100 protein-coding genes and 1 riboswitch are annotated in these 109228 nt (G+C 60.9%); of the genes, 46 read left to right on the top strand and 54 right to left on the bottom strand.

Going from position 1 to position 109228, the window contains the following annotated elements:
- Positions 1 to 310: 310 nt before the first annotated feature.
- The gene (locus A7D21_RS15050; protein ID WP_254847132.1) at positions 311 to 571 is read left to right on the top strand and encodes a hypothetical protein; all 261 of its coding nucleotides are present in this window, start codon (positions 311 to 313) and stop codon (positions 569 to 571) included.
- 53 nt (positions 572 to 624) lie between these two features.
- On the opposite strand, the gene fdhA is transcribed toward A7D21_RS15050, so the two are convergent.
- The 8 genes from fdhA to A7D21_RS15010 all read right to left on the bottom strand — a co-directional run bounded on the left by fdhA (position 625) and on the right by A7D21_RS15010 (position 10579).
- Positions 625 to 1824 carry a formaldehyde dehydrogenase, glutathione-independent gene (gene fdhA / locus A7D21_RS15045; RefSeq protein WP_069552026.1) on the bottom strand — a complete coding sequence of 400 codons (1200 nt, stop codon included), beginning with the start codon at positions 1822 to 1824 and terminating at the stop codon, positions 625 to 627.
- A gap of 195 nt (positions 1825 to 2019) precedes the next feature.
- Complete coding sequence (purU, locus tag A7D21_RS15040) at positions 2020 to 2877, bottom strand: formyltetrahydrofolate deformylase (RefSeq protein ID WP_032883972.1); 858 nt, start codon at positions 2875 to 2877, stop codon at positions 2020 to 2022.
- Positions 2878 to 3000: 123 nt separating this feature from the next.
- Positions 3001 to 3633: a sarcosine oxidase subunit gamma gene (locus tag A7D21_RS15035; RefSeq protein ID WP_053258372.1), complete on the bottom strand. Its 633-nt coding sequence runs from the start codon at positions 3631 to 3633 to the stop codon at positions 3001 to 3003.
- 122 nt (positions 3634 to 3755) lie between these two features.
- Positions 3756 to 6773 carry a sarcosine oxidase subunit alpha gene (locus tag A7D21_RS15030; RefSeq protein WP_069552025.1) on the bottom strand — a complete coding sequence of 1006 codons (3018 nt, stop codon included), beginning with the start codon at positions 6771 to 6773 and terminating at the stop codon, positions 3756 to 3758.
- Entirely contained in the window at positions 6770 to 7072 is a 303-nt protein-coding gene (locus tag A7D21_RS15025) for a sarcosine oxidase subunit delta (protein ID WP_027605979.1), read from the bottom strand. The genes A7D21_RS15030 and A7D21_RS15025 overlap by 4 nt, the downstream gene beginning before the upstream one ends.
- Before the next feature lie 15 nt (positions 7073 to 7087).
- Positions 7088 to 8338 carry a sarcosine oxidase subunit beta gene (locus tag A7D21_RS15020; protein WP_010207084.1) on the bottom strand — a complete coding sequence of 417 codons (1251 nt, stop codon included), beginning with the start codon at positions 8336 to 8338 and terminating at the stop codon, positions 7088 to 7090.
- A 22-nt stretch (positions 8339 to 8360) separates the two neighbouring features.
- Entirely contained in the window at positions 8361 to 9614 is a 1254-nt protein-coding gene (glyA, locus tag A7D21_RS15015; protein WP_053258374.1) for a serine hydroxymethyltransferase, read from the bottom strand.
- 236 nt (positions 9615 to 9850) lie between these two features.
- Positions 9851 to 10579, bottom strand: coding sequence for a TraX family protein (locus A7D21_RS15010; RefSeq protein ID WP_053258375.1), 729 nt, complete (start codon positions 10577 to 10579; stop codon positions 9851 to 9853).
- A 90-nt stretch (positions 10580 to 10669) separates the two neighbouring features.
- Here A7D21_RS15010 and A7D21_RS15005 point away from each other — a divergent pair, with 90 nt between their 5' ends.
- The 3 genes from A7D21_RS15005 to A7D21_RS14995 all read left to right on the top strand — a co-directional run bounded on the left by A7D21_RS15005 (position 10670) and on the right by A7D21_RS14995 (position 12760).
- Positions 10670 to 11710 (top strand): low specificity L-threonine aldolase, encoded by a 1041-nt coding sequence (locus A7D21_RS15005; protein ID WP_053258376.1) that lies wholly within the window; start codon positions 10670 to 10672, stop codon positions 11708 to 11710.
- Between the two features lie 194 nt (positions 11711 to 11904).
- Positions 11905 to 12105: a hypothetical protein gene (locus A7D21_RS15000; RefSeq protein ID WP_053258377.1), complete on the top strand. Its 201-nt coding sequence runs from the start codon at positions 11905 to 11907 to the stop codon at positions 12103 to 12105.
- A gap of 121 nt (positions 12106 to 12226) precedes the next feature.
- Positions 12227 to 12760, top strand: a complete 534-nt coding sequence (locus A7D21_RS14995; RefSeq protein WP_069552024.1) for a transposase — start codon at positions 12227 to 12229, stop codon at positions 12758 to 12760.
- A gap of 478 nt (positions 12761 to 13238) precedes the next feature.
- Here the strand turns inward: A7D21_RS14995 and gbcB are convergent, their stop codons facing one another.
- Positions 13239 to 14339 carry a glycine-betaine demethylase subunit GbcB gene (gene gbcB / locus A7D21_RS14985; RefSeq protein ID WP_069552022.1) on the bottom strand — a complete coding sequence of 367 codons (1101 nt, stop codon included), beginning with the start codon at positions 14337 to 14339 and terminating at the stop codon, positions 13239 to 13241.
- Positions 14340 to 14622: 283 nt separating this feature from the next.
- Here gbcB and gbcA point away from each other — a divergent pair, with 283 nt between their 5' ends.
- The gene (gene gbcA / locus A7D21_RS14980; protein WP_053258380.1) at positions 14623 to 15918 is read left to right on the top strand and encodes a glycine-betaine demethylase subunit GbcA; all 1296 of its coding nucleotides are present in this window, start codon (positions 14623 to 14625) and stop codon (positions 15916 to 15918) included.
- A gap of 803 nt (positions 15919 to 16721) precedes the next feature.
- On the opposite strand, the gene A7D21_RS14975 is transcribed toward gbcA, so the two are convergent.
- From A7D21_RS14975 to A7D21_RS14950, 6 genes are all read right to left on the bottom strand, one after another.
- On the bottom strand, positions 16722 to 17492 hold the full coding sequence (locus A7D21_RS14975) for an electron transfer flavoprotein subunit beta (protein ID WP_069552028.1): 771 nt from the start codon (positions 17490 to 17492) through the stop codon (positions 16722 to 16724).
- 10 nt (positions 17493 to 17502) lie between these two features.
- Positions 17503 to 18723 carry an electron transfer flavoprotein subunit alpha/FixB family protein gene (locus A7D21_RS14970; protein ID WP_069552021.1) on the bottom strand — a complete coding sequence of 407 codons (1221 nt, stop codon included), beginning with the start codon at positions 18721 to 18723 and terminating at the stop codon, positions 17503 to 17505.
- Positions 18723 to 20666, bottom strand: coding sequence for a dimethylglycine demethylation protein DgcB (dgcB, locus tag A7D21_RS14965; RefSeq protein ID WP_069552020.1), 1944 nt, complete (start codon positions 20664 to 20666; stop codon positions 18723 to 18725). Before dgcB ends, A7D21_RS14970 begins: the two co-directional genes overlap by 1 nt.
- 169 nt (positions 20667 to 20835) lie before the next feature.
- Positions 20836 to 22896 carry a dimethylglycine demethylation protein DgcA gene (dgcA, locus tag A7D21_RS14960; protein ID WP_069552019.1) on the bottom strand — a complete coding sequence of 687 codons (2061 nt, stop codon included), beginning with the start codon at positions 22894 to 22896 and terminating at the stop codon, positions 20836 to 20838.
- A 15-nt stretch (positions 22897 to 22911) separates the two neighbouring features.
- Positions 22912 to 23442: a DUF5943 domain-containing protein gene (locus tag A7D21_RS14955; RefSeq protein ID WP_016972865.1), complete on the bottom strand. Its 531-nt coding sequence runs from the start codon at positions 23440 to 23442 to the stop codon at positions 22912 to 22914.
- A gap of 77 nt (positions 23443 to 23519) precedes the next feature.
- Complete coding sequence (locus tag A7D21_RS14950; protein ID WP_053258385.1) at positions 23520 to 24497, bottom strand: dipeptidase; 978 nt, start codon at positions 24495 to 24497, stop codon at positions 23520 to 23522.
- Positions 24498 to 24715: 218 nt separating this feature from the next.
- Here A7D21_RS14950 and A7D21_RS14945 point away from each other — a divergent pair, with 218 nt between their 5' ends.
- Together A7D21_RS14945 and A7D21_RS14940 are read left to right on the top strand one after the other, a co-directional pair.
- Positions 24716 to 25117, top strand: a complete 402-nt coding sequence (locus A7D21_RS14945; RefSeq protein WP_053258386.1) for a lysozyme inhibitor LprI family protein — start codon at positions 24716 to 24718, stop codon at positions 25115 to 25117.
- A 40-nt stretch (positions 25118 to 25157) separates the two neighbouring features.
- A complete protein-coding gene (locus A7D21_RS14940) occupies positions 25158 to 25574 on the top strand; it encodes a DUF3010 family protein (RefSeq protein WP_069552018.1) in 417 nt (138 codons plus the stop codon).
- A gap of 123 nt (positions 25575 to 25697) precedes the next feature.
- Here the strand turns inward: A7D21_RS14940 and A7D21_RS14935 are convergent, their stop codons facing one another.
- The gene (locus tag A7D21_RS14935; RefSeq protein WP_069552017.1) at positions 25698 to 26876 is read right to left on the bottom strand and encodes an AAA family ATPase; all 1179 of its coding nucleotides are present in this window, start codon (positions 26874 to 26876) and stop codon (positions 25698 to 25700) included.
- 68 nt (positions 26877 to 26944) lie between these two features.
- On the bottom strand, positions 26945 to 27889 hold the full coding sequence (locus A7D21_RS14930; RefSeq protein ID WP_053258390.1) for a GlxA family transcriptional regulator: 945 nt from the start codon (positions 27887 to 27889) through the stop codon (positions 26945 to 26947).
- Between the two features lie 193 nt (positions 27890 to 28082).
- On the opposite strand from A7D21_RS14930, the gene A7D21_RS14925 reads away from it, so the two are divergent.
- The 6 genes from A7D21_RS14925 to A7D21_RS14900 all read left to right on the top strand — a co-directional run bounded on the left by A7D21_RS14925 (position 28083) and on the right by A7D21_RS14900 (position 33555).
- The gene (locus A7D21_RS14925) at positions 28083 to 29027 is read left to right on the top strand and encodes a choline ABC transporter substrate-binding protein (protein ID WP_069552016.1); all 945 of its coding nucleotides are present in this window, start codon (positions 28083 to 28085) and stop codon (positions 29025 to 29027) included.
- Between the two features lie 78 nt (positions 29028 to 29105).
- Positions 29106 to 29993, top strand: a complete 888-nt coding sequence (locus A7D21_RS14920; protein ID WP_069552015.1) for a 3-keto-5-aminohexanoate cleavage protein — start codon at positions 29106 to 29108, stop codon at positions 29991 to 29993.
- A gap of 177 nt (positions 29994 to 30170) precedes the next feature.
- Positions 30171 to 31136 (top strand): L-carnitine dehydrogenase, encoded by a 966-nt coding sequence (locus A7D21_RS14915; RefSeq protein ID WP_069552014.1) that lies wholly within the window; start codon positions 30171 to 30173, stop codon positions 31134 to 31136.
- Between the two features lie 126 nt (positions 31137 to 31262).
- Positions 31263 to 31742 (top strand): thioesterase family protein, encoded by a 480-nt coding sequence (locus A7D21_RS14910; protein WP_053258394.1) that lies wholly within the window; start codon positions 31263 to 31265, stop codon positions 31740 to 31742.
- A gap of 9 nt (positions 31743 to 31751) precedes the next feature.
- On the top strand, positions 31752 to 32912 hold the full coding sequence (locus A7D21_RS14905; RefSeq protein ID WP_053258395.1) for a gamma-butyrobetaine dioxygenase: 1161 nt from the start codon (positions 31752 to 31754) through the stop codon (positions 32910 to 32912).
- Positions 32913 to 33291: 379 nt separating this feature from the next.
- Complete coding sequence (locus A7D21_RS14900; RefSeq protein WP_053258396.1) at positions 33292 to 33555, top strand: hypothetical protein; 264 nt, start codon at positions 33292 to 33294, stop codon at positions 33553 to 33555.
- 113 nt (positions 33556 to 33668) lie between these two features.
- Here A7D21_RS14900 and A7D21_RS14895 read toward each other — a convergent pair whose 3' ends face one another.
- Both A7D21_RS14895 and A7D21_RS14885 read right to left on the bottom strand, forming a co-directional pair.
- Entirely contained in the window at positions 33669 to 34772 is a 1104-nt protein-coding gene (locus tag A7D21_RS14895) for a GlxA family transcriptional regulator (protein ID WP_053258397.1), read from the bottom strand.
- A gap of 508 nt (positions 34773 to 35280) precedes the next feature.
- Positions 35281 to 36657, bottom strand: coding sequence for an L-serine ammonia-lyase (locus A7D21_RS14885; protein WP_053258399.1), 1377 nt, complete (start codon positions 36655 to 36657; stop codon positions 35281 to 35283).
- A 416-nt stretch (positions 36658 to 37073) separates the two neighbouring features.
- Between A7D21_RS14885 and A7D21_RS14880 the strand changes: the two genes are divergently transcribed.
- From A7D21_RS14880 to choV, 3 genes are all read left to right on the top strand, one after another.
- Positions 37074 to 38021, top strand: a complete 948-nt coding sequence (locus A7D21_RS14880; protein ID WP_069552012.1) for a choline ABC transporter substrate-binding protein — start codon at positions 37074 to 37076, stop codon at positions 38019 to 38021.
- Between the two features lie 67 nt (positions 38022 to 38088).
- Entirely contained in the window at positions 38089 to 38934 is an 846-nt protein-coding gene (choW, locus tag A7D21_RS14875; protein ID WP_053258401.1) for a choline ABC transporter permease subunit, read from the top strand.
- Positions 38931 to 40109, top strand: coding sequence for a choline ABC transporter ATP-binding protein (gene choV / locus A7D21_RS14870; protein ID WP_053258402.1), 1179 nt, complete (start codon positions 38931 to 38933; stop codon positions 40107 to 40109). The genes choW and choV overlap by 4 nt, the downstream gene beginning before the upstream one ends.
- A 183-nt stretch (positions 40110 to 40292) precedes the next feature.
- Here choV and A7D21_RS14865 read toward each other — a convergent pair whose 3' ends face one another.
- Positions 40293 to 42227, bottom strand: a complete 1935-nt coding sequence (locus A7D21_RS14865; protein ID WP_256556227.1) for a BCCT family transporter — start codon at positions 42225 to 42227, stop codon at positions 40293 to 40295.
- 390 nt (positions 42228 to 42617) lie between these two features.
- Between A7D21_RS14865 and betI the strand changes: the two genes are divergently transcribed.
- The 10 genes from betI to yccS all read left to right on the top strand — a co-directional run bounded on the left by betI (position 42618) and on the right by yccS (position 57485).
- Positions 42618 to 43211 (top strand): transcriptional regulator BetI, encoded by a 594-nt coding sequence (betI, locus tag A7D21_RS14860; protein ID WP_010207128.1) that lies wholly within the window; start codon positions 42618 to 42620, stop codon positions 43209 to 43211.
- A gap of 109 nt (positions 43212 to 43320) precedes the next feature.
- Positions 43321 to 44793, top strand: a complete 1473-nt coding sequence (betB, locus tag A7D21_RS14855; RefSeq protein WP_053258404.1) for a betaine-aldehyde dehydrogenase — start codon at positions 43321 to 43323, stop codon at positions 44791 to 44793.
- Positions 44794 to 44930: 137 nt separating this feature from the next.
- Positions 44931 to 46634, top strand: coding sequence for a choline dehydrogenase (betA, locus tag A7D21_RS14850; RefSeq protein ID WP_053258405.1), 1704 nt, complete (start codon positions 44931 to 44933; stop codon positions 46632 to 46634).
- 204 nt (positions 46635 to 46838) lie between these two features.
- Positions 46839 to 48281, top strand: coding sequence for a TldD/PmbA family protein (locus A7D21_RS14845; RefSeq protein ID WP_069552010.1), 1443 nt, complete (start codon positions 46839 to 46841; stop codon positions 48279 to 48281).
- Positions 48281 to 49597, top strand: coding sequence for a TldD/PmbA family protein (locus tag A7D21_RS14840; RefSeq protein WP_069552009.1), 1317 nt, complete (start codon positions 48281 to 48283; stop codon positions 49595 to 49597). Before A7D21_RS14845 ends, A7D21_RS14840 begins: the two co-directional genes overlap by 1 nt.
- A 311-nt stretch (positions 49598 to 49908) precedes the next feature.
- Positions 49909 to 50799: an alpha/beta fold hydrolase gene (locus A7D21_RS14835; protein WP_053258408.1), complete on the top strand. Its 891-nt coding sequence runs from the start codon at positions 49909 to 49911 to the stop codon at positions 50797 to 50799.
- Between the two features lie 36 nt (positions 50800 to 50835).
- The gene (gene mdtD / locus A7D21_RS14830) at positions 50836 to 52263 is read left to right on the top strand and encodes a multidrug transporter subunit MdtD (RefSeq protein ID WP_053258409.1); all 1428 of its coding nucleotides are present in this window, start codon (positions 50836 to 50838) and stop codon (positions 52261 to 52263) included.
- A gap of 130 nt (positions 52264 to 52393) precedes the next feature.
- Entirely contained in the window at positions 52394 to 53731 is a 1338-nt protein-coding gene (gene dbpA, locus A7D21_RS14825; protein WP_232005461.1) for an ATP-dependent RNA helicase DbpA, read from the top strand.
- Between the two features lie 157 nt (positions 53732 to 53888).
- Positions 53889 to 55067 carry an NAD(P)/FAD-dependent oxidoreductase gene (locus A7D21_RS14820; RefSeq protein WP_053258807.1) on the top strand — a complete coding sequence of 393 codons (1179 nt, stop codon included), beginning with the start codon at positions 53889 to 53891 and terminating at the stop codon, positions 55065 to 55067.
- A gap of 234 nt (positions 55068 to 55301) precedes the next feature.
- The gene (yccS, locus tag A7D21_RS14815; protein WP_069552008.1) at positions 55302 to 57485 is read left to right on the top strand and encodes a YccS family putative transporter; all 2184 of its coding nucleotides are present in this window, start codon (positions 55302 to 55304) and stop codon (positions 57483 to 57485) included.
- 44 nt (positions 57486 to 57529) lie between these two features.
- On the opposite strand, the gene A7D21_RS14810 is transcribed toward yccS, so the two are convergent.
- Positions 57530 to 58267 (bottom strand): ABC transporter substrate-binding protein, encoded by a 738-nt coding sequence (locus A7D21_RS14810; RefSeq protein WP_053258412.1) that lies wholly within the window; start codon positions 58265 to 58267, stop codon positions 57530 to 57532.
- A 198-nt stretch (positions 58268 to 58465) separates the two neighbouring features.
- On the opposite strand from A7D21_RS14810, the gene A7D21_RS14805 reads away from it, so the two are divergent.
- Positions 58466 to 58918 (top strand): GNAT family N-acetyltransferase, encoded by a 453-nt coding sequence (locus A7D21_RS14805; RefSeq protein ID WP_053258413.1) that lies wholly within the window; start codon positions 58466 to 58468, stop codon positions 58916 to 58918.
- Positions 58919 to 59032: 114 nt separating this feature from the next.
- Here the strand turns inward: A7D21_RS14805 and A7D21_RS14800 are convergent, their stop codons facing one another.
- From A7D21_RS14800 to A7D21_RS14790, 3 genes are read right to left on the bottom strand one after another with little or no spacing between them, the layout of a single operon-like run.
- Entirely contained in the window at positions 59033 to 59329 is a 297-nt protein-coding gene (locus A7D21_RS14800; RefSeq protein ID WP_053258414.1) for a helix-turn-helix domain-containing protein, read from the bottom strand.
- Between the two features lie 19 nt (positions 59330 to 59348).
- Entirely contained in the window at positions 59349 to 59849 is a 501-nt protein-coding gene (locus tag A7D21_RS14795) for a M48 family metallopeptidase (RefSeq protein WP_053258415.1), read from the bottom strand.
- A gap of 42 nt (positions 59850 to 59891) precedes the next feature.
- Positions 59892 to 61997 carry a bifunctional diguanylate cyclase/phosphodiesterase gene (locus A7D21_RS14790; RefSeq protein WP_053258416.1) on the bottom strand — a complete coding sequence of 702 codons (2106 nt, stop codon included), beginning with the start codon at positions 61995 to 61997 and terminating at the stop codon, positions 59892 to 59894.
- 310 nt (positions 61998 to 62307) lie between these two features.
- Here A7D21_RS14790 and A7D21_RS14785 point away from each other — a divergent pair, with 310 nt between their 5' ends.
- The gene (locus A7D21_RS14785; RefSeq protein ID WP_053258417.1) at positions 62308 to 62973 is read left to right on the top strand and encodes a polysaccharide lyase family 7 protein; all 666 of its coding nucleotides are present in this window, start codon (positions 62308 to 62310) and stop codon (positions 62971 to 62973) included.
- Between the two features lie 43 nt (positions 62974 to 63016).
- On the opposite strand, the gene A7D21_RS14780 is transcribed toward A7D21_RS14785, so the two are convergent.
- Positions 63017 to 63415, bottom strand: a complete 399-nt coding sequence (locus A7D21_RS14780) for a hypothetical protein (protein WP_232007573.1) — start codon at positions 63413 to 63415, stop codon at positions 63017 to 63019.
- Positions 63416 to 64065: 650 nt separating this feature from the next.
- On the opposite strand from A7D21_RS14780, the gene A7D21_RS14775 reads away from it, so the two are divergent.
- A complete protein-coding gene (locus A7D21_RS14775; RefSeq protein WP_017139393.1) occupies positions 64066 to 64353 on the top strand; it encodes a hypothetical protein in 288 nt (95 codons plus the stop codon).
- Positions 64354 to 64413: 60 nt separating this feature from the next.
- On the opposite strand, the gene fba is transcribed toward A7D21_RS14775, so the two are convergent.
- The 6 genes from fba to tkt all read right to left on the bottom strand — a co-directional run bounded on the left by fba (position 64414) and on the right by tkt (position 70753).
- Positions 64414 to 65478: a class II fructose-bisphosphate aldolase gene (gene fba / locus A7D21_RS14770; RefSeq protein ID WP_003177554.1), complete on the bottom strand. Its 1065-nt coding sequence runs from the start codon at positions 65476 to 65478 to the stop codon at positions 64414 to 64416.
- Between the two features lie 223 nt (positions 65479 to 65701).
- Positions 65702 to 66034: an MliC family protein gene (locus A7D21_RS14765; protein WP_053258419.1), complete on the bottom strand. Its 333-nt coding sequence runs from the start codon at positions 66032 to 66034 to the stop codon at positions 65702 to 65704.
- A 61-nt stretch (positions 66035 to 66095) separates the two neighbouring features.
- On the bottom strand, positions 66096 to 66323 hold the full coding sequence (locus A7D21_RS14760; RefSeq protein ID WP_053258420.1) for a hypothetical protein: 228 nt from the start codon (positions 66321 to 66323) through the stop codon (positions 66096 to 66098).
- Between the two features lie 29 nt (positions 66324 to 66352).
- Entirely contained in the window at positions 66353 to 67516 is a 1164-nt protein-coding gene (locus A7D21_RS14755) for a phosphoglycerate kinase (RefSeq protein ID WP_069552007.1), read from the bottom strand.
- Positions 67517 to 67533: 17 nt separating this feature from the next.
- A complete protein-coding gene (gene epd / locus A7D21_RS14750; RefSeq protein ID WP_053258422.1) occupies positions 67534 to 68589 on the bottom strand; it encodes an erythrose-4-phosphate dehydrogenase in 1056 nt (351 codons plus the stop codon).
- Positions 68590 to 68755: 166 nt separating this feature from the next.
- Positions 68756 to 70753 carry a transketolase gene (gene tkt / locus A7D21_RS14745; protein ID WP_069552006.1) on the bottom strand — a complete coding sequence of 666 codons (1998 nt, stop codon included), beginning with the start codon at positions 70751 to 70753 and terminating at the stop codon, positions 68756 to 68758.
- A gap of 258 nt (positions 70754 to 71011) precedes the next feature.
- Between tkt and A7D21_RS14740 the strand changes: the two genes are divergently transcribed.
- The 4 genes from A7D21_RS14740 to A7D21_RS14725 all read left to right on the top strand — a co-directional run bounded on the left by A7D21_RS14740 (position 71012) and on the right by A7D21_RS14725 (position 75642).
- Positions 71012 to 72007, top strand: a complete 996-nt coding sequence (locus A7D21_RS14740) for a metalloregulator ArsR/SmtB family transcription factor (RefSeq protein WP_053258424.1) — start codon at positions 71012 to 71014, stop codon at positions 72005 to 72007.
- A 19-nt stretch (positions 72008 to 72026) separates the two neighbouring features.
- Positions 72027 to 73217, top strand: coding sequence for a methionine adenosyltransferase (gene metK / locus A7D21_RS14735; RefSeq protein WP_069552005.1), 1191 nt, complete (start codon positions 72027 to 72029; stop codon positions 73215 to 73217).
- A gap of 295 nt (positions 73218 to 73512) precedes the next feature.
- Positions 73513 to 75177, top strand: a complete 1665-nt coding sequence (ligB, locus tag A7D21_RS14730) for an NAD-dependent DNA ligase LigB (RefSeq protein WP_069552004.1) — start codon at positions 73513 to 73515, stop codon at positions 75175 to 75177.
- Positions 75178 to 75246: 69 nt separating this feature from the next.
- A complete protein-coding gene (locus A7D21_RS14725; RefSeq protein ID WP_053258427.1) occupies positions 75247 to 75642 on the top strand; it encodes a DUF1090 domain-containing protein in 396 nt (131 codons plus the stop codon).
- 6 nt (positions 75643 to 75648) lie between these two features.
- Here A7D21_RS14725 and A7D21_RS14720 read toward each other — a convergent pair whose 3' ends face one another.
- Positions 75649 to 76098, bottom strand: a complete 450-nt coding sequence (locus A7D21_RS14720; protein WP_053258428.1) for a cytochrome c — start codon at positions 76096 to 76098, stop codon at positions 75649 to 75651.
- A gap of 129 nt (positions 76099 to 76227) precedes the next feature.
- Here A7D21_RS14720 and A7D21_RS14715 point away from each other — a divergent pair, with 129 nt between their 5' ends.
- Positions 76228 to 77415, top strand: coding sequence for a murein transglycosylase A (locus A7D21_RS14715; protein ID WP_053258429.1), 1188 nt, complete (start codon positions 76228 to 76230; stop codon positions 77413 to 77415).
- 126 nt (positions 77416 to 77541) lie between these two features.
- Here the strand turns inward: A7D21_RS14715 and A7D21_RS14710 are convergent, their stop codons facing one another.
- Positions 77542 to 77928: an MAPEG family protein gene (locus A7D21_RS14710; protein ID WP_053258430.1), complete on the bottom strand. Its 387-nt coding sequence runs from the start codon at positions 77926 to 77928 to the stop codon at positions 77542 to 77544.
- 192 nt (positions 77929 to 78120) lie between these two features.
- Between A7D21_RS14710 and A7D21_RS14705 the strand changes: the two genes are divergently transcribed.
- Complete coding sequence (locus A7D21_RS14705) at positions 78121 to 79380, top strand: sodium:proton antiporter (protein ID WP_053258431.1); 1260 nt, start codon at positions 78121 to 78123, stop codon at positions 79378 to 79380.
- Here the strand turns inward: A7D21_RS14705 and A7D21_RS14700 are convergent.
- The 3 genes from A7D21_RS14700 to A7D21_RS14690 all read right to left on the bottom strand — a co-directional run bounded on the left by A7D21_RS14700 (position 79374) and on the right by A7D21_RS14690 (position 82752).
- Entirely contained in the window at positions 79374 to 80261 is an 888-nt protein-coding gene (locus tag A7D21_RS14700; protein WP_069552003.1) for a formate/nitrite transporter family protein, read from the bottom strand. The genes A7D21_RS14705 and A7D21_RS14700 overlap by 7 nt on opposite strands.
- Before the next feature lie 55 nt (positions 80262 to 80316).
- On the bottom strand, positions 80317 to 82251 hold the full coding sequence (locus A7D21_RS14695; RefSeq protein WP_069552002.1) for a patatin-like phospholipase family protein: 1935 nt from the start codon (positions 82249 to 82251) through the stop codon (positions 80317 to 80319).
- Between the two features lie 96 nt (positions 82252 to 82347).
- Positions 82348 to 82752 carry an acyl-CoA thioesterase gene (locus tag A7D21_RS14690; RefSeq protein ID WP_010167614.1) on the bottom strand — a complete coding sequence of 135 codons (405 nt, stop codon included), beginning with the start codon at positions 82750 to 82752 and terminating at the stop codon, positions 82348 to 82350.
- Positions 82753 to 82949: 197 nt separating this feature from the next.
- A riboswitch (S-adenosyl-L-homocysteine riboswitch) is annotated at positions 82950 to 83056 on the top strand.
- 21 nt (positions 83057 to 83077) lie between these two features.
- On the opposite strand from A7D21_RS14690, the gene ahcY reads away from it, so the two are divergent.
- The 4 genes from ahcY (at position 83078) to A7D21_RS14670 (ending at position 88551) form a co-directional block, all read left to right on the top strand.
- A complete protein-coding gene (gene ahcY / locus A7D21_RS14685; protein ID WP_053258434.1) occupies positions 83078 to 84487 on the top strand; it encodes an adenosylhomocysteinase in 1410 nt (469 codons plus the stop codon).
- 175 nt (positions 84488 to 84662) lie between these two features.
- Entirely contained in the window at positions 84663 to 85508 is an 846-nt protein-coding gene (metF, locus tag A7D21_RS14680; RefSeq protein ID WP_053258435.1) for a methylenetetrahydrofolate reductase [NAD(P)H], read from the top strand.
- 143 nt (positions 85509 to 85651) lie between these two features.
- Positions 85652 to 86443 (top strand): ABC transporter substrate-binding protein, encoded by a 792-nt coding sequence (locus A7D21_RS14675; protein WP_069552001.1) that lies wholly within the window; start codon positions 85652 to 85654, stop codon positions 86441 to 86443.
- Positions 86444 to 86664: 221 nt separating this feature from the next.
- Positions 86665 to 88551 (top strand): DEAD/DEAH box helicase, encoded by a 1887-nt coding sequence (locus A7D21_RS14670; protein ID WP_069552000.1) that lies wholly within the window; start codon positions 86665 to 86667, stop codon positions 88549 to 88551.
- Between the two features lie 65 nt (positions 88552 to 88616).
- On the opposite strand, the gene A7D21_RS14665 is transcribed toward A7D21_RS14670, so the two are convergent.
- Complete coding sequence (locus A7D21_RS14665) at positions 88617 to 88988, bottom strand: nuclear transport factor 2 family protein (RefSeq protein WP_053258438.1); 372 nt, start codon at positions 88986 to 88988, stop codon at positions 88617 to 88619.
- A 126-nt stretch (positions 88989 to 89114) separates the two neighbouring features.
- Here A7D21_RS14665 and A7D21_RS14660 point away from each other — a divergent pair, with 126 nt between their 5' ends.
- Complete coding sequence (locus A7D21_RS14660) at positions 89115 to 89999, top strand: LysR substrate-binding domain-containing protein (protein ID WP_053258439.1); 885 nt, start codon at positions 89115 to 89117, stop codon at positions 89997 to 89999.
- Between the two features lie 60 nt (positions 90000 to 90059).
- Here A7D21_RS14660 and A7D21_RS14655 read toward each other — a convergent pair whose 3' ends face one another.
- Complete coding sequence (locus A7D21_RS14655) at positions 90060 to 90656, bottom strand: YceI family protein (RefSeq protein ID WP_053258440.1); 597 nt, start codon at positions 90654 to 90656, stop codon at positions 90060 to 90062.
- Positions 90657 to 90688: 32 nt separating this feature from the next.
- Positions 90689 to 91240, bottom strand: coding sequence for a cytochrome b (locus tag A7D21_RS14650; RefSeq protein ID WP_069551999.1), 552 nt, complete (start codon positions 91238 to 91240; stop codon positions 90689 to 90691).
- A 273-nt stretch (positions 91241 to 91513) separates the two neighbouring features.
- Between A7D21_RS14650 and A7D21_RS14645 the strand changes: the two genes are divergently transcribed.
- A complete protein-coding gene (locus A7D21_RS14645; RefSeq protein WP_069551998.1) occupies positions 91514 to 92920 on the top strand; it encodes an adenosylmethionine--8-amino-7-oxononanoate transaminase in 1407 nt (468 codons plus the stop codon).
- A gap of 90 nt (positions 92921 to 93010) precedes the next feature.
- The gene (locus A7D21_RS14640) at positions 93011 to 93730 is read left to right on the top strand and encodes a 16S rRNA (uracil(1498)-N(3))-methyltransferase (protein ID WP_069551997.1); all 720 of its coding nucleotides are present in this window, start codon (positions 93011 to 93013) and stop codon (positions 93728 to 93730) included.
- 129 nt (positions 93731 to 93859) lie between these two features.
- On the opposite strand, the gene A7D21_RS14635 is transcribed toward A7D21_RS14640, so the two are convergent.
- The 3 genes from A7D21_RS14635 to A7D21_RS14625 are packed head-to-tail and all read right to left on the bottom strand — an operon-like array spanning position 93860 to position 96389.
- The gene (locus tag A7D21_RS14635) at positions 93860 to 94762 is read right to left on the bottom strand and encodes a transporter substrate-binding domain-containing protein (RefSeq protein ID WP_069551996.1); all 903 of its coding nucleotides are present in this window, start codon (positions 94760 to 94762) and stop codon (positions 93860 to 93862) included.
- A 24-nt stretch (positions 94763 to 94786) separates the two neighbouring features.
- The gene (locus A7D21_RS14630) at positions 94787 to 95137 is read right to left on the bottom strand and encodes a RidA family protein (protein ID WP_053258445.1); all 351 of its coding nucleotides are present in this window, start codon (positions 95135 to 95137) and stop codon (positions 94787 to 94789) included.
- Between the two features lie 10 nt (positions 95138 to 95147).
- Positions 95148 to 96389 (bottom strand): D-amino acid dehydrogenase, encoded by a 1242-nt coding sequence (locus A7D21_RS14625; protein ID WP_069551995.1) that lies wholly within the window; start codon positions 96387 to 96389, stop codon positions 95148 to 95150.
- Between the two features lie 108 nt (positions 96390 to 96497).
- On the opposite strand from A7D21_RS14625, the gene A7D21_RS14620 reads away from it, so the two are divergent.
- Complete coding sequence (locus A7D21_RS14620) at positions 96498 to 97400, top strand: LysR family transcriptional regulator (RefSeq protein WP_053258447.1); 903 nt, start codon at positions 96498 to 96500, stop codon at positions 97398 to 97400.
- A 127-nt stretch (positions 97401 to 97527) separates the two neighbouring features.
- Here A7D21_RS14620 and A7D21_RS14615 read toward each other — a convergent pair whose 3' ends face one another.
- On the bottom strand, positions 97528 to 98145 hold the full coding sequence (locus A7D21_RS14615) for a hemolysin III family protein (protein WP_053258448.1): 618 nt from the start codon (positions 98143 to 98145) through the stop codon (positions 97528 to 97530).
- 259 nt (positions 98146 to 98404) lie between these two features.
- Here A7D21_RS14615 and A7D21_RS14610 point away from each other — a divergent pair, with 259 nt between their 5' ends.
- From A7D21_RS14610 to A7D21_RS14600, 3 genes are read left to right on the top strand one after another with little or no spacing between them, the layout of a single operon-like run.
- On the top strand, positions 98405 to 98971 hold the full coding sequence (locus tag A7D21_RS14610) for a chromate transporter (RefSeq protein ID WP_053258449.1): 567 nt from the start codon (positions 98405 to 98407) through the stop codon (positions 98969 to 98971).
- Positions 98971 to 99513, top strand: a complete 543-nt coding sequence (locus tag A7D21_RS14605; protein WP_053258450.1) for a chromate transporter — start codon at positions 98971 to 98973, stop codon at positions 99511 to 99513. The genes A7D21_RS14610 and A7D21_RS14605 overlap by 1 nt, the downstream gene beginning before the upstream one ends.
- A 37-nt stretch (positions 99514 to 99550) precedes the next feature.
- The gene (locus tag A7D21_RS14600) at positions 99551 to 100465 is read left to right on the top strand and encodes a LysR substrate-binding domain-containing protein (RefSeq protein ID WP_053258451.1); all 915 of its coding nucleotides are present in this window, start codon (positions 99551 to 99553) and stop codon (positions 100463 to 100465) included.
- A 122-nt stretch (positions 100466 to 100587) separates the two neighbouring features.
- Here the strand turns inward: A7D21_RS14600 and madM are convergent, their stop codons facing one another.
- The 11 genes from madM to A7D21_RS14545 all read right to left on the bottom strand — a co-directional run bounded on the left by madM (position 100588) and on the right by A7D21_RS14545 (position 109012).
- Entirely contained in the window at positions 100588 to 101352 is a 765-nt protein-coding gene (gene madM / locus A7D21_RS14595; protein ID WP_053258452.1) for a malonate transporter subunit MadM, read from the bottom strand.
- A 1-nt stretch (position 101353) separates the two neighbouring features.
- Complete coding sequence (gene madL, locus A7D21_RS14590; RefSeq protein WP_053258453.1) at positions 101354 to 101767, bottom strand: malonate transporter subunit MadL; 414 nt, start codon at positions 101765 to 101767, stop codon at positions 101354 to 101356.
- Positions 101768 to 101834: 67 nt separating this feature from the next.
- Entirely contained in the window at positions 101835 to 102734 is a 900-nt protein-coding gene (gene mdcH / locus A7D21_RS14585; RefSeq protein WP_069551994.1) for a malonate decarboxylase subunit epsilon, read from the bottom strand.
- A complete protein-coding gene (locus tag A7D21_RS14580; protein WP_053258455.1) occupies positions 102731 to 103327 on the bottom strand; it encodes a malonate decarboxylase holo-ACP synthase in 597 nt (198 codons plus the stop codon). The genes mdcH and A7D21_RS14580 overlap by 4 nt, the downstream gene beginning before the upstream one ends.
- On the bottom strand, positions 103321 to 104091 hold the full coding sequence (gene mdcE / locus A7D21_RS14575; protein ID WP_053258456.1) for a biotin-independent malonate decarboxylase subunit gamma: 771 nt from the start codon (positions 104089 to 104091) through the stop codon (positions 103321 to 103323). The genes A7D21_RS14580 and mdcE overlap by 7 nt, the downstream gene beginning before the upstream one ends.
- Positions 104088 to 104930 (bottom strand): biotin-independent malonate decarboxylase subunit beta, encoded by an 843-nt coding sequence (locus A7D21_RS14570; RefSeq protein ID WP_069551993.1) that lies wholly within the window; start codon positions 104928 to 104930, stop codon positions 104088 to 104090. Before A7D21_RS14570 ends, mdcE begins: the two co-directional genes overlap by 4 nt.
- Entirely contained in the window at positions 104923 to 105222 is a 300-nt protein-coding gene (locus A7D21_RS14565; RefSeq protein ID WP_053258458.1) for a malonate decarboxylase subunit delta, read from the bottom strand. Before A7D21_RS14565 ends, A7D21_RS14570 begins: the two co-directional genes overlap by 8 nt.
- The gene (locus tag A7D21_RS14560) at positions 105222 to 106055 is read right to left on the bottom strand and encodes a triphosphoribosyl-dephospho-CoA synthase (protein WP_069551992.1); all 834 of its coding nucleotides are present in this window, start codon (positions 106053 to 106055) and stop codon (positions 105222 to 105224) included. Before A7D21_RS14560 ends, A7D21_RS14565 begins: the two co-directional genes overlap by 1 nt.
- Entirely contained in the window at positions 106056 to 107726 is a 1671-nt protein-coding gene (gene mdcA / locus A7D21_RS14555; protein WP_053258460.1) for a malonate decarboxylase subunit alpha, read from the bottom strand.
- Between the two features lie 259 nt (positions 107727 to 107985).
- A complete protein-coding gene (locus A7D21_RS14550; RefSeq protein WP_053258461.1) occupies positions 107986 to 108420 on the bottom strand; it encodes a hypothetical protein in 435 nt (144 codons plus the stop codon).
- Positions 108383 to 109012 (bottom strand): nucleotidyltransferase domain-containing protein, encoded by a 630-nt coding sequence (locus A7D21_RS14545; protein ID WP_053258462.1) that lies wholly within the window; start codon positions 109010 to 109012, stop codon positions 108383 to 108385. The genes A7D21_RS14550 and A7D21_RS14545 overlap by 38 nt, the downstream gene beginning before the upstream one ends.
- Positions 109013 to 109228: the final 216 nt, after the last annotated feature.

Genomic DNA, 109228 nt, shown 5'->3' with positions numbered 1-109228 from the left:
GGCAAGCCCGCTCCCACATTTGATTTTCATCGGCTGGGCGACTTGCTCATGGCGAAGGATGGCGCTTATAGTTCGGCGGTCGTCCATATGGCGACACGGGTTTGGCGACTCGGGTGAATGGTGCAAAAGCTTCTGCTTTTTTGCAGGTTCTTTTGCGTCCGCAATAGCTGCTTTCATGGTGGCTGTGCGCGGGAGACCTTCGGGTCTGCCGGTTCCATTCCCGGTTCGCCAACCTGCGTACAGCTGCCACCCAATTCGTTTGGCGACGAATAAGTGTGTAGCCCACCTCTACTTGAATGGGTTTTAAAACATGAACCGATACATGCCGCTCACCGGCCACGACGCCACCACTCCCTCCCTGCTCATCGACACCCAAGTCCCGCTCGACGTGCTCCATGATGCCGCCGTCTACCGCATCCGCGCGGTCACTCAAGTCATGGAAAACCTGGCGTTTCGTGAAGGATTGCAAACCGACAATTTGGTCCTCCAGGACTTCGCCCTGCTCTGCGCCATTCCGCTGCGAGATGGCTGTGATTTGCTGGATGTGATCAGTCGACGCTTACAGGCTTAAGCACCCGACGCAAAAAGGGCGACCCTAGGGTCGCCCTTTTATTTCGCCAACGCTTATGCCGCGCTGAACAGTTTGTGCGGATCAATCACAAACTTCTTCGGCACGCCCGCATCAAACTCGCCGTACCCACGCGGGGCGTCATCCAGGCTGATGACTTCGACGCCGACGATATCGGCAATATGAATGCGGTCCCACATGATCGCCTGCATCAGTTGGCGGTTGTACTTCATCACCGGGGTTTGGCCGGTGTGGAAGCTGTGGGATTTAGCCCAGCCCAGACCGAAGCGGATGCTCAGGCTGCCCATTTTTGCGGCGGCGTCGACGGCGCCCGGGTCTTCGGTCACGTACAAGCCTGGAATACCGATTTTGCCTGCCACACGCACCACGCCCATCAGAGAGTTGAGCACGGTGGCCGGGGCTTCGGCCTTGGCGCCGTCATGCCCGTGGCCACGTGCTTCGAAGCCCACGCAGTCAACGGCGCAGTCCACTTCCGGCTCGCCCAGCAGGGCGGCGATCTGTTCGTGCAGCGGGGTGTCGGTGGACAGGTCGACCACTTCAAACCCTTGCGCCTTGGCGTGAGCCAGGCGGATGGAGTTGACGTCGCCGATGATCACCACCGCCGCGCCGAGCAGGCGGGCGGATGCCGCAGCGGCCAGGCCGACCGGGCCGGCACCTGCGATGTACACGGTACTGCCAGGGCCTACGCCGGCAGTGACGGCGCCGTGGTAACCCGTCGGGAGAATGTCGGAAAGGCAAGTCAGGTCGCGGATTTTCTCCATGGCCTTGTCGCGGTCCGGCAGTTTCAGCAGGTTGAAGTCGGCATACGGCACCAGCACGTATTCGGCCTGGCCACCGGTCCAATCGCCCATGTCGACGTAGCCATAGGCGCCACCGGCACGGGCCGGGTTGACGGTGAAGCACACGCCGGTGTGTTGTTCTTTGCACGAGCGGCAACGGCCGCACGCCACGTTGAATGGCACCGACACCAGGTCGCCGATTTTCAGGTTCTCGACGTCGCTGCCCTTCTCGATCACTTCGCCGGTGATTTCATGCCCCAGTACCAGGCCGGTCTGGGCAGTGGTGCGGCCGCGCACCATGTGTTGGTCGGAGCCGCAGATGTTGGTGGAGACCACGCGCAGGATGACGCCGTGCTCAATCTTCCTGCCACGGGGGTCCTGCATTTTGGGATAGTCGATTTTCTGTACTTCGACCTTGCCGTTGCCGAGATACACGACACCACGATTACCAGACATGCTTTCACCTCGCTGTTGTTTTTATGGAACCGCGTCGCCCAGGCAGGCAGCGCGTTTAAGTGCTCGGGTTACAGATGCTGTTTTTGCGTTGTTGCTGATGGCCCCTTCGCGAGCAAGCCCGCTCCCACATTCGACAGCATTTCAAATGTGGAACCCGGTCAAATGTGGGAGCGGGCTTGCTCGCGAAGGCGTCAGTCAAAGCACCACAGTCCTATTGGCATTGAGAAAAACCCGCCGCTCAATGTGGTACCCAACGGCCCGGGCCAGTGTCAGCCCTTCAATATCGCGCCCCTTGGCAATCAAGTCCTCGGGATAGTGGCTGTGGTCCACCACTTCCACGCCCTGGGCGATGATCGGGCCTTCATCCAGGTCGTTGTTGATGTAATGCGCCGTGGCGCCGACCAGTTTCACGCCCTTGTTGTAGGCCTGGTGGTACGGCTTGGCGCCCTTGAACCCCGGCAACAACGAGTGGTGGATGTTGATCGCCTTACCATCGAGCTTGCGGCACAGTTCCGGCGACAGCACTTGCATGTAGCGCGCAAGAATCACCAGCTCCGCACCGGTCTCTTCAATCACTTGCCACACCTGACGTTCCTGGGACGGTTTGTCGTTAGGGTCGAGGGGGAAATGGTAGTAGGGAATCTGGTGCCAGTCGGCCAACGGCTTCAAATCGGGATGGTTGGACACCACCGCGACCACGTCCATCGACAGTTGACCGATACGCTGGCGGTACAACAGGTCGTTCAGGCAGTGATCGGCCTTGGAGACCATGATCACCACTTTTGGCCGATAGTTCGGCGCCGTCAGCTCGAAGATCATCCCAAAGGCTTCGCCACGGGTGGCCAGGCCATCGCGGAAAGCCTGCTCGTCGAAACCGTCGGGTTGGCGAAACTCCACTCGAATAAAAAACCGGCCCGAGAGGCGGTCATCGAACGAATGGTGCTCGGTGACGTAGCAGCCCTGCTCGAACAGGTAGCGAGTGACCGCGTCCACCGTGCCGAGCACGCTGGGGCAGTCGGCAGTCAAAATCCATGTATCGGGTGCGCGGCTCATTGTGCGTGACTCCTTGATCGTTCCCACGCTCTGCGTGGGAATGCCGCCATGGACGCTCTGCGTCCGCTCTTGGGCCGCGGAGCGTCCCGGGATGCATTCCCACGCAGAGCGTGGGAACGAGCGTTATGCAACGACATTCAGGCCAAATTCGGCTGACGCGTCCTGCAGCCACAACCACCAGTAATCCGAGAAGCTGCGACGAATCAGCAGTTCCCAGGTGTCCTCGGCGGTGTGACGGATCACCAGTTGCGACTTGGCGAACACCGTGCCCACCGCCTTGCCCACCGGGAAATTGTTGGGGTGCACGTCGTAGCTGGTGGACTTCATCAGCACGTCGCGCACATTCGGGCCGCTGAGTTCGAGAATCTGCTGGCCGCCACTGACGTTGACGATCTGGATATGCAGGTCGCCCAGGGCGGCACGCAGGTTTTGCTCGGCAGCGAATTCTTCACCGCTTGGCACAACCAGCAGCCATTCATCCGGGCCGAGCCATTGCAGGCTGGTTTCGCCGTTGACGATCACCTGCAAAGCGCCGGGCAGTTCGATGCCCACGGCTTTGTGCACGCCGGCCGCGAAAGCTGCGTCATGGCCATCGCCACGAATCGTCAGGTGGCCGAGGAGTTTCTTTTCACGCACGGTCACACCGGCGTTCTTGCGACCCTTGCCGACCAGGCTGGCGAGGTCGGCATGGTGCAGCGACGACTCGGCCTTGGCGCCGGTGGTGGGGCGTTGTTGGTATACGTTGGCTGCTGTCATAAAGCACCTTTCCTGATTCTGTTGTGCGGCTACTGGCGTCTTCGCGAGCAAGCCCGCTCCCACAGGGGAATGCATTCCAAATGTGGGAGCGGGCTTGCTCGCGAAGGCCGCGCCTCGGTCTATCAGATGTTCTGGCGATCGCCTTTCGGGTCAAAGAACACCGAGGACACAATCTCTGCCTCGATCACGCTGCCATCCGCCTGCGGTGAGAACACTCGCTCACCCATGCGCTTCAAGCCGCCCTTGACCACCGCCATCGCAAACGAATAACCCAGCGAGTTGTGCGCGTAGCTTGAGGTCACGTGGCCGACCATCTTCATCGGGATCGACTGCTTGGGGTCGAACACCAACTGTGCGCCTTCCGGCAGCCATACAGTCGGGTCAATCGGCTTCAGGCCCACTAACTGCTTACGCTCTTCGCGCACGCAGTCTTCACGGTTCATGCCGCGCCAGCCGATCCACGAGAACGGTTTGGTACGGCCTACGCACCAGCCCATGTTCAGGTCGTCCGGGGTCATCGAGCCGTCGGTGTCCTGACCAACGATGATGAAGCCCTTCTCGGCGCGCAGTACGTGCATGGTTTCGGTGCCGTACGGGGTCAGGTTGTACTTCTTGCCCGCCTCGACGATCTGTTCCAGCACGCCCATGGCGTAGTCGGCCTGCACGTTGACTTCGTACGACAGCTCGCCGGTAAACGAGATACGGAACACCCGTGCCGGTACGCCGCCGACCAAGCCTTCTTTCCAGGTCATGAACGGGAAGCCGTCCTTGTCCAGGTCGATGTCGGTCACTTCGCTCAGCAGCTTGCGGCTGTTGGGGCCGGACAGGGTCATGGTCGCCCAATGGTCGGTGACCGAGGTGAAGTACACCTTGAGGTCTGGCCATTCGGTCTGCTGGTAGATTTCCAGCCACTGCAATACGCGCGCTGCGCCGCCAGTGGTGGTGGTCATCAAGAAATGGTTGTCGGCGAGGCAGGCGGTGACGCCGTCGTCGAAGACCATGCCGTCTTCCTTGCACATCAGGCCGTAGCGCGCCTTGCCCACATCGAGCTTGGTCCAGGCGTTGCTGTAGATGCGGTTGAGGAACTCACGGGCATCCGGGCCTTGAATATCGATCTTGCCGAGGGTCGACGCATCCAGCAGGCCGACGCTGTCGCGCACGGCCAGGCATTCGCGTTTCACCGCCGCGTGCAGGTCTTCACCGTTGCGCGGGAAGTACCAGGGGCGTTTCCACTGGCCGACGTCTTCAAACTCGGCGCCGTTTTTCACGTGCCAGGCTTGCAGCGCGGTATAGCGCACCGGTTCAAAGATGTGCCCACAGTGGCGGCCCGCGACGGCGCCGAAGGTGACCGGCGTGTAGTTCGGGCGGAACATGGTGGTGCCCATCTGCGGGATGGTCACGTTCAACGAGCGCGCGGCAATCGCCAGGCCGTTGACGTTACCCAGCTTGCCCTGGTCGGTGCCGAAACCCAGCGCGGTGTAGCGTTTGACGTGCTCGACCGACTCGAAACCTTCGCGGGTAGCCAGTTCGATGGCGGCGGCGGTCACGTCGTTTTGCAGGTCGACAAATTGCTTCGGCGCCCGGGCAGTAGCTTTTTCGTGAGGCACCTGGAACAGCGCCAGCGTCGGCTCTTCCAGGCGGCTCAAGGCTTTTGGCAGCGTGCCTTGCACGGGCGCGAAACCGGCTTCGCTGGCTGCGCGCACGCCGCCTTCAAAACCATCCGCCAGGGAATCACCTAGGCCGTAGACGCCGTTGATGCCACCGACGCACACGCGTTTTTGTGGGGCTTCGCCCGGTACAAAACCGAGGATGTCTTCACGCCAGGTCGGCTTGCCGCCCAAGTGCGAGGCCAAGTGAACAACCGGGCTGTAGCCGCCGGAGCTGGCCACCAGGTCGCAGTCCAGCCACTCGCCGGGGCTGGTGACTTTATGCGCTTTGACGTCGATCGCCGCCACGCGGGCGCCGGTCACGTGCTTGCTGCCACGGGCCTCGATCACAGCGCTGCCGGTGAGGATGCGAATGCCTTTGGCACGCGCCTCTTCAACCAATGCACCGCGTGGGTTATGGCGAGCATCGGCCACCGCGACAACCGCAAGGCCTGCATCGAACCAGTCCAATGCAACGCGGTAGGCGTGGTCGTTGTTGGTCGACAGCACCAGTTTTTTGCCCGGTGCCACGCCGTAGCGACGCACGTAAGTGGAGACTGCGCCGGCGAGCATGTTGCCCGGCACGTCGTTGTTGCCGTACACCAGCGGGCGCTCGCACGCACCGGTCGCCAGCACCACACGCTTGGCGCGCACACGATGGATGCGCTGGCGCACCACACCAATCGGCGCGCGGTCACCGAGGTGGTCGGTGAGGCGTTCGTGAATGGTCAGGAAGTTATGGTCGTGGTAACCGTTGACGGTGGCGCGAGGCAATAGCAGCACGTCCGGCAGGGCCTTGAGTTCAGCGATCACACTGGCGACCCACTCGGTGGCCGGCTTGCCGTCGAGGCTTTCGCGGGAGTCCAGCAAAGAGCCGCCGAATTCTTCCTGCTCGTCCGCGATGATCACTCGCGCACCGCTGCGCGCAGCCGCCAAGGCTGCCGCCAGACCGGCAGGGCCGGCGCCAACAATCAACACGTCGCAGTGACGGTTCATGTTGTCGTAGGTGTCCGGGTCGTTCTCGGTCGGCGAGCGACCAAGGCCTGCGGCCTTGCGGATGTACTTCTCGTAGGTCATCCAGAACGATTGCGGGTACATGAAGGTTTTGTAGTAGAAGCCCGGCGGCATCAGCTTGCCGCCGACCTTGCCGAGAATGCCCATCATGTCGTTGTTCACGCTCGGCCAGCCATTGGTGCTGGTGGCGACCAACCCTTGGTAGAGCGCCTGTTGCGTGGCGCGCACGTTGGGAATCTGGGTGGCTTCGGTGGCGCCGATTTGCAGCACCGCGTTCGGCTCCTCGGCACCGGCGGCAAAAATGCCGCGTGGGCGCGAGTATTTGAAGCTGCGACCGATGATGTCGACGCCGTTGGCCAGCAGGGCTGCGGCCAGGGTGTCACCTTCAAAGCCTTTGTAGCTCTGGCCGTTGAAGGTGAACGTCAGGACTTTATTACGGTCGATGCGGCCACCGTTGGACAGGCGATTGATCTGGCTCATACCTTCTCTCCAGAGGCCTTGGCGGTAAATTGCGGCTTCTCGCCGATCTTGTAGGTTTCAAGTATTTCGTAGGTCACGGTGTCGCGCGTGGCGTTGAAATACTGGCGGCAACCGGCAGCGTGAATCCACAGTTCGTGGTGCAGGCCACGGGGGTTGTCGCGAAAGAACATGTAGTCGCCCCACTCTTCATCGGTGCAGGCGTTCGGGTCCAGCGGGCGCGGGATGTGCGCTTGGCCGGACGCGTGGAATTCCTCTTCGGAGCGCAGTTCGCCACAGTGAGGACAGAAGATATGCAACATAGGGAATTTCTCCTGTTAGTGGGCGACGGCCGCAGCGCCGTGTTCATCGATCAACGCACCGTTGTGGAAACGGTCGATGGAAAAAGGGGCTGCCAATGGGTGCATTTCACCCTTGGCCAGGCTGGCGGCAAACACGTTGCCTGAGCCTGGCGTGGCCTTGAAGCCACCGGTGCCCCAACCGCAGTTGAAGAACATGTTCGGCACCGGGGTCTTGGAGATGATCGGGCAGGCGTCCGGCGTGGTGTCGACGATGCCGCCCCACTGACGGTTCATGCGCACGCGCGACAGCACCGGGAACATCTCGACGATGGCCTGGATGGTGTGTTCGATCACCGGGTACGAGCCGCGCTGGCCGTAGCCGTTGTAGCCGTCGATACCGGCACCGATCACCAGGTCGCCCTTGTCGGATTGGCTGATGTAGCCGTGCACGGCGTTGGACATGATCACGCTGTCGATAATCGGCTTGATCGGCTCCGACACCAACGCTTGCAGCGGGTGGGATTCGATCGGCAGGCGGAAACCGGCGAGCGACGCCATGTGCCCGGAGTTACCGGCCGTGACCACACCGACGCGCTTGGCGCCGATAAAGCCTTTGTTGGTTTCCACGCCGATGCACACACCGTTTTCCTTGCGGAAGCCGATCACTTCGGTCTGCTGGATCAAGTCCACGCCGAGGGCGTCAGCGGCGCGGGCAAAGCCCCAGGCCACGGCATCGTGACGGGCCACGCCGCCGCGACGTTGCACGGTGGCGCCAAGCACCGGGTAGCGCGTGTTTTTCGAGCAGTCGAGGTACGGGATTTCGTCGGCCACTTGTTTGGCGTTGAGCAGTTCGCCGTCCACGCCGTTGAGGCGGTTGGCGCTGACGCGGCGCTCGGAATCACGAATGTCTTGCAGGGTATGGCACAGGTTGTAGACGCCACGCTGGGAGAACATCACGTTGTAGTTCAGGTCCTGGGACAGGCCTTCCCACAGTTTCATTGCGTGTTCGTACAGGTGCGCCGACTCGTCCCACAGGTAGTTGGAACGCACGATGGTGGTGTTGCGCGCCGTGTTGCCGCCGCCCAACCAGCCTTTTTCGACTACGGCCACGTTGGTGATGCCGTGCTCTTTGGCCAGGTAATAGGCGGTCGCCAGACCATGCCCGCCACCGCCGACGATGACCACGTCGTAGACCTTTTTAGGGGTCGGCGTGCGCCACATCTTCTGCCAGTTTTCGTGGTGGCTGAGTGAGTGCTTGAAGAGGCCGAAGCCCGAGTAGCGTTGCATAGTCATTACTCCAAAACCGCGCTCAGCGATAAACCGGGAAATCAGCGCACAGGGCAGACACGTGCTTGGCCACGTTGGCCTCGACGTCGGCGTCGCCGAGGTTGTCGAGGATGTCGCAGATCCAGCCGGCCAGTTCGATGCACTGCGGCACTTTGAAACCACGCGTGGTCACCGCCGGGGTGCCGATGCGCAGGCCCGAGGTCACGAACGGCGACTGCGGGTCATTCGGCACAGCGTTCTTGTTGACGGTGATGTGGGCGCGACCGAGGGCGGCGTCCGCCTCTTTGCCGGTGAGGCCCTGACGAATCAGGCTGACCAGGAACAGGTGGTTATCGGTACCGCCGGACACTACATCGTAGCCGCGTTTGATAAACACGCTGGCCATGGCCTGGGCGTTGTCGATCACTTGTTGCTGGTACGCCTTGAAACCTGGCTCCGCCGCTTCCTTGAAGCACACAGCCTTGCCGGCGATGACATGCATCAGCGGGCCGCCCTGGGCACCCGGGAACACCGCGGCGTTGAGTTTCTTTTCAATTTCTTCGTTGGCCTTGGCCAGGATCAAACCGCCACGTGGACCGCGCAGGGTCTTGTGGGTGGTGGTGGTGACCACGTCGGCGTAAGGCAGCGGGTTCGGGTACAAACCAGCGGCTACCAGGCCGGCGACGTGGGCCATGTCGACGAACAGCAGCGCGCCGACCTTGTCGGCAATCGCGCGAAAGCGTGGGAAATCCAGGGTTTTGGAGTAGGCGGAGAAACCGGCCACCACCATCTTCGGCTTGTGCTCGACCGCCAGGCGCTCAACTTCGTCGTAGTCGATCAGGCCGGTGTCGGTGTTGATGCCGTATTGCACCGCGTTGTACAGCTTGCCCGAGGACGACACTTTGGCGCCGTGGGTCAGGTGACCGCCGTGGGCCAGGCTCATGCCGAGGATGGTGTCGCCGGCGTTCAACAGGGCCAGGTACACCGCGCTGTTGGCGGACGAGCCGGAGTGCGGCTGCACGTTGGCGTAATCGGCGCCGAACAACTGCTTGGCGCGCTCAATGGCCAGGGCTTCAACCTTGTCCACGTGCTCGCAGCCACCGTAGTAGCGCTTGCCCGGGTAACCTTCGGCGTATTTGTTGGTGAGGCCGCTGCCTTGCGCTTCCATCACACGTTTGCTGGTGTAGTTCTCTGACGCGATCAGCTCGATATGATCTTCCTGACGCTGCTCCTCGGCATTCATCGCCGCCAGCAGTGCGTCGTCATATCCCTGGATCTGGTCTTTTTTGCTGAACATCGCGTCTCTCCCAGCCTTTCGTATTGTTAAGGCCCGTGCAGGGCCCTTTGATGCGATGGTAGGGCTGGCGCAGACAGGTCAAATGCCTACGGACGCCACGCAAAGGTGCGTTTACGACATTACATGAGCGACACGAAACAAATGTGGGAGCGGGCTTGCTCGCGAAGGCGGTGGATCAGCTTGCACACTTGCCTGCTGACACACCGCCTTCGCGGGCAAGCCCGCTCCCACAAGGGTTAGGCGATGATCTTGCGCACGAGTAGCAACATCAGGAAATGCAGTGGGTACAGGGCATACGCCCAACGGCGCATGGCCGGAGGCGAGACGTTTTTGGCCTGTCGCAACAAGACCAAACCGGCCAATGGCGCAATCAGGCAAGCGCCCAGCCCGAGCAGCGCAACGAGGCTGCCGTTATTGAGCAAAACTTGCCATTGGTTGGCAGCCACGCAGACCAAACCCGGTAACAAGCTGAAATACCATGGCCGACTGAACACCAACAGCATGGCCAACGGCAGCAGCACACCGAAAAAGCCGAACATCAGATGCGTGGTAAACACAGCCCCGACTGCAACGGCGATCAGCGCCAAACCTCGATCAAAAAACGTCTTTTGCTGCCATCCTCGGGCAACGAGCAGGCCCAGCGCCAAGGTCGGCAAGACGTTTAATGTATCGGCATCGTCGATAAACATTCGGTACGGCACTTCGCTGACCACACTGAACAGCAACAGCCACCCCAGGTAGCGCCACTGGCCGCTCACCGGTGCATGCCGGACCCGGTGCACATTGGCCGCAATCGCCAGGCAAAACCACGGAAACGCCAGCCGGCCTGGCACATACAGGCCATCGAGGCTCAAACCGACATAGCGCAGGTGATCCAGCACCATGCTCAGCAGCGCCAGCCACTTGAGCAAATCCAGCGCGCCATCCCGGACGCGTCCGACAGGAATCGTTTCAGTACCGTGCATAATTCCCCAGTGACTTTGCATTTACAGTGCGTGCGCACCCTGGACAATCTTGGTTACAGTGCGCACCAACATCGACCACAGGAATGGGCCATGACCGACAAGAGCCAACAATTCGCCAGCGACAATTATTCGGGCATCTGCCCGGAAGCCTGGGCCGCCATGGAACAAGCCAACCAAGGCCATCAACGCGCCTACGGCGATGATGAATGGACCCACCGCGCCGCCGACGGATTCCGTGATTTATTCGAAACCGATTGTGAGGTGTTCTTCGCCTTCAACGGTACAGCCGCCAACTCCCTGGCACTGTCCTCGCTGTGCCAGAGCTACCATAGCGTGATTTGCTCGGAAACGGCCCACGTCGAAACCGACGAATGCGGCGCGCCGGAGTTTTTCTCCAACGGTTCCAAGCTCCTCACCGCTCGCACCGAAAACGGCAAGCTGACCCCGGAATCAATCCGCGAAATCGCCCTCAAGCGCCAGGACATTCACTACCCCAAACCCCGCGTGGTGACCCTCACCCAAGCCACTGAAGTCGGCAGCGTGTACACCCCGGAAGAAATCCGCGCGATCAGCGTCACCTGCAAGGAACTGGGCTTGAACCTGCACATGGACGGCGCGCGCTTCGCCAATGCCTGCGCGTTCCTCGGCTGCTCCCCGGCCGACCTGACCTGGAAAGCCGGTGTGGACGTGCTGTGCTTTGGCGGGACGAAAAACGGCATGGCGGTGGGTGAAGCGATCCTGTTCTTCAACCACACGCTGGCGGAAGACTTCGATTACCGCTGCAAACAGGCCGGCCAGCTGGCGTCGAAAATGCGCTTCCTCTCCGCACCGTGGGTGGGCTTGCTGGAAAACGACGCCTGGCTCAAACACGCACGCCACGCCAACCACTGCGCGCAGTTACTGAGCAGCCTGGTAGCGGATATTCCCGGCGTGGAATTGATGTTCCCGGTGCAGGCCAACGGCGTGTTCCTGCAACTCTCGGAGGCGGCCATCGAAGCGTTGACGGCCAAGGGCTGGCGCTTCTACACCTTCATCGGCAAAGGTGGCGCACGGTTCATGTGTGCGTGGGATACCGAGGAAGAACGCGTAAGAGAATTAGCCGCGGATATACGGGAAGTGATGAACGCTTAACGTAGGAGCAAAACCAGCGCGTACTGGCCGATCGCCGAGACTGTTTTTTGATATTTCTGACAGCAGCGAACCCCGCTTTCGTTGACTAGCCTCTTGGAACCCGGAAGGAAAAGGCCGCTGCAGCGGCCACCTTTCGGGATAACCCCCTGCCGAATAATCGGCTGGAAACGGACCTCCAGAAGAGAGCTAAAACCATGGAATATCAAAACAATGGCAACACCCTGCAAAGCGACGGCACTGCCAGCACCACGGTCATTGACTGGGATGAGTTCCGCAAATACGCCAAAGTCGGGGACACCATCCGCGAGCCGTCGAGGACACTGAGGATCTACGACAAAACCTATGAACTGACAGCCTCAGGCCAGCACTTTGTCATCCATATCTACGCCCAGTAACGGTTAAGTTGACTATTCCCTAGCCACTCAGCCACTGCTCGTTCCCACGCTGCGCGTGGGAACACCTGCTGGGACGCTCTCCGCGTCCACGCCACACCTCGTTTCGAGGACGAATAAACAGATGGGCAGAAGCCGCTACGTCATAACCGAACCCGAAAAACCGCATTTCCTAACATGCACGGTCATGGAGTGGCTACCGCTGTTTACTCGCGACTACCTCGTGAGCCATCTCCTGGATTGTTGGCGATATCAGCAAAAGCACCATGCGCTAAGCCTGTTTGGCTACGTCATTCTCGAAAACCACCTGCACTTCGTCGCCCAAGCGCCGGACCTATGCAAGTGCGTCAGTCAATTCAAATCCTTCACTGCTCGCACCATCATTGATGACCTGCAAAGCAAAGGTGCCGAGCGTGCATTGCAACGCCTGCGTTTCAGCAAACGAGCCCACAAGGCGGATCGGGTTTATCAGCTTTGGCAGGAAGGCTCACATGCCGAATTGGTGTACAGCGAAACAGTGATGCGCCAAAAACTGGATTACATCCACTGCAACCCGGTAAAGCGAGGGTATGTAGATTTGCCCGAGCACTGGCGATACTCCAGCGCCCGCAATTACGCGGGCAGTGAGGGTTTAATAGACATACAACGCTGGTACTGATGATCGTTCCCACGCTCCGCGTCACAACGTGCACAGGTCGGGACGCGGAGCGTCCCAGGAGGCGTTACCACGCGGAGCGTGGGAACGATCTGATGCGGGAGATCGTGCCCACGCTCTGCGTGGGTATGCTGCCCGTGACGCTCTGCGTCACAACGTGCACAGGTCGGGACGCGGAGCGTCCCAGGAGGCGTTACCACGCGGAGCGTGGGAACGATCTGGTGCGGGGGATCGTGCCCACGCTCTGCGTGGGTATGCTGCCCGTGACGCTCTGCGTCACAACGTGCACAGGTCGGGACGCGGAGCGTCCCAGGAGGCGTTACCACGCGGAGCGTGGGAACGATCTGGTGCGGAGGATCGTCCCCACGCTCTGCGTGGGTATGCGGCCCGTGACGCTCTGCGTCACAACGTGCACAGGTCGGGACGCGGAGCGTCCCAGGAGGCGTTACCACGCGGAGCGTGGGAACGATCTGGTGCGGGGTTAGAACTCGATGCGCACATCGCCCTTCGGTACGCTGCAGCACGACAGGATGTAGCCCTCAGCTTCGTCTTCTTCGGTGATCCCGCCGTTGTGGTCCATCTCGACCTCCCCGCCCAGTTTCATCACCTTGCACGTGCCGCAAATACCCATGCCGCAGGCTTTCGGAATCAACAGGCCCAGCTTGGCCGCCGCCGCGTGCACCGTTTCGCCCGGCGCCACACGGATGCTTTTGCCGGAAGCGATGAATTCCACTTGATGCAGGTCTGCCAGGTCGATTTCCGGCGCATCGGCGGCTTGTTCGGCTTGCTCTACCGCATCGGCACGCGCTTCCGGCGGCGTGGCACCGAAGGACTCTTCGTGGTAACGCGCCATGTCAAAGCCTGCCGCTTCCAGCATGCGTTTCACCGCGCTCATGTACGGCGTAGGGCCGCAGCAGAAGACTTCGCGCTCGAGGAAGTCCGGCACCATCAGTTCGAGCATTTTGTGGTTCAGGTAGCCGCGATACCCGGCCCAAGGTTCCCCCAGGCCATGCTTTTCGCAGATCAGGTGCAGGCTGAAGTTGTCGATCCGCGACGCCATGTGTTCCAGCTCGCGGTGGTAAATGATGTCTTTGGGCGAGCGGGCACTGTGGATAAACGTCATATCGACGTTGGCGTTGGTGTCGTAATACCAGCGCGCCATGGACATCACCGGCGTAATCCCGACGCCGCCGCTGAGGTACAGGACTTTGGGGTTACTGAAGTCGATGGCATTGAACAACCCAACCGGGCCGTGCACCGCCAGCTCCTGGCCTTCATGCAGCGTGTCGTGCAGCCAGTTGGAGACTTTACCGCCGGGTACGCGCTTGATCGTTACCGAAAAGCTGTAGGGCACCGACGGTGAACTGGAAATGGTGTAGGAACGCATGATCGGCTGGCCATCGATTTCCAGCTCCAGCGTGACGAACTGCCCCGGCTTGAAGAAGAACAGGATCGGCTGGTCGGCCATGAAGCAAAACGTGCGCACGTCCCAGGTTTCCTGGATGACTTTGACGCAACGGACGATGTGCCGACCATTGGCCCAGGTCTGGGTAGTTACCGGATTCAGGAAGCTGTTGGACATGCTGTTCTCCACCGCCGATATTCGGCCTTATGGTGGCGATTCTGCGTAACGCGCGAATCACCCATTTACCTATCTGCGACATTCACATACTTATCGCGACCAGCCCCCATACCACGGGGGTTGCGCGTCGGGATCAGAGTGGGCCATGTCGCTCATGGATAAGGTTCTGGTGTTCGCCGGCCCCACACTCGCTCCCAACAACTACGCTTTCTTTACGCCTTGCATAGCACCAACCGTAGCCACTATTCGCCGGCCACACAGAATGGCCCTGAGGACACACACGATGGACGTCACCGCAACCTTAAGCTTGGGCGATCCGCTGGAACCCGCACGCAAGGCCACCGCGCAAATGCTGCAAGAGCGTGAGCGCACCTTTTCGCTGCCGCAGCCGTTTTACTCTGATGAGCGGCTGTTTGATATCGACATGCAGGAGATCTTCCAGAAAGAGTGGTTGATCGCCGGCATGACCTGCGAGATCCCCACCAAGGGCAACTACTTGACCCTGCAAGTGGGCAAGAACCCGATCATCGTGATCCGTGGCGCCGAGGGCGTGGTGCATGCGTTCCACAACGTGTGCCGCCACCGTGGTTCGCGCTTGTGCACCAGCGACAAAGGCAAAGTCGCCAAACTGGTCTGCCACTACCACCAGTGGACCTACGAGCTGGACGGCCGCCTGCTGTTCGCCGGTACCGAGATGGGTGCCGACTTCGACATGAAGCAATACGGCCTCAAACCGGTGAACGTGAAGACCGCCGGCGGCTATATCTTCATCAGCCTGGCAGAGAATCCGCCGGCTATTGATGACTTCCTGTCGACGCTGAACCACTACATGGAACCGTACGACATGGAGAACACCAAGGTGGCGATTACCACCACCTTGTTTGAAAAAGCCAACTGGAAGCTGGTGCTGGAAAACAACCGCGAGTGCTACCACTGCAACGCGTCGCACCCGGAACTGCTGAAAACCCTGCTGGAATGGGACGACGTTACCGACCCGCGCGCCGACCAGGCCTTCAAGGACCACGTCGCCGCTTCGGCCGCGGCCTGGGACGCCGAGAAAATCCCTTACGCCCACGCCAGTTTCGGCCTGCGTAACCGTATCGTGCGCATGCCGCTGCTCAAAGGCACGGTGTCGATGACCCTGGACGGCAAGCAAGGCTGCAACAAGCTGATGGGCCGCATCAAGAACCCGGACCTGGGCTCGATGCGCATCCTGCACCTGCCGCACTCCTGGAACCACTGCATGGGCGACCACATCATCGTGTTCACCGTGTGGCCGATCAGCGCCCAGGAAACCATGGTCACCACCAAGTGGATCGTGCACAAGGACGCCGTGGAAGGTGTGGACTACGACGTCGAGCGCATGCGCCAGGTCTGGGACGCCACCAACGATCAGGACCGTCGCCTGGCCGAAGAAAACCAGCGCGGGATCAACTCCACGGCTTACCAACCCGGGCCGTATTCCAAAACGTATGAGTTCGGCGTGGTGAACTTTGTGGATTGGTACAGCGAGCGGATGCTGAGCAACCTGGGGGCTGCGCCAGCGCCTTACCTCAAGGGCGTGGCCGTACACGAATAACCGCTACACCACAGATCAAAATGTGGGAGCGGGCTTGCTCGCGAATGCAGTGGATCAGCCAGCCTGTCTGGCGACTGACACACCGCCTTCGCGAGCAAGCCCGCGCCTACATCAGGCCTTCACACTGTTCAAGAAACGATCAACTCCCTCGCAGCCCTTTACCGCCCTGCCCTCCAGCCTTTGCCCAACAACTTATCCACAAAGCCACCCACAGCAATTGTGGGCAAGTGCGTCTGCCGGCTGAAAATAGCTGAAGAAAATCCGTGACTTATTCAATCAGTCCGGTTTCAACCCAACCTGATCATTTATTGATCAACCCTGTGAAAGCCACGAATGGCGTGGCCTGTAGCAGTACGCGAACACCTTATCCACAGAAGCACCAACAGACTTTGGGGGCAACTTTGCCAGCGCTGTGGAAAACCGCGTGAAACCTTCATAAATCGGGGGTTTCAGGGTTTTGAGTCAGCAAACAGCCTGAATTGATCAATTATTGACCACCCAAGTGAAAGCCTTTATTGACGTGGCCTGCAGCCGATAGCGAACATCTTATCCACAGAAGCGCCAACAGACTTTGGGGGCAAGTCGGTACCGGCGAAAAAACTTATTCATGGGAAAACCCCAGGAAAAACCGCTGGTTAGCTTGGTTGTTTTTCGTACAGAGGGCTGCAGGGCTTGATATACAGGGGGTGTGGACAGCCGCGAACAGGTTATCCACAGGTGGGTCAACAGGGATTGTGGGTAATCCTGCTTTCTGGGGGAGTCGGGCTTGCCAGCTCCCACGCAAGCCCACTCCCACAGGGCAATCAGCGCACGACGCCTTCTTCTATCAGTAACTTGAGAATGGCGTCTGCCCCCGCTTCAGGGCTAAGCCCCTTGAGCACCTGCCCACCGCCGCCGCTGGCTTTGGCCGTGGCCGCCTTCATGCGGTCCGCACCACTTTTCGCCTTGATCACCTTGAGGCGCTTGGGCCGTGGCTTGGCGGGTTGCAGTACAGCGGCGGTGAATAACTCGTCGTGCTCAATCTCGACCTCATGGGCCGCCAGCTCCCCGCGTTGCGCAGGGCCATAAGCGCTTTGCCGGGGTTTGGGCGCGGCGTTATCCACAGTCGCCAGAAACGGCAGGCGCACTTTCAAACGCCGCCGCTGACCGCGCGGCAAGGCTTGCAGCACATGGGCCACGCCGCCGTCGATGGACTCCACCTGCGCCAGCCCGACAATCAGCGGCCAGCCCAATTGCTCGGCCAGCAGGAACGGCAACATGCCCGAGCCCTCGCCGGTTTCCGCCTGGGTGCCGGTGAGCACCACCTGGGCGCCGGCGTCGCGCAAATATTCACTGAGCACCGGCAACGCATCAGCGCCAGCCGGCTGTTCCAACACGTGCAATTGCGCCAAGCCCATGCCCAGGTAGCTGCGCAAGGTCGGTTCGTGGAGATTGCCGGCGTGCAACACCTGCAACTTATCCCCAGCCATTTGCAGGCCCAGCTCGACGGCACGCGCATCCTGCTCGGCACGGCGCGGGCGACCGGAGGTGGGGTGGGCACCGATGGAAACCAGGCTGATTACATTCGTCGTCATGGTCATGTCCCTAAGCTGCATCGCGCTTGGCGCCGTTGCGGTAAACCTGCACCGCATCGATCAAGGCTTGCAGAATCGCGGCGCTTTCGCCGATCACCGACAGGTCGGCACGCTTGATCATGTCGCAGCCCGGGTCGAGGTTGATGGCCACCACCTTGTCGCAGGCACCGATGCCTTGCAGGTGCTGGATCGCCCCGGAAATCCCTACAGCCACATACACCCGCGCGGTGACCCAGGTACCACTGGCGCCGACCTGGCGATCACGCGCCATAAAGCCGTCGTCCACCGCCACCCGCGAGGCGCCTTCGGTAGCACCGAGGGCGGCTGCAGTCTGGTGGAACAAGGCCCAGTCCTTCACGCCGTTACCGCCGGAGAAAATAAACTCCGCTTCGGCCATGGGAATCGCCGCCGGGTCGACTGCCACGGCGCCGAGGTCTTCGATCCGCGACAAGCTGCGCGCCAAGGCTGTGGATAACTCCACGGGCAACACTTCGTGGCGCGTGTCGCTGACCGGATCGGCACATTCGGCTGCGGCGAGAACCAGGCGTGGCAACGGTCGAGCCAAGTCCTCCTGGCCCGCACCGGCACGCCCGATGCACTCCTCACCTTTGATTTGCCAGACCCGCGTGGCGGGGCGCTCCTTGAGGCTCGCCGCAAAACGCCGGCCCAACTCGCCGCCGCCACTGCGACTGTCCGGCAGCAACCAATGACGCGGGTTGAACTGGTTATCCACAGCCCGCAGGCCCTGGACGCGTTGCTCCGGTGAATAACCGTCGAACGCGTGGCCTTCGAGCACCAGCAGGCGATCAACGCCCGCCGTTGCAAAAGCGTTTTCCTTGTGTTCGCCGAACACCACCGCCAGCACGGCGCCGTCGCTGCCGGCAAGTTGTCGGGCCAGGCCGAGCAGGTCGCGGTCGTGGCTGCTCAGGCGGCCGCCGACCATGTCGGGCACCACGTTGATGTAGAACGCCGGCGCCGGCACCTGGTGCAGCGGCAATTGTACTTCCGCCGCCGCCGTACGCTTGGCCGTCCCGCCCTGCTGGGCACCGCTGCGGTCAATACGCTTGAGGCCGTTGGGGCCGATAAAACCGACACCATGTACGTTTTTGCGGATGACGCCGTTAGGCCCCATCCAACTGTGTTGCTGTGGCTGCATCGCCGCATGCAGCGGATGCAGGCGGTTACGGGCGATCCATTCGGCCCGTGGATCGCGGCGGATAATGTCGCTCATCAATGCACCTCCGCAGGTTCACGCTTGATAGGGGCTTTCACCGGGGCGGTGTCTTCGAGCAAGGCGTCAGCGACCAGTTCGGCAATATCCTTGATCAATGGGCGCGGTTCGACGACGCCTTCGAGCATCGCCGTGCATTGCGGGCAGCCTACGGCCACCAGCTCGGCGCCGGTTTCGCGGATGTCTTCCATGCGCATATCCGGGATACGTTGCTTGCCGGGGATATCGGTGATGGGCGCACCGCCCCCGCCGCCACAGCAGCGCGAGCGGAAACCGGAGCGTTGCATCTCCTTGACCTCGATACCCAGCGCGCGCAGCACTTGGCGCGGCGCCTCGTATTCGCCGTTGTAGCGGCCGAGGTAGCACGGGTCGTGATAAGTCACGCTATTGCCCTTGTGCTGCCCCAGGTTCAACGCACCTTCGCCGATCAGCTCGGCCATGAACGTGCTGTGGTGCTGCACCAGGTAGTTGCCGTTGAAGGCGCCGTATTCGTTTTTCAGCACATGGAAACTGTGCGGGTCGCAGGTGACGATGCGTTTGAAGCTGTACTTGGCCAGGGTCTGGATATTGCGCGCCGCCAGCAGCTGGAAAGTCGCCTCGTCCCCCAGACGCCGCGCCACATCACCGCTGTCGCGCTCCTCCAGGCCCAACACCGCAAAGTCGACGTTGGCCGCTTTCAGCACCTTGACGAAGGCCCGCAGGGTGCGCTGATTACGCATGTCGAAGGCACCGTCGCCCACCCAGAACAACACCTCGGTGCTGCCTGTGTCGCTGAGCAGCGGCAGGTTCAAATCCGCCGCCCAGTTCAGGCGACCACCCGGTGCGAAGCCGCCGGGGTTATCAGTGGCGATCAGGTTTTCGAGGACTTCGGCGCCCTTGTTCGGCGTGGCGCCTTTTTCCAGGGTGAGATGGCGGCGCATGTCGACGATCGCATCCACGTGCTCGATCATCATCGGGCACTCTTCCACACAGGCCCGGCAGGTGGTGCACGACCACAGGGTCTCGGCGTCCACCAGGCCGTTGACGATGGGCTGATGCGGGTTGCCGTTGTGTGCGCCAATCGGCTTGCCTGGATACGGGCTGCCGGCAAAATTGGCATCGGTGCCGCCGGCCAGGCCAACCACCATGTCCTGGATCAGCTTCTTCGGGTTCAACGGCTGGCCGGCCGCAAAGGCCGGGCACGCGGCCTCGCACTTGCCGCATTGCACGCAGGCGTCGAAGCCGAGCAGCTGGTTCCAGGTGAAATCCTTGGGTTTTTCCACGCCCAGTGGCGCGGTTTTATCGCTCAAGTCCAGCGGCTTCAAACCGGTGGAGCGGCCGCCACCAAAGCGTTCGGCGCGGCGGTGCCAGGCCAGGTGCAGCGCGCCGGCGAAGGCGTGCTTCATCGGGCCGCCCCACGTCATGCCGAAGAACATCTCGGACACGCCCCACAACACGCCGACGCCGAGCAGTGCCGCGAGCAGCCAGCCGCCGAAGTCAGCCGGCAGAACCCCGGCCACCGGCAAGGTCACCAGGAAGAAGCTCACCGAGAACGCCATCAGGCTTTTCGGCAGGCGCATCCACGGGCCTTTCGACAGGCGTGACGGCGGGTTGCGCCGACGCAGGTAGACGAACGTGGCGCCGACAAACATCAGCACCGAGGCGAGCAACAACGCGTAGCCGAGGATGCGGTTATGCAGGCCGAAGCCGTGAACCAGAATCGCCAACAGCGCCGACAGTACGAAGCCCAGGGCTGTGGCGACGTGGGTGTTGGCGATGTATTTGTCGCGGGCGACCACGTGGTGCAGGTCGACCATGTAGCGCTTGGGCATGGCCAGCAGGCCGCCGAGCAAGTCGACTCTGGAGGCGCGGCCACGGCGCCACATGTTCACCCGGCGCAATGCGCCGAGGACGGCAAGGCCCAGGGCGGCAAACAAGAGAATAGGCAGCAAGGTGTTCAACATGGTGAAGCTCCCAAAGACCACACCGGTCTACTGTGAGACCGACCTTAATGTGGGAGAGGGCTTGCTCCCGATGGCGGACTGTCAGTTCCTCTATCGGTAGCTGACCCACCGCTATCGGGAGCAAGCCCCCTCCCACACTTGACCGAGCACACAGTGGCTCAGTGTCGGGTCAGAAATCCTTGCACAAGCGCAGGGCGTCATAGATGGCGGCGTGGGTATTACGCTGGGCCACACAGTCACCGATGCGGAACAGCAAGTAGCCGTCACCCGCCTCGCTCAAGCACGGCTGCGGCTTGATCGCGAACAAGGCTTCGACGTCAATCTGGCCCTTGTTGCGCGAACCTTCCTTGAGCCCGTAGTAGATGGCTTCGTCCGGGCGCACACCGTTCTCGACCACCACTTGGTCAACCACGCGTTCTTCCTTGGCGCCGGTGTATTCGTTCTCCAGCACCGCCACCAGCTTGTCGCCCTCGCGGTAAACCTTTTCCAGCATCATGTCGCCGGTCATGATCACTTCTTTGGGGTACATGCTGCGGTAGTAAGTCGGGAATGACGTACCGCCAATCGCCACGCCAGGCTTGATGTCGTCGGTGACGATTTCCACCTGGCTGCCCTTGTCGGCGAGGAAGTCGGCCACCGACATGCCGGTGAATTCGCAAATGGTGTCGTACACCAGCACGTTCTTGCCCGGCGCGACTTTGCCGTCGAGCACGTCCCAGCTGCTCACCACCAGGCCCTCAGCGGCGCCCCAGTGTTCGTTCTGCTCGATAAACGGATGCCCGCCGACGGCCAGCACCACGATGTCAGGCCGCAGATCGAGGATGGTCTCGGCATCCGCCGCCACGCCGAGGCGCAGGTCGACTTTCAAGCGCGCCAATTCCAGCTGGAACCAACGGGTGATGCCGGCGATCTGGTCGCGCTGCGGGGCTTTGGAGGCCGTGGTGATTTGCCCGCCGATAAACTCTTTCTTCTCGAACAGGGTTACGTCGTGGCCACGTTCGGCCGCTACCCGCGCGGCTTCCATCCCGGCCGGACCGGCACCGACCACCACGACTTTGCGTTTGGCCCCGGTGGATTTCTCGATGATGTGCGGCACGCCCATGTATTCACGGGAGGTCGCGGCATTCTGGATGCACAACACATCCAGGCCCTGATATTGGCGGTCGATGCAGTAGTTGGCGCCGACGCACTGTTTGATCTGGTCGATCTGGCCCATTTTGATCTTGGCGATCAGGTGCGGGTCGGCGATGTGCGCACGGGTCATGCCGACCATGTCCACATAACCACCTTCCAGAATGCGCGTAGCCTGGTTCGGGTCCTTGATGTTCTGCGCGTGCAGCACGGGAACCTTGACCACTTCCTTGATACCGGCCGCCAGGTGCAGGAACGGCTCCGGCGGGTAGCTCATGTTGGGGATCACGTTGGCCAGGGTATTGTGGGTATCGCAACCCGAACCCACCACGCCAATAAAGTCGAGCATGCCGGTGTCGTCGTAATACTTGGCGATCTGCTTCATGTCCTCGTGGGACAGGCCGTCCGGGTGGAACTCGTCGCCACACAGGCGCATGCCCACACAGAAGTCGTCACCGACCTCGGCGCGCACGGCTTTGAGCACTTCTAGGCCGAACTTCATGCGGCCCTCGAAAGTGCCGCCCCATTCGTCGGTACGCTTGTTGACCCGTGGGCTCCAGAACTGGTCGATCATGTGCTGGTGCACGGCGGACAGTTCCACACCGTCCAGGCCACCGGCCTTGGCGCGTTTGGCGGCGCTGGCGTAGTTGCCGATCACGCGCCAGATTTCTTCCGGTTCGATGGTCTTGCAGGTAGCACGGTGCACCGGCTCACGCACGCCGGACGGCGACATCAGGGTCGGCCAGTTGAAGCCGTCCCAGCGTGAGCGACGGCCCATGTGGGTAATCTGGATCATGATCTTGGCGCCATGCTTGTGCATGGCATCGGCCAGGTTCTGGAAATGCGGGATGATGCGGTCGGTGGACAGGTTCACCGAACTCCACCATTCCTGCGGGCTGTCGATGGCCACCACCGAGGAGCCGCCACAGATCGCCAGGCCGATACCGCCCTTGGCTTTCTCTTCGTAATACTTCACATAGCGGTCGGTGGTCATGCCGCCGTCGGTGGCATACACCTCGGCGTGGGCGGTACTGAGCACGCGGTTGCGGATGGTCAGTTTGCCGATCTGGATCGGCGCAAACATTGCTTCGAAAGCCATGGCAGGGTCCTCGACTTACAACGGCTTGACGGTGAACAGCCCGTCGTCGTGGCCTTCTTCGGAGCCACCGTAGACTTGTTCGGCTACCGTGCGGATTTTGCTGCCGCGCGCTTGCAGAATCTGGTCCATGGCGCCGGCAAACCAACCCGTGAACATGTAGTCGACCTTGCGCCCGACCTTGCCGTACACGTAGACGAATGCCGAATGTTCGAGCTTGACGCTGGCAGTGCCTTTGTCGAGGTCGATGTCCTGGATCTTGAACAGGCCCCAGCCGCGTTGCGACAGGCGTTTCATGTAGTGCTCGAACACCGCAACGCCTTCCAGGCCGTGGCATTCAGCTTCTTTTTCACACCAGTGCCAGGCGGATTTGTAGCCGGCCTTGTAGAGGATTTCGGCGTAGGCGTCAGCGCCCAGCACTTCTTCAATACCGATGTGGTTATTGACGAAGAAATGGCGCGGCACGTACAGCATCGGCAGGGCATCGGAGGTCCAGACACCGGTTTCGCTGTCGACTTCGATTGGCAATTGCGGGGCGATCTTGGCCATGGAAACTTGACTCCAAACAATTCGTTTTGATGCCCGCTGCGCGACTGGCAACGGGCTGGGATTAGGAGAGCGGTGGCTTATTCGCCCCAGACGTCTTTGAGGACATTGACCCAGTTTTCGCCCATGATCTTGCGCACCACGCGCTCGCTGTGGCCGCGCTTGAGCAGGGTCTCGGTGAGGTTAGGGAACTCGCCCACGGTGCGGATGCCCAGCGGGTTGATGATCTTGCCGAAGCTGGTCAGGCGGCGGGCGTAACCCTTGTCGTGGGTCAGCATTTCGAAGAAATCCTGGCCATGGCCCTGGGTGAAGTCGGTGCCGATACCGATGGCGTCTTCACCGACGATGTTCATGGTGTATTCGATGGCTTCGGCGTAGTCGTCGATGGTCGAATCAATGCCCTTGGCCAGGAACGGCGCGAACATGGTCACGCCGACAAAACCGCCATGGTCGGCAATGAACTTCAGCTCTTCATCGGACTTGTTGCGCGGGTGCTCTTTGAGGCCCGACGGCAGACAGTGGGAGTAGCACACTGGTTTTTTCGATTCGAGGATGACTTCTTCGGAAGTCTTGGAGCCGACGTGGGACAGGTCGCACATGATGCCGACGCGGTTCATCTCGGCAACGATCTCACGGCCGAAACCCGACAGGCCGCCGTCGCGCTCGTAGCAGCCAGTGCCGACGAGGTTCTGGGTGTTGTAGCACATCTGCACCACACCGACGCCGAGCTGCTTGAAGATCTCGACGTAGCCCAGTTGGTCTTCAAACGCATGGGCGTTCTGGAAGCCGAAGATGATGCCGGTCTTGCCCTGTTCCTTGGCTTTGCGGATGTCGGCGGTGGTTTTCACCGGGATCACCAAATCGCTGTTCTCACGAATCAGGGTCTGGCTGGCCACAATGTTATTGATCGTGGCCTGGAACCCTTCCCACACCGACACGGTGCAGTTGGCGGCGGTCAGGCCACCTTTGCGCATGTCCTCGAACAGGTCGCGATTCCACTTGGCGATAATCAGCCCGTCGATAACGATGCTGTCGGCGTGCAATTCGGCTGGGCTCATCAGGCGTCCCCTTATTGGCGATTCATGCGCCGAATCGTCTGCCGGCGCTTTGGGGCCAGCATATGCCCAGGGGCAACCCGAGCCGGGTGCAAAAACGACAGGGGAATTGCCGAAAGCGTCAATCCACGACAAAGGCCTACATGACACGTCTGACTGACGACTGTTCTTTGTCCTACGCTTGAGCCAGAATTCCGCATCACCTGATATGAGACGGCGCAATGAAATCGATTTTCCTGGCTTTGGCACTCATCGCAACCGGCGTCCATGCGGCCGAAGACACCGACAGCACGCCGTGCGATGGCATCGAGAACGACAAGCAAACCCTGGAATGCGCGACTTTCAACAAAACCACCGCCGAGCAATTGCTCAAGGATAACTACCAAGGCCTGCTGGAACGCATGGGTTCGACCTATGGCAGCAACAAGTCACAACTGGCCGACATTACCGCTCGTCTGAAGGATGCCCAGCAGAAGTGGGAAAAACTGCGTGATGCCGATTGCGCCGTGGACACCTTCCCAGCGGTGAACGGCAGCAAGGACTATGCGATTCAGCAGAATGATTGCCTGGCGCGGATGAGTGATGAGCGGTCGGAGTTTTTGGAGTCGATCGGGCAGGAATAAGCGACAATCCTGCCACTTTTCCTCTGGACCAAGGCCACTCATGACTATTTGCGGCATCGAAATCAAAGGCAGCGAAGCCATCATCGCCGTCGCCTCCCTGGACAACCAGGCGCTGACCCACGTCGCCCTGGCTACCAAAAAGATCGCCCTTGAAGACGATGATGAAGCCGCCAACGTCAAAGCCTTCGCCGCCCAGCTGAAGGCATTCGTGCAGGCAAATGCCATCACCCGCATCGCGATCAAGAAGCGCAGCAAGAAAGGCGAATTCGCCGGTGGCCCGACCACCTTCAAGATTGAAGGGGTGTTTCAATTGCTGGACGGGGTTGAGGTGACGTTGCTGTCGCCGCAGACCATTAATGCGCAGAACAAGAAGCACGATTTTGAGCTACCGGCGTCGCTGAACAAGTATCAGCATGAGGCCTACAAGGCAGCGTGTTCGGCACTGGTAAAGAAATAAGCCACACCACACATCAGTGTGAGAGCGGGCTTGCTCGCGAATGCGGTGTGTCAGTAACAGATGTGCCTACTGATACACCGCATTCGCGAGCAAGCCCGCTCCCACCTTCGATTTAGGGTGTCTTCAGTTCGGTGTACGGTTTTTGTACAGCAGCCAATCACCAAAGGATTTGTCTTCCAGGGCATACCCGCCCCGGCTCGACTTCCACACCAGCTCTTTGTCGCGCAGGGCATCGATACAGGCCTGAATCGTCTGGGTGCCCGGCACCACGTCGCTGCCCATCCCCTCCAGGGCTTTGCTGACGGCCGTGAGGGTGCAGTCCGTGAAGGGCGCGAAGGGCTCGTTGGCGCGCGATCGCGCCACCATCACTTCCAGCACGGCACGCTGGGGGATGGTGAGGTTGTTCCAGGCGCTTTCGAATTCAGTCCATACCCCCGCGCGCAATAGTTCGGCACGGCTGTGCAGCAGCTGGCCCAAATTGCTGGCCTCGCCCAATTCCAGCGCCACTTCACCGATGATGGTGCGCAGCATCTCGGGACGATGACCGACCAACTCAAACGCCTCATCAATGTCGGCAGCGCTGAATTGATTGCTGTCGGCCAGGTGCGCATTGAGGTGTGCGGTGTAAGCCTGGGTGAACGCTTTGCCGAGCAAGGGGAACGGCGTGATGCTGGAGCCGAAAAACGGCTGACTTTTGCCCAACACCAAATGCGCAAGCTTGTCGCGATTGGAACCGGTGAACACCAGGTGCAAGCCGCTCCCCTCCTCGTCACGGCCCTGGTTGAGCTGATCCCGGGCAGCCTTCAACGCAAACATCGCGTTGATCCCTGACTCGCTGGTCAATGCGTGCTGCGCTTCGTCAATCACCAGGACCACGGGTTTTTCGGCAGCACTGTGGAGCAATTCCAACGCTTGGGTCAGCGTCGCACCGACTGGCAGCTGTGGCTTGGTAAAGTCCCAGGACAGGGTACGCAGAAAACTTAGTTTTTCGATTCCAAGGTTCTTGGCCAGTTTGCGAATGCCCTTTTCATAGGGCACCAGAGCAGCGGCAATTGCGCCGGCGATCAGCTCTGCCGGATCTTTGTCTTTGTCGGCCCAGAGGTCGACATACACCGCCAGCCAACCCCGGAGCTGGCACTCCGGGATCAGGTCTTCGCGCAAAAAGGTGCTTTTGCCGGTGCGCCGAGGCGCCGCCAGGAACAGGCCCGAGGTGAAATCCTGGATCCCGGCCCCCACTAAACCGTCGGCAATGCTACTTGCCAGTGTGGGGCGGCGGAACACGAAGCCGCTGTGCTTGGACATGGTTTTATACTCAATTATTTAAGCAACTATAAATTATAGCCGTGAGTATAATTGACTATAATTGCCGGTCAAACCACCTCCCGTCGCCGATCTTCCCGCGGGCACTTGGCAAACCGCGCCCGATAGCTGCGCGTGAAGTACGACGGCGACTCAAACCCGCACGCAATACTCACCTCCAGCACGCTCATATCGCTCTGGCGCAGCAGTTGCCGGGCTTTTTCCAGGCGTAAGCCCAAATAGAAGTTGCTCGGCGTGTCATTCAAATGCAGGCGAAACAGCCGCTCCAACTGCCGCCGCGTCACTTTGATTGCTTCCGCCAGCGCCAAGGTGCTCAGCGGCGGTTCGGTGTGTTGCTCCATCTCGCCAATCACCTGCACCAACTTCTTGTTGTTGATGCCGTAGCGCGTGGCGATCTGCATGCGTTGGTGGTCTTTGCGTGGGCGGATGCGGCCGAGCACGAATTGTTCGGACACCTGGATCGCCAGGTCGGGCCCGTGAGCCTGGGCGATCAGGTCGAGCATCAGGTCGATGGACGCAGTGCCGCCGGCGCAGGTGATGCGGCGACGGTCGATCTCGAACAGCTCCTGGGTCACGGTGAGCTGGGGATAAGATTCCTTGAACGCATCAATGGCTTCCCAGTGCAGCGTCAGGCGGTGGCCGTCGAGCAAACCGGCTTCGGCGAGCACGCAGGCACCGGTGTCGATGGCGCCAAGGGTGACGCCTTCGTGGTCGAGGCGGCGCAGCCAGTGTTCCAATGCCGGCGTGGCGAACTGCAGCGGCTCGAAACCGGCCACCACCAGCAGGGTCGCGCCCTTTTTCAGCGGCTCCAGCGCAGCGTCGGCGTTGACCGACATGCCATTGCTCGCCAGCACCGCGCCGCCGTCGGCACTCAATACGTGCCAGCGATACAGCTCGCCGCGAAAACGATTGGCGACCCGCAGCGGTTCGAGCGCAGAAATAAAGCCGATGGCAGAGAAGCCCGGCATCAGCAGAAAGTAGAAATCCTGGGACATGGTGCGCTCTCGTAGGACGGACAGCGTGCTCACTGTGATACGCCAGTTCAATCGGTCATTCAAGGGGGCAGGTCGCTGCAGTGCAAGAGCGAGTCGCCGCCGTGCGTTTTGTCGCCCTGCAAGCTGCGTAACGTGATCCCACGGCGCACAAAGACGCCGGAACCCACAATAACAACCTGCCGAGGGAACCACCATGAACCGACTGATCAGCCGCTGCGTGCTCGCATTCAGCGCCAGCGCCATTTTGAGCACCAACGTCATGGCAGCCGATGCGGCTTCTTGCCAGAACGTGCGCATGGGCGTGGTGAACTGGACCGACGTAATCGCCACCAGCGCCATGACCCAAGTGTTGCTCGACGGCCTCGGCTACAAGACCAAACAAACCAGCGCCTCCCAGCAAATCATCTTCGCCGGTATCCGCGACCAGCGCCTGGACCTGTTCCTGGGTTACTGGAACCCGCTGATGACCCAGACCATCACCCCGTTCGTCGACGCCAAACAGGTCAAGGTCCTTGAAAAACCCAGCCTGGAAGACGCCCGCGCGACCCTGGCGGTGCCGACCTACCTGGCGGACAAGGGCCTGAAAACCTTCGCTGACATCGCCAAGTTCGAAAAAGAACTGGGCGGCAAGATCTACGGCATCGAGCCGGGCTCGGGTGCCAACACCCAGATCAAGGCGATGATTGCCAAGAACCAGTTCGGCCTGGGCAAGTTCCAACTGGTGGAGTCCAGTGAGGCCGGCATGCTCGCCGCCGTGGACCGCGCCGTGCGCCGCAAGGAAGCCGTGGTGTTCTTCGGCTGGGCGCCACACCCGATGAACGTCAACGTCGCGATGACGTACCTCACCGGCAGCGACGACGCCCTGGGCCCGAACGAAGGCATGGCCACCGTGTGGAGCGTCACTTCGCCGACCTACGCCGAACAGTGCCCCAACATCCACAAGCTGCTGACCAACCTGACCTTCACCGCCGCCGACGAGAGCCGAATGATGCAGCCGTTGCTGGATCACAAGGACGCGTTCGAGTCCGCCAAGCAGTGGCTCAAGGATCACCCGCAAGACCAGCAACGCTGGCTCGAAGGGGTGACGACCTTCGACGGAAAACCGGCCGCCGCCAACCTGCAATTGAGCAGCCAATAACCTGATTCGAATCACCGTATCGCAGCCGCGCCTGGCTGCGAACGGCATCACTACGCCCGCCTGTAAGGAACCTGCCTCATGAACCACGACGTCATCATCACCTGCGCACTCACCGGTGCTGGCGACACGACCGCCAGAAGCCCGCACGTGCCGGTCACCCCCAAACAAATCGCTGCGGCCGCCGTGGAAGCCGCCAAGGCCGGCGCGACCGTCGTGCATTGCCACGTGCGTGACCCGCAGACCGGCAAATTCAGCCGCGACGTCGCCCTGTACCGCGAAGTGATGGAGCGCATCCGCGAGGCCGACATCGACATCATCGTCAACCTCACCGCCGGCATGGGCGGCGACCTCGAAATCGGCGGCGGCGAGCACCCGATGGAGTTCGGCCCCAACACCGACCTGGTCGGCCCGCTGACTCGCCTGGCGCACGTCGAGGCGTTGCTGCCAGAAATCTGCACCCTGGACTGCGGCACCCTGAACTTCGGCGATGGCGACACCATTTACGTGTCCACCCCGGCGCAACTGCGTGCCGGCGCCAAGCGTATTCAAGAGCTGGGCGTAAAAGCCGAGCTGGAAATTTTCGACACCGGCCACCTGTGGTTCGCCAAGCAGATGATCAAGGAAGGCCTGCTCGACAACCCGTTGTTCCAGCTGTGCCTGGGTATCCCATGGGGCGCACCGGCTGACACCACCACCATGAAAGCCATGGTCGACAACTTGCCGGCCGATGCGGTGTGGGCCGGCTTCGGGATCGGCCGCATGCAAATGCCGATGGCGGCGCAAGCCGTGCTGCTGGGCGGCAACGTGCGGGTCGGCCTGGAAGACAACCTGTGGCTGGACAAAGGCGTGCTCGCCACCAATGGCCAACTGGTGGAACGCGCCAGTGAAATCCTCAGCCGCCTCGGCGCACGGGTCATGACCCCGGCTGAAGGCCGCGTGAAGATGGGCCTGACCAAACGCGGCTAGACACGCAACAGGACTCACTGCCGAAACCGAATCAAAGGTGGCAGCGGGCTTGCTCGCGAAGGCGGCGAATCAGCCACCGAATGCATCAACTGACACCGCGCATTCGCGAGCAAGCCCGCGCCCACATTTTGAACCGGTTGCCAAAACAGAATTTGCGAATATTTTTAGGAATTTGCCATGCGTTTTATCACTGAGATCAAAACCTTCGCCGCCCTCGGCAGCGGCGTTATCGGCAGCGGTTGGGTGTCCCGCGCCCTGGCCCACGGCCTGGACGTGGTCGCCTGGGACCCGGCGCCCGGCGCTGAAGCCGCCCTGCGCAAGCGTGTCGCCAATGCCTGGGGCGCGCTGGAGAAACACGGCCTGGCAGCCGGTGCATCCCAAGACCGCTTGCGCTTCGTCGCGACCATCGAAGAGTGCGTGAAAGACGCAGACTTCATCCAGGAAAGTGCCCCGGAGCGCTTGGAGTTGAAGCTGGAACTGCACAGCAAGATCAGCGCAGCGGCCAAGCCGAATGCGTTGATTGGCTCGAGCACCTCGGGCCTGCTACCGAGTGAATTCTACGAAGGCTCGACCCACCCGGAACGCTGCGTGGTCGGTCACCCGTTCAACCCGGTTTACCTGCTGCCGCTGGTGGAAGTGGTGGGCGGCAAGCACACCGCACCGGAGGCTGTTCAAGCGGCGATCAAGGTGTACGAATCCCTCGGCATGCGCCCGTTGCATGTGCGCAAGGAAGTACCGGGCTTTATCGCTGACCGCCTGCTCGAAGCGCTGTGGCGTGAAGCGTTGCACCTGGTGAATGACGGCGTGGCGACGACAGGCGAGATCGACGACGCGATCCGGTTTGGCGCAGGTTTGCGCTGGTCGTTCATGGGCACCTTCCTGACTTACACCCTCGCAGGTGGCGATGCCGGCATGCGGCATTTCATGGCGCAGTTCGGCCCGGCGTTGCAGTTGCCGTGGACGTACTTGCCGGCGCCGGAATTGACCGACAAGTTGATTGACGATGTGGTGGATGGCACCCGCGAGCAGTTGGGCACGCACAGCATTTCGGCGCTGGAGCGCTATCGTGATGATTGCTTGTTGGCGGTGCTTGAAGCGGTAAAAACCACCAAAGCCAAACACGGTATGAGCTTCGCTGAGTAACTAATGTGGGAGCGGGCTTGCTCGCGAATGCGATGGATCAGTACCGAATGCATCAACTGACACACCGCATTCGCGAGCAAGCCCGCTCCCACATTTTTGACCGAGTACATTTTCGGATTACACGCCATGCCTGCACTGACTACTTACACCACAAAAATCCAACCCGACTGGGTGGATTACAACGGCCACCTGCGCGATGCGTTCTACCTGCTGATTTTCAGTTACGCCACCGACGCACTGATGGACACCTTGGGGCTGGACAGCGAAAACCGCGAAGCCAGCGGCCACTCGCTGTTCACCCTGGAGCTGCACCTCAACTATCTGCACGAGGTAAAACTCGGTGCCGAAGTGGAGGTGCACACTCAGCTCATCGCCCACGATGCCAAGCGCCTGCACCTCTATCACAGCCTGCACCTGGTGGGCGGTGAGAAGGAACTGGCGGGCAACGAACAGATGTTGCTGCACGTCGATCTCGCCGGCCCGCATGCGGCGCCGTTCACCGAAGCGACCCTGGAAAAACTCATCGCGATCAGCGCTGAGCAGGCCGACCTGCCACGACCCGCCCTCCTCGGCCGAGTGATTGGACTGCCACCCAAAAAACCATAAGGAATCGCCATGCCAACCGCCGCCGCTGTTGCCGATTTTCGTACTTACCCGCTGATCAGTGAGCTCGCCGATGCGCGGGTGCTGGACGATCAGATTCGCGTGCAATGGGCCGACGGGCGGCTGAGCCCGTTTCATCATCAGTGGCTGCGGGACAACTGCCCCTGCGCGGAGTGCGTGTACAGCGTGACCCGCGAACAGGTACTGGAAATTGTCGATGTGGATGCACACCTCAGCGCTGTCAGTGCCTGCCTCGACGATGGTTTTCTGCAGGTGGAATGGAGCGGCGGCCATCTCAGCCGGTACGCTCCCGGCTGGCTGCGGGCGCACGCCTATGATGATCAATCGCGCGCTGAACGCCGTGCGGCGAAACCCCGATCCGAACTGTGGGATCAGCGGTTTACGCTGCCGGTGTTCGACTACGCCGCGGTGATGGAAGACCCCAAGGTCTTGCTGCAATGGTTGCTGGCTCTGCGTGATTCAGGCCTTACACAAATCCGCGGTGTACCGACCGAACCCGGCTCTCTGGCGCGGGTCGCCCAGCGCATTGCCTTTATCCGCGAGAGCAACTTCGGCGTGCTGTTCAACGTGCAATCCAAGGCCGATGCCGACAGCAATGCCTACACCGCTTTCAACCTGCCGCTGCACAGCGACTTACCGACGCGGGAGCTGCAACCGGGCCTGCAATTTCTGCATTGCCTGGTGAACGATGCCACGGGTGGCGAGAGTATTTTCGTCGATGGGTTTGCCATCGCCGCAGCACTGCGCACGGAAGACCCCGAGGCGTTTCGTGCCCTGTGTGAGATCCCGGTGGAGTTTCGCAATAAAGACCGCCACAGCGACTATCGCCGCCTCGCGCCGATCATTGCGCTGGATGCCTTGGGAGATGTTGCCGAGATTCGCATGGCTAACTTTTTGCGCGGGCCGTTTGAGGCGCCGGTGGAGCAGATGCCGTTGCTGTATCGCGCGTATCGGCGGTTCATTGCCATGACCCGCGAGGCGCGCTTTCGGGTGGTCCAGCGGCTGAACCCGGGCGAGCTGTGGTGCTTCGACAACCGCCGTACGCTGCATGCGCGCAATGCGTTTGACCCGGCTTCCGGCGCGCGGCATTTCCAGGGTTGCTATGTCGACCGGGATGAGCTGCTCTCTAGAATTCTGGTGTTGCAGCGGTAGCCCAAGGCGCACCCTTCGCGAGCAAGCCCGCTCCCACACTTGACCGCGTTTCCAAGATAAAACTCGGTCAAGTGTGGGAGCGGGCTTGCTCGCGAAGAGGCCAGCACAGCCACCGCACATCCCAAGCAAAAAAAGCCCCGAACCAGCCGTGACTGGATCGGGGCAGAGTGCTGGGTGTGTGAGCGTGACATCCCGAGGGTGACCAAACCTTCAAGCTGCTTGCCTGGCAGTCAGTGTGCCCATTCCTCATGGCGGTAAATGGCCCGAAAACGACCTGTTCATAGCCATCTGAGCCATTCATTGATTCTGCCCTTGCCGACCGGCCGAGGGCCTACCAGAATCCAGTTCAATCCCCGTTCCCTACACCAGGATAAACGTCATGATGCACGCGGATTTGATTGACCAGCACGACCTACTGAGCCAGCTGCGCTCGCTGGGTTTTGAAGTGTCCAGCGGGGCCACCGCCGAGCAGGCCTGCGAGTGTGCGGTACGCGGTTTGAGTGCCGCACGGGCCAAGGCACTCAAGGGCATGGTGGAACAGATGTACACCGGCAGCGCGACGATTTTGCCGGCGGTGAGGCAGGCGATCGACAAGCAGTTGTTGCCGGCGCTGGTGCAGTTCAAGCAAAACTCCGGCGCCTGATAGAGCCCCGCGCGGGGCTGCGAAGCGGCCCCAAACCCCGCAGTTTGAGGTCTGCCTGACACACCACATTGCGCAGCCCAACGCGGGGCAAGACCGCTCGCCACAAGGCTGGTTTAGAGCCTTACACTGGCAAACGTCGACTCATTACGCGCCTGACTCAACGCCGACATCGGCCCCGACAACGGTGACAACACCAGCGCCTGCGGAATCGGCATCATCGCCACTTGCTGGGCGGTGTTGGAACCTACGCGCTCATCCCGTGGCGGAATGCCGAAGTACTCGCGGTAGCACTTGGAGAAGTGCGGCGTGGACACAAACCCGCACACCGAGGCCACTTCGATGATCGACATCGGCGTTTGCTTGAGCAATTGCCGCGCACGGATCAGACGCAATTTGAGGTAGTAGCGAGACGGCGAGCAATGCAGGTATTTCTGGAACAGCCGCTCCAACTGCCGACGGGACACGGCGACGTACACCGCCAGTTCATCCAGGTCGATCGGCTCTTCCAGGTTGGCCTCCATCAGCGCGACGATTTCCTGCAGCTTCGGCTGGTTGGTGCCGAGCATATGCTTGAGCGGCACACGTTGGTGATCCTGCTCGTTGCGGATGCGTTCGTACACAAACATCTCGGAGATGGCGGCCGACAACTCACGGCCGTGGTCGCGGCTGATCAGGTGCAGCATCATGTCCAGCGGTGCGGTGCCGCCCGAGCTGGTGAACCGGTTACGGTCGAGGGTAAACAGGCGAGTGCTCATGACCACGCGAGGAAAAGCTTCCTGCATCGACGCCAGGCATTCCCAGTGCACGCTGCAGTCAAAACCGTCGAGCAAACCGGCGCAGGCCAGGGCCCAACTGCCGGTACACACGGCGCCGAGGCGACGCGACTGGCGGGCCTGGCTTTGCAGCCACGACACGTGTTCACGGGTGACGGTGCGCTGGATACCCACGCCGCCGCACACAATGACAGTGTCCAGGGCCGGGGCTTTGTGCATGGCGGCATCGGGGGTGATTTGCAGACCATCGCTGGCCCACACCTGGTTGCCGTCAACACTCAGGGTTGTCCAGCGATACAGCTCGCGACCGGACAGTTGATTGGCCATGCGCAGTGGTTCCACAGCCGACGCCAGGGAAATCAGCGTGAAATTGTCCAGCAGCAAAAAGCCGATGGATTGAGGCGCACGGTTCTGGGGTTGAGCCCCTGAGTTGAACGACGTCATCGCGGTATCTCCTCACACAAAGCGGGTGATGGCCTCAGGCGAGGCTCTTGTTATTGCGCTCTGCTCTTGGGCAGAGAGAGGCTTTAATTTGATAGAGCAAATGCCATGCCTAAAATTGAATGGGTATTCAATAAATCCTGAAAACGACCTGATGATGCGTCTATATAAGCCCGCGCAGGAAGTGCGGGATATACCCGAAAAGGACGTAGGAACAGCCTCGTTCAAGGGGTGTGAGCAGTTCGGTAGCACTTGTGGGAAGGCGCTTTGAGGGTGTGGGAAAAGTCTGTCACCGCACGCACGGCTGACGGGCGGTGGGGGAGGAAATCGTTTGGGAGCTACTTATCTGTTTGCGACGCGCTAAAAGGTGGCGCTTTTGAATTTGGGTGTTCACTTTTTGAGCAGTGTTGCCTGAGCTACCGCCATCGCGGGCAAGCCCGCTCCCACATTTTGATCTGTGAATACATTCAAAGGTGGGAGCTGGCTTGCCTGCGATGCAGGCGACTCGGTGTCAACACTCCACCGCACTCACCGCCAACCCGCCGCGCGAGGTCTCCTTGTACTTGTCATGCATATCCGCCCCCGTATCGCGCATGGTGCGGATCACGCGGTCCAGGGAGATAAAGTGTTGGCCATCACCGCGCAGCGCCATCTGCGCCGCGTTGATGGCTTTCACCGCCGCAATCGCATTGCGTTCGATGCACGGCACTTGCACCAGCCCGCCCACCGGGTCGCACGTGAGGCCGAGGTTGTGTTCCAGGCCGATTTCGGCGGCGTTGCACACCTGCTCAGGCGTGGCGCCGAGGATCTCGGCCAGCCCGGCGGCAGCCATGGCGCACGCCGAACCGACTTCGCCCTGGCAGCCGACTTCAGCCCCCGAGATCGAAGCGTTTTTCTTGCACAGAATCCCCACCGCCGCCGCACCCAACAGGTAGTCGACGACGTTGGCTTCAGTGACCTCTTCGCTGAACTTCATAAAGTAGTGCAGCACCGCCGGAATAATCCCCGCCGCCCCATTCGTCGGCGCGGTGACCATGCGCCCACCCGCGGCGTTTTCTTCATTCACCGCCAGGGCGAACAGGTTGACCCACTCCATGGCACTCAAGGTCGAGCCAATCACATTCGGTTTGCCCAGTTCCTGCAGGCTGCGGTGCAATTTGGCCGCGCGACGCCGCACATTCAGGCCACCGGGCAAGATGCCTTCGTGCTTGAGGCCCTGCTCCACGCAATCCTGCATGGCCCGCCAGAGCTTCATCAGGCCACTGCGGATTTCTTCTTCAGAGCGCCAGACCTTTTCGTTAGCCAGCATCAACTCGGCCACACGCAGGTCGTGGGTTTTGCACAGCTGCAACAGCTCCACCGCACTGGAGAAATCGTAGGGCAGCTCGGTGCGGTCCAGGTCGGCCACACCGCTTTGCGCCTGGGCTTCATCCACCACAAAACCGCCACCCACCGAATAGTAAGTATCGCGGTGCAGTTCGCCGTCATCACCGAACACCACCAGCGTCATGCCATTGGGATGGAACGGTAGGTTTTCGTCGAGCAGGCGCATGTCGCGCGCCCATATGAAAGGCACCGGCAAGTGACCGTCGAGCAAGAGGGTGTCGGTCTCGCGCAGGGTGTGAATGCGCAGGCCGATTTGCGACGGGTCGATTGCGTCCGGCCACTCGCCCATCAGGCCCATGATGGTGGCGGTGTCGCTGCCGTGGCCGATGCCGGTGGCCGACAACGAGCCATATAGCTGAACTTCGACGCGCCTGACTTGTTCCAACCATTCACGTTCACGTAATGCTTGGACGAACAACGCCGCGGCGCGCATGGGGCCGACGGTGTGAGAACTAGAAGGCCCGATGCCGATCTTGAACAGGTCGAAAACGCTGATAGCCATTGCGGTAGAACTCCTCGATAAGCACGGCCAGGCTTGAACGAGGTGCTACGCTCAGATCGCCCAGATGGCCGCATCATCAAGCTTTTGGCGGTCCTCACGGCGTCTCACACCGACGCACCCATGCTCACTAGCGTCGCGTCCGTGCGATCAGGCGTTTTGGCCGTTTTTTGCGGTGCAGATCGGTAAAAACTGCAGTTTTGCCTTTGGAAAAATCTGTAAGCGACGTCACCGACACTGGATACGACCATCCCTGTACTGGATACGACGCCCCCTGTAGGCGTCAGATTTTCACTGGTACATGATCAGTCTCGACTCGTTTGCAAGGCACCGTGCCTGCGCTTCATCGCACGCCCCAACCGCAACACGTATAAAGCGCGGCGAATGCCGCCAGAAAAAAGACACAGGAGTCTACCCCGATGAAAGGTTCACCCTCGTTGTTGTTGGCCGCCATGTTGAGTCTGCCAGTCCTGGCGAACGCTGCAGAACCGGCACAATGTCAGACCGTCAACTTCTCTGATGTCGGCTGGACCGACATCACCGTCACTACCGCGACCACCAGCGAAATCCTCAAGGGCCTCGGCTACAAGCCACGCACCACGATGATTTCGGTGCCGGTGACCTACAAGTCCCTGGCCGACGGTAAGAACATGGACATCTTCCTCGGCAACTGGATGCCGACCATGGAAAACGACATCAAGCAGTACCGTGATGCCGGCACCGTGGAAACCGTGCGCGCTAACCTGGAAAACGCCAAATACACCCTGGCGGTCCCCGAAGAGCTGTACAACAAAGGCCTGAAAGACTTCGCCGATATTGCCAAATTCAAGGACGAGCTGGGCGGCAAGATCTACGGTATCGAACCGGGTAACGACGGCAACCGCACCATCCAGACCCTCATCGATAAAAACCAGTTCGGCTTGAAAGACGCAGGCTTCAAGGTTGTGGAATCCAGCGAAGCCGGGATGCTCTCTCAGGTGGAACGCGCCACCAAACGTGGCCAGGCCATTGTGTTCCTCGGCTGGGAACCGCACCCGATGAACACCCGCTTCAAGATCAAGTACCTGACCGGGGGTGACGATTCGTTCGGCCCCAACTACGGCCAGGCCACCATCTACACCAACGTTCGCAAGGGCTACACCCAGGAATGCAGCAACGTTGGTCAATTGCTGAAAAACCTGTCGTTCACCCTGGACATGGAAAGCTCGCTGATGGGTAACGTCCTGGACGACAAAATGAAGCCTGACGCCGCCGCCAAGGCCTGGCTGAAGAAGAACCCCGCCGTACTCGACACCTGGCTCGCCGGTGTGACCACCGTCGATGGCAAACCAGGTCTGGAGGCCGTAAAAGCGTATCTCGCCAAGTAAGTGCTGACCCCGGGCCGGTACGCTGGCCCGGGATGTTTTTCCCCTTCGCATGTGGACATTCACTACCATGCTGACTGAACAGAAAATCCCACTAGGCCAGTACATCGCTGCCTTCGTCGAATGGTTGACCAAACATGGCGCCAACTACTTCGACGCAATCGCATCGACACTGGAAACGATGATCCACGGCGTGACGTTTGCGCTGACCTGGTTCAATCCGCTGGCATTGATCGGTCTGATTGCGCTACTCGCTCACTTCATTCAACGCAAATGGGGCCTGACGGTGTTTGTCATCGCCTCCTTCCTGCTGATCCTGAACCTGGGGTACTGGCAGGAAACCATGGAAACCCTCGCGCAGGTGCTGTTCGCCACCCTGGTCTGCGTGGTCATCGGTGTGCCGCTGGGCATTCTTGCCGCGCACAAACCGCTGTTCTACACGATGATGCGGCCGGTACTCGATCTGATGCAGACCGTGCCGACTTTCGTCTACCTCATCCCAACCCTGACCCTCTTCGGGCTGGGTGTGGTGCCCGGTCTGATTTCCACGGTGGTGTTCGCGATTGCCGCGCCTATTCGCCTGACTTACCTGGGTATCCGCGATGTGCCACAAGAGTTGATGGACGCCGGTAAAGCCTTTGGCTGCTCACGCCGTCAGTTGCTCTCACGCATTGAACTGCCCCACGCCATGCCGAGCATTGCCGCCGGCATTACCCAATGCATCATGCTGTCGTTGTCGATGGTGGTGATCGCGGCCCTGGTGGGCGCCGACGGCCTCGGCAAGCCGGTGGTCAACGCACTGAACACCGCCGACATTGCCCTGGGCTTTGAAGCCGGCCTGGCAATCGTATTGCTGGCCATCATGCTCGACCGCATCTGCAAACAACCCGACGCCAAAGTAGGGGGTGATGCATGAGCATTATCCGATTCGACAATGTCGATGTGATCTTCTCCAAGGACCCGCGCGAAGCCCTCAAGCTGCTCGACCAAGGGATGAGTCGCAACGAGATCCTGAAAAAAACCGGCCAGATTGTCGGCGTTGAAAAAGCCAGCCTGGACATCGAGAAAGGCGAGATCTGCGTACTGATGGGCCTCTCGGGCTCGGGCAAGTCAAGCTTGCTGCGCTGCATCAACGGCCTCAACACCGTGAGCCGCGGCAAGCTGTTTGTCGAACATGAAGGCCGCCAGATCGACATCGCCTCGTGCACACCTGCCGAGCTGAAAATGATGCGCACCAAGCGCATCGCCATGGTGTTCCAGAAGTTCGCCCTGATGCCGTGGCTGACGGTGCGCGAGAACATCAGCTTCGGCCTGGAAATGCAGGGCCGCCCCGAGAAGGAACGGCGCAAGCTGGTGGATGACAAGCTGGAGTTGGTGGGCCTGGCCCAATGGCGCAACAAGAAGCCTGACGAGTTGTCCGGCGGCATGCAGCAACGTGTCGGCCTGGCCCGCGCGTTGGCGATGGACGCCGATATCCTGCTGATGGATGAACCCTTCTCCGCCCTCGACCCGCTGATTCGCCAAGGCCTGCAAGACGAACTGCTGGAGCTGCAACGCAAGCTGAGCAAGACCATCGTGTTCGTCAGTCATGACCTGGATGAAGCACTTAAGCTGGGCAGCCGCATCGCGATCATGAAAGACGGCAAGATCATCCAGTACAGCGTGCCGGAAGAGATCGTGCTGAACCCGGCGGACGACTATGTGCGCACCTTCGTCGCCCATACCAACCCGTTGAACGTGCTGTGTGGTCGCAGCTTGATGCGCACCCTGGACAACTGCAAACGCATCAACGGTTCGGTGTGCCTGGACCCGGGTGGCGACTCGTGGCTGGACCTGGCCGAAGGCAACACCATCAAGGGTGCACGCCAGAATGGTGCCGTGCTGAACTTGCAGAACTGGGCGCCGGGGCAAGCGGTTGAAGGACTGGGCCGCGTACCGACGCTGGTGGACTCCAATATCGGCATGCGCGATGCGTTGCAGATTCGGTATCACACCGGGAACAAGCTGGTGTTGCACACCAACAACCAGGTGGTCGGGATCTTGGGGGACAGCGAGCTTTACCATGCCCTGCTGGGCAAGAACCTGGGCTAAGGCAGCGCGAAGACAACTGAAGGAACGGGTTCAATGTGGGAGCGGGCTTGCTCGCGAATGCGGTGTGTCAGTCAGCACATCTGTCACTGATACACCGCATTCGCGAGCAAGCCCGCTCCCACATTTTGCTCTGTTTACACATAAAAAAAGCGGCACCCGTGAGGGCACCGCTCGGCTCAAGCATCAGCTATAGACACGGCCAAGGAGCTGCCGATGGCTTTCAAACTGATCGAGCACGTCCCGGGTGATTTGTTCCTGGGCAAAGCCCATCAGGTCGTATTCCTGAGGCCCGTTGTGCAGGTAGACCTCGGCCCGGTAGTAACGCGTACGCTCTTCTTCGGGCACGTCGCTCGGTGCCGACGAATAAGCATCCAGGCTTACTTCGTAAACAAACGGGTTGCCCTCTTCCATCTCGATGCGCACACCAATGCAGCGCTTGGATTTGCCCAGCAGGGTCTGCACTTCCAGCCCTTGATCACGCAACGCAGTCGCCGCTTGTTCCAACGCCGGCGTCACATGTTTGTCCATAAAGCGTTGCACGGTGCCCTGGCTCGGTTGCAGGTCCAGCGCGGTCAGGCGCTCGCTGAAACCACGGCGACCACGTTCAGCCAATTGTGCCTGCTCCTGCTCCATGGCCACGTCCTGGCGCATCGCCTTGTGCAAACCGAACATGAAGAAAATCAGCACCACCGAGAACGGCAGCCCGGCCAGCACGACCATGGTTTGCATGGCTTCGAAGTTGCCGGCAAACAGCAGGCCGATGGTCACCAGCATGATCACCGCCGACCAGAAGATCCGCAGCCAGTGCGGCGCATCTTCATCCACATTGCCGCCTTTGCAAGAAAGGTTGGCCATCATCACCGCGCCGGAATCCGCCGGGGTCAGGAACAGCACAAAGCCGACAAAGATCGACACACCGATAACGATTTTCGACGCCGGGTAATGCTCCAGCAATTGGTAGATGGCCATCGACGGTTGTTCCAGCGCCGTCTTGCCCAACTCCACCGCACCGTGGTTCAGCACCAGGTCCAGGGCCGAGTTACCGAAGATCGACAACCACGCCAAGGTGAAGCCCAGCGGGATCAGCAGCACGCCGGCCACCAGTTCACGCACCGTGCGACCACGGGAAATACGCGCGATGAACATGCCTACAAATGGCGCCCAGGAAATCCACCAGGCCCAGTAGAACAGCGTCCACAGGCCCATCCAGCGTTCGGTTTTGTCGGCATCGCCTTCGTAGACATAGAGGTCGAAGGTTTTCAGCACGATACCGTTGAGGTAGTCACCGGTGTTCTGCACCAGGCCATTGAGCAAGTGCAGGGTCGGGCCGAACAGCAGCACAAAAATCAGCAAACCGCTGAACAATACGATGTTGAGGTTGGACAGGCGGCGAATACCATTCTCCACACCCGACACAGCAGCGATGGTCGCCACGGTGCTCATCACGATAATCACGATCAGCAGGTTGGTGTTGCTGTGCTGCATGCCGAACAGGTTTTCAAGCCCCGACGACACTTGCATCGAACCAATCCCCAGGTTCGTCACCAGGCCCAACAGGGTCACGAACATGCCGAAACCGTCCACCGCGTGGCCGGCCGCGCCCTTCACCCAGCGCTCGCCCACCAGCGGGTACAGCGCCGAACGCAAGGCCAGCGGCTGGTTATGACGGTAGGCGAAATACGCCACGGCCAGGCCGACCAAGGCATAGATCGCCCAGCCGTGCAGGCCCCAGTGCAGGAAGGTCAGTTGCAGCGCCTGGCGTGCCGCGCCATTGCTGGCGGCCGCGCCTTCGGGCGGGTTGAAGTAGTGGTCCAACGGCTCCGAGGCGCCGAAATACAGCAGCGAGATGCCGATACCCGACGAGAACAGCATGCCGGCCCAGGCGCCGTAGCTGAAGTCCGGGGTGTCGTCCTTGCTGCCCAGTTTCAACTTGCCGTAGGACGAAAACGCCAGGCCGACCACAAACACCAGGTAAGCGGCGATGACCACCATGTAATACCAGCCGAAGCTTTTGGAAAGCCAGGCTTGTGCTACGCCAAGCATGCGCCCGGCCTCCTGCGGGGCGATGATCAGGATGGCGGTCAACAATAGAATCAGCGCGGTGGAGGTGTAAAACACCCAACCGTTGACCCGTACCTTTTCCGGCGGGGTCTTTATAAGAGAGGCAGAACTCATGGCGCAGATGCTCCGGGCAGTGCGAGAGAGAAACACAAGGCAACGGTTATCCCGGGACATCGATTTTTCGGCAGTCGACGGACGGGTGTTATAAAGACACCCCGAAAATTCTTGAGCCCCGCCGAAGCGGTGGCAGGCCCTGATATGGCCGGTTTCAAGGATTTTTGCAGGTGTCAGAGGCTGCTGCTCACAGGTAGGAAATATCTGTAGGGAGCGACCATTTGTCGCAGATCTTATTCTTTGTTGATTGAACGTTCAATCAAAACAAAATAGACTGGCCTTCAACCCGACGGACGTTTATCGCCCATCGGCAGGCCTAAGGAGAGGTGCTACATGCCCAAGGTCGGTATGCAACCCATACGCCGCCAGCAGTTGATCGAAGCCACGTTGACGGCCATCGATCAGGTTGGAATGGGAGATGCCAGCATTGCGCTGATCGCCCGTTTGGCCGGTGTCTCGAACGGCATCATCAGTCACTACTTTCAGGACAAGAACGGCCTGATCGCCGCAACGATGCGGTACTTGATGAATGTGCTGATCGAGAACGTCCACGAACGCAGGCTTGCGCTGAAGGACGACAGCCCACGGGCGCACCTTCGGGTGATCATCGAGGGCAACTTCGACGCCAGCCAGGTCAACGGACCGGCAATGAAAACCTGGCTGGCCTTCTGGGCCACCAGCATGCATCACCCGTCATTGCACAGGTTGCAGCGGATCAACGATCAACGTCTGTATTCCAACCTGTGCTGCCAGTTCCGCCGAGTGCTACCGCTGCCGCACGCACGCAAAGCAGCCCGAGGCCTGGCGGCCCTGATCGACGGTTTGTGGCTGCGCGGCGCCCTGTCGGGAGACGCTTTCGACACGGAACAGGCGCAACGGATCGCTTACGAATACATGGATTTCCAATTGGCCAAGCAGGTGAGTTAGAGCACACATAACCGCTCAACCCCTGAACGTCCGCCGCTCAGTGTTGCCAGAACCTCATGGCCCACTTTCGGCGGGTAACGCCAACCACTTATGCACTTGCGAGGACTTTATGGCCCGTTTCGAACTGCAAAAACTCTACATTGACGGCGGCTACAGCGACGCTGGCAGCGATGCCACCTTCGAAGCCATCAACCCGGCTAACGGTGAAGTTCTCGCCAACGTGCAACGTGCTACCAAAGAAGACGTTGAGCGTGCCGTGGTCAGCGCTGAAAAAGGCCAGAAAATCTGGGCCGCCATGACCGCCATGGAGCGTTCGCGCATCCTGCGTCGCGCCGTCGACATCCTGCGCGAGCGCAACGACGAACTGGCCGCGCTGGAAACCCTGGACACTGGTAAAGCCTTCTCCGAAACCAAGTACGTCGACATCGTTACCGGCGCTGACGTGCTGGAATACTACGCAGGCCTGGTGCCGGCCATCGAAGGCGAGCAGATCCCGCTGCGCGACACTTCGTTCGTCTACACCCGTCGCGAGCCGCTGGGCGTGGTCGCCGGTATCGGCGCGTGGAACTACCCGATCCAGATCGCCCTGTGGAAATCCGCACCGGCCCTGGCCGCGGGTAACGCGATGATCTTCAAGCCAAGCGAAGTCACCTCGCTGACCACCCTGAAACTGGCCGAGATCTACACCGAAGCCGGCGTTCCGGCAGGCGTGTTCAACGTGTTGACCGGCAGCGGCCGTGAAGTCGGCACCTGGCTGACCGAGCACCCGCGCATCGAGAAAGTCTCGTTCACCGGCGGCACCGACACCGGCAAAAAAGTCATGGCCAGCGCTTCCAGCTCCTCGCTCAAAGAAGTGACCATGGAACTGGGCGGCAAGTCCCCGCTGATCGTCTTCGAAGACGCCGACCTGGACCGCGCCGCCGACATCGCGATGATGGCCAACTTCTACAGCTCCGGCCAGGTCTGCACCAACGGCACTCGCGTGTTCGTGCCCAAGCACCTGCAAGCGGCCTTCGAAGCCAAGATCGTTGAGCGTGTGGCGCGCATTCGCGTCGGCAGCCCGCAGGACGACAACACCAACTTCGGCCCGCTGGTCAGCTTCGCCCACATGGAAAGCGTGCTCGGCTACATCGCCAAAGGTAAGGAAGAAGGCGCTCGCGTGCTGTGCGGCGGCGACCGTCTGACCGACGGCGACTTCGCCAAAGGCGCCTTTGTTGCCCCAACCGTGTTCACCGACTGCACCGACGAGATGACCATCGTCCGTGAAGAAATCTTCGGCCCAGTGATGAGCATCCTCACCTACGAGACCGAAGAAGAAGTGATCCGCCGCGCCAACGACACCGACTTCGGCCTGGCTGCCGGCCTGGTCACCAAAGACCTGAACCGCGCTCACCGCGTGATTCATCAGCTGGAAGCGGGTATCTGCTGGATCAACGCCTGGGGCGAGTCCGACGCCAAGATGCCGGTGGGCGGCTACAAGCAGTCGGGCGTTGGCCGTGAGAACGGCATCAGCTCGCTGAACAACTTCACCCGCATCAAATCGGTACAGGTTGAGCTGGGCGACTACGCCTCGGTGTTCTAAACCCGAGGCTTGCATTGCCTGCGAGGCCGGCATCGGGGGGCAAGCCCCCTTCCCACATCTGGAATGTATTCCCCTGTGGGAGGGGGCTTGCCCCCGATGAGGCCCGACCTGACCACACTTCAAAGAGGGTGCATCCAATGTCCCAAGAATACGACTACATCATTGTGGGTGCCGGCTCCGCCGGTAATACCCTGGCGACCCGTCTGACCGAAGACGAAGGCGTCACCGTCCTGCTGCTGGAAGCCGGCGGCCCGGACTACCGTCTTGATTTCCGTACCCAAATGCCGGCCGCGTTGGCGTTCCCGCTGCAAGGCCGCCGTTACAACTGGGCCTACGAAACCGACCCAGAGCCACACATGGACGGTCGCCGGATGGAATGCGGTCGCGGCAAAGGCCTCGGCGGTTCCTCGCTGATCAACGGCATGTGCTACATCCGTGGCAACGCCATGGACTACGACAACTGGTCGAAGCTCCCAGGTCTGGAAAACTGGAGCTACCTCGACTGCCTGCCGTACTTCCGCAAAGCCGAAACCCGTGACATCGGCCCGAACGATTACCACGGTGGCGATGGCCCGGTCAGCGTGACCACGCCAAAAGCCGGCAACAACCCGCTGTTCCACGCCATGGTTGAAGCCGGCGTACAGGCCGGTTACCCGCGTACCGACGACTTGAACGGCTACCAGCAAGAAGGCTTCGGCCCGATGGACCGTACCGTCACGCCTAACGGCCGTCGCGCCAGTACCGCTCGCGGTTACCTGGACACGGCTAAAAAGCGTTCGACCCTGACCATCGTCACCCACGCCCTGACCGACAAAGTCTTGTTCGAAGGCAAGCGTGCCGTGGGCGTGCGTTACCTGATCGGCGCCGCCGAAGAACGCGTTGAAGCCCGTGCACGCAAAGAAGTGCTGGTGTGCAGCGGCGCGATCGCTTCGCCGCAACTGCTGCAACGCTCCGGTGTCGGCCCGGCCAAACTGCTGGAAAGCCTCGACATCCCGGTGGTCCACGACCTGCCAGGCGTCGGCGAAAACCTGCAGGACCACCTTGAGCTGTACCTGCAATACGCCTGTACCCAGCCAGTGTCGCTGTACCCATCGCTGCTCTGGTACAACCAGCCGGCCATTGGGGCCGAGTGGCTGTTCAACGGCACCGGCATCGGCGCCAGCAACCAGTTCGAAGCTGGCGGTTTTATCCGCACCCGTGAAGAATTCGATTGGCCGAACATTCAGTACCACTTCCTGCCGGTGGCGATTAACTACAACGGCAGCAATGGTGTGAAAGAGCACGGTTTCCAGGCGCACATGGGCTCCATGCGTTCGCCAAGCCGTGGCCGCGTGCAATTGAAGTCGAAGAACCCACGGGACTACCCGAGCATCCTCTTCAACTACATGGCCACCGAACAGGACTGGCAGGAGTTCCGTGACGGCATCCGCCTGACCCGTGAAATCATGCAACAGCCGGCGCTGGACCCATACCGTGGCCGTGAAATCAGCCCGGGTATTGACGTGCAAACCGATGAGCAGTTGGACAAGTTCATCCGCGAGCACGCCGAGACTGCGTTCCACCCGTCCTGCTCGTGCAAGATGGGCACCGACGAGATGGCGGTAGTGGACGGCGAAGGCCGCGTGCATGGCATGCAGGGCTTGCGTGTTGTGGATGCGTCGATCATGCCGATCATCACCACCGGCAACCTCAACGCGCCGACGATCATGATCGCCGAGAAAATCGCCGACAAGATCCGTGGCCGCAAGCCACTGCCGCGCAGCACTGCCGACTACTACGTGGCAGGCGATGCGCCGGTGCGTGGCAAGCCGCTGCGTGAAGTCGGCCCGACTGCGCAGTAACTGATACACCGCGGTGCCCATTCGGGAGCAAGCCCGCTCCCACATCTTGACCGTGTTAACCCGATCAAGTGTGGGAGGGGGCTTGCTCCCGAAGAGGCCCGAACAAGCGCTGTAAATCCCCCGCCTACACTTTCCTTGATCAGCTCCCCGCCCCAGGCCTACTCTGTTGCCTGCCTGCGATGAGCCGCCCACAAGGAAGGCCCCATGTTCGACCACCACGCCACACTCAAAAAGCACTTCAGTGCCCTGCGCACCACCGCTGAATTTTTCTCGCTGCGTTACGTGCGTGAATCCGGCCAATACCTGTCGGTACGCAAGAACGTCGCCGAGCCGCCACACCTGAACCACGACGAGGGCGCCATGCTCACCGTGCGTCTCAACGGTGTGGAAGCCTATGCCGCCACCAACGACCTTTCCCTTGCCGGCCTGCAAGCCGCCCTTGAGCGCGCCGAACAGCAAGCCCGGCGGATCTTGCCCCACGCCCTGCTCGACCTGCACACGCAGCCGGTCTCCAGCGACGTCGCCGACTACCTGTCGCCGGATCTCGACCAGCCCTTCCCGTCCTTAAGCGACTGCTACCAACTGCTCGGTGACGAGTCTGCCGCCGTGCCCAAGGATGAGCGCCTGGTCAGTTGGGAAGTCAGCCTGGGCACCACCCATGTGGAACAGATCTACCTCAACAGTGCCGGTGCCGAACTGCGCCAGGCCCAGCGTTTCGTCTACCCGGGCCTGAGCGTCACCGCCTTCGATGGCAACGACAGCCAGACCCGCACCTTGGGCGGTACCAACTTCGGCCAGCAAGGCAGTGCGAACGTGATTCGCCGCTTCGGCCTGGTCGGCGCCGCCCGCACGGTCGCCGACGAAGCCCTGCAACTGCTGCTCGCACCGAACACGCCTCACGGCCCGCGCGACCTGCTGCTGATGCCCGACCAAATGATCCTGCAGATCCACGAGTCCATCGGCCACCCGCTGGAACTGGACCGCATCCTGGGCGATGAGCGCAATTACGCCGGCACCAGCTTTGTGAAGACCGAGGACTTCGGCCACCTGCAATACGGTTCGCCCTTGCTCAACGTGACGTTCGACCCGGACATCCCTGAACAACTCGCCAGCTACAGCCATGACGACGACGGTACCCGCGCCACCAAGCAGTTCCTGATCCGTGACGGCCTGCTGCTCAAGCCATTGGGCGGCGCGTTGTCGCAATTTCGCTCAGGGCTGGGTGGCGTCGCCAACAGCCGCGCCTGCAGCTGGAACCGCGCGCCAATCGACCGCATGGCCAACCTGAATATCGAAGCGGGCGACAAGACCCAGGCCGAGCTGATCAGCGGTATCGAGCACGGCATCCTGATGAGCACCAACCGCTCCTGGTCCATCGACGATGCGCGCAATAAATTCCAGTTCGGCTGCGAGTGGGGCCAGTTGATCGAAAACGGCGAGCTCAAGGGCGTGGTCAAAAACCCCAACTACCGCGCCATTTCCGCGCAGTTCTGGCGCAAGCTCAGCGCCGTCGGCGACGCCAGCACCTTCAAGGTCCTGGGCACGCCGAACTGCGGCAAAGGCGAACCCAACCAAGTGATCCGCGTGGGCCATGCGTCACCTGCGTGCGTGTTCAGTGCTGTCGACGTTTTTGGGGGAGAGGCCTGATGAACAACTTCAAGGCACTGGTGGACTGGCTCAAGCAGGCCATCACCGACAAGGAACAATTCCACCTTGGCTTTGCTGGCGAATCCTCCGAGTTCGTGCGGTTTAACCACGCGCAAGTACGCCAGGCCGGGCAGGTGCAACAGGCCAGCCTGAACCTCAAGCTGATCCACGACGGCCGTCATGCCGACCTCACTATCACCCTGGCCGGTGAGCCGGCGCTGGACCGCCAACGCCTCGCCAATGGCCTGCAACAACTGCGCGAGACCTTGCCCTTATTGCCGCAGGACCCGTACCTGCTGCTCAATCACAACGCCTGGCAAAGCCACAACGAACAGCTGCGCCCGCTACCGGAACTGGCCCAGGTACTGCACGACATCAGCCAGGCGGCAGAAGGCGTAGACTTGGTCGGCTTCTATGCCGCAGGCCCCATCAGCCGTGGTTTCGCCAGTTCGGACGGCGCGTTCGGCTGGCATCAGGCCAATAGCTTCAACTTCGATTTCAGCCTGTTTCACGCCAATGGCGAAGCGGTAAAAGCCACCTACGCCGGGCACACCTGGGACAGCGCCGAGTTCACCGCGCGGTTCCTGCAAGCACGCGAGCAGTTGGCATTCCTGGGTCGGCCGTTACACAGCCTGGCCCCCGGCCAATACCGCGCTTACCTCGCCCCGGCGGCGCTGGAAGAAATCCTCAGCATCATTACCTGGGGCGGGTTTTCCGCCCAAGCCATCGCCAGCAAAGGCAGCTCATTGCAAAAGCTGTATGCGGGTGAACAGTCGTTGAGCCCCTTGCTAAAAGTCGATGAGCAGATCAGCGGCTCACTGAGCCAGGCGTTTTCCACCGAAGGCTACCCGCGCGGGGATGTCACGCTGATCAATGCGGGCAAGGCGCAAGGCCAGTTGATCAACTCGCGCAGTGCCGCCGAATACGGCCTGAGCACCAACGGGGCGAGCAGCGACGAGTCGCCCAGCGCCTTGCAGATGGCGGCGGGCAGCCTGGCCCAGGCCGATATCCTCAAGCAGTTGGGCACCGGGCTGTATATCAGCAACCTGTGGTACCTGAACTACTCCGACCTGCCGGCCGCACGCCTGACCGGCATGACGCGCTTCGCCACCTTCTGGGTGGAGGACGGCGAAATCAAGGCGCCGGTCAGCACCATGCGCTTTGATGACAGCGTCTATAGCCTGCTCGGCTCACAACTCGAAGCGCTGACCGCCGAGCGGGAACTGCTGTTGTCGGCCAGTACGTACAGCCAGCGTAATACCGCGTCCAACTTGCTGCCGGGGGCGTTGGTCAAGCGCCTGACCTTAACCCTGTAAATACAAAACCCAATGTGGCAACTGGCTTATTAGGGAGCTGGCTTGCCTGCGATGCAGACAACTCGGTGTGTCAGCAGGACCGCAGTGATGCCATCGCAGGCAAGCCAGCTCCCACAATATTCTGTGTTCGTTTCTGACACCCCCGTTTCACCCCTTCCTACCGCAAAATCCCATCTCACACTTCTCCCTGTGCGGCCTGTTGTCGCCCGCAAAAAACCTCGTTATAACGGTTAGTGGCACCCCGCCACCACCCCACGTGTTCGCACGTGATGCACGACCTTGCCCGGGATAGGGCAAGCTGGAGCGTTGACATGGACCATGGAAGTTTTGTCATAGAAAAGCTGTTCAAACACTACAACGTTCACGTAGAGCAGCTAGGTCACCACCCGCAAAGAAAAACCGTCCTGATGGTCAATGGGGCCCTGTCCACCACCCGCTCGTTTGCGCGCACCAGCAAATGCCTGGCGGAACACTTCAATGTGTTGCTGTTCGACCTGCCGTTCTCCGGCCATTCGCGCGAGCACAACACGAACCTGGACCTTGTGACCAAGGACGACGAGGTACAAATCCTGCGCGCGCTGGTTGACCGGTTTCAGGTCAACCATCTGGTGTCGGCCTCCTGGGGCGGCATCTCCACGTTGCTGACCCTGGCCCACAACCCGCCCTCCATTCAAAGCTCGGTGGTGATGGCCCTTGCGCCCAACCTCAACCAGGCGATGCTCGATTACGTGGAACGCGTGCGGGTGCTGATCGAGGCGGATGATAAGTCCGCCGTCGGCCACCTGCTAAACGAAACCGTCGGCAAATACCTGTGCCCCCGGCTCAAGCGCAATAACCATCGGCACCTGTCGGGCATGGCGACTACCGAGTACCGCCAGGCACGCTTTCATATCCACCAGGTGCTGGGCCTGGGCGACGGCAACTACCTGCCGGCACTCACTCAAATCGAAACCCCGGTGCATTTCATCAACGGCGCGCTGGATGAATACACCCCGGCAACCGAGGCCCGGCTGTTCAATAAATATGTGGGGCGCAGCACGTTCGCCGTCGCCGAGCACACCGGTCACTTGCTCGACCTTGAGTCTCGCGAGGCGGCGTTGGCGGTGCACCGCGCCCTGCTGGATTTCCTGGTCGGGGAGCACGCGCCATTGCCAGATTTAGACGAACCGCCAGTGGGAAAAGGCGCAACGGATGGCGCATAATCGCCGACACATAGCCTGCTAACCAAAAGGTCGCCCATGCCGAATCGCGCCCCTCTTGATGCCAAAACCGCCCGCTGGCTCCCCTGGGTGGTCGCGATTGCCTTCTTCATGCAGTCGCTGGACGGGACGATTCTCAACACAGCCCTGCCGGCCATGGCCCGGGACCTCGCCGAAAACCCGCTGCGCATGCAAGGGGTGGTGATCGCCTACATGCTCACCGTCGCCTTGCTCATTCCGGCCTCGGGCTGGATCGCCGACCGCTTTGGCACCAAGAAAATCTTCTTCGGCGCGATCATGCTGTTCAGCATTGGTTCGCTGTTGTGCGCCCTGTCCAGCAGCTTGACCATGCTGGTCGGCGCGCGGGTCATCCAGGGTTTGGGCGGGGCGCTGATGTTGCCGGTCGGGCGCCTCGTTGTGCTGCGCGCTTACCCGCGCTCCGAGCTGGTGCGGATCATGGGCTTCATTACCATCCCCGGCCTGCTCGGCCCGTTGCTTGGCCCGACCATGGGCGGCTGGATGGTGCAATACCTGACCTGGCACTGGATTTTTCTGATCAACCTGCCGGTGGGCATGATCGGCTGTTACGCCGTGTGGAAACTGATCCCCGACCTGCGCGGCAGTGAGCGCACGCGCTTTGACAGCATGGGGTTTGTGCTGTTTGGCGCGGCGATGGTGTTGATCACCATCGCCATGGAAGGCCTGGGCGAACTGCACCTGCCGCATCTGCGGGTAATGTTGCTGCTGTTTGGCGGGCTGGCGTGCCTCGCGGCCTACTGGCTGCGCGCCGGCCATATCGATAACCCGCTGTTTTCGCCGGTGCTGTTCAAGACCCGGACTTTTGCAGTGGGCATTCTCGGCAACCTGTTTGCGCGCCTGGGCAGCGGCGCCTTGCCATTCCTGGTGCCGCTGCTGTTGCAGGTGGCGCTGGGTTACTCGCCATCGGAAGCCGGGATGAGCATGCTGCCGCTGGCGGCGGCGGCGATGTTTGCCAAGTCGATTGCCCGCACCTTGATCGAACGCCTCGGCTACCGCGTGGTGCTGACCGGCAATACCTTGGCGCTTGGCATCATGCTGGCGAGCATGGGCCTGGTCAGTGAACAGACGCCTTACTGGTTGCTGCTGGGCATGCTGGCGATCCTCGGGGCGATCAACTCCCTGCAATTTACCGCGATGAACACCGTCACCCTGATCGACCTGGACGATGCCCAGGCCAGCAGCGGCAACAGTTTGCTCTCGGTGGTGGCGCAATTGTCCCTGAGCCTGGGCGTCGCGTGTGCCGGTGCCTTGCTCGGCGGTTTTACCGCCGAGTCGGGCAACGATGGTGTCAGCACCGTGCTCGGCGCCTTCCAACTGACCTTCCTCACCGTGGGCATCATGGCCATGCTGGCGGCGGCGATCTTCCTGCAACTGTCGCCCACCGACGGCAAGCGCGTGATCAGCCGCGAGCACGACATCGAGCATTAACAGGCTTCCCGTCTAGAACTTGCGGGGAAAATCCTGTGGGACTGGTACACTGCGCAACATTTTGTTTTGCAGAGCCAGTCCCGTGACTACCATCGCCACCGCTTTTAATACTTTGCCGCTCTCCGCCGCCATGCTGGCTAACCTCGACTCGCTGGGTTATGTCGAGATGACGCAGATCCAGGCGCAAAGCTTGCCGGTGATCCTCAAAGGGCTGGACCTGATTGCCCAGGCCAAGACCGGCAGCGGCAAGACCGCCGCCTTCGGTATCGGTCTGTTGAACCCGATCAACCCGCGCTACTTCGGCTGCCAGGCCCTGGTGATGTGCCCGACGCGTGAGCTGGCCGACCAGGTCGCCAAGGAAATCCGTCGTCTGGCCCGCGCCGAAGACAACATCAAGGTGCTTACCCTGTGCGGCGGCGTGTCCCTCGGCCCGCAGATCGCTTCCCTGGAGCACGGCGCCCACGTCATCGTCGGCACCCCGGGTCGCATCCAGCAGCACCTGCGCAAAGGTTCGCTGGTACTGGACGGCTTGAACACGCTGATCCTCGATGAAGCCGACCGTATGCTCGACATGGGCTTCTACGACGCCATCGAAGACATCATCAGCAAGACCCCGGCACGCCGCCAGACCCTGCTGTTCTCGGCCACCTACCCGGTGAGCATCAAGCAGTTGGCGTCGAAATTCATGCGCGCGCCGCAGCAAGTGAAAGCTGAAGCCTTCCACTCCGATGACCAGATCGAGCAGCGTTTCTACGAGATCTCGCCGGAAGAGCGCATGGACGCCGTGACCAAGGTGCTCGCGCATTTCCGCCCGGCGTCGTGCGTAGCGTTCTGCTTCACCAAGCAGCAAGTGCAGGAAACCGTGGATCACCTGACGGCCAAGGGCATTTCCGCCGTCGGCCTGCATGGCGACCTGGAACAGCGTGACCGTGACCAGGTGCTGGCGATGTTCGCCAACCGTAGCACCTCGGTGCTGGTGGCGACCGACGTAGCCGCCCGTGGTCTGGACATTGACTCGCTGGACATGGTGATCAACGTCGAGCTGGCCCGCGATTCGGAAATCCACATCCACCGCGTAGGCCGTACTGGGCGTGCCGGTGAGACAGGGATTGCGATCAGCCTCGTGGCGCCGTCGGAAGCGCACCGCGCCCAGGCCATCGAGCAATTGCAGAAATCGCCGTTGAACTGGGACCAACTGGACAACCTCAAGCCACAAAGCGGTGGCCCGCTGCTGCCACAGATGAGCACCCTGTGCATCGCCGCCGGCCGCAAAGACAAAGTCCGCCCGGGGGACATCCTCGGTGCACTGACCGGTGAAGCCGGCATCCCGGGCGCACAGGTCGGCAAGATCGCGATCTTTGACTTCCAGGCCTTCGTGGCCGTGGAGCGCGGGATCGCCAAGCAGGCGTTGCAGCGTTTGAACGACGGCAAGATCAAAGGCCGTTCGTTGCGCGTGCGCATCCTGTAAAGAGCTCCCCTCCAATGGAGATCTAATGTGGGAGGGGGCTTGCTCCCGATGGCGGTGTATCAGTTGATAGAATTCTGGCTGACACACCGCTATCGGGAGCAAGCCCCCTCCCACATTTGACTGTATTTCAATTCAGAATTTGTATGAGGACATGGCTGTGCGCTCGACCGAAGTTGTGATCATTGGCGCCGGCGCCGCAGGCTTGATGTGTGCGCTGACCGCTGCCGGGCGTGGGCGCAAAGTGATGTTGATCGACCACGCGAACAAGGCCGGCAAGAAGATTCTGATGTCCGGCGGTGGCCGCTGCAATTTCACCAATATGTACACCGAGCCCGCCAACTTCCTCTCGCACAACGCGCACTTTTGCAAGTCGGCCCTGGCCCGCTACACCCAGTGGGATTTTATCGCTCTGGTTGCCAAGCATGGCGTGCCGTACCACGAGAAAAAGCTCGGCCAGTTGTTCTGCGATAACAAGTCCAGCGACATCCTCGGCATGCTGCTCGATGAATGCATCCAGACCGGCGTGAGCCTGCACCTGGACACCTCGATCGAGGAAATCGCCAAGCTCGAGAGCGGTTACCAGCTGCAAACCACCTTGGGTGAGCTGCGCTGCGAATCCCTGGTGATCGCGACGGGCGGCCTGTCGATTCCGACCTTGGGCGCGACCGGCTTTGGTTACCAAGTGGCCAAGCAGTTCGGCCATGAACTGCTGCCGACCCGCGCCGGGCTGGTGCCGTTCACCATCACCGACCAGCTCAAGGATTTGTGTGGCGAGTTGTCGGGCACCTCCGTGGATTGCCTGGTCAGCTGCAATGACCAGAGCTTTCGCGAGAACATTCTGTTCACTCACCGTGGCCTGAGCGGCCCGGCGATTTTGCAGATTTCCTCGTACTGGGAATCCGGCGACACGGTGGAAATCAACCTGCTGCCCGACCACGACGCCCACGCCTGGTTGCAACAGCAACAGGTCGAACGCCCCAACAGCGAGTTGAAAACCCTGCTGGGTGAGATCTTCACCAAGAAAATGGCCAACCTGCTGGCGGAAACCTGGTTCGTGTCCAAGCCGATGAAGCAGTACACCCACGCCGAAGTGGCCGACATCGCGCAAAAACTGGCGAGCTGGCAACTGGTGCCGGCCGGCACCGAGGGCTACCGCACCGCCGAGGTGACACTGGGCGGTGTGGATACGCGCGAAGTGTCGTCCAAGACCATGGAATCGCTGAAAAGCCCGGGGTTGTACTTCATCGGCGAAGTGCTGGATGTGACCGGTCACCTGGGCGGGTTCAACTTCCAGTGGGCGTGGGCGTCGGGCTACGCCGCGGCGCAATACGCCTGACACTGCGCGGTAAAAAATGTGGGAGGGGGCTTGCTCCCGATGGCGGTGTAGCAGTCAATTCATGAGTGACTGTTGCACCGCTATCGGGAGCAAGCCCCCTCCCACATTGATTGCATTCCCTATTTGGAATGCAATGGCGGGAATATATTTTGCTGTTGGATGTGATCGCCACGCTTGCCGTGGCGTCATTACTGGCTCAATTTAGCGGCATCGTCCAGGAAGACTCCAGACTTCATGTCATCGACCTCGTTCAAGCAGTCCATGCGGCGCCTGTGGGCGCTGGATAAATTCAGTTACAGCGTACGGGTGTTCATCGCCCTCACCGGCAGCATGGCGCTGTGCTGGTATCAGGATGAAATGACCCTGCTGATCCCGCTGTTCCTGGGGATTATCGCCAGCGCCCTGGCCGAGACCGATGACAGCTGGCAAGGCCGCCTCAATGCCCTGGCGGTAACGCTGGTGTGTTTCAGCATCGCTGCGCTGTCGGTGGAGCTGCTGTTCCCTTATCCCTGGATTTTCGCCATCGCCCTGGCCCTGGCCAGTTTCTGCCTGACCATGCTCGGCGCCCTCGGCGAACGCTATGGCGCGATTGCGTCGGCCACCTTGATCCTGTCGGTGTACACCATGATCGGCGTGGACCAGCGCGGGGGGGCTGTCAGCGACTTCTGGCATGAGCCGCTGCTGCTGGTGGCTGGTGCCGCCTGGTATGGCGTGTTGTCGGTGCTGTGGCAGGCACTGTTTTCCAACCAGCCGGTGCAACAGAGCCTGGCGCGGCTGTTTCGCGAATTGGGGCGCTACCTCAAACTCAAATCGTCGCTGTTCGAACCGATCCGTCAATTGGATGTGGAAGCGCGGCGGCTGGAACTGGCCCAGCAAAATGGTCGCGTTGTTGCGGCGTTGAATGCGGCGAAAGAAATCATCCTGCACCGGGTGGGCAATGGTCGACCGGGCTCGAAGGTCAGCCGCTACCTGAAGCTGTACTTCCTGGCCCAGGACATCCACGAGCGCGCCAGTTCGTCCCACTACCCTTACAACGCCCTGGCCGACGCCTTCTTCCACAGCGATGTGCTGTTCCGCTGCCAGCGCCTGCTACGCCAGCAAGGCAAGGCCTGCCAGAGCCTGGGCGAGTCGATCCAGCTGCGCCAGCCCTTCGTTTATGACGACAGCTTCGCCGAAGCCCTGGGCGACCTGAATGCCTCGCTGGAACACCTGCGCATCCAGAGCAACCCCGCGTGGCGCGGCCTGTTGCGCTCGTTGCGGGCCTTGGCCGCCAACTTGTCCACGCTTGACCGTCTGCTTGGCGACGCCAGCAACCCCGACTCACTCGCCGATGCGACCGACAGCAACCTGCTGGACCGCGCCCCGCGCAACCTGAAAGAAATGTGGACGCGCCTGCGCACGCAGCTGACGCCGACGTCACTGCTGTTCCGCCATGCCTTGCGCCTCGCCCTGGCGCTGACCATCGGTTATGGCACCTTGCATGCCATTCACGCTTCTCAGGGTTACTGGATCATCCTCACCACCCTGTTCGTCTGCCAGCCCAACTACGGCGCAACCCGGCGCAAGCTTGGCCAACGGATCATCGGCACTGCCATTGGTTTGACCGTGGCGTGGGCGCTGTTCGATCTGTTCCCAAGCCCGTTGGTGCAGTCGCTGTTCGCTATTGCCGCAGGCCTGGTGTTCTTTATCAACCGCACCACCCGCTACACCCTGGCCACGGCGGCAATCACGCTGATGGTGTTGTTCTGCTTCAACCAGGTCGGCGATGGCTACGGGCTGTTCCTGCCACGGCTGTTGGATACCTTGCTCGGCAGCCTGATCGCCGGCCTGGCGGTCTTCCTGTTCCTGCCGGACTGGCAAGGTCGCCGCCTGAACAAGGTGCTGGCCAACACCCTGACCTGCAACAGCATCTACCTGCGCCAAATCATGCAGCAATACGCGGCGGGCAAGAGCGACGACCTGGCTTATCGGCTGGCGCGGCGCAACGCCCACAACGCGGATGCGGCGCTGTCCACCACACTGGCCAATATGTTGATGGAGCCGGGGCATTTCCGTAAGGAAGCCGACGTCGGCTTCCGCTTCCTGGTGCTGTCGCACACCTTGCTCAGCTACCTGTCGGGGCTGGGCGCACACCGCGAGACCCAACTGCCGGCCGAAGTGCATGAGCACCTGATCGAGGGCGCTGGCAACAGCCTGGCGGCGAGCATCGATGAGATCGCCACCGGGCTGGCGAATAAGCAGCCGGTCGCGATTCAGAGCGATGCCGAGGAAGCCCTGGCGGCGGAACTGGAACAGATGCCGGATGAGATCGATGAAGGACAGCGGTTGGTGCAAACACAATTAGCGTTGATCTGTCGGCAGTTGGGGCCGTTGCGAACGCTGGCGGCGCACCTGATCAAAGATACCAGCGCGACTTAATCTTTGGCTAACGGGCTGTTGCGGCGAGTGCTCCAGCGACCGCGTCACATCCCATGCGCTTTCATCAACCGCTCGTAACTGCCGTCGACCTTCATCTTCGCAATCTCCCGGTCAAAGCTGGCGACGATCTGCTCATGCTCGGGGTTCTTCAGGCTCACCAGAATATGCAGGCTGTTTTCACTCAGCGGCTTGGGTAAAAACTCCACCGCATTGCGCACCCGCGCCGACTCGCGGGCCAGGTAATAGCGGGCAACATATTCATCTTCCAGCGTCAGCCTCACGCGCTGCGCCGCGAGCATGCGCACGGCCATGGCGAAGTTATGCACAGGCACCTTCTGCAGGCGTGCATCCTGATCGAACGCCGCCGAATAGGCATACCCGCGCACCACGGCGATGGCTTCGTCGTGCAGTTGCTCCAGGTTCTGATAGTCGATGGGATCATCGCGGCGCTTGATAAAGCGCACACGGTTAAGCAGGTACTCAGCGGAAAACTGCCCCAGTTTCGTACGTGCATCGTCGTACCAGGCATTGATCAGTACGTCATAGCGGCCGTCACCCACGCCCATCAGCGCCCGGGCCCAAGGCACTTGTTCAAAGTCACTGCCGTAGCCTGCGCGAGCAAGGGCGGTGCTGACGATGTCAGTGGCCAAGCCGCCGTTGATCAAGGTCGAATCCGTAAAAGGCGGCCAGGCATCCGCTACCAGGCGCAGGCGTTGTGCGACCGCAGGCTGGGCCAGCAACAACACTCCTATCAAAGCAACGGCACGAGAAAATCGCGGCATGCTCAAAGTCCTTGGCGGGCAGGCAGTGGCCTGATAACAGTAGCTCATCAATGAGCCTGCATTGCAGATTACACAAAGAAGCCCGCAGCGATTGCACTGAATGGTGGCAAATTGACGCCATTCACAAAAAAGCTCGATTTAGACAGGGGAGCCGGTGGCGCTTACTATCGACCACAGACATTAATAAGAGAGCACGCCATGACCGTTGAATGGGTTTGCAAACATCACGATGACTTGGGCAAGGAGCAGCTTTACGCGGTTTTGCGCCTACGCAGCGAGGTGTTTGTCGTTGAACAGAAATGCGCTTACCCGGACCTCGATGGGCAGGATCTTTCGGGTGATACCCACCACTTGATGGCCTGGAAGGATGACGAGTTGCTGGCGTACCTGCGCTTGCTCGACCCGGAATCACAGGGTGGCGATGTGGTGATCGGCCGAGTGATCGTTGCGCCGGCGGCACGCGGCACCGGGCTTGGCCATCAAATGATGGAAGAGACCCTCAAGCGCATTGAAGACATCTGGCCTGAGACGCCGATCTTTCTGTCAGCCCAGGCGCATTTGCAGGGGTATTACGGGCGGTACGGTTTTGTGGTGGCGGGTGAGGAATACCTGGAAGACGATATTCCCCATATAGGCATGCGACGCGCCTGATGGCCCTTTCGCGAGCAAGCCCGCTCCCACAGTTGACCGCGTCCGACCGCTGAAACGCGGTCGAATGTGGGAGCGGGCTTGCTCGCGAAAGCCTCAGCCCAATCACCGCCACATTCAGGGATACCCCAACACCTGCTTGATCGACGCCAGATTGGCCTCGATCCACACCCGATCAATCGCCCCCCAGTTACGAACCCGATAGTGCCCGGCATGATTGCGCGCGCCGTCTGCCTGCTCGAACTCACACACGATATCCAGGTCGGCCAATGCCGCAATCGTGTCCTGCGCTGTGCGACGCGGCATGCCGGTGGCATCGGTCAACGCCGGGACACTGCTGGCCTGCCCACTGTCGATCAGGTACGCCACGTACAGGCGGCGGTAAAAACTGCTTTTGGTCTTGCTCACGTCCATGGTCAAAAGCCTTATGTGGTTAGGACTTGCCCTGCAAGTCGCGATACGTGAGGTAAACCCGCAGGTCGAATTCCACCTGATGGTAGCCCGGCATCATGTATTCGCAGAGTTTGTAGAACGCTTTGTTGTGGTCCGACTCCTTGAAGTGCGCCAGCTCGTGTACCACGATCATGCGCAGAAACTCCGGCGCGGCTTCCTTGAACAACGCGGCGATGCGAATCTCTTTCTTGGATTTGAGATTCCCGCCCTGCACCCGTGAAATCGTGGTGTGCAGGCCCAGGGCGCGGTGGGTCAGGTCCAGTCGGTTGTCGAACAGCACTTTGTCAATGGCCGGCGCGTTACGCAGGTGTTCCTGCTTCAAGGCCAGGGCATAGCTGTACAGCGCCTTGTCGCTCTGCACCGCATGACGTTCGGGGTAACGCTGCTCCAGGTAGGCGCCCAATTGGTCCTTGGCGATCAATTGGCGCACTTGCTCCTGGAGCGCTGCGGGGTAGGCCTGGAGGTATTTCAGCGCGGTCATGGGGTCTGCAACAGGGTTCGAATGGGCGCCAGTGTAGCGAATTCACAGCGCGCGGGGGTGGGGCCAGATCGCCATTTCCTCGGCCACCAGCGGCTGTGCCGCCCACGGCCCTTGAATACACGAGCAACCATTCGCCTTGAGCCACTGGGACTGCTCCAGGGTTTCCACACCCTCGGCGATCACCAACACATCAAAGTGCCCGCACAACTGGATAATACTGCGGGCCATCGCCGCATCGCGCACCGAGCCTGGCAGGCGTGCCACCAGTTGCGGGTCCAGCTTGAGCGTGTCGAACTCCAGATCCCGCAAATGGGCCAGCGAACAGCGGCCCAGACCGAAGTCATCCAGGGCAATACGCACCCCGATCTGACGCAACAGTTTGAGCTGCTTGTGGGTTTCCTCAAGGTTGCTCATCAAGCTGTCTTCGCTGATCTCCACTTCCAACTGGCGCCCCTGCAACCCATACCGCTCAAGGACCTGCTGCAGTTGGCTGGCCAGGTTGGGCATGTTGAACTGGCTGCTGCTCAGGCTCACGCTCAGCACCAACTCGTCATCGAAGGTGGCTTGCCAGGCGCGGCGCTGGGCAGCGACTTGCTGGTAGATCCAGGCGCTCAACTGGCTGATCAGCCGCGCCTCTTCCAGCAACGGCAAAAACAAGCCCGGCGGCACATCACCGACGCTCGGGTGCTGCCAGCGCAATAGCGCCTCGACGCCGCGCAAACGCCCATCCTCCAGCGACACCTGAGGCTGGTAGACCAGGGCGAAATCCTTATTTTGAATCGCGGTACGGACACTGTCTTCGAGCATCAGGCGCGAACGGGCACGGCCGTTCATTTCCTGATCGTAATAGCGATATTGCTGACGCCCTGCACGCTTGGCTTCGTACATGGCGATATCCGCCGCGCGCAGCAGGCCATTCAAGTCAGCGCCGCAGTCCGGAAAGGTCGCAATACCAATGCTGACGCCGAGCATGACATCCAACCCATCGACTTGCTGACAGACAGACACGCGCTCGATCAGTTTTTCCGAAATCTTCGCCGCCTGCTCGGGAAACTCCAACTCCAGCAAGGCGGTGAACTCATCTCCGCCCATGCGCCCGAGAATGTCGTAGGAGCGCAGGCACGCCTGCATTTGTTCCGAGACCCAGCGCAGCACCCGATCCCCGGCGTCGTGGCCCAGCGAGTCGTTGACGCGCTTGAAGCCGTCGAGGTCCAGGTACAACAACACCAGCGACAGCCCATTACGTTCGCTGCGCAGCAAGGTGTTCTCCACCGCCTGGTGGAAGCCACGTCGATTCAGCAGCCCGGTCAACGGGTCGGTCACCGCCTGGAACTCCAGTTGCTGATGCAGGTGGCGCACCTCGGACATGTCCAGCACCGTCACCACCATAGCCTTCTGCTCGGCGGGCAACGGCGCGCAGGACAACGCCACCGGCACCTGCTGGCCACGGCCGGTGCGCAAAATAGCGTCGTGCTGGCGCCAGGTCTCGCCCTTGCGATACGCCTCGTACATCGGGAACCCCAACCACGTGGGCACATGGGGTTTTTGCAGGAAACTCAGAAAGCTCTCGCCCTGCAACTCGGCCATCGTGGCATTCAGCAACCGCGAAATGGCCGGGTTGGCATACTGGATCACACTGGCCTCACCCACCACCAGGATGCCCTCGGCGGCGTTGTCCAGCACAGAGGCATTAAAGGCCCGCGCGGATTCCAGGTCACGGCTCAGGCGCTGCAAGGCTCGGCGGTTGCGCTGCTGCTCGAGCAGGGCTTGCACCTTGGGTTTTAGAATATGGGGGTCAAAGGGCTTGAACAGGTAGTCGATGGCGCCACTGGCGTAGCCTTCGAGTACCGCCGCAGAAGACTGTGCATGTGCCGTCAGAAAAATAATCGGCGTCATGCGCGTACGCTGGCTGCCACGCATCAGCCGCGCCACCTCAAAGCCATCCATGCCCGGCATGCGCACGTCCAGCAGCACCAGGTCCACTTCGTGCGCCAACAATAATTCCAACGCCTCCAGCCCTGAAGCCGCGGTCATCACTTGCCAATCTTCACGCTGCAAAAGCGCACGCATGCTGATGAGGTTTTCCGGGTAGTCGTCGACCACCAGAAGAACCGAACTGCCATCGCCGAGGTATGGAGCGCAATCCATGCTACGTATCTTCCTTGAGGAGCTGCACCGGTCACTTCTCATCCAAAAACCGGACAAACACTGAGGCCTCACTCTAGCCCCGGTTCTAAAAAATCAGAAGTGACGTGGGTGCCATCATTGCGCCAAAGCTTAGGAAGCCGACTAACGGTAAGGACCCACAGCCCACGGGCCATGGGAAACATGGCTTTTTGGCATTCCTCTGACGCCAATAAATTGCCAGCAATTGTTTAACAACAGGACGATCAGCGCTTATAAAGAACCTGTAAGGCCCCCGGGCCAAAGCCGTCACCCTCTGTAAAAGGCCAACACCATGATCGACCTTTCCACCTGGAACCTGAGCATTCCTGTCGGCTCCCCGCCTGCGACCATCGACACCCCAAAACTGTTGAGCGGCTTCAAGGACCAATATTTCCAGGCCGAAGGCAGCAACGTGCAATTCTGGACACCCGTGACCGGCACCCGCACCGAAAACGCCATCTACCCGCGCAGCGAACTGCGCGAAACCTACGCCGACGGGCGCCTGCGCAACTGGACTTACAACGAGGCCAACAACTTCCTGCGCGCCACCGTGACCGTCAACCAAGTGCCTTCCAGCGGCAAAGTGGTCATCGGCCAGATTCACGCGTACGACAGCCAGAAACCGCTGATCAAGCTGGAATACCAATTCAAGGAAAAGACCCAGACCGGCAACATCGTCGCCAAGGTGCGCATGCGCCCGGATGATGGTGAGGGGCGCGTGGTCACCGTCGCCAGTAACGTGCCATTGGATAAGAGCTTCACCTATGTGATCAACCTCAATAAGGCCGGCTTGCTCAGCGTATCTGCCGCAGACGGCCAATGGAACGAGCGCATTGGCGCCGCGTGGGCTGCGAAACCGCTGTACTTCAAGGCAGGGGTGTATGTGCAGGACAACAGTGGGAACAGTAAGGAAGGCGCACGCGTGACGTTTGCCAAGTTGGACATTGACCACGAGTAGCGCGAGAAAGAAGCCCCGTTAACAGCGGGGCTGCTTGGAGGGTTTATTCAACGCACATCAGCATAAAGCCCATCGAAGAATCGCCGGAGGGTTTGTTATTGCCTACTTTGAGTGTTAATACGTTGACGTAGTTGATGGCCGGGACACTGCCCAACTTGGCATGGCCATAAAAGATATGTTCATTGGAACTGACATCCGTGACGGAAACTGTACAGAATCGTGGCGGCTGCTTAAAGACACCGGGCACGAAGCGGACTTTGTATTCCGAGAAATAATCAGGCTGCGCCGTCAACTTTATCTCTTTCAGCCACTGGGGTGATTGCGCAGTAATCTGGCCTTTATCATCAACAGACGCGGTAAAAATCCGGCTATCCGCGTATGCAAAAGAGCCTGTTGCTGCCAGCGCCAGAATGACGCCAACTGTTTTAATAAAACCCATCATCAATTCTCCATCATTGAATATCATCAAGGCCAAACCTTAAATGATCCGAGGCCGAAAAAAGCGCGCTTTCAATGACGCACGAACAAAACAGAAAAACTGTGAAAACACAGCGAACTCAATTCACTCGTTCCCGGAAACTTCCGATTGTAAAAACACCGGGGCGTTTCGATTTGTAGGCAATGTCTGATAAACCCAAGGACACTTCATGGGCAATCCAACCGCTTAAACACACCGCTTGTCCGTGTGGAAGCCGGGCTTGCCCGCAATGGCAGTGAATGAGCCAATATTTGCGTGCCTGACACACCGCCATCGCGGGCAAGCCCGACTCCCACATTGGATCTCCATCGATTTAGAGATCGAGGTTGGTCTTACACGACCGTTGCGGGCAGACAGATCGCCGCTTATAGTTCGCCGGTCGCTGAGAACAGCGATAGGGTTTCGCAGCCCTAACGATACGTGTGTAACCGAGCATCATGAATGCAACGTGGAGCGCTTCTGCGCCCGACGTTTACTTTATGGTGGCTGTGTGTGGGAGACCTTCGGGTCTGCCGGGTTCCTCGTATCCTCGGTCTGCGAACCCGCACACAGCTACCACCCATTCGTTTCGCAGCGATCGGCGGTAGTCCTTCTAGATACGAGGAATATTTGCCATGACCGACCCATTACCACCCCGCCGCTTCTACCCCTGCACCGAGTCCGCCACCGATTCACCCGTGCTCTTGATCGACAGCGCCGCCCCATTGCCCGACCTCCACGCCTGCCTGCGCGAACGCCTCAACGCCGCCCTCGAACACCTCAACCTGATGGCCTGCTCCAGCCTGCCGGACTTCGCCGAGCGCGACCTGAATAACGTGGCCAATACCGCACGTATTCTGGTGCAGGACGTGAGTGATGTGTTCCGCGTCATCGAGCACCGAGGCTTCGATACCGCCGCCTGATCAAATCCCACCCACAAAAAAGCCCGCATCGCTGCGGGCTTCTTTTTAAACGCTTAAGGCTTAGTTCACCTTAGCGTTCAACTCACCTTTCAAATACCGCTGGTACATCGCTTCCAACGAGATCGGTTTGATCTTCGAAGCATTACCGGCAGTACCAAACGCTTCGTAGCGAGCGATACACACGTCACGCATCGCGGTCACGGTGGCGCCGAAGAATTTACGTGGGTCAAATTCGCTCGGGTTGGTGGCCATCAGGCGACGCATCGCGCCGGTGGACGCCAGGCGCAGGTCGGTGTCGATGTTGACTTTGCGCACGCCGTACTTGATGCCTTCGACGATTTCTTCAACCGGCACGCCGTAGGTTTCTTTGATGTCGCCGCCGTACTGGTTGATGATCGCCAGCCACTCTTGCGGTACCGAGGAAGAACCGTGCATCACCAGGTGGGTGTTAGGGATGCGTTTGTGGATTTCCTTGATGCGGTCGATGGCCAACACGTCGCCGGTAGGTGGCTTGGTGAACTTGTAAGCGCCGTGGCTGGTGCCGATGGCGATGGCCAGGGCGTCCACTTGGGTCTTCTTCACGAAGTCGGCCGCTTCTTCCGGGTCGGTCAGCATTTGGCTGTGGTCCAACACGCCTTCGGCGCCGATGCCGTCTTCTTCGCCGGCCATCCCGGTTTCCAGGGAACCCAGGCAACCCAGCTCGCCTTCAACCGAGACGCCGCAGGCGTGAGCCATGGCCACGGTCTGTTGGGTGACGCGCACGTTGTACTCGTAGTCGGTTGGGGTCTTGCCGTCTTCGCCCAGGGAGCCGTCCATCATCACCGAGCTGAAGCCCAGTTGGATGGAGCGCTGGCACACGTCAGGGCTGGTGCCGTGGTCCTGGTGCATGCACACCGGGATGTGTGGGAATTCTTCGATCGCCGCGAGGATCAGGTGACGCAGGAACGGGGCGCCGGCGTATTTGCGGGCACCGGCCGAAGCCTGGACGATCACTGGGGAGTCGGTCTTGTCAGCGGCTTCCATGATGGCGCGCATCTGCTCAAGGTTGTTGACGTTAAAGGCTGGGACGCCGTAGCCGAACTCGGCTGCGTGGTCCAGCATTTGACGCATGCTGATAAGTGCCATTGTGTTGTCTCTCCCGATCGAGGGTCGTTAATCGTGCAAGCCTGCCGTAGCGGCGACTGCTATTCAAGTTATTGCAGATCAAGGGGTTAAGGCCTGGCCTGCTGAATCGTTATTGCAGTGTCCGGTTCAAAATCCATGTCACTTTGGAACCGGATCTACTGCGGGAGCAGGCTTGCTCGCTCCCACATTTTTGATCTCATCACATTCCAGACCCTGTTCTGTCTTATTGGGCCTTGCAGCCACGCCCAATCAAATCATCGGTGGCGACCCAGTAAATCAGGCCTTCCTCACCTTTTGTGTGAAACGCCAATTGATCGTTGCTGTACAGCACGCCCGAGGCGGCAACGTCTTGCTTAAGACGGTAAACCTGGTCCGAACCACCGAGGCGAACATCCACCTCGGAACGGGCCTGATTGGCAAAGCGCCAGTTGATCTCGGCCTTGCTGTCGCAAGTCCAGGTCGTCCACTTGTCCGCCGGCTCTGCCTTGTTGAACATGTTCATGCTGCTGCAACCGGCCAATAAGGCCACTGCAACCAGGGCGAATACGCCTTTCATTGCCAATCCTCGAACGGCGACTCGAAGGCCGCCACTGCTGTCGGTTAATTGATCAGACCGGTCATGGGCAACCCTGTTCCTGACCGTTGGGCGCAGCGTCGTATTTCTCCAGCCGTTCATTGCCGATGCGCTTGTTGATCACCGGCATGGTCTCGGCTTGCCAGTCAGCCTGGTAGCAGCTCTTTTTCTGCCCCGGCGCCGGCTTTTCAGAGTCCGGCGCTGCGCGTTGCGTGCTACCGCAGCCGGCCAACAGGCCTGCTGCGATTACCAGTGCCAACGACTTGATCATGGGAAGACTCCTTTTCCGGATCACGAGCCTTAGCCTTTGGCTCGGGTTTCCAGCACTTCAACGGCCGGCAGGACTTTGCCTTCGACGAATTCCAGGAATGCGCCGCCACCGGTAGAAATGTAGGAGATCTGGTCAGCAACGCCATATTTATCGATGGCTGCCAAGGTGTCGCCACCGCCGGCGATGGAGAAGGCAGCGCTTTCAGCAATAGCCTGGGCCAGGACTTTGGTGCCGTTGCCGAATTGATCGAACTCGAATACGCCAACCGGGCCGTTCCACAAAATGGTCTTGGACGACTTCAGCAGTTCAGCGAAGTTGGCCGCTGTTTGCGGGCCGATATCCAGGATCATGTCGTCGGCAGCCACGTCCGCGATGAGCTTGACGGTGGCTGCAGCGCTTTCGGCAAACTCCTTGGCGACCACCACATCCACCGGCAACGGCACACTCACTTTTGCCGCGATGGCGCGGGCGGTGTCGAGCAGGTCCGGCTCGTACAGGGACTTGCCCACCGGGTGCCCGGCTGCCGCCAGGAAGGTATTGGCAATGCCGCCGCCGACGATCAACTGGTTGCAGATCTGGCTCAGGCTGTTGAGTACGTCGAGTTTGGTGGAAACTTTGGAACCGGCCACGATGGCAGCCATCGGTTGCGCCGGAGCGCCCAGGGCCTTGCCCAGTGCATCCAGCTCAGCGGCCAGCAGCGGGCCGGCGGCGGCGACTTTGGCGAACTTGGCCACGCCGTGGGTCGAACCCTCAGCGCGGTGAGCGGTGCCGAAGGCGTCCATTACGAACACGTCGCACAGGGCTGCGTATTGCTGGGCCAGTTCGTCGCTGTTCTTTTTCTCGCCTTTGTTAAAGCGCACGTTTTCGAACAGCACAATGTCGCCTGGCTTGACGTCGACGCCACCCAGGTAATCAGCCACCAACGGCACGTCACGGCCCAGCGCCTTGCTCAGGTAATCGGCCACCGGCTTGAGGCTGTTTTCGGCGGAGAACTCACCTTCGGTCGGGCGACCCAGGTGGGAGCAGACCATCACGGCCGCGCCTTTTTCCAGGGCCAGCTTGATGGTCGGCAGCGAGGCCAGGATTCGCGCATCGCTGGTGACAACACCGTCCTTGACGGGGACGTTGAGGTCTTCGCGAATCAGTACGCGCTTACCTTGCAGATCGAGGTCGGTCATCTTCAACACGGTCATGGGTCGCAGTTCCTGAATTACTGTTGAGGTTGTTTAGAGGCGATGTGCAGATAATGGTCCGCAACATCCAGCATTCGGTTGGCAAACCCCCATTCGTTGTCGAACCAGGCCAGGATGTTCACCAGCCTGGGGCCGGAAACACGGGTTTGGCTGGCATCGACAATCGCCGAATGCGGGTCATGGTTGAAATCACAACTGGCGTGCGGCAACTCGGTGTAGGCCAAAAGGCCCTTGAGCGGGCCGCTGGTGGCGGCGTCGCGCAAAATCCGGTTGACCTCAGTGGCATCGGTATCGCTGACGGTTTGCATGGTGATGTCCAGGCAGGACACGTTCACCGTCGGCACCCGTACGGCTTTGGCCTGGATTCGCCCGGCAAGTTCCGGCAATAACCGTTCGATACCACGCGCCAGGCCGGTGGACACCGGTATCACCGACTGGAAGGCCGAACGTGTACGCCGCAGGTCCTCGTGGTGATAAGCGTCGATCACCGGTTGGTCATTCATGGCCGAGTGGATGGTGGTGATAGACACGTAATCCAGGCCAATCGCCTGATCCAGCAGGCGCAACAGCGGTACGCTGCAGTTGGTGGTGCAGGAGGCGTTGGACACCAGCAGTTCATTGCCGGTCAGGCAGTCCTGGTTGATGCCGTAGACGATGGTGGCGTCGACATCCGCCTCGCTGGCCATCGGCTGGGAAAACAGCACACGCGGCGCACCGGCGTCGAGAAAACGCTGGCCATCGGCACGGGTGTTGTAAGCACCGGAGCATTCCAACACCAGGTCGACGCCCAGCGCCGCCCAGTCGATGCCCTCGGGGGTGGCACTGCGTAGTACTTTTACGCAGTCGCCATTGATATGCAGACAATCGCCGTCGACCCGCACTTCGCCGGGGAACCGGCCGTGGGTGGAGTCAAAGCGTGTCAGGTATTCGATACTGGCCATGTCGGCCAAATCGTTGATCGCGACAATTTCAAACCCGGCAGCCGCCCCTCGTTCGAACAGAGCACGCAAGACGCAACGACCAATGCGGCCGTAGCCGTTGAGTGCAACTTTGTAGCGACGCGGTTGAGGCATGGGGTTCTCGATTACCTTGGGTAATAGGGTGGCTGTTAGATCGCTTTCGCGAGCAAGCCCGCTCCCACACTTGAATGGGTTCACAATTGCAACTGTGTGAACCCGATCAAATGTGGGAGCGGGCTTGCTCGCGAAGGCGTCAGTACAGCCACCTCAATCTACAGCCTTAGTCTTCCAGCAGTTCTTCAGCCTGACCCAGGATGTTTTCCAGGGTGAAACCAAACTCTTCGAACAACGCTGGCGCCGGCGCCGACTCACCGTAGGTGGTCATGCCGATCACGCGGCCTTCCAGGCCCACGTACTTGTACCAGTAGTCGGCGTGAGCCGCTTCGATGGCAATACGCGCGCTGACCTGCAGCGGCAATACCGATTGCTTGTAGCCGGCGTCCTGGGCTTCGAACACGCTGGTGCACGGCATCGATACAACACGCACCTTGCGGCCTTGTTCGGTGAGCTTGTCGTACGCCTGAACGGTCAGGCCCACTTCGGAACCGGTGGAGATCAGGATCAGCTCCGGCTCGCCAGCGCAGTCCTTGAGCACGTAGCCGCCACGGCTGATGTCGGCGATCTGCGCGTCGGTACGCACTTGGTGTTGCAGGTTCTGACGCGAGAAGATCAGCGCCGAAGGGCCGTCCTTGCGCTCGATGGCGTGCTTCCAGGCCACGGCGGATTCGACCGCGTCGGCTGGGCGCCAGCAATCCAGGTTCGGCGTGGTACGCAGGCTGGTCAATTGCTCGACCGGCTGGTGCGTCGGGCCGTCTTCGCCCAGGCCGATGGAGTCGTGGGTGTACACATGGATCACCCGCTTCTTCATCAGCGCGGCCATACGCACGGCGTTGCGCGCGTATTCCATGAACATCAGGAAGGTCGCGCCGTAAGGCACCAGGCCGCCGTGCAGGGACACGCCGTTCATGATGGCGCTCATGCCGAACTCGCGCACGCCGTAGTACATGTAGTTACCGCTGGCGTCTTCCGCCGAAACACCTTTGCAACCTTTCCACAGGGTCAGGTTGGAACCGGCCAGGTCAGCCGAACCGCCGAGGATCTCAGGCAGCAGCGGGCCGAAGGCATTCAGGGTGTTCTGGCTGGCTTTACGGCTGGCGATGGTCTCGCCCTTGGCCGCGACTTCGGCGATGTAGGCCGAGGCTTTTTCCGAGAAGTCGGCAGGCAGGTCACCGGCCAGGCGACGCACCAGTTCGTTGGCCAATACCGGGAATTCGGCGGAGTAGGCAGCGAAACGCTGGTCCCACTCGGCTTCGGTCGCCAGGCCTTTTTCCTTGGCGCTCCACTCGGCGTAGATGTCGGCCGGGATTTCAAACGGGCCGTGGTTCCACTTCAGCGCTTCGCGGGTCAGGGCGATTTCCGCGTCACCCAGCGGGGCGCCGTGGCAGTCTTCTTTACCTTGCTTGTTCGGCGAGCCGAAACCGATGGTGGTCTTGCAGCAGATCAGGGTCGGCTGCTCGCTTTTGCGCGCAGTGTCGATGGCGGTCTTGATCTCTTCCGGATCGTGGCCGTCCACGTTGCGGATTACTTGCCAGTTGTAGGCTTCGAAACGCTTCGGGGTGTCATCGGTGAACCAGCCTTCGACTTCGCCGTCGATGGAGATGCCGTTGTCATCGTAGAAGGCAATCAGCTTGCCCAGGCCCAGGGTACCGGCCAGGGAAGCGACTTCGTGGGAAATGCCTTCCATCATGCAGCCATCACCGAGGAACACATAGGTGTGGTGGTCGACGATGTTGTGGCCAGGGCGGTTGAACTGCGCGCCCAGTACTTTTTCAGCCAGCGCGAAACCAACCGCGTTGGCCAGGCCTTGGCCCAGGGGACCGGTGGTGGTCTCGACGCCTGGGGTGTAGCCGAATTCCGGGTGGCCCGGGGTGCGGCTGTGCAGCTGGCGGAAGCTCTTGAGGTCATCAATAGTGACGTCGTAGCCGGTCAGGTGCAGCAGCGAATAAATCAGCATCGAGCCGTGGCCGTTGGACAGCACGAAGCGGTCACGGTCGGCGAACGACGGGTTGCTCGGGTTGTGTTTCAGGTAGTCACGCCAAAGTACCTCGGCGATATCCGCCATGCCCATCGGGGCACCGGGATGGCCGCTGTTGGCTTTTTGCACGGCATCCATGCTGAGGGCACGAATGGCGTTGGCACGCTCACGACGGCTGGGCATCGCTGATCTCCTGGGGTTTGAATATAGAAACCGAAAAAAGGACCGGCATTTTCCCTCAGCCACCGCCTGCGGGCAATGACAGATAGTCACTTGACGGTGTTTTTCCTGCGCATTGCCCGGCAATCGCTTGCAGAAACGCCCCACGGCTTCGTCTAAAGGTTATAGCGGCGGCTTATAACCGCCACTTATCGACCAATATCAAAACTTTTTGATATTGGCCTTGCAGGGATTTACACCCATCACTAGACTGCTGGCCTTATGAACCTACCCGTGCCCTCCCTGCGTCCTGACGATGGCGATGAGCTGGCTGCCTTATGCAAGGCCGCTGGTGATCCGTTACGCCTGAACGTACTGCGCGCACTGGCCAACGACTCCTTCGGGGTACTGGAACTGGCGCAAATCTTTGCGATTGGCCAGTCCGGCATGAGCCACCACCTCAAGGTACTGGCCCAGGCCGAGCTGGTAGCCACCCGCCGTGAAGGCAATGCGATTTTTTACCGCCGCGCCCTGCCCCACACCGAGCTGCTCGGCGGCAAGCTGCACAGCGCTTTGCTCGAAGAAGTCGACAACTTGAGCCTGCCGGCGGATGTGCAATCGCGCATCGCCCAGGTCCACGGGCAACGGGCCGCCGCCAGCCAGGACTTTTTCTCTCGGGTTGCCGAGAAGTTTCGCGCCCAGCAGGACCTCATCGCCGGTTTACCGCAATACCGCGAGAGCGTACTGGCGCTGTTGGACAAGCTGAGCTTCAGTAATGAGGCGACGGCGCTGGAAGTCGGCCCTGGCGACGGCGGTTTCCTGCCGGAGCTGGCGCGCCGCTTTCAGCAGGTGACGGCGCTGGACAACAGCCCGGCGATGCTCGAACTGGCGCGCCAGCTGTGTGAGCGCGAAGCCCTGGGCAATGTCAGCCTGCAGTTGGCAGACGCGTTGAATGACACCAGCCTGCGGGCCGATTGCGTGGTGCTGAACATGGTCCTGCACCATTTCGCCGCCCCCGCCGACGCCCTCAAGCAGATGGCAAACTTGCTACAACCCGGCGGCAGCCTGCTGGTTACAGATTTATGCAGCCACAACCAGAGTTGGGCCAAGGAGGCCTGCGGTGATCTCTGGTTGGGTTTTGAACAGGACGATCTGGCCCGTTGGGCCACCGCTGCGGGACTCGTTCCCGGGGAAAGCCTCTATGTAGGTTTACGTAATGGTTTCCAGATCCAGGTCCGCCATTTTCAGCGGCCGGCTGGCGACACTCACCATCGGTAAATATCAGGAAATCATCGAGATGAGCGAATACTCCCTTTTCACCTCCGAGTCCGTGTCTGAAGGGCATCCGGACAAAATCGCCGACCAGATTTCTGACGCGGTGCTGGACGCCATCATTGCTGAAGACAAGTTCGCCCGTGTGGCGTGCGAGACTCTGGTGAAAACCGGCGTGGCGATCATCGCCGGTGAAGTCACCACCACGGCCTGGGTCGACCTGGAACAGATCGTCCGTGACGTCATCACCAAGATTGGCTACAACAGCTCCGACGTCGGCTTCGACGGCGCGACCTGTGGCGTGATGAACATCATCGGCAAGCAGTCCCCCGACATCAACCAGGGTGTGGACCGCGCCAAGCCTGAAGATCAGGGCGCTGGCGACCAGGGCCTGATGTTCGGCTACGCCAGCAACGAAACCGACGTGCTGATGCCAGCGCCGATCACCTTCTCGCACCAACTGGTGCAGCGTCAGGCCGAAGCGCGTAAATCCGGCGTGCTGCCGTGGCTGCGCCCGGACGCCAAGTCCCAGGTGACCTGCCGTTACGAAGGCGGCAAAGTGGTGGGCATCGACGCCGTTGTACTGTCGACCCAACACAACCCGGACGTGTCCTACGCCGACCTGCGCGAAGGCGTGATGGAGCTGATCGTCAAGCACGTGCTGCCTGCCGAGCTGCTGACCAAGGACACCCAGTTCCACATCAACCCGACCGGCCAGTTCATCATCGGTGGCCCGGTGGGCGACTGCGGCCTGACCGGCCGCAAGATCATCGTCGACAGCTACGGCGGCATGGCCCGTCACGGCGGTGGCGCGTTCTCGGGTAAAGACCCTTCCAAGGTTGACCGTTCCGCCGCCTACGCCGGTCGTTACGTGGCCAAGAACATCGTGGCGGCCGGCCTGGCCGAACGTTGCGAAATTCAGGTTTCCTACGCTATCGGTGTGGCTCAGCCTACGTCGATCTCGCTGAATACCTTCGGCACCGGCAAGATCAGCGACGACAAGATCGTCAAGCTGGTGCGTGAGATCTTCGACCTGCGCCCTTACGCGATCACCACCATGCTCGACCTGCTGCACCCGATGTACCAGGAAACCGCAGCCTACGGCCACTTCGGTCGTACCCCTGCGCAGAAGACGGTCGGCGACGACACCTTCACCACGTTCACCTGGGAAAAAACCGACCGCGCCAACGACCTGCGCACCGCTGCAGGCCTGTAATCACTCGCGGCACACCAAGCCCCGCAGGGTAAACCCTGCGGGGCTTTTTATTGGCCGGATGATTAACGGGAGAGCAGGTCAACAAAGGCTGTAACAAACTGGCTGGCTCCCAGGCCAAGGTCGACGCCAAGCAGCAAACACAGGAAGCCAAGCGGGATAAGAACGAGGCGGTGAAGGCCGTGGGCGGCCTGTTCAAGTCACTCGAAACACCCGGTAAAAAGCCCCGCAGCGTCGGGGCTTTTTTGTGGCCGCCTGGATCACTTAGGCTGGGCGCCCCTTCCGAGCAAGGATGCTCATGATGCGTTTACTGATTGCTCTTTTCCTCAGCGGCCTGCCTTTGTGGGCCTGGGCAGACAATTGCCCCGAGGACGCCCGATCACAGGTCGACACCCTGGCCGAACAAATCAAACTTTGGGATGACAGCTACCACCGGCTTGGCCAATCACCGGTCAACGATGAACTCTATGACCAGGCTCGCCATCGCCTGACTCAGTGGCGATCGTGTTTTACTCGGTTAACAAAAGCCACCGACAACCCATTGGCCAGTTCACGGGGCACGCGGGCTCACCCGGTCGCGCACACCGGCCTGGAAAAGCTGGTCGATGAAAAGGCTGTCGATGAGTGGCTCGGAACCCGACAAGACGTATGGATTCAACCCAAGGTCGACGGCGTTGCAGTGACGCTGGTGTATCACCAGGGTCGGCTGAGCCAACTCATCAGCCGAGGTGACGGCCGGCTCGGCCAGGATTGGTCAGCCGTCGCGCGCAAGCTCCCCGGCATCGTCCAGCGACTGCCGGAACCCATCAACCTGGTGCTGCAAGGCGAACTCTATTGGCGCCTTGACGATCATGTGCAGTCAGAACACGGCGGGGTAAGTGCCCGCAGCAAGGTGGCCGGGCTGATGAATCGTCGCCACCTGAGTGACGCTGACGCCGCTGGAATCGGCTTGTTCGTGTGGGCCTGGCCCGACGGCCCGGCAGACTTCACCACGCGCCTGGCCACCTTGGCTCGCTGGGGGTTTGCCGACAGCCGTCGCTACAGCCAGCCCATCCAGAACATGACGGATGCCGCGCACTGGCGCAGCTACTGGTACACCCATCCACTGCCATTCGCCAGCGATGGCGTGGTGTTGCACCAAGCGTCATACCCGCCGGCCAAACGCTGGCAGACCGGAACGCCTTACTGGGCGGTCGCCTGGAAGTACCCGGTGACCAAAGCGCTGGCCATGGTGCGCAAGGTGCACTTCAAGATCGGCCGCACCGGGCGCATCACCCCCATTCTGGAACTGGACCCCGTGCGGCTGGACGATCGGCAAATTCGCCGCGTCAACGTCGGCTCCCTGAAACAGTGGCATGCGCTGGATATCCGTCCTGGCGATCAGGTCTCCATCAGCCTTGCCGGCCAAGTGATTCCGCGGTTGGACCAAGTGATCCTGCGCAACAAGACAAGGGTGGCGGTGCAGGTGCCGGATGCGCGGGACTTCCACGCGTTGAGCTGTTGGCAACTGGACCCGGGGTGCGAGGAGCAGTTGCTCGTCCGTCTGACCTGGCTGAGCAGCAATCAAGGCCTGTCCTTGCCGCATATAGGGCGCGAAACCTGGAACGCTTTGATCCAGGCCGGTCTAATCGCAGGCTTTCTCGATTGGTTGACCCTGGATGCGGCAGAGCTTGCTAACATTGACGGCTTCGGTGAGCGCAGCCGTGCCCGGGTGCTCGATAGCCTTCAAAGCGCTCGGCAACGGCCCTTTGCGCAATGGCTCAAAGCGCTGGGCGTACCGCCTTCGGCACGTAACGATCTGGAGGGCGGCTGGCAGACCCTTGCCGCCAGAGACGTCCAGGCCTGGCTGGCCACCGACGGTATTGGCCCGGGCCGCGCGGCGCAATTGAGCGCTTTTTTTCGCGACCCGCAAGTACAAGCATTAGCTGAAACATTACGTGTGGCCGGGATTGACGGGTTTTAAGCCCAGCCCGGCCACCTTTAACCCCGGCAGAATTCACCCTGCCAACCGATTGCGACCTTGGAGCCTTACATGAAATTTCTAGCCCCACTAGCCTTGTTGACCGTCGCAAGCTTCATGACCGCGCCGCTGCTGGCTGCCGAAGAAGTCCCGGAACTTACCGGCTGCGCCGCCAAACGCCAAGCCATCAGCGCCCAAATCGAACAGGCCAAGGCCCATGGCAACAGTGAACAGCAAGCCGGCCTGGAAAAAGCCTTGAGCGAAGTCACCGCCCACTGCACCGACGCGTCCTTGAGGAAAGAGCGCGAGAACAAGGTGCTCGACGCCAAACACGAAGTCAGCCGCCGTCAGGCTGACCTCGACAAGGCAATGAAAAAGGGTGACGCGGACAAGATCAACAAACGCAAAGACAAGCTCGCCCAGTCCCGCAAGGAACTGCAGGACGCCGTCGAAGAACTCGACAAGTAAAACCGATCAGTGGTCCCGAAACTGTTTATGGCAGGCTGTGCAGGCATCTTCGACCTTCTGCACCGCCGGCCCCAGGTTACTGGCTTTGTAAGGTTGCAGTTGGCTTGCGATCACCAATTCACCGGTGGCCGCTTCAAGGCTGCGGGCCAACTCCTGAAAGCGTGCCTGCTGTTGCCACACGTTGTCCTTGGCGCTGGTGTGATCTTCTTCACGCACGCTCGGGAAATGCTTCCACGGTTCGTGGGACAACGCATCGAGCTTGACGGCGCCTTCGGCGAACTTGGCGCCGTCGAACGGGATACGCCCGCGCAACATGCCGCCCAGGTCTTCGCCGGTTTTGAGCATCTGCTTGAAGATCGCCTTGCGTTGGCCCAGGGGCGAATTCGGATCGACACCGCCGCAAGCGGACAAGGTCAGGCAGGCCAGCAATACCACGGTCAGTTTTTTAAAAGTCATGTTGGTTTCAAGGTCACGGGAAACGGCGGCCAGTATCCTCGCCCCGCCCGCAAAGACCAATAGCCCTATTAATAATAAGGGTTGCCTGAATGCGCCACGGCGCGGGCAACCGCTTCAGGAATTGTTTGTATGACTATCACGTTGAAACCCTGGAGCCGCCGCCTGGCGTTGGCTCTGCCGATGATGGCGTTGTTGGCCGGATGCGATGGCGGTAAAGAAGCCCACAAAAAAGAGGAAGCGGCCAAACCCCATGCGGTCGCCACCTATGTGAGCGCACCGTGGGAAGCCCTGCCAGCCGTCTCCGACAGCGATCTGCTCGCCGGGTTTGAATCCTGGCGCAGCGCTTGCCAACGCCTCAAGGCCGACCCGGTATGGGGCGCCACCTGCGCAGCGGCAGCCACCGTGCCGGGTGACGCCGTGGCGGTTCGCAGTTTTCTCAAGGAACGCCTGGATGTATTCGGCTTGCGCTCGGCCGACAACACGCCGAACGGTCTGATCACCGGCTACTACGAGCCGGTCTACCCCGGCAGCCTGACCGAAACCGCCACGGCGCATGTGCCGGTTTACGGCGTGCCGGATGACCTGATCATCGTCAACCTGGAAAGCATCTACCCGGAACTCAAAGGCAAGCGCCTGCGCGGCCGTCTCGAAGGCCGTGTACTCAAGCCCTATGACGATGCCAGTACCATCAACGGCCAGGGCTCCACGGCCAAGCCGATTGCCTGGCTGACGAACCCGATGGACCTGCAATTTCTACAGATCCAGGGATCGGGGCGCATTCAACTGGCGGGCGGGCGTCAACTGCGCGTCGGTTATGGCGACCAGAACGGCTACCCTTACCGACCGATCGGCCGCTGGCTGGTGGAGCAAGGCGAGCTGAAAAAAGAAGACGTGACCATGGGTGCCATCAGCGCCTGGGCCAAGGCGCACCCGCAACGAATCCCGGAACTGTTGGCGAGCAACCCCAGCTACGTATTTTTCAGCGCCCGCCCGGACAGCAATGAAGGCCCGCGTGGTTCGCTGAATGTGCCGCTGACGGCGGGCTACAGCGTGGCCGTGGATCGCAAGGTGATTCCGCTGGGCAGCCTGCTGTGGCTGTCGACCACCCAACCCGATGGTTCACCCATCGCCCGCCCCGTCGCCGCACAGGACACGGGCGGCGCCATCACCGGCGAAGTGCGCGCGGACTTGTTCTGGGGCACAGGTGATGCAGCGGGTGAATTGGCCGGCAACATGAAGCAGCAGGGGCAGATCTGGATGTTGTGGCCCAAGGGTGCAGCGTTGCCGCAGGTGCCGGACGCACCCGCCGGGACCTGAAGACCACTGAAGATCGAATGTGGGAGCGGGCTTGCTCGCGAAGGCGGTGTATCAGCCAGCACAACTGATGACTGGCCCGCCGCCTTCGCGAGCAAGCCCGCTCCCACAATGAAATCGCGTCAGCCTTTAGATCGAGACAAAAAAGAAACTCGCAATCAGCGCCATGCCCACGAACCACACCAACGAACGCAGCATCGCCCAGTCCGCCAGGTAGCAAATGATGTACAGCAGGCGGCTGGTGATAAACAACACTGCCAGCACATTAATGGTCACCAGCGACGCCGTACCGGCCAGGTGCGCAATGATCACCGCCGCCGCAAACGCAGGCGTCACTTCAAAGCTGTTGAGCTGCGCGCTGTGGGCGCGTTTGGCGAACCCTTCGAGCGTGTCCAGAAAAGCCCGCGGGTCATGGTTCTGGCGCGGCCCGAACTTGCCACCGCTGAACTTGGCCAGACCCGTGCACAGGTAAGGCAGAAAAATTGCAACCAACACACACCAGAATGCCACTGTCATCACAGATTCCTTTTGTCGTTTTAGTCAGCGGTTAGAGTTTTAGCACTAAAAATGCGCAGCCGCACTTAACCGCTATGAGCCGTGCCGCACCGAAAGGTTCTATCGTCTTTTGCTGCGTGATTTGCAACATCCCGCCACGACTGCGGTCCATCCCCCCATTAATAATCGCTCACCCTCTTCCAAGGACTCCGGATGCTTGAACTTGTCGCCGCCTTCATCTGCCTCACCACCCTGCTCACCTATGTGAACTTCCGTTTTATCGGCCTGCCGCCCACCATCGGCGTGATGGTCACGGCCCTGTTGTTTTCCCTGATCCTGCAAGGCCTGAGCGTTATCGGCTACCCCGGCCTGGAAACGCGGATCCAGCAATTGATCGGCCAGATCGACTTCGGCGATCTATTGATGAACTGGATGCTGTCATTCCTGCTGTTCGCCGGCGCATTGCACGTCAACCTGAATGACCTGCGCAGTTATCGCTGGCCCATCGGCTTACTCGCAACCTTCGGCGTACTCATCGCCACCGGGGTGATTGGCAGCCTGGCGTACTACATCTTTGCCTTGTTTGGCTGGCACGTGAGCTTCCTTTACTGCCTGTTGTTCGGCGCATTGATCTCCCCTACCGACCCGATTGCAGTGTTGGGTGTGCTGCGAACCGCGAACGCATCGAAACCCCTGAAAACCACCATCGTCGGCGAATCGCTGTTCAACGACGGTACGGCCGTCGTGGTCTTTACCGTGCTGCTGGGCATCGCACAGTTGGGCGAAACGCCAACCGTCGGCGCCACCGCCATGCTGTTTGCCCATGAAGCCATTGGCGGCGTGGTATTTGGCGGGCTCATCGGTTACCTGGTGTACCTGATGATCAAGAGCATCGAGCAGCACCAGATCGAAGTGATGCTGACGCTGGCCCTGGTGATTGGCGGCTCGGCGATGGCGAGCGAGCTGCACGTTTCCGCGCCGATCGCGATGGTGGTGGCCGGGCTGATCATCGGCAACCTGGGCCGCAAACTGGCGATGAACGACATGACCCGGCGCTACCTGGATGGTTTCTGGGAACTGCTCGATGACATGCTCAATGCCCTGCTGTTTGCGCTGATCGGCATGGAGCTGCTGCTGTTGCCGTTCAACTGGCTGCACGTGTTCGCGGCCAGCTTGCTCGCCGTAGCGATCCTGCTGTCACGCCTGCTGACCGTGGCCCCGGCGATTCTGTTGCTGCGCCGCTGGCGCACAGTCCCACGCGGCACCATCCGTATTCTGACGTGGGGTGGCTTGCGTGGCGGGGTTTCGGTGGCACTGGCCCTGGCCCTGCCGCTGGGCCCGGAACGCGACCTGTTGCTGAGCATCACCTACATCGTGGTGCTGTCGTCGATCCTGTTGCAGGGGTTGAGCATCGGCAAGCTGGTCAAGCGTGTGACCCGGGACGAACCCCAGGCCACGCCTGAGCCTCACTGACCCTTGTTGATCTGCTGCGGATGCCTCGGGTCCGCAGCCGCTTTGCCCGGCAAACTGCTTTCGCTGCGAATCTGCGCATGGCTGATCAGCGCAAAGATAAAACTGCCGCCGATGATGTTGCCCGCCAGCGTCGGCCCGGCAAACACCAGCCAGAAGTCTTTCCACGGCAGTTCACCGGCAAACACCAGGTACGACACTTCTGCCGAGCCGACGACGATGTGGGTGAAATCCCCCAGCGCCATCAGGTAGGTGATCAGGATGATGATGAACATCTTCGCGCTTTCCATGGACGGGATCATCCAGACCATGGTGGCGATCATCCAGCCGGAAATAATGCCTTTGGCAAACATCTGGCCAGGGTCGTTTTCCATGACTTTGCGGCCTATCTCAAGGAAGGCCATGTCGGTCTTGGTGTCGAAAATCGGCAGGTGCAGCATCACATACGCCACCAGCAAGGTGCCGCACAGGTTGCCCACCAGCACCACGGTCCACAGCCGCAACAGGCGCCCGGTATTGGCCAGCGTCGGTTTGCTCATCACGGGTAGCACGGCGGTCAGGGTGTTTTCGGTGAACAGTTGCTGGCGCGCCAGGATCACCGCCAGGAAACCCGCGCAGTAACCGAAGCTGGCAATGACCTTGAACCCTTCACCGTCCGGCAGCCGTGAGTTGAGCAGGCCCATGCCCATCAACGACAGGCCCATGGTCAGCCCGGCAGCCAGTGCCGACCACCACAACGCGGCGACAGTGCGCTCCAGCTCCTGATCGCCCTGGGTACGGATGATTTCATGCAGAACCGCCGCGCGGGGCGGCTGGTTCTTGTCGACGTCGTGCTGTTCTTCTTGCGACAGGTTGGGGGTTTTACCGTCTGCTTGAGTGGCCATGATGTACCGAGTCCGAGGAGTGCTTTTAGCTACGACACGCCGCGGCAGTGGCTGTTCAGTGGCCAGGCAACAAAACCGGTATGCGCCAGGCTTTGGCCATCTCTACCGTGGTTGAACTGTGCGGTGTACTCCAAGGCTTATTGCGGGCTTTGTAGTACTTGATTATGCCGTTGAGCACACTATTGAACTGCGCCGACGTCGTTGCGTCAGCCAGGTCACGCACCGCACGGTTCAACAGTTCGACATTAGCGGCCGGCTGGCCGGGACGGTACAGCGATGGGTAAATGACCTCTCGGGTAAAGTTTTCAGCCTTCACCGCAATATCGCGCCGGTGCATGTGGGCTACGCCACTGGCCATGACCTTGGACAACGGTGAGGCACTTCCCGATTTCTGTTTAGCCGCCACTTGCAGCAGTTGCTGAAAATTGCGCTGGCCCGCAGCGTTAAGGCGCCGCCCCAACCACTCGATATGCTCGGGCCGACGCGCTAGCGCATCCAGATTACGCAGCGCCGAAGTCACCGCTGGCGTGAACACCAGAGACGTACGGGCTTGATTGGCTTGCGTGATCGCACTGTCCAACGCTTGCAGCGCCTGCTGCGCGCTCTTTCGAAACAACACTGCCGCAGCGCCGGCCGGGTCCTTCTGCAGTTGATCCTGCACGCTGGCCAGCATTTTATCGTCCATCGCCAACACGGCATCTTCCAAAGAGGCAAACGAATGCGGCTCACGCACTAGTGCACGTTTTTCCAGGTGCCCCGCCACCGTTTGACGAGCCAGGGCCTGAAGGCGCTGTTTCTGCTCGGGGGTCATGGTGAAGTTGACGGTGCCATTGAACAGGCCGCGAAAGTCGCCTTTGTCCGTGTTCAGCGGCAAGGTAACGGTCTGATCGGCATACCCTTTAAGCCGCTCCTCTTGGAAGGCATCGGCCGCCGCGTGTGGCGTACCGGTAAAGACGTCGCCAAGATGACTGGAAAAGCCGCCGCTTGTTTGCGCCGCTGTCGCCTTTTCGGGCTCGAATTTGACGACCAGCGATTCGTCCTTGCCCAACGGGCTCTCTTGGAACGATCGCTCAATGACGCCGGGAGCCGGGGTGTTGACGAGCAGACCACCGTCCTGAAAGGCCGTGACTTCGGCCGCCGCCTGGAACCCATGGCCTTGCTCGGCCGGGCTCTTGAACAGCCCCGGCAGCGAACCGGAGATATGGGCTGCGTGGGCGATGTCCATATCCGGGGTCAGGCTGGCGTTGAACACCACCAACTGCGGTCGCCCATCGAACATGCCCGTACCGGTGATGTTGAGTTGCTTGATCGCCGGGACGTGACGGCTGAGCACCTCAAGGTCGCGAAACGTCGGCGCCCCTCCCGCGCTGAGCCGATCGGCGATTTTCATGACGTCGGCGGGTCGGGTGGCCCGGGGCATGCCCGCGATATGGGCAAGAATCGACTTGCGCGACGCGTTGCGCATCATCTCTTCCAAGGGCTGCGCCTTGGTTTGCAGGCGCGGCAGCATAGTCAGCAGCAGCTGGGAAATATTGCCGGCGGGGCCGGGCAGTCGTCCGGCGAGCTTGCCAAGCTCTGAGCTGAGCGTTTGCAGCTTGGCGATCAATGGGTCTTTGCTATTGAGCAAGCCAGGCAAGTCAATACTGTTCGACAGCGCGCCGAATGCGTTGGCGTCCATACCACTGGCAAGCAACGTTGCGGAAATAGCACCCGCCGAAGAGCCGGAAATTACCTTAATGCCTTGCAGCTGTCTGGCTTCTTCAAGCGCCTGCACCAGCCCTGGAAAGGCGATGCCCTTGGCGCCACCGCCGCTGAGCACCAGATGGGTGGGCGGAGGCGGCGACAGCATCACCTCCACCCGTCCATCGCTATGGCGATACACGCTCAGATTGCGCTCGCCCACACCTTTTACCAGCGGCGTTTTCACCTCCTGACCGATGTTTTGAGGCAATGGGGGTTGAATCGGTGCAGCCGAACCGGAAACTTTCATGCAGGGCTATCTCTACAGATTGTAGTCCTGAGTGACGAGAGAGCCCCAAAAAGATCCGTCTGGAATAATCCCGTAAAGAATCAAACCGGCGCGGGGTTATTCGCTAATGCCGTCTTCCTGGAACTGATCCTTCACGTACTTGATCTCGGTACGCCCGTGCGGCGCCGGTAAACCGTCTTCACCGAGGTTGACGAAGACCATTTTTTCCACGGTCAGGATGCTTTTGCGGGTGATCTTGTTACGCACTTCACAGGTCAGGGTGATGGAGGTGCGGCCGAACTCGGTGGCGGTGATGCCCAGTTCGATGATGTCGCCCTGGCGTGAGGCGCTGACGAAGTTGATTTCGGAGATGTACTTGGTTACCACGCGCTGGTTGCCCAACTGGACAATGGCGTAGATGGCCGCCTCTTCGTCGATCCAGCGCAGCAGGCTGCCACCGAACAGGGTGCCGTTGGGGTTGAGGTCTTCGGGTTTTACCCATTTGCGGGTGTGGAAGTTCATGGTCACTCCAAAGCGTCTTGCCGAATGATGGGCAACATCATGGCAGAGCCCATGCCCAACCTCTATGAGCCATTGCCTATCAACCCCATGCGCGATCTTCATATGGCCGACAGAAAGGCTTGGGAAGTCTGGCGCACACAGCTATAATCGCAGCGCTTCAAAACGGTCATCTTCAATTGATACCGTTCTCCCGCCACCTGTCCGAGGGGCGCTGCAGCAGGCTAGACCTGTCAGGCTCGGATGGGGCGTTGTCGGGCCTGGTTCACCTGGCCTGATACTAAACGCACAACGGCGCCCATTCGCACACTACGAATGGAGGCTCTTCATGAGCGCTGTAATCTCGCCTGCAGGTTTTACCGACTACAAAGTCGCCGATATGTCCCTCGCTGCCTGGGGCCGTCGCGAAACCTTTATCGCCGAATCCGAAATGCCTGCCCTGATGGGTCTGCGCCGCAAGTACGCCGCTGAGCAGCCGCTCAAAGGCGCGAAGATCCTCGGCTGCATCCACATGACCATCCAGACTGCCGTGCTGATCGAAACCCTGGTTGCCCTGGGTGCCGAAGTACGTTGGTCGTCCTGCAACATTTTCTCGACTCAAGACCAGGCCGCTGCTGCTATCGCTGCTGCCGGCATCGCGGTGTATGCCTGGAAAGGCGAGACCGAAGAAGAGTACGAGTGGTGCCTGGAGCAAACCATCCTCAAGGATGGCAAGCCATGGGACGCCAACATGATCCTCGACGACGGCGGCGACCTGACCGAGCTGCTGCACAAGAAGTACCCGCAGATCCTCGACCGCGTCCACGGCGTGACCGAAGAAACCACCACCGGCGTGCACCGTCTGCTGGACATGCTGGCCAAGGGCGAGCTGAAAATCCCGGCCATCAACGTCAACGACTCGGTGACCAAGAGCAAGAACGACAACAAGTACGGCTGCCGTCACAGCCTGAACGATGCCATCAAGCGTGGTACCGACCACCTGCTGTCGGGCAAGCAAGCCCTGGTGATCGGCTACGGTGACGTGGGCAAGGGTTCGTCCCAGTCCCTGCGCCAGGAAGGCATGATCGTTAAAGTCTCCGAAGTTGACCCGATCTGCGCCATGCAAGCCTGCATGGACGGCTTTGAAGTGGTTTCGCCGTTCATCGATGGCGTCAATGACGGCACCGAAGCGAGCATCGACAAGGCACTGTTGGGCAAGATCGACCTGATCGTGACCACCACCGGTAACGTGAATGTTTGCGACGCGAACATGCTCAAAGCCCTGAAAAAGCGTGCCGTTGTCTGCAACATCGGTCACTTCGACAACGAAATCGACACCGCTTTCATGCGCAAGAACTGGGCATGGGAAGAAGTGAAGCCACAGGTGCACAAGGTTCACCGCACCGGTGCTGGCGATTTCGACCCACAGAACGACGACTACCTGATCCTGCTGGCCGAAGGCCGCTTGGTTAACCTGGGCAACGCCACCGGCCACCCAAGCCGCATCATGGACGGCTCGTTCGCCAACCAGGTACTGGCGCAGATCTTCCTGTTCGGCCAGAAGTACGCCGACCTGTCGCCAGCCCAGAAAGCCGAGCGCCTGACTGTGGAAGTGCTGCCGAAGAAACTCGACGAAGAAGTGGCCCTGGAAATGGTCCGTGGCTTCGGCGGCGTTGTGACTCAACTGACCAAGACCCAGGCCGACTACATCGGCGTGACGGTCGAAGGCCCGTTCAAGCCGCACGCTTACCGCTACTGATATGCCTGCTGCCTGCTCTCTCTGCGAGAGCGGGCTTTTGTAGGAGCGGGCTTGCTCGCGAAAGCGGTGGGCCAGTCACAAAATAGATTGACTGACCCAGCGCATTCGCGAGCAAGCCCGCTCCCACATTGACGGTGTACATCTTCTGGCTTGATGAGTTTCCATAGGTACGACCATGTCCCAAGACCGTCGCTACAGCTTCGAGTTCTTTCCGACCAAGACCGATGCTGGGCATGAAAAACTGATGGCGACTGCCAAACAGTTGGCCAGCTACAACCCCGACTTCTTCTCCTGCACCTACGGCGCGGGCGGTTCGACCCGTGACCGCACGATCAACACCGTGTTGCAGCTCGAAAGCGAAGTCAAAGTTCCCGCCGCTCCGCACTTGTCGTGCGTGGGCGACAGCAAGGCCGACCTGCGCGGCCTGCTGACGAAGTACCAACAAGCCGGCATCCAGCGCATCGTCGCCCTGCGTGGCGACCTGCCGTCCGGCATGGGCATGGCCAGCGGCGAGCTGCGCTACGCCAATGACCTGGTGAGCTTCATCCGTGAAGAAAGCGGCGATCACTTCCACATCGAAGTGGCGGCTTACCCGGAGATGCACCCCCAGGCGCGCAATTTCGAAGACGATCTGCAGAACTTCGTGCGCAAGGCCAACGCCGGCGCCGACAGTGCGATCACCCAGTACTTCTTCAACGCCGACAGCTACTTCTACTTTGTCGAGCGTGTACGGGCCATGGGTGTCAACATCCCGATCGTGCCGGGCATCATGCCGATCACCAACTACAGCAAGCTGGCGCGCTTCTCTGACGCTTGCGGCGCGGAGATCCCACGCTGGGTGCGCAAGCAACTGGAAGCCTATGGCGACGACGTCAAAAGCATTCAGGCATTCGGCGAGCAGGTGATCAGCGAGATGTGTGAACAATTGCTGCAAGGTGGCGCACCAGGGCTGCACTTCTACACCCTGAACCAGGCTGAGCCTAGCCTGGCCATCTGGAACAACCTCAAGCTGCCACGCTGAGGCGTGCCCGCTTGCGGTGCAGGTAAAACGAAAGGCCCTCGCATTGACGAGGGCCTTTTTGTTTTAACTGCGCTACATCAACTTGCCCGCGAATGCTTGTGCCAGAGCTTCTCTTTAACCAAGGAGCATCGTAACCTCAGGGCATGCCCGTCATTCTCAAGTTGTTGACCGCTGCGTTTTTGACTTGCCTGAGCCTCACCGCCTACGGCGAGAAACTACGCATTGTCACTGAGCCCTGGGCGCCTTATGTCTACGAAGAAAACGGCAGCATGCGCGGCCTGGACTATGAAACCACGGTGATTGTGTTCCAGCGCCTGGGCGTCGATGTGGAGTGGCAATTCCTGCCGTGGAAACGCTGCCTGGCCATGCTCGACCAGGGCCACGCCGACGGGGCGCTGGATATTTTCCACAGCCATGACCGCGACGCCCAGCTGCTTTATCCCAGTGAGCCGCTGTCGGAAGTCGAGTTCGTGCTGTTCTACGCCAATGCGCGCCCCCACCCCGCCGAACGCGTCGATGACCTGCAGGGGCTGACCGTTGGTATTTCACCGGGCTACCTCTATGGCAACGCATTCAGCGAATCCACCCTGTTCAACCGTGAGCCGGCCCCCAGCCACGAGGCCAACTTCGGCAAGCTGTCATTGGGCCGTATCGACCTGGTGATCACCGATCGCCGCGTGGGCCAGCATGTGATCAAGGCCATGGGCCTGGAAGACAACGTCAGCCAGGCGCCCTTCGTGGTCAGCCGCCAGCAACAATTTCTCGCCGTACGCCGTGGCGCGGGCATGGACCTGCTGGTACAACGCTTTGCCGCCGAGCTCAAGCGGTTCAAGCAAGAACCCGCCTACGCGGCCTTGAGCGCCAAATATGGCGAAATACAAGCCAATACGGCCTCTGAACACACCGTTGAGCAGCAGGAAAGCAGCGCGCCGTGATTGCTCTGTTATACTCCGGCCTTTCCGCCAGGCTCACGCCCGGCCGCTGAGGTCTTGAAAAAGGCACCTAACCCCGCTACTGCGCAGCTTTCAGCCCGCGCGAGCCGGTGGAGTGCCCGCCAGACGCAGCAGGACCGGACGGGGTTGCGCTCCCCTAAGCGCCATTCACGCCCGGCAAGATTATCCCTTTGGGCCAAGCCCTAACTAAAACAGGATTACTCATGTCCTTTGCTTCCCTCGGTCTCTCCGAGGCTTTAGTCCGCGCCATCGAGGCAGCGGGCTATACCGAGCCTACTCCGGTGCAACAGCGGGCCATTCCCGCCGTGTTGCAAGGTCGCGACCTGATGGTTGCGGCTCAGACAGGTACTGGTAAAACCGGTGGTTTCGCCCTCCCGATTCTGGAGCGGTTGTTCCCCAACGGTCACCCGGACAAATCCCAGCGTCACGGCCCGCGCCAACCGCGCGTACTGGTCCTGACCCCTACCCGCGAACTCGCCGCCCAGGTGCACGACAGCTTCAAGCTGTATGCCCGCGACTTGAAGTTCGTCAGCGCCTGCATCTTCGGCGGCGTCGGCATGAACCCACAGGTTCAGGCCATGTCCCGCGGCGTTGACGTGCTGGTCGCCTGCCCGGGTCGTTTGCTCGACCTGTGCGGCCAAGGCAGCGTTGACTTGTCCCACGTGGAAATCCTCGTGCTGGACGAAGCCGACCGTATGCTCGACATGGGCTTTGTCCATGACGTGAAAAAGGTCCTCGCCCGCCTGCCGGCCAAACGTCAGAACCTGCTGTTCTCGGCAACGTTCTCCAGTGACATCACCGCCTTGGCCGGCAAGCTGCTGCACAACCCGGAGCGCATCGAAGTCACGCCGCCGAACACCACGGTCGAGCGTATCGAGCAACGCGTATTCCGCCTGGCTGCCAGCCACAAGCGCTCCCTGCTGGCGCACCTGATCACCGCCGGCGCCTGGGAACAAGTGCTGGTGTTCACCCGTACCAAGCACGGCGCCAACCGCCTGGCCGAGTACCTGGACAAGCACGGCCTCACCGCCGTCGCTATCCACGGCAACAAGAGCCAGAACGCGCGCACCAAAGCACTGGCCGATTTCAAGGCCGGTGAAGTGCGTATCCTGGTTGCCACCGATATCGCCGCCCGCGGCCTGGATATCGACCAACTGCCACACGTGGTCAACTTCGAGCTGCCGAACGTCGACGAAGACTACGTGCACCGTATCGGCCGTACCGGCCGTGCCGGTCGCTCGGGCGAGGCCATCTCCCTGGTTGCACCGGACGAAGAAAAACTGCTGAAAAGCATCGAACGCATGACCAAGCAGAAAATCGCCGACGGCGACCTGATGGGCTTCGATGCCAGCACCGTGGAGGCTGAGAAGCCTGAAGCGCGCGAGCGTCCGGACGTGCGTAACCCACGCAACCCACGCGGTCCGAAGGGCGATGGCCCGAACGGCGGCGGTGGTGGCGGTGGTCGTCGCGACAAGGGCAAAGACAAGGGCGGCAAAGAAAAAGCGCCGACCAATGGCCGTGGCGAGCGCCCAGCCCGCGAGCAGAAGCCACGTGAAGGCACCCCGGCCCGCGAACAGCGCCAGCCGAGCCAGCCGCCACGCGCCGCAGCCGATCGTGCTCCGGACGAGTTCCTCGACGATGACGTGGATAACTTCGGTAACCGCGTTGACTACGTGCCGCAGGCCAAACCGGCTCAGGGCCGTGGTCGTCGTCCGGGTGCTCCGGCCGCGGCTGCAGGCACCGGCGCGCCACGTGGCGGCCAGCCTCAGGGCGGTCGTCAGAACGGCCCACGCAACAGCAGCGGCGGCACCACCGGCACCCCGCCTGCCAAGCGCAATGGCCCGCGTAATGGTGCCCCGCGTGACGGTCAAGCGCGTCGCGAAGATTCGCGCAGCAACAACCGCCGCCCGGCCCGTGACGATCAGCCACGTGCGTCCGAACCTGCCGTGCAGAACCCACGCGGTGGCCCGGCGCCGAAAATCATCCACAAGGAGTCGAAAGCTGACCGCTTCCCGACACCCGAGCAGTTGGATCAACTGCCAGGCCGTCCTCGTGGTGAAAAACCAGCGCTGCTGACCCGCAACCGCTGAGTTTTCGACGCTGAATAAAAACGCCCCGACTGTTCGGGGCGTTTTTGTATCCAGCGGTCAGCGCATTAATTCGTCACTTCACCGGCCTTGTGAAACAGCTTGGCGAAGATCATCCAGCGACCCTCCACTTTCATCAAATTCAAGTAGTCGACCATCACGTTATTGAACAGGCGCAAGCGTACTTTAACGATGGCCATTTCCGCAGACATCACATCGATCATCAGCACTTCGTCAAGTTGCGGGAAACCACCTTCCTGAGGCGACTTACGGCCCTGAACCATCGTCCTGTACTCATCAAAAGGCCGCACGACCACGGTCGAATTTTGCGCGCTATACAACACGCAGCCTCGGTGGAACACTTGATCGAACGCATTCAAGTCCTGGGTTTGCAACACGTTAAAGTAGTCTTTCAGAAACGCGTGGATTTCATTAATCATGCCTAACAACTCCCGATTTTTCTGCACGGCGTTATTTAAATAAATAACTTGTCGCCATTATCGGTAGCTCACTCATTTCACGTATAGCGGCTATTATTGGGCTTTCCCGTGAAAGGAATTCACCTATTGAAGCTCCCTCCACTCGCCGCACTCCGTGCCTTCGAGGCGGTAGCCCGGCTGGGCAAGGTGAACCTGGCAGCCATTGAGTTGCACGTCACCCACAGTGCCGTCAGCCACCAGATTCGCTCACTGGAAGAGTATTTGGACATCGCGTTGGTGGCCCGCAGCGGGCGCTCCCTGGTGTTGACGGACGAAGGCCGTGTTTATGCCTACCAGATCAGGCAGGCGCTGGGCGAGATAGCAGGGGTCACAGACAAACTCGTGGCAAAGAACAAGCACCCGCAACTGACCCTGTCGGTGCTGCCCTCCTACGCCATGCATTGGTTACTTCCACGCTTGCACGACTTCATCAGCGCCCAGCCTGGCCTGCGCCTGAAACTGGAATCGTCCATGGAGTTCGCCAGCTTCGAGCAAGGCCTGATCGACTGCGCGATCCGCTTCGGCCACGGCCAATGGCCCGATATGCATTGCGAAACGCTGATGACCGACTCATTGCTGGTGGTCGCCGCGCGCACCTTCAACCACGGCGTGCTGCCCACTACACCGCAGGCCATCCTCGAGCAGCCATTGCTGCACGCCAGTGAAAGCTGGCCGACCTGGCTGGGTGCCGCCGGCGTGGAGGGGCAACGCCCTCACGCTGCGCTGGAGTTCACCGACTCGACCTTGCTGCTCGAAGCGGTCAGGCTCGGGCATGGCGTCGCATTAACCCGACGCTCGATTGCCCATTCACTGATTCAACGCGGGGAGCTGGTCAAGCTCACCGATATTGAACCGGTGCATGCTTCGCGCTACTACCTGGTCTGGCCGATGGGCACCAAGCGTTCGGCGCAACTGATAGCCCTGCACACGTGGCTCAACGAACAAGTCGCAACGTATCAAGACAGCCTATAACCCACGCACAGCAAAACGCCGACCCGCAGGTCGGCGCTTTGCGTTTGAAACAGCGAAATATTACTTCGCTTTCACACCTTCAAACGTCACGTACAGCTCAACGGTGTTGGACGCTGGGCCCAGGTCCATCTGCTTGCCGAAGTCCTGGCGGTTGAAGCTGGTGGTGCCTTCAAAGCCGGCACGGTAGCCGCCCCATGGATCCTTGCCTTCACCCAGGAAGGTGGCCTTGACGACGATCGGCTTGGTCACGCCGTGGAAGGTCAGGTCGCCGGTCACGTCGGCAGTGACTTGGCCTGCAGCATTTTTACCGGTGGTTTTAACACTGGTGGAGACGAACTTGGCATCGGCAAACTTGCCAACGTCCAGGAAGTCTTTGCTGGAGATGTGCTTGTCACGTTCGGCGTGGTTGGTGAACACGCTGGCGGTACGTACGTTGAACTCGATCTTGCTGTCTTCAGGCTTGGCGGCGTCGAAGCTGAACTTGCCGTCCAGGTCCTTGAAAGTACCGGTGATGTAGCTATAGCCCAAGTGGCTGATCTTGAAGTCAACGAAGGCGTGCTGGCCTTCTTTGTCGACAACATAATCAGCGGCCATCACCGAACCTGCGGACATCAGAGCAGAACCGATTGCCAGAGCGGCGAGCGTCTTTTTCAACATGCTTTCTATTCCTTGTGAGTCGAGGTTGAACATCAGGCTTTGCGCCCCAGCATTCGCGTCAGGGTCGCATCACGATCGATAAAGTGGTGTTTAAACGCAGCCACGCCGTGCAAACCGGCGAAAACCACCAACACCCAGGCGAGGTACAGATGCACCACGCCGGCGGTGTCTGCCTGGTCCGGTAGACCGGAAACCACGGCAGGAATCTCAAACAAGCCAAACACCGGGATACCGACACCGTCTGCGGTGGAAATCAGGTAACCGGCAATCATCACGGTTAACAGCCCGAGATAAAGGAACGCGTGGCCAAACGCAGCCCCGATACGGGTCAAGCGGCTGTAGCTGGCCAGTGGTGGCGGCGGCGGGCTGAGCAGGCGCCAGACAATGCGCACCAGCATGATGGCGAACAGCGTGATGCCAATGCTCTTGTGCAGGTCAGGCGCGTCTTTGCGCCAGGCGCTGTAATAGTCGAGACCGACCATCCACAGGCCCAGGGCGAACAAACCGAACACCACCAGGGCCACGCCCCAGTGCAAAACAATGCTGACCCAACCATAGCGGGCCGATGAGTTACGTAGTTGCATGTCCCAAATCCCGTAAGAACTGCGCCCAAGACTAGCGATTTACCTATCGAATTAAAGCGGAAAATTTCGCTTTGAAATATCGAGAAATACGATCAAGAGGTTATGCACAGTACGTTAACAATGGATTAAGGACTATTCCTTAGAAACGTGACAGTGCGTCCCGCGTTTACTGCCAATTCATCCGTAATGGGTTGTGACACTGTCTGGCATTGCATAGGCTTGCGCGATTGTTTCGCCTGCGCCGGCCGCAGGTCCGCTTCGAGGAGATAGACGATGGGCTTGAATAACCAGTGGATGCAACGCGACCTCGCAGTACTGTGGCATCCCTGCACCCAGATGAAAGACCACCAGCAATTGCCGCTGATCCCGATCAAGCGCGGTGAAGGCGTCTGGCTGGAAGACTTCGAAGGCAAGCGCTACCTCGACGCCGTCAGTTCCTGGTGGGTCAACGTGTTCGGCCACGCCAACCCGCGTATCAACCAGCGCATCAAGGACCAGGTGGACCAGCTGGAACACGTGATCCTCGCCGGTTTCAGCCACCAGCCGGTGATTGAGCTGTCCGAGCGCCTGGTGGCGATGACGCCCGACGGCCTGACCCGTTGCTTTTATGCCGATAACGGCTCTTCGTGCATCGAAGTCGCACTGAAGATGAGCTTTCACTACTGGCTCAACCGTGGCCTGCCGAACAAAAAACGCTTCGTCACCCTGACCAACAGCTACCACGGCGAAACCATCGCCGCGATGTCGGTGGGCGACGTGCCGTTGTTTACCGAAACCTATAAAGCCCTGCTGCTGGACACCATCAAGGTGCCGAGCCCGGATTGCTACCTGCGCCCCGAGGGCATGAGCTGGGAAGAGCATTCACGCAACATGTTCCTGGCCATGGAACACACCCTGGCCGAAAACCACGACAGCGTCGCCGCCGTGATCGTCGAGCCGCTGATTCAGGGTGCCGGCGGCATGCGCATGTACCACCCGGTGTACCTCAAGCTGTTGCGCGAAGCCTGCGACCGCTATGGCGTGCACCTGATCCACGACGAAATCGCCGTCGGCTTCGGCCGTACCGGCAGCATGTTCGCCTGTGAACAGGCCGGCATCCGCCCGGACTTCCTGTGCCTGTCCAAGGCCCTCACCGGCGGCTACCTGCCGCTGGCCGCCGTGGTCACCACCGATGACGTCTACGACGCGTTCTACGACGACTACCCGACCCTGCGCGCCTTCCTGCACTCCCACAGCTACACCGGCAACCCGCTGGCGTGCGCGGCGGCCCTGGCGACCCTGGATATTTTCGAAGAAGACAACGTCATCGAAAACAACAAGGCCCTGGCCCAGCGCATGGCCACCGCCACCGCGCACCTGGTGGACCACCCGCATGTGTCGGAAGTGCGCCAGACCGGCATGGTGCTGGCCATCGAGATGGTCCAGGACAAAGCCACCAAAACAGCCTACCCATGGCAGGAGCGCCGCGGGTTGAAGGTGTTCGAACACGCCCTGGAACGCGGTGCACTATTGCGGCCGCTGGGCAGTGTGGTGTATTTCCTGCCGCCGTATGTGATTACGCCGGAGCAAATCGACTTTTTGGCTGAAGTGGCCAGTGAAGGCATCGATATTGCGACCAACAGTCAAGTCAGCGTGGCAGTGCCGAAGGACTTCCACCCAGGCTTCCGAGATCCAGGTTGATTGCATTCACTCAACTGATCGGGTGCCGGGTTACCGCCATCGCAGGCAAGCCCGGCGCCCACAGGTTTTGTATTTTTCCAGAGAACCGAAATGAGACTGTCCCGCTTTTTTACCGATACCCCGCTGAGCCTCGGCGAGCACGAATTGCCCGAAGCCCAGGCGCATTACATCAGCCGCGTGTTGCGCATGGGCGAAGGTGATGCCGTGCAACTCTTCGACGGCTCCGGCCATGAGTTCCTGGGTACGTTGCTGGAGGTCGGTAAAAAACGCGTCACCGTGCAACTCACGGAACGCTTCGCGGGCCAGACCGAATCCCCGCTGCACATCCACCTCGGCCAGGGCCTGTCCCGGGGCGAGCGCATGGATTGGGCGATTCAGAAAGCCACCGAACTGGGTGTGAATGAAATCACGCCGATTTTCAGCGACCGCTGCGAAGTCCGCCTCAAGGACGAGCGTGCCGACAAACGCCTGCTGCACTGGCGCCAAGTGGCGACCAGCGCCTGCGAGCAATGCGGCCGTTCAACGGTGCCGGTGATTCACCCACCGCTGCTGCTGGCGGACTGGTTAAAACAGGCCGAGGCGGCGTTGAAACTGGTGCTGCACCCGGTGGCCGCGCCGATGATCAGCCACGCCAAGCCGGCCAGCCTGGCCTTCCTGATCGGGCCTGAAGGTGGGTTGACCGACGCAGAAGTCGCCACCGCCCAAGCTGCCGGCTACCACGCCGCCCGCCTCGGCCCGCGCGTGCTGCGCACCGAGACAGCGCCCGTGGTGGCACTGGCCGTCGCGCAACAGCTCTGGGGCGACTTCTAACCTCGCTGGGTAACCCCATTCAACGGTGGGAGCGGGCTTGCTCGCGAAGGCGCTGGATCAGTTGGCCTGTTTATCCACTGACACACTGCATTCGCGAGCAAGCCCGCTCCCACATTTCGGATGGGGTTGTCACTCCACCGGATCACTGACCGGCTTGGCAATAATCGCCTTCAATTCGGCGGTCATCGGGAACTCCAGGTTCAAGCCCTTGGGTGGAATCGGCTGTTCAAACCAGCGCTGGTAAATCCCATTGATCTCCCCCGTACGGTACAGGTCGCCGAGTGTCTCGTTGACCAGCGCGAGAAACTGCGGGTCGTCCTTGCGCACCATGCAGCTGTAGATTTCCCGCGATTGCTCCTTGCCCACCACCGCCCAGCGGTGCGGGTCCTTGGCCTTGGCGCGCTCGCCGTAGAGCAACGCATCGTCCATGTAGAACGCCACCGCACGGCCGGTCTCGAGCATCTTGAACGCTTCACCGTGGTCCTTGGCGCTGATCACGAACATGTTGGCTTTGTGTTCGGCGTTGTAGCTTTTTAGAAAACGCTCGTTGGTGGTGCCGGCGGTAGTCACCACGTTCTTGCCCTTGAGGTCCTCAAAACCCTGGATGCCGCTGTCCTTGGCGGTCAGCAACTGGCCTTTCACATAGATAAACCCGTAGGAAAATGCCACCTGCTTCTGCCGTTCGGCGGTGACGCCGGTAGAGCCGCATTCCAGGTCCACGGTGCCGTTCTGCACCAACGGGATACGGGTTTGCGAGGTCACCAGGTTGTACTTCACATTGAGGTTCGCCACGCCGGTTTTCTGCTGGATGCGCTCAACGATCTTGTTCGCCAACTCCACCGAATAGCCCATGGGCTTGCCGCTGCTATCGCCCACGTAGGAAAACGGCACCGACGCATCGCGATACCCCAACGTGATGGCCTTGGCACTGGCGATCTTGCTCAACGTGCCGTCCAGCGGCGCGTCATTCGCCTGAACCTGTGCGCCAAACACCAGCGCCAGGGTGCAGCCGGTCAACAGGATTTTTTTCATTGTTATTCTCCGTGGGTCTTGCGGTTATTTACGTGCAGCAATCACGCTGATTTCCACCAGCACTGTCGGGCGCGCCAGTTCTGCCTGCAAGGTGGTGCGCGTCGGCGCCATGCCCGGTGACAGCCACGCCGCCCACACCTGATTCATCGGCGCAAAACCGGCGCCGATGTCTTTCAGGTAAATCGTTGCGTTGAGCAGGTGGTCCTTGTCGCTGCCCGCCTGAGCCAGCAAGGCATCGACCTTGGCCAGCACCTCATGGGTTTGCGTGGCCACATCCTGGCCCTCATCCGGCACCTGGCCCGACAGGAACACCAGATCCTTGAAGGTGACGGCCCCAGAAAGGCGTTCGTTGCGGCTGATTCGGTTGATGGTCATGGCGTTATCCTCAAGCGGCGCTGGGCGTCAGGCCCTGCATATCAATGGAAGGAACGTGCTGGCCGATCAACTCGGCGAGCAGTTGGCCGCTGCCACAGGCCAGGGTAAACCCGAGCGCGCCGTGGCCCAGGTTCAGCCACAGGTTGCGGTACGCACTGGCGCCGATCAGCGGCACGCCGGTTGGCGTGGCGGGGCGCATACCGGCCCACTCGACGGCGCGGGTGTAATCGCCAGCACCGGGAAACGTCTCGAGTGCCTGGCGTTTCATCAGTGCCAGGCGCTTTGGCTCAAGGCGCGCATCAAAGCCGACGATATCGACCATGGCCGCCACCCGCAGCTGCTCGCCGATGCGCGCGTAGACGATCTTGCGGTCATAGTCGGTGATGCTCACATTCGGCGCCTGATGCTGCGCGCCAATCGGCACGCTCAGGCTGTAGCCCTTAAGCGGGTAAAGCGGCAGCGACAACCCAGGCAAGGCCAATTCAGCACTGCGATACCCGGCCGCCAAGACCAGTTGCTCGACCGCCATCACCTCATCGCCGAGCACCACAGCCTGCACCACACCGTCGGCGTGACGCAGGCCAGTGACCTTCTGCCCGAGCAAAAAAGTGCAGCGCCCCGAGGCCTCAAGCCGCGCCGCGAGCCGCCGGCAGAAAGCATGGCAATCGGCGACTTCTTCACTGGGCGTATAGATGCCACCGACAAAACCACCGCTCGCCAACGCCGGCTCCAGACGTGCGCAATCGGCGGCCGACAGCACCTGCTGTTGCCGGGCATCGGTGACCTTGCTGCGCGCCTGCTCAAAGGTGCCGGCGCGGCGAAAGGTCACCAGTTTGCCGTTGCGCCGCCAGTCGAAGCCGTCGAGGTGGTCAGCTTCTCGCCATTGCTCCAGGGTGGCCTGGCTCAAGGACGCCAGGCGCAGCAGGTGGGCGGCATTGCGTTGATTCACCGAGCCACGGCAGGCACCGATAAAGGCTGCCATCCAGCGCCATTGCTGCGGGTCGAGCCGGGGCCGCAATGTTAACGGCGAGTCACCGCGCAACAGCCAGCCAATGGCTTGCAACGGTACGCCGGCGTCGGCCAGCGGCGCCACATAGCGGTAGGACAGTTGCCCGCCGTTGGCGAAACTGGTCTCGCGGCCCACGGCGTCGCGCGCGTCAATCACCGTCACCGTATGGCCGGCGCGCACCAGGGCGTACGCACTCGCCAAGCCGATGACGCCACCGCCGATGATGCAAACCCGCTTGGCCATTCCCGCCACCTGCTTTTGAATTAACTGGGCTCAAGCGTAGGGCCAGGTGACAGGCCACCGACAATGAATAAAGATGGGCCACCTATAAACAAAGGTTATGGACGTGCCATGCGCTTGCGTCATATCGAAATTTTCCAGGCCATCCGCCAGACCGGCTCTGTCAGCGCTGCCGCGCAGTTGCTGCACGTTTCGCAACCGGCGGTGACCAAGGTGCTGCAGCACGCCGAGCTGCAACTGGGCTTCCCGCTGTTTCTGCGGGTGCGCGGCAAGTTGCTGCCCACCCCGGAAGCCCTGGCGCTGGAGAGCGAAGTCGAGAAAGTCACCGAGAGCCTGCAAGGTGTGCGACGCCTGGCCAAGAGCTTGCGCCGTGAGCCTGGGCAAAGCGTGCGTATTGGGGCCATTCCGGCGCTGGCCTTGTCACTGCTGCCACCGGCGATTCTGGAGTGGACGCGCGACTACCCGAACATCGCCTGCGAGCTGTCCAGCGACCATAGCCGCGAGTTGGTGCAGAAGCTGTTGATGCGCGAGATCGACCTGGCGCTGACGCTCAACTTTTCCGGCCATCCCGGTTTGACCACACAAGTGCTGGCCAATGGGGTGTTGGTGGCATTGGCCTCGAAGGGTTATTGGCCAGACGCCGAGTTGAGCCAGGCATTGCCGCTGGCAGCGCTCGCCGGCGCGCCAATGGTTGGGCTGTCCAGTGCTGATCCGCTGGCGGCCAAACTCGACAGTTACCTGGAAAACGTCGACCCGGCGCCTCGGGTGACGATCTCGGTGCAAACCTATTCCCTGGCGCGGGCCATGGTCGAGTCAGGCGCCGGGCTGACCGTCATCGACCCGTTCACCGCCTTGGGCGCCTCAACGGCCACCACCTGCATCCGCCCGCTCACCCCGCCGCTGCCGATCACCCTGTACGCCCTGACCCGTGCTGACGAGCCGCCGCCGCATATGCTGGCGAACCTGCTGCAGATCTTCGGCAAACGCGCGCGTGAACTGCTCGAACGCTTGTGAGAACACTACCAATCTAATGTGGGAGCGGGCTTGCTCGCGAATGCGGTGGATCAGTTAGCCTATTTATCAACTGACACACTGCCTTCGCGAGCAAGCCCGCTCGCACATTTTTTAACCGCGTCGCCTGTTACAGCACGTAGTGCATGATCGCCACGAAGTGCAGCAGGCTGCCGCCGATCACGAATAGATGCCAGATCCCATGGGAATGGCGCAGGCGATCCTCCAGGGCAAAAAAGATGATGCCGACGGTGTACAGCACGCCGCCCGAGGCCAGCCAGACAAACCCCGCCGTGCCCAGCGCAGCCAGCAACGGTTTGACGGCCACCAGCACGATCCAGCCCATCACCGCGTAGATCACAATCGACAGAATCCGCGCCTCGGAGCGTGGCTTGATCTCTTGCAGGATGCCGATCACCGCCAGCCCCCACACAATCCCAAACAGTGTCCATCCCCACGGCCCGCGTAGCGTCACCAGGCAGAACGGCGTGTAACTGCCGGCAATCAGCAGGTAGATCGAAAAGTGGTCGACCTTCTGCATGATCGCTTTTCGTCGCCCCTGCACGCTGTGATACACCGTGGAGGCGCTGTACAGCACCAGCAGCGTAAAACCGTAAATCGCTACGCTGACAATCTTCCAGGGGCTGCCGTCCAGGCTCGCCACCACCAACATCCATACTGCGCCGATAAAAGCTGCAACCGCCCCGGCCAAATGGCTCCAGGCGTTGAAACGTTCCCCGTGATACATGTGTCACTCACCTCGAATAACCGTTACCACATGGTTTTACTACCTGCATTCTGACGCGCCGGGCGGCCAGACAGGTAACAACCTTTCTTCATTTGCCCAAACGTACACGCCGATAGATGATTCGCTTCTTCCTGTGGGCGCTGGCTTGCCTTCAATCAGCCGCTGTCAGTCTGCGTGATGGGCTGACACACCGCTATCGCCGCGATGCAGCGACCCGACAAGCCAGCGCCGATACAACAGCAGCCTATCGGTATTGCCCGTGCACGAGCTTGAACCCGCCCCGCCTCATCCCAGCCTATGGCAGTTGTTTTACAACTTTGCCATGGTCGGCCTGTTCGGCTTTGGCGGCGTCATGCCGTGGGCGCGGCAGATGATGGTTGACCAGCGCGGCTGGGTCAGCGAACAAGGCTTCAATGAGCTGCTGACCACCGGGCAATTCTTCCCCGGCCCCAATATCGCCAACGTGGGCATCATCTACGGCCGGCGCCTGCATGGCTTGCCGGGTGCCATTGTGACCGTGTGCGGGCTTTACCTGTTCCCCTCGTTGATCACCGTGCTCGCCGGTTTCGCCTATGCCAAGTGGTGGAGCAATGACGTGGTGCAGCAGATCTTCGGCGCCGTCATGCCGATTGCCACCGGCCTGATGCTCGGCACCACGCTGCGCCTGCTCAAGGCCATGCCCAGAACGATCGCCAACTACAGCGCCTTTGTGTTGACCTTCGTCTTGATGGCGGTCTTCGTGCTGCCATTGTGGATGGTGCTGCTGATTGGCATCCCCAGCTCCCTGGCCTTGAGCTTTATCCGCTCGAACAAGGGGGCTGGCTGATGCAAACCGTGCTGCTGCACCTGATGATTCAATGCGCGCTGTGGTCACTGATGTCGATTGGCGGCAATACCGTGGCCATCAGTGATATCCACCGCTACACCGTCGTCGATATGCACTGGATCACCGATGCGCAATTCGTCGCATTCTTCGCCCTCTCCCAGGCACTGCCGGGGCCTAACGGGATGTTCCTGGTGTTTATCGGCCAGCAGGCGGCGGGCCTGCCCGGCGCGCTGGTGGCACTGACCGCCAAACTGGTGCCTTGCTCGGTGCTGACCTATGTCGGCGCCGGCTGGCTGGAACGCCACACCCGGACGCCGTGGGTGCAACGCGTCAAGCGTAGCCTGCTACCGCTGTCGATTGGCCTGATTCTCGCCTCCACCTACATTCTGATGAACAGCCTGGAAAACAACGCGACCAGCCTGGTGCTGACCCTGGCCAGCGCCGCCGTGGTGTATTACACGCGGCTGAACGCGATCTGGCTGATCATCCTCGGCGTGGTGATCGGCCTGTGCAGTTCATGGCTGGGAGCGAGCTGGTTTTAGGGGCACAATCGACGGCATTCGAACCCGAGCCACCGCCATGTTGATCGACGAAGAATTCACCCTCAAGAAGTTGGAAATCTTCCTGGCGTTCATGCGCACCGGCAACCTGGCCCGCGCCGCCGCCGAGCTGCAAACCAGCAACGTCAGCGTGCACCGCGCGATCCACTCGCTGGAAAACGCCCTGCGTTGCCCGCTGTTCAAACACGAAGGGCGCAACCTCACCCCGCTGGAAAGCGCCTATGTGCTGGAGGAGCGCGCGCAAAAACTGGTGGCCGACGTGGTCGACAGCGTGCGCCTGACCCGCGAAGCCGCTGGCTTCTCGGCCGAACGCTTCAAGCTCGGCTCGCTGTATTCGCTGACGGTCAAGACCGTGCCACAGCTGATCATGGGCCTGAAAATCCGCCGCAGTGAACTGAATATCGACCTGATCCTGGGCTCCAACTTCGACCTGCTCTACAAGCTTAAGAGCATGGAAGTGGACGCAATCCTCATCTCCCTCGACGAACACGCCAACGACCCTGACTGCGCGCAGATCGCGCTGTTCTCCGATGACATCTTCCTCGCCACCCCGGCCGATTCACCGTTCGACCGCGAGCAGGAAATCGACCTCGCCGACGTGCGCGACGCCACCTTCATTACCCTCACCCAAGGCTTCGCCACGCATCAGGATGGCAACCGCGTGTTCAAGCAGGCGGGGTTTGAGCCGAAGGTGGCCATGCAGGTGAATGACATTTTCACCCTGCTGAGCATGGTCAGCTCAGGCGTGGGTTATGCGTTGCTGCCGGGACGGATTGCGGCGGTGTATGAAAACCGCGTGAAGCTCATACCGCTGCAACCTCGGTATCGGATGCAGCAGCAGATTGGTGTGATGTTTCTCAAGGCCAAGGAGCGCGACCCGAACTTGCTGGCCTTGTTGGCGGAGTGCCGGATGTACGCCAATCGGCAGGCTTGAGACCGCCATCGCAGACAAGCCAGTTCCCACATTTTGACCGAGTACCAACATGAGAACGCGGTCAAAATGTGGGAGCGGGCTTGCTCGCGAAGAGGTCAGAGCAAACACCCTGAATTACCGGGTCAGCCAACAATCCCACGCACGATGAAATAGAGCAACGAAGGCCCCAGCAAGCACCCAAGCCCGGTATGGAACGTGGCCGTCAACGCGCCATACGGCACCAACCGCCGATCCGTCGCCGCCAGGCCTGCGGTCACGCCGCTGACCGTCCCGGCCAACCCACCAAACACCATCGCCGAGCGCGGGTTATCCAGGCCCATCCAGCGCGCTGCGACGGGTGTGCCGACCATCACCAGGATCGCCTTGATCAAGCCGGTGGCAATCGACAACGCCATCACATCCGACGTCGCGCCAATCGCCGCACCGGTCACCGGGCCGACGATGTAGGTCACGGCGCCGGCGCCAATGGTGGTCATGCTGACCGCATCGCGATAACCAAACGCCCACGCCATGCTCGCGCCGACGATAAACGGCAGAATCGTGCCAAGCAGCAAGGCAATCACCCCGATCAAGCCGGCTTTGCGCGCCTCAGTGGCTTGCACTTCAAAGGCCGTGGCGACAATCGCAAAGTCGCGCAGCATGGCGCCGCCCATCAACCCGATACCGGAGAACAGTGCCACATCGGCCAGGCCTTTTTGCCCACCGGTAAGCGTGCCGCCGACCCAGGCCAAGACCAGGCCGATGACAATCGCAATCGCCGAGCCATGAATGCGCCCGAAGGTCAGGCGCTTGGACAGCACCACAGAAATCCACATCACCACGCCGACGAACGCAAAGGCGGTGACCAGGCCGTTATGTTCCAAGCCTTTTTCGATGAGGTCCCACATATCAGCGGCCTCCCACAACAGGTGTCGGCGTAATCAGCGGTTCTTCAGCGGGCAAGGGTTCGCCCTTGTGGGTGCGGCTGATCAGCGCGATGGTGCAGCCACAAACGACCACAGAACCGATCGCCGCGAGCACCGCGACCGGGCCGCCGTGCAGGGCGGTGACCACGTTTTGTTGCGCGGCCATCGCGACGACCACGGGGATGTACATGGCGCCCCAGAAGCCGACGCCCATCTCGCACTCCTTGGTCATGCCACCGCGCTTTTGCATCCACAACCGCGCGCAGATCAGCAGGATCATGGCGATGCCCACTCCGCCCACGTTGGATTTGACGCCGAGCAACACGCCCAGCATATCGCCCATGATCACGCCCGCGAGCGTGCAGATCGCCAGCAATGCCACACCGTAGATAATCATTGTTGTTGTCCTCAAAGTGCTCGATCGAAATTGTTGTTTTTGTGCTTCGAAAGCCTTGGGTGGAGCTTTATCGGTGGCGGCGTTCCTCCTCTTGCAGCAGGGCCTGCAAGGTGTCCAGGCGCGCGCCTTCACAGGCGATCACCGTGCCTTGTTCAAACACGCGGCGTGACAGGCCGGTGAGCACCGCGCCCGGCGGCAGTTCGATTTGCAGGCGCACGCCGCGCTCGTAAGCGCTTTGCACGGTGCCGCGCCAGTCGACGACGCGGCACATGTTGAAAGCCAGGTCGTCGCGCAGGTGTTCCGGGTTGTGGATAGGCCGCGCGCGGGTGCTGCTCAGGTAGGTAATGCGCGGGGCCTTGAGCGTGACAAAGGCTTCGGCCAGTGCCTGCGCGGGCGCTTCCAGCAGCGCGCAATGGGACGGCACGCTGACGGCCAGGCGCTTGGCGACGCCGTTGCCTTTGAGGCGCTCGGCAACCCGCTGCATCGCCGCGTCGCTGCCCGCGATGACGGTTTGGTTGTCGGCGTTGATATTGGCCAGGTACACCGGCGTTTTTGCGCTGTGGATATCGGCCAGCAACGTTTCGACGGTGGATAACTCAGGGCCGATCAGCGCGGTCATGCCGTAGCCCTGTGGATAAGCGTTTTGCATCAGTTCGCCGCGCAGGCTCACCAGCTTTACCGCATCAGCAAAGTCCAGGGCACCGGCGATGACCGCTGCCGGATAGGCGCCGATGGACAGGCCCGCCACGTAATCCGGCGTGTGCTGCAACTGGCGTGCATGGGCGACGCCGACGATCAGCAGGCAGAGCTGAACGGCGCGGGTGCTCGCCAAGGCGTGCGCCGAGTCGAGCGGGCGAACGTCTTCACCCAAGGCGTCACTGGCTTCTTGCAAAATGTCCGCCGGCAACGCCTGGAGCATGCCTGCGCGTTGGGCGCCCTGCCCCGGAAACACCAGGAGGCTGCTCATGCCACGGCCTGCCACGGGTCGAGAACCAGGAGCGCGCCGCCGGCGGTTTTCAGCAGCACACGGCGTGATCCACCGGCCCATTCGCGCAAGGCTACCGCACCGAATGGGGTTTGCAGCTGCAGGTCCACGGCACACGGCGCCGTGTCCAATTGCGCCAGCAATGCTCGGGCGTCCTTGCGATCAAGCGGCTGCGGGGCGAGCAGAATCAAATCCAGATCGCTCAGGGCATGCAAAGCTTGGATGCCGCTCGCCAATTCAAAGCCGGCACTGCCGCTCACGCCCCACTCTTGCGGTGCCAACAACGGCCGCAGTTGATCAAGTGCGCGCAACGCCGGCACATCCCGTGGCGAGCTCACATCGCGCAGGGCTTGCGGGGTCACTCGCCGTTGCACGGCAGCCAAGGGCATCTGCGTGGCAAAACGCTGCTCGCGCCGTTGCCCACGCACGCCGACCGCCACATAGCCGGGCTCGGCAATCGCGCGACGCACCACCACCGGGTGGCCGGCGCCCACAGCGTCCATCACCCACGCCGGGGAATCGGCGGGCAGGTGCGCCGGGGTCATGCCCCAGAGCAGATCGTGGGCGTTCACCATTGCTCCCGCAGCAACTGGCGCACGTGGCTGGAGGCGGCGCGATGAGTGGCGCCCAAACGCCCTGTTAAATCAGGGCCGTCGATATCGTTGATGGCGTGCAGCAGGCAATCGCTGACCCGCACCACATCGTCCGCCGTGGGCTGTTCAATCTGGCTGACCGACAAGGTCTCCCAGAGCAAGCCGAGGCTGGCATAGCTGTCGATGTCATACGCCATCGGCGGCACACTGGCGGCCAGGGCTTCCAATTCCTCGACGCTGCGCAGGGTCACCCGCGCCGCCGAGGCTTTGCCCATGGCGTGCACCATCACGCCGGGGTCACGCAAGGCGATCAGGCGGTTGGCCTGGTAGCCGTGGGCGAGGAACGCGCCGGACATCGCCTTGCCCACCAGCAGAGCAATCACCGGGTGCCCGGCCAGCCGGGCGCGGGCATAGCTGTCGGCGGCGGCGGCCAGGGCCTGGTGAATGCCGAGGGCTTCTTCGCGACGGCCGTAGGCTTGGCTGGGCACATCGACGATGGCGATGATCGGGCGTTTGTCGCCACGGGCGATGGCGTCGTCCACGGCCTTGGCCAAGCCCCAGCCTTCGAGCAGGCCGACTTCGCCATTGCGCGCACGCGGGAAGCGGTTTTGGGCGTCGGTGACCACGGCGATGAAGCGCACCGCGTGTTCAGCCAACGCGCCGTCGGCGACTTTCAACGAGGCCGGCAAACCGTCCACGGGCGTGGCGCCGTTGCTCAATGCGTTGAACCACTGCAAGCCTCTCATGAGCGGTCTCCTTGATACAGGTCGCGAACCGTGGCCGCGTCAATTTGCGGCGTGGCGTCCAGCTCGGTCAGGCGCTTCAGGTAGAAATCGAGCTGACGGCTGCGCGGGTGTTCGGGCAAGCCTTGTTGCAACAGCTCAGTGACGGTCTGCTGGATCTGCGCCACATCGTCCGCCACATAACGGTCGGCCAACCCGCTGTTAAAGCGTTGCTCGCCGCCGGTCAGGCTCCAGATAAAGGGACGGTCGCGGGAGTCGTATTCTTCCAGGCCGGCTTCCTGCTCGATCACCTGCGGGCCATTCAGGCCCAGGCGTGCTTCACGGGTGACGACGAGGTAGCTGCACAACCCGGCGGCGATGGACATGCCGCCAAAGCAGCCGACGCTGCCCGCCACCACGCCGATCACCGGCTGGTACTGGCGCAGGTCGACAATCGCCGCGTGGATATCGGCAATCGCGGCCAGGCCAAGGTTGGCCTCCTGCAAGCGCACGCCGCCGGTTTCCAGCAGCAGCACAGCGCGGGTCGGGATGCCCTTGCGGTTGTCTTCGGCGGCCAGCTCCAGCGCACCGGCGATTTTCGCGCCGCCGACCTCACCCAGGCTGCCACCTTGAAAGTTGCCCTCGATAGCCGCAACCACCACCGGCAAGCCCGCGATGCTGCCCTTGGCGATCACCACACCGTCATCCGCCTGAGGCACCACGCCTTGGCGGCTGAGCCACGGCGACATCACGCGCTGGAACGGGTCGATCAGCTCGCGGTAAGTGCCGGCGTCCAACAAGGCCTTGGCCCGTTGCCGCGCACCGAGTTCGACAAAGCTGTGTTTGCTGAGCAAGTCAGTCATGGCCGATCTCCTCGAAACCCTGCTCCAGGCGCAAGCGCACCACGCCGGGGGTGGCGCCGAAATCGTGGATATCAATCTTCAAGGCTGGCGGCATCTGTTCCTGGAAGATTCGCTCAAACAGATGCTGCCAGCGTTGTTCAGCGCCGTTTACCGAGGTCTGCACCTGGATGGTCAGCGTGCCGGGCGTGCCAGGCTCCAGCAGCACTTCCAGGTCGCCGGAGCCGACGCAACCCACCAGTGCACGGCCTGTCGGCGGCTGCCCGGCGGGGAATTCAAAAGATAAGGTTTCCATCACAACGCTCCGTCGAGGCGGTCGATAAACAGGCAGGCGGCCAACAGGTCGGCGGCGCCGCCGGGGGAGGCATTCAGGGCCAGCAGTTGTTGGTCCAGCACGTGCAGTCGGCGGCGGCCGGCGAGGCTTGCACTGCCGCCCGCGTCCAGCACCGCTTGGGCGCCGTGTTGCATAGCGTGCAGGCCCTCGGTGCCTGCGCGGTAGAGCACGCAGGTGTCCGCCAGGTCGGTCATGATCGCGAGCAAGGCGTCCAGGCGGGCGTTCTGTTCGCCGACATTTTGCTGACGACTTTTGCGCAGTTGCGGCAGGCCGCGCTGCACAACCGAAGGGAAGCCCAACTGGGCTTCTTCACGGGCACCGCGTGCGCCGTAGCGTTGGGCAACCTGGGCGCCGTGGCTCAGCGGTTGGGGCGCGTAACGGTCGTTGAGCAAGGCCAGTCTGGCGGCATTCAGCGTGATGGCGCGTGGTTCCAGGGCCGCCGCTGCGGTCAGCAAACCGAGCGCCCAGATCGCACCGCGGTGGGTGTTCACGCCGGCGGTGGTGGTGAGCATGGCTTGCTCGCCTTCGCGGCCAATCCGCCCGAGGGCTTCACGCAGGGGCAAACCGACTTCACCGAACTCAAGCGCGGCTTGCGCCATCTCCTTGAACATCGGCCACAGCGACAGTGCCGACGCGTGCATCAGGCCCAGGTGTAAATCGCGATGGGCGCCATTGCCGCGACGGTCGACCAAAGCGGGTTTTGGCGACAAGTCCGCCTCATCGATCAGCGCGTCGACGGCCATGTCCGCCAGGCGATCGGCGAGGCTCAGTTCATGCAGTTTGAGGGCGCGCATTTACCAGCTCCTGAACTTGGCGGGCGGGTTGTACAAGCCACCGGACCACTCCACCAGGTCGGCCACGCTCTTGGCGGCCAACAGTTCGCGGGTGGCGTCGGTGCGGCGGATACCGAGGTCTTCGGGCAAGGCGATCAAGCCTTCGCGGCGCATGCGCGCAGTGTCCTTGGGGTTGTGGCGCAAGCCGATGGCGGTGACACCAGCAACGGCGGCGATCATCGCTTGGCGCTCTTCCAGGGAACGCGCCTTGTACAAGTAGGCGATGCCTTCTTCGGTGAGCAGGTGGGTGACGTCGTCGCCGTAGATCATGATCGGCGCCAGGGGCATGCCGCTTTTGCGCGCGACGTCCACCGCGTCGAGGGTTTCGACGAAGGTCGGTTTGCCGCCTTCCTGGAAGGTCTCGACCATTTGCACCACGAGTTTTTTGCCGCGTTCGAGCAAAGCCTCCGGCGCGTCATCGTGGCGCATATCCAGCCAGGCCGGGGTGCCATGCCGACGACCACGCGGGTCGTGGCCCATGTTCGGCGCGCCCCCAAAACCCGCGAGGCGGCCACGGGTCACGGTGGAGGAATGCCCATCACCGTCCACTTGCAAGGTGGCGCCGATAAACAGGTCCACCGCGTACTGGCCGGCCAGTTGGCAGAACATGCGGTTGGAGCGCATCGAGCCGTCGCGGCCGGTGAAGAACACATCCGGCCGTGCGGCGATGTAGTTTTCCATGCCCAACTCGGTGCCGAAGCAATGCACACTTTCGACCCAGCCGCTTTCGATCGCGGGGATCAGGGTTGGGTGTGGGTTGAGGGTCCAGTTGCGGCAGATTTTGCCTTTAAGGCCGAGGGACTCGCCGTAGGTGGGCAGGATCAGCTCGATGGCGGCCGTGTTGAAACCGATGCCGTGGTTGAGCGACTGCACATTGTGTTTTTCGTAGATGCCACGGATCGCCATCATCGCCATCAGCACATGCACCGGCTTGATGTGGCGCGGGTCGCGGGTGAACAGTGGCTCGATGTAGAACGGCTTGTCGGCCACCACCACAAAATCCACCCAGCTGGCGGGGATGTCGACGCGCGGCAAGTCAGTGACGTCGTCCACCAACTGGTTGACCTGCACGATGACGATGCCATCACTGAAGGCGGCGGGTTCGATCAGCGCGGGAGTGTCTTCGGTGCTGGCGCCGGTGTAGATATTACCGGCGCGGTCGGCCATGAAACCGGCCGAGAGCACGACGTTGGGAATCAGGTCCACCACCAGGCGGGCATAGAGTTCGATGTAGGTGTGGATCGCGCCGATTTCCAGCAGGCCGTCTTCCAGCAGTTGGCTGATGCGCAGGGATTGGGTGCCGGCGAAGGAGAAGTCCAGCTTGCGCGCGATGCCCTTTTCAAACAGGTCCAGGTGCTCGGAGCGGCCGACGCTGGGCATGATCATGTGCAAATCGTGGAGCTTGGCCGGGTCGGCCTTGGCCAGGGAGCGCGAGAGGAAATCGGCTTGCTTCTGGTTGTTACCCTCCAGCACCACGCGGTCGCCAGGCAGGATCAGCGCTTCGAGGGCCTCGACGATCTTGTCGCTGGGCAACACCGCCCCGTCTGCGTATTTTTTGACCAGCCCGAGGCGCCGCTGCTTCTCGTCGCGCCGCCGCGTCCAGCGCGAGTCGGGGGTGATGGTTGTTGTCATGGTCGCTCCACGGGGTTTGCTGTCGTGGGCTTACCTTAGGAGTGAATCCGGGGGGCATCAATCAAGCCCGACGGCGGATCGTTACGGCTGGAGTAACGGATCATCAGCAAACGCTGAGTTCGAGCCGACTGAAGATTAAAATGTGGGAGCGGGCTAGCTCGCGAATGCGGTGGGTCAGTTACACATGTACCGACTGACACCCTGCATTCGCGAGCAAGCCCGCTCCCACATTTGTTCGGTGGTGTTCAGAAGAATCACGTCATTGCCACTGATGGACAGCCAACACGTCTTCCACTTTATTCAGCAGTGTTATCGCGCCATCCATCAACTGCCCCAGCAGCGCCTCATCCTCATTCATATACCCTTCGTACTCCGCGAGGTTTCGGCGCTCATGGCACAGCGCTAATAACCTCACCTGCACCTTGTTCGCGTCGGCGGAGTGAATCAGACATTGAAAGACCAAATAGCGTTTGTCAGAACGATAGCCTTGCAAACGCAAGGCCGTGAGCGCGATGGCGTGGGCAGCGTTGTATGCCAGGTCGAAACGACTGGCGAACGACAACAGTGGGTTGCCCGCATCCCTTAATCGGTCCCGGGCCGAGCGCATCAGTCCATCACACTCCTTGCGATCCGGCGGCTCTGCCTTCAAGCCACCGCTACGTTGCAGGTTCTCCAGGTTTGCCTTGCTGTCCATCCGTGGATTCCAGGGGGTTGCCCCCCATCAGATTGATCTTGTCCTGCTGCACGACCCGCTGTACAAAACTGTTCCCGGCATTCCATTTGCCGATCCAGTCTTCGAGGGTGTAAAGCGTCGGGTTGATGGTGCGGCCCAGTTGCTCTTCCAGCGGCATGAGCTGCTCCATGACTTCACTGTAGTTGAGGCTTTCACCTATCAGCATCAGATCTATGTCACTGGATGAGTGCGCCTCGCCCTTGGCGATGGAGCCGTAGATGAACGCCCACGTCAGTTGCTCGGCGAAAGGCGCCAATGCATTGCGCAAGGGTTCGTCCAGACTCAGCGTCTTGCGCACGATAGCCAACAACTCCGAGTAAATCGGGCACTGGGGATTGGCTTGGTAGTGGGTCTGGTTGCCCTGGCGCGTCATGCTCAAGATGCCCGCCAACTGCAACCGCTCAAGTTCGCGGGTGAGGCTGCCCTTGCCCACTTGGGCCCAGCGGGCTATTTCGTTGGTGAAGAAACTTTGATCGGGCTTGCCAAAAAGCAGGCCCAGCACTTTTTGCTGGGTGACGGTGAAGAGTGCAGTGCTGAGCGGCAAGGTTTGCATGGCGGCGGCCAAAGAGTCCCAAAAAGGGAACGATAGGTCCCTTTTTGGGAACGATCAAGTTTTAAGCGGTTGGGTATAGGAAACCATCAATCAGCAAATACTGGATTCGAGCCGAATGAAGATCAAAATGTGGGAGCGGGCTTGCTCGCGAATACGGTGGGTCAGTCAGCACATCTACAACTGATCCACCGTATTCGCGAGCAAGCCCGCTCCCAC

It is taken from the genome of Pseudomonas sp. AP19 (assembly GCF_001728855.1).
Classification (GTDB): Bacteria; Pseudomonadota; Gammaproteobacteria; order Pseudomonadales; family Pseudomonadaceae; genus Aquipseudomonas; species Aquipseudomonas fluorescens.
The sequence above is the reverse complement of the archived record's forward strand: the minus strand, read 5'-3'. Positions and strand labels throughout refer to the sequence as shown.

Coding starts and splice junctions, on each gene's coding strand:
- A7D21_RS15050 (WP_254847132.1), top strand. CDS start 311: ATGAACCGATACATGCCGCTCACCGGCCACGACGCCACCACTCCCTCC.
- fdhA (WP_069552026.1), bottom strand. CDS start 1,824: ATGTCTGGTAATCGTGGTGTCGTGTATCTCGGCAACGGCAAGGTCGAA.
- purU (WP_032883972.1), bottom strand. CDS start 2,877: ATGAGCCGCGCACCCGATACATGGATTTTGACTGCCGACTGCCCCAGC.
- A7D21_RS15035 (WP_053258372.1), bottom strand. CDS start 3,633: ATGACAGCAGCCAACGTATACCAACAACGCCCCACCACCGGCGCCAAG.
- A7D21_RS15030 (WP_069552025.1), bottom strand. CDS start 6,773: ATGAGCCAGATCAATCGCCTGTCCAACGGTGGCCGCATCGACCGTAAT.
- A7D21_RS15025 (WP_027605979.1), bottom strand. CDS start 7,072: ATGTTGCATATCTTCTGTCCTCACTGTGGCGAACTGCGCTCCGAAGAG.
- A7D21_RS15020 (WP_010207084.1), bottom strand. CDS start 8,338: ATGCAACGCTACTCGGGCTTCGGCCTCTTCAAGCACTCACTCAGCCAC.
- glyA (WP_053258374.1), bottom strand. CDS start 9,614: ATGTTCAGCAAAAAAGACCAGATCCAGGGATATGACGACGCACTGCTG.
- A7D21_RS15010 (WP_053258375.1), bottom strand. CDS start 10,579: ATGCACGGTACTGAAACGATTCCTGTCGGACGCGTCCGGGATGGCGCG.
- A7D21_RS15005 (WP_053258376.1), top strand. CDS start 10,670: ATGACCGACAAGAGCCAACAATTCGCCAGCGACAATTATTCGGGCATC.
- A7D21_RS15000 (WP_053258377.1), top strand. CDS start 11,905: ATGGAATATCAAAACAATGGCAACACCCTGCAAAGCGACGGCACTGCC.
- A7D21_RS14995 (WP_069552024.1), top strand. CDS start 12,227: ATGGGCAGAAGCCGCTACGTCATAACCGAACCCGAAAAACCGCATTTC.
- gbcB (WP_069552022.1), bottom strand. CDS start 14,339: ATGTCCAACAGCTTCCTGAATCCGGTAACTACCCAGACCTGGGCCAAT.
- gbcA (WP_053258380.1), top strand. CDS start 14,623: ATGGACGTCACCGCAACCTTAAGCTTGGGCGATCCGCTGGAACCCGCA.
- A7D21_RS14975 (WP_069552028.1), bottom strand. CDS start 17,492: ATGACGACGAATGTAATCAGCCTGGTTTCCATCGGTGCCCACCCCACC.
- A7D21_RS14970 (WP_069552021.1), bottom strand. CDS start 18,723: ATGAGCGACATTATCCGCCGCGATCCACGGGCCGAATGGATCGCCCGT.
- dgcB (WP_069552020.1), bottom strand. CDS start 20,666: ATGTTGAACACCTTGCTGCCTATTCTCTTGTTTGCCGCCCTGGGCCTT.
- dgcA (WP_069552019.1), bottom strand. CDS start 22,896: ATGGCTTTCGAAGCAATGTTTGCGCCGATCCAGATCGGCAAACTGACC.
- A7D21_RS14955 (WP_016972865.1), bottom strand. CDS start 23,442: ATGGCCAAGATCGCCCCGCAATTGCCAATCGAAGTCGACAGCGAAACC.
- A7D21_RS14950 (WP_053258385.1), bottom strand. CDS start 24,497: ATGAGCCCAGCCGAATTGCACGCCGACAGCATCGTTATCGACGGGCTG.
- A7D21_RS14945 (WP_053258386.1), top strand. CDS start 24,716: ATGAAATCGATTTTCCTGGCTTTGGCACTCATCGCAACCGGCGTCCAT.
- A7D21_RS14940 (WP_069552018.1), top strand. CDS start 25,158: ATGACTATTTGCGGCATCGAAATCAAAGGCAGCGAAGCCATCATCGCC.
- A7D21_RS14935 (WP_069552017.1), bottom strand. CDS start 26,876: ATGTCCAAGCACAGCGGCTTCGTGTTCCGCCGCCCCACACTGGCAAGT.
- A7D21_RS14930 (WP_053258390.1), bottom strand. CDS start 27,889: ATGTCCCAGGATTTCTACTTTCTGCTGATGCCGGGCTTCTCTGCCATC.
- A7D21_RS14925 (WP_069552016.1), top strand. CDS start 28,083: ATGAACCGACTGATCAGCCGCTGCGTGCTCGCATTCAGCGCCAGCGCC.
- A7D21_RS14920 (WP_069552015.1), top strand. CDS start 29,106: ATGAACCACGACGTCATCATCACCTGCGCACTCACCGGTGCTGGCGAC.
- A7D21_RS14915 (WP_069552014.1), top strand. CDS start 30,171: ATGCGTTTTATCACTGAGATCAAAACCTTCGCCGCCCTCGGCAGCGGC.
- A7D21_RS14910 (WP_053258394.1), top strand. CDS start 31,263: ATGCCTGCACTGACTACTTACACCACAAAAATCCAACCCGACTGGGTG.
- A7D21_RS14905 (WP_053258395.1), top strand. CDS start 31,752: ATGCCAACCGCCGCCGCTGTTGCCGATTTTCGTACTTACCCGCTGATC.
- A7D21_RS14900 (WP_053258396.1), top strand. CDS start 33,292: ATGATGCACGCGGATTTGATTGACCAGCACGACCTACTGAGCCAGCTG.
- A7D21_RS14895 (WP_053258397.1), bottom strand. CDS start 34,772: ATGACGTCGTTCAACTCAGGGGCTCAACCCCAGAACCGTGCGCCTCAA.
- A7D21_RS14885 (WP_053258399.1), bottom strand. CDS start 36,657: ATGGCTATCAGCGTTTTCGACCTGTTCAAGATCGGCATCGGGCCTTCT.
- A7D21_RS14880 (WP_069552012.1), top strand. CDS start 37,074: ATGAAAGGTTCACCCTCGTTGTTGTTGGCCGCCATGTTGAGTCTGCCA.
- choW (WP_053258401.1), top strand. CDS start 38,089: ATGCTGACTGAACAGAAAATCCCACTAGGCCAGTACATCGCTGCCTTC.
- choV (WP_053258402.1), top strand. CDS start 38,931: ATGAGCATTATCCGATTCGACAATGTCGATGTGATCTTCTCCAAGGAC.
- betI (WP_010207128.1), top strand. CDS start 42,618: ATGCCCAAGGTCGGTATGCAACCCATACGCCGCCAGCAGTTGATCGAA.
- betB (WP_053258404.1), top strand. CDS start 43,321: ATGGCCCGTTTCGAACTGCAAAAACTCTACATTGACGGCGGCTACAGC.
- betA (WP_053258405.1), top strand. CDS start 44,931: ATGTCCCAAGAATACGACTACATCATTGTGGGTGCCGGCTCCGCCGGT.
- A7D21_RS14845 (WP_069552010.1), top strand. CDS start 46,839: ATGTTCGACCACCACGCCACACTCAAAAAGCACTTCAGTGCCCTGCGC.
- A7D21_RS14840 (WP_069552009.1), top strand. CDS start 48,281: ATGAACAACTTCAAGGCACTGGTGGACTGGCTCAAGCAGGCCATCACC.
- A7D21_RS14835 (WP_053258408.1), top strand. CDS start 49,909: ATGGACCATGGAAGTTTTGTCATAGAAAAGCTGTTCAAACACTACAAC.
- mdtD (WP_053258409.1), top strand. CDS start 50,836: ATGCCGAATCGCGCCCCTCTTGATGCCAAAACCGCCCGCTGGCTCCCC.
- dbpA (WP_232005461.1), top strand. CDS start 52,394: ATGCTGGCTAACCTCGACTCGCTGGGTTATGTCGAGATGACGCAGATC.
- yccS (WP_069552008.1), top strand. CDS start 55,302: ATGTCATCGACCTCGTTCAAGCAGTCCATGCGGCGCCTGTGGGCGCTG.
- A7D21_RS14810 (WP_053258412.1), bottom strand. CDS start 58,267: ATGCCGCGATTTTCTCGTGCCGTTGCTTTGATAGGAGTGTTGTTGCTG.
- A7D21_RS14805 (WP_053258413.1), top strand. CDS start 58,466: ATGACCGTTGAATGGGTTTGCAAACATCACGATGACTTGGGCAAGGAG.
- A7D21_RS14800 (WP_053258414.1), bottom strand. CDS start 59,329: ATGGACGTGAGCAAGACCAAAAGCAGTTTTTACCGCCGCCTGTACGTG.
- A7D21_RS14795 (WP_053258415.1), bottom strand. CDS start 59,849: ATGACCGCGCTGAAATACCTCCAGGCCTACCCCGCAGCGCTCCAGGAG.
- A7D21_RS14790 (WP_053258416.1), bottom strand. CDS start 61,997: ATGGATTGCGCTCCATACCTCGGCGATGGCAGTTCGGTTCTTCTGGTG.
- A7D21_RS14785 (WP_053258417.1), top strand. CDS start 62,308: ATGATCGACCTTTCCACCTGGAACCTGAGCATTCCTGTCGGCTCCCCG.
- A7D21_RS14780 (WP_232007573.1), bottom strand. CDS start 63,415: ATGATGGGTTTTATTAAAACAGTTGGCGTCATTCTGGCGCTGGCAGCA.
- A7D21_RS14775 (WP_017139393.1), top strand. CDS start 64,066: ATGACCGACCCATTACCACCCCGCCGCTTCTACCCCTGCACCGAGTCC.
- fba (WP_003177554.1), bottom strand. CDS start 65,478: ATGGCACTTATCAGCATGCGTCAAATGCTGGACCACGCAGCCGAGTTC.
- A7D21_RS14765 (WP_053258419.1), bottom strand. CDS start 66,034: ATGAAAGGCGTATTCGCCCTGGTTGCAGTGGCCTTATTGGCCGGTTGC.
- A7D21_RS14760 (WP_053258420.1), bottom strand. CDS start 66,323: ATGATCAAGTCGTTGGCACTGGTAATCGCAGCAGGCCTGTTGGCCGGC.
- A7D21_RS14755 (WP_069552007.1), bottom strand. CDS start 67,516: ATGACCGTGTTGAAGATGACCGACCTCGATCTGCAAGGTAAGCGCGTA.
- epd (WP_053258422.1), bottom strand. CDS start 68,589: ATGCCTCAACCGCGTCGCTACAAAGTTGCACTCAACGGCTACGGCCGC.
- tkt (WP_069552006.1), bottom strand. CDS start 70,753: ATGCCCAGCCGTCGTGAGCGTGCCAACGCCATTCGTGCCCTCAGCATG.
- A7D21_RS14740 (WP_053258424.1), top strand. CDS start 71,012: ATGAACCTACCCGTGCCCTCCCTGCGTCCTGACGATGGCGATGAGCTG.
- metK (WP_069552005.1), top strand. CDS start 72,027: ATGAGCGAATACTCCCTTTTCACCTCCGAGTCCGTGTCTGAAGGGCAT.
- ligB (WP_069552004.1), top strand. CDS start 73,513: ATGATGCGTTTACTGATTGCTCTTTTCCTCAGCGGCCTGCCTTTGTGG.
- A7D21_RS14725 (WP_053258427.1), top strand. CDS start 75,247: ATGAAATTTCTAGCCCCACTAGCCTTGTTGACCGTCGCAAGCTTCATG.
- A7D21_RS14720 (WP_053258428.1), bottom strand. CDS start 76,098: ATGACTTTTAAAAAACTGACCGTGGTATTGCTGGCCTGCCTGACCTTG.
- A7D21_RS14715 (WP_053258429.1), top strand. CDS start 76,228: ATGACTATCACGTTGAAACCCTGGAGCCGCCGCCTGGCGTTGGCTCTG.
- A7D21_RS14710 (WP_053258430.1), bottom strand. CDS start 77,928: ATGACAGTGGCATTCTGGTGTGTGTTGGTTGCAATTTTTCTGCCTTAC.
- A7D21_RS14705 (WP_053258431.1), top strand. CDS start 78,121: ATGCTTGAACTTGTCGCCGCCTTCATCTGCCTCACCACCCTGCTCACC.
- A7D21_RS14700 (WP_069552003.1), bottom strand. CDS start 80,261: ATGGCCACTCAAGCAGACGGTAAAACCCCCAACCTGTCGCAAGAAGAA.
- A7D21_RS14695 (WP_069552002.1), bottom strand. CDS start 82,251: ATGAAAGTTTCCGGTTCGGCTGCACCGATTCAACCCCCATTGCCTCAA.
- A7D21_RS14690 (WP_010167614.1), bottom strand. CDS start 82,752: ATGAACTTCCACACCCGCAAATGGGTAAAACCCGAAGACCTCAACCCC.
- ahcY (WP_053258434.1), top strand. CDS start 83,078: ATGAGCGCTGTAATCTCGCCTGCAGGTTTTACCGACTACAAAGTCGCC.
- metF (WP_053258435.1), top strand. CDS start 84,663: ATGTCCCAAGACCGTCGCTACAGCTTCGAGTTCTTTCCGACCAAGACC.
- A7D21_RS14675 (WP_069552001.1), top strand. CDS start 85,652: ATGCCCGTCATTCTCAAGTTGTTGACCGCTGCGTTTTTGACTTGCCTG.
- A7D21_RS14670 (WP_069552000.1), top strand. CDS start 86,665: ATGTCCTTTGCTTCCCTCGGTCTCTCCGAGGCTTTAGTCCGCGCCATC.
- A7D21_RS14665 (WP_053258438.1), bottom strand. CDS start 88,988: ATGATTAATGAAATCCACGCGTTTCTGAAAGACTACTTTAACGTGTTG.
- A7D21_RS14655 (WP_053258440.1), bottom strand. CDS start 90,656: ATGTTGAAAAAGACGCTCGCCGCTCTGGCAATCGGTTCTGCTCTGATG.
- A7D21_RS14650 (WP_069551999.1), bottom strand. CDS start 91,240: ATGCAACTACGTAACTCATCGGCCCGCTATGGTTGGGTCAGCATTGTT.
- A7D21_RS14645 (WP_069551998.1), top strand. CDS start 91,514: ATGGGCTTGAATAACCAGTGGATGCAACGCGACCTCGCAGTACTGTGG.
- A7D21_RS14640 (WP_069551997.1), top strand. CDS start 93,011: ATGAGACTGTCCCGCTTTTTTACCGATACCCCGCTGAGCCTCGGCGAG.
- A7D21_RS14635 (WP_069551996.1), bottom strand. CDS start 94,762: ATGAAAAAAATCCTGTTGACCGGCTGCACCCTGGCGCTGGTGTTTGGC.
- A7D21_RS14630 (WP_053258445.1), bottom strand. CDS start 95,137: ATGACCATCAACCGAATCAGCCGCAACGAACGCCTTTCTGGGGCCGTC.
- A7D21_RS14625 (WP_069551995.1), bottom strand. CDS start 96,389: ATGGCCAAGCGGGTTTGCATCATCGGCGGTGGCGTCATCGGCTTGGCG.
- A7D21_RS14620 (WP_053258447.1), top strand. CDS start 96,498: ATGCGCTTGCGTCATATCGAAATTTTCCAGGCCATCCGCCAGACCGGC.
- A7D21_RS14615 (WP_053258448.1), bottom strand. CDS start 98,145: ATGTATCACGGGGAACGTTTCAACGCCTGGAGCCATTTGGCCGGGGCG.
- A7D21_RS14605 (WP_053258450.1), top strand. CDS start 98,971: ATGCAAACCGTGCTGCTGCACCTGATGATTCAATGCGCGCTGTGGTCA.
- A7D21_RS14600 (WP_053258451.1), top strand. CDS start 99,551: ATGTTGATCGACGAAGAATTCACCCTCAAGAAGTTGGAAATCTTCCTG.
- madM (WP_053258452.1), bottom strand. CDS start 101,352: ATGTGGGACCTCATCGAAAAAGGCTTGGAACATAACGGCCTGGTCACC.
- madL (WP_053258453.1), bottom strand. CDS start 101,767: ATGATTATCTACGGTGTGGCATTGCTGGCGATCTGCACGCTCGCGGGC.
- mdcH (WP_069551994.1), bottom strand. CDS start 102,734: ATGAGCAGCCTCCTGGTGTTTCCGGGGCAGGGCGCCCAACGCGCAGGC.
- A7D21_RS14580 (WP_053258455.1), bottom strand. CDS start 103,327: ATGGTGAACGCCCACGATCTGCTCTGGGGCATGACCCCGGCGCACCTG.
- mdcE (WP_053258456.1), bottom strand. CDS start 104,091: ATGAGAGGCTTGCAGTGGTTCAACGCATTGAGCAACGGCGCCACGCCC.
- A7D21_RS14570 (WP_069551993.1), bottom strand. CDS start 104,930: ATGACTGACTTGCTCAGCAAACACAGCTTTGTCGAACTCGGTGCGCGG.
- A7D21_RS14565 (WP_053258458.1), bottom strand. CDS start 105,222: ATGGAAACCTTATCTTTTGAATTCCCCGCCGGGCAGCCGCCGACAGGC.
- A7D21_RS14560 (WP_069551992.1), bottom strand. CDS start 106,055: ATGCGCGCCCTCAAACTGCATGAACTGAGCCTCGCCGATCGCCTGGCG.
- mdcA (WP_053258460.1), bottom strand. CDS start 107,726: ATGACAACAACCATCACCCCCGACTCGCGCTGGACGCGGCGGCGCGAC.
- A7D21_RS14550 (WP_053258461.1), bottom strand. CDS start 108,420: ATGGACAGCAAGGCAAACCTGGAGAACCTGCAACGTAGCGGTGGCTTG.
- A7D21_RS14545 (WP_053258462.1), bottom strand. CDS start 109,012: ATGCAAACCTTGCCGCTCAGCACTGCACTCTTCACCGTCACCCAGCAA.